Below are 112,590 nucleotides of genomic sequence, written 5' to 3'. Positions count from 1 at the left end.
GCGTTGAGCCGTGACAACGCGGAGCTGCTCGCCGCCCCCATTGCTGACGATCTCCGGCGGATCGTGGGCGAGGAAATCGCTGAGGCCGGGCTGGTCATGCCGGCGGCGCTCTATGACCTGACTGAACTACTACGTCCCGGGCTCCCCATGGTCGAGGCCCTGCTGGATATTTACCGCGGTAGTCTTCGCGGCGGCCCGTTCATTCCCCAGCTACTCACGCTCGGCAGTAACGCCGGCCGATTTCCTGAATCCGCGATCGCTCCTTTGCGCCGCCCTGGTTCGGGACCGCTTTTAGCGATTCCATTCGCGCTCGTTGCACCGGGTGAACAGCTCGACCCATTACGGCAGAAACTCGAGGGTGTATTACTGGAAAAAGGGAGTGCCGGATTGGCGACCGATCGCGCATTGCGCCAGCTGATGGGCGTCGAACCGGTCAATCTCAGTTATGCCACATTCCATGATCTCTCCGCGCTGATGAAAGTCCAGCTGGAGCACGCCGAATTCGGCTCACTCTGGCAATTGATTGAGGCCGCGCTTTATCGGCCCGATAGCGTTGAGGACTGTCGGCTGGACACGGGCAATCGGCTTATTGGCACCGGCGGCGAGGTCTGGACACCATGGTTGAGCTTCGATGCGTGGGCCGCACACCATCAGGCCCCACCCGAACAGGCTGTGGCCGGATACGGCGCCTGGATGCGCAACCAGCGCCAGTATATGGCCGGACTTGAGAGTCATGGCATGAGCGTCCATCCCGTTGCCCCAACGCGCGGCGGCGAGGCCGACGATCCGGAAATCGCTCTCTCGGTGGCGCAGGCCCACGTCATTAGCGCAGAACAGCCCTGGTATCGAGAGATCATCACCGACGATCCGCAAGTCGAGTCGGCGACGATTGTCACCGTTACCGAGCAGTCAGACGCCCAGCTTGGGCCAGTCGCCTACACGGCATTGGTCCAGGCAGCGGACGGCCAGCTGATAACGCTGGTTCATGACTATCCGGTCCGTCCCGAGGGCATACAAGCCATTATAGGACACTGGCAGGCACGTGCGGAGGCGCTCGGGGCCACCTGGCGGATGGAGCGCCCCGGCCAGATCAGCGCCGCAGGCAACCCGGCCTACCTGCAGCCCTGGCTCGACTACGCGGGCAGCGCCTGAGGGGCTGCCCCAAGCGATGGAATCAGGGGTTGAGGAGCAGCCACTCCCAATCGCCGCTGTCGCTGCGGTAGTAACGCTCGCGGTCATGCAGCCGACCATCCCGGCCCTGCCAGAACTCAATCCGGTTCGGCCGGAGCCGATAGCCGGTCCAGTGCGGTGGCCGGCTGATGGGGCCATCGCCGAATCGGGCCTCCACCTCGGCGAGCCGCGCCTCGAATGCCTCGCGATCCGCCAATGGCTTGGACTGATCCGATGCCCACGCGCCAATCTGGCTGAGTCGCGGTCGACTGGCAAAGTAGGCATCCGCCTCGTCGTCGCTCACGGTCTGGACCCCGCCCTCGATCACCACCTGGCGGGCCAGTGGCGCCCAATAGAAATCAAGCGCCGCATAGGGGTTTGCCGCGAGATGCATCCCCTTCTGACTGCGGGTATTGGTATAGAACACGAAACCCGCCTCATCGACCTGCTTGAGCAGCACCGTCCGCACGCCCGGACGACCGCTTGCATCCGCTGTGGCGAGCGCCATGGCCGTCGGGTCAACGATCCCCTCGGTCTCGTGGGCCAGCTCCAACCATTCGCGGAACCGCGCAATGGCGGTTTCATAGTACGTCATCGGGACCCTTCTCCTTTAGTGCTCGTCGGCTCAACGGTCACCGTCAAACCATTAACGGCGGTCACCCGCACAGTATCCCCTGTTTCTACCGGCTGGTCACAGACCGCGCGCCAGCGCTCGCCCTCAACCCGGATCCGCAGCCTCGGATCAGTGGCGATCACCTCGCCGACGGCGCCGTTCATGTGCGCGGTACCGGCGACACCGCGGCGGCGGAAGGCCCGTATTGCCAGCCAGCCTGTGCCGAGGAAAATCAACAGACTGGCAGCAGACACCCCGATCACCAGCAGAATCGAGAGCTCAAACCCCGGCCCCTGCGTATCGAAAAGCAGCACCGAGCCAAGCCCAAACACCAGAACCCCTCCGACGCCCAGGGCACCGAACGACGGCACTAATGCCTCGCCGAGCATGAACAGCACACCGAGTCCAATGAGCGCGAGGCCTGCATAGTTCACCGGGAGCACCTGTATGGCAAACAACGCGAGCAACAGCGACGTACCACCGATCACGCCAGGAACAATGGCGCCGGGATTGGCGAGCTCGAAAATCAGGCCGTAGAGCCCGATCAGCAGCAGGATATAGGTTACGTTGGGATGGGTGATGATGCCCATGAATTCATCCGCCCACCCCGGTGGGCGTTCATCGACGGCGCGACCGGCGGTGTCAACCGGTGCAGCGTCCAGCACGGCGCGAAGATCGGATGACATCTGGTCAATGACATTGTCCTCGAGCGCCGACTCCGCCGACAGGCTGACCGACTCCCGCACGGCGCGTTCCGCCCATTCGGCATTGCGCTCCCGCAGCTCCGCCAACGAACGGATGTAAGCCACCGCATCATTCACCCGCTTGCGTTCCATGGTCGATGGTTCGTCGGCGTCGCCCTCATCCCCGGAACCCGGCATCCCCCCACCGACGCGGACCGGAGTCGCCGCACCCAGATTGGTGCCCGGTGCCATCGCGGCCCAGTGAGTCGCATAGAGGATATAAGTGCCGGCGCTGGCTGCCCTCGCCCCTGACGGCGAGACATAGCCGATCACGGGCACCGGCGAGTCCAGAATGGCCTGAACGATGTCACGCATCGCCGAGTCGAGCCCGCCTGGCGTATCGATGGTCAGCACGACTGCCGGCGCCGACGCTGCGTCAGCCGTTTCCAGCCCATCCACCACGTACTGTGCCGTGGCGGGTCCGATGGAGCCATCGATGGTCAATTGATGGACCGGCCCGGCACTGGCGCTGGCCGTAAAAAGGCCGAGGAGGATTGATAGCAATACGCGCATCATGCGTTCTGGGAACGCATGATGCGCGCACGGGTTCCCGGATCAGGCAGCGAGCGCGTCGATGATCCGCTGGCGTACGGCATTGATGTCGCCCTCACCGTCCACACAGACGTAGCGCGGGGCATCCGCATCACCCGATTGCGCCCGCGACTGATAGTAGTCGACCAGCGGCCGTGTCTGTTCGTGGTAGACCGCCAGGCGCTGGCGAACCGTATGCGGCTGATCATCCTCTCGCTGCACAAGCGGCTCGCCGGTGACGTCATCCTGGCCCGCCGTCGCCGGTGGTGCATTATCGACGTGATAGACCCGGCCTGAGCCGGGATGGCAGCGCCGCCCCACCATTCGTGAAACGATCGCCTCGTCATCGACACGGATCTCGACCACCGCATCAATGGGGATCCCGGCCTCAGTGAGCGCATCGGCCTGAGCGATCGTCCGTGGGAAACCATCAAAGAGGAAGCCATTGGCGCAGTCGGGTTCAGCGATCCGCTCTTTCACCAGACCGATGATAATGTCATCCGAGACCAACTCGCCCGCATCCATCACGGCCTTAGCCGCAACACCGAGCTCGGTTCCGGCCTTGACGGCCGCCCGCAGCATGTCGCCGGTGGAAATCTGGGGGATTGCGTAAGCCTCGCACAAGCCTGCCGCCTGCGTACCCTTGCCGGCGCCCGGGGGACCGAGCAATATCATTCTCATAGCGCTCTCCTCTTAATTATTCGGTTCGATGCTGATCGCCTGGAGGCGTCCACGGCGGTCGAGTATGACGATTTGATCCTCGTCGACGAGCGGCGGCGCGGAAAGCCGGGCATTGCCGATGGCATGGCGTGCCTGCAGTTCGCCGTCACGCCGACCGATCCAGTTGAGATACCCATCCGAACCGGCCACGATCAGACCGTCCCGGTAACGCCGGGGCGCTGTCAGCGATACCCCCTCAAGTGCGTCGAGGCGCCATACCGATGCACCATTACGACGATCGAGCGCCCAGATATAACCCTGCGCATCAGTCGCATAGATATAGTTGTCGTCAACCGCCAGGCCACCAAGGACCGAGACGTCACGCGTCCATGCGATCTGGCCATCCGCCAGCGCGATACCGGCAAGCCGCCCCTGGTAGGCGCCGGCGAAAAGGTCGCCGCCCGCGACCGTCGGATCGGCGTCGATATCAATCATGCGCTCGAGATCACTCCGCCCCTCTGGAACGGCAACGGTCGCCTCCCAGGCCGGGTCACCCGTGTCGAGATCCAGCGCGCTCAGCCGGCCGTTATCGAAACCGGCCACGACGCCGCCATTCACCAGGACTGGCGAGGAATGGCCGCGCAGGCTCAAGGCGGGCACATTACGACGATAGAGCCAGCGCTGCTGGCCCGACTCCGCATCCAGGGCAAAGACACCGCCATCACCGGTGCGCACGACAACACTGCCCTGCCCCACCGCCGGGGGCGCCAGCACCTCGCTACTGACACCACGCCGCCACTGCACCTCGCCGCTGCTGGCATCCATGAGAATGACCTGGGCGTCAGCAGTACCGACCGCCACACCGTCTTCGCCGACACCCACTGCACCGGTAATCGACGCGTCCAGTGACTGGCGCCAGACTCGCTCGCCGGTATCGGCCTCAAAGGCCATCACCCTGCCATCAGCGGCCGCGGCGAACACCCGGTCATCAAAAAGCGCGGGTTCAAGCCGATAACCGGGCGGCGTATCCGCACCCACGCGAGCCTGCCAGTGCTGACTGACCTGCGCGCCAGCCACGGCGTTGTCAAAAGCGGGGGGATCTTCAGCCTTGATCAGTGAGGCGCCACCGCAACCGGTCAGCCAGACCACCAGCCCAATCAGTATGGCCGCTCTCATGCCTGCCGTACTCATGATGCGGGCGCCCCGCCGAGATCGAAGAGCTTGATCTCGACCAGGGAACGGCGCTGACCGGATACGGACTCAAGCGCCTGTTGGTAGGCATCGATGGCTGCATCCGGATTGCCCAACGCGACCTCGAGATCGCCCTGCAGCTCGAGGAACCGTGGCCGCAGGGGCCCCGAGGGAAGTGGCTCGAGCACAGTCAGCGCCGCCTCGTCGTCCCCGGCCGCCTGGAGGGCCTCAGCCTGACGCAGACGCGCGACCACCCGCATCGGGCTATCGGTCTGATGCGTAGTCAGCCATTGCAGCGCGTCGGCAGCCACCTGCGGCTCGCCCTCGCTGGCGGCTGCGGTGGCGACCGCGAGAGTCGCCATTGCGGCATAAGGACTGTCTGCATGGGCCTCGCGCAGCGAGCGCAGTCGATTGCCCGCGGCCTCACGGTCATCATCATTGAGTGACGCCAGGATCGCAGCGTAATCCGCCGACGCGGAAGCCGCCTGACGATCCTGCCAGGCTGTCCATTGTTGCCAGCCGAGCACCACGGCCAGTACCGCAATCGCGGCGATGATGACCATCCGCCCGTACCGATGCCACCAGGCGCGGATTGCCTCGAGTTGTTCTTCGTCGTCGTATGCCACGAGTCAATATTGTCCTGTTCTGTTTGCTTGCAGCGCGGAGAGTATCTTCGGGAGCTCTCCAATGGCCACCGTTTCCTGCTCAAGATCATCACGCAGGTATTTAACGGAGATGGTCTCCGCGGCCGCCTCCTCGGCACCACGGATCAGTGCAACCGCGGCACCACTGCGATTGGCGCGGCGCAACTGGCTTTTCATCGACCCACCGCCGAGGGGCATCTGCAAATGAAGCCATGGCAACTCGTCGCGCAGCCGTTCCGCGAGCGCCAGCGTGTCTGACTGCAGGCTATCATCGCTGATCACCAGTGCCGCATCGGGTGCCGGGGCCGATGGCGCGCTATTGGCGGCCTCCACCAGTGCCACCAGCCGCTCGAGCCCGGCGGCAAAGCCGATCGCGGGTGTTGGACGACCGCCGATCATCTCCACGAGAACGTCATAGCGCCCACCGGCCAGGACGGTTCCCTGCGCCCCAAGATCAGCGCTGATCCATTCGAACACCGTCCCACCATAGTAATCGAGGCCACGGACGAGCCGTGTATTGACACGATAGGACTGGCCAGCGCCATCCAGCATGTCGCACAGGGACTGGAAATGGGTCTGCGATTCCTCATCGAGATAATCGGCGAGATCCGGCGCGGCTTCAATCACGGACGCCATGGCGGGATTCTTGCTATCCAGAACCCGTAGCGGATTGCTGTGAAGCCGCCGCTGCGCATCGTCGTCGAGGGTTGAGGAATGCGCCTGGAAGTGCTCGATCAATGCCTCACGATAACGCTGGCGGGCGGCCTGCGTGCCCAGACTGTTGATCTCGAGACGCAGGTCTCTAACCCCCAGGGCACGAAGGATCCGTCCGGAGAGCAGGATCAACTCCGCATCAATATCGGGACCCGGCACGCCGAATGCCTCGGCGCCCACCTGATGGAACTGGCGATAACGCCCCTTCTGCGGGCGCTCGTGACGGAACATCGGACCGCTGTACCAGAGCCGCGGTTGCGCATTGTGCAGCAGCCCCCGCTGCAGTGCCGCCCGCACACAGCCGGCCGTGCCCTCCGGCCGGAGGGTCAGACTGTCACCGTTGCGGTCGATGAACGTATACATCTCTTTTTCGACGATGTCGGTCACTTCGCCAATCGCCCGGGAGAAGAGCTCTGTTTTCTCAACAATGGGCAGACGGACTTCGGCGTAGCCGTAGCGCTCGAGCTCGCGCCGGAATGTCTGCTCAACGAACGCCCACGCCGGCCCCTCAGACGGCAACACGTCGCCGAAGCCACGGACGTTCTGGATTGGACTACTCACCATTTCCTCCCAATGTGAATCGAGCAACGCTCCCCCGTGCGTACTCCGCCAGATCGACGGGCTCGCCCTCGAATTCAAGCCGGACGTTCTCGGTGTCGCCGACCACAATCTCAAACGGTGGCTCGCCCTCGAGACGCTGCTCGCCGGATTCGGAGATCCCGAACAGAAGACGCTCACCCGTCGCATCGGTCACTTCCATCCAGGACTCACCGCTGAACCGGAACACCACTTGTGGCGCTGTCGTGCCGCGATCGGACTCCGAGGCCGTCTGCATGACTGCATCGGCGATCGCTGCATTGTCGAGCGTCGGCATCTCCGGTGCAGTGGCGGTTTCCGTTCCGCGCTCTGTGGTCGGATCCGGTTCCGGGGCCGGTTCGGTTGCTGGCGCCGGTTCGGATTCGGGCTCAGACTCAAGCGCAGGCTCGGTCTCAGGCTCAGGCTCAGGCTCAGGCTCGGACTCAAGCGCTGGCGCCGGATCCGCGACCGGTTCGGACTGCATGTCGGACTCCAGCTCCGGCGTCGACTCGGCGCTGTCCACCCCCGGTGTGGATTCGCCACCACCAACGATACCGTCGCTCACCGAGCCAAGCAGTGGCAGGCTGATATTCGAGCGCGAGAGCCACCAGCCACCGGCCACCAGCGCGGCAATCAGTACCGCGAGGCTCAGCGCCACGCCCACGAATCCCATGCCCTGCCGGGCGGGGCGCGCAGATCGCCCGGCCCGGCTGCCGGGCGACGTCACACCGGCGCGGGCTTGAAGCGGCTGCCTGCCCGCATCGGCCCCGGCATCACTCAGCCGCCGGATCACCGGCTCCGGATCCATCTCGAGGAACTGGCAGTAAGCGCGGATGTAGCCGCGCACGAATGTCAGAGGCGGAAGATGATCGTAGTCATCAGCCTCCAGCGCCTCGATGGTCCGGCGGTTGAGGTGCAATGCATCGGCGATTTCGGCCGAATCCTTTTCCTGGCGCAGGCGCTCATCGCGAAGCGCCCGGCCCGGTCCCGCATATGCGCGCTCGGCGCTGGTTGTCTCACCCGAATCTTCTCGCTGCGTCATGAAGCGCTTACTCCATCAATCGTGCGGCCTGCTCGGATTCGGGGAATTGCCCCCTGAGCCTCGCAATCAGACGTCCCTGACGCTCCGCGTTATCCCCCGCTCTGGCAATTCTTATCCCCAACCAGAGCGTCGATGCCGTTTCTTCGGTCGCCGCAGTGTATCGCGAATACCACGCGTCTGCGGCGTCCACCCGGTCATTCGCCAGATTCCACTCCGCCATCCCGCCAAGTGCCGGGCGGTAGTCCGGACGAAGCGTCAGTGCCGATCGCCAGTAATGCTCTGCCAACCCATCGGCGGACGGCGGCTTTTGATCGGTGACACACCGGGCCGCGTTGCTCAGCGCCATGGCACGATTGTCATAGAGCGGATTGGACGCCGCCTCATCCCAGTGCTCGAGCGCCGCCGGCAAGCGATCCTGTCGGCACAGGAATGCAGCATAGTTGTTCAATGCTGCCCCGGTGCGTTCGCCAACGGACAGCGCCTGGCGATAATGGCGCTCGGCCCGCTCCGGATCATCGAGCCTTGTCCACAGTTCCGCTGCGACAAGCTGGGCATCGATCGATTGAGGATCCTGCTCCAGCGCCTGACGGATTTTGCCAAGGGCGGGCTCGAGTGCGCCGTTTCGAAGATGGTGGGTGGCGATCTGCGTGTTCGCGCTCGCCGCAAGCGCGGCCTGCTCCGGTGTTGCCGGCCCGCTGGGCTGGGTAGTGCAACCCACGACCGCCAGCGAGAGCAGGGCACAAAGGAGCTGGCGCATCAGGCGTTTGCCGAGGTCGTTCCGCGTTTGCCCTGATTGCGGCGGTTGATCACCTGACCCACTAGCTGGCCGCAGGCACCGTCAATATCCTGACCCCGCGTGCGGCGGATTGTGGTGATGAAACCGGCGTTCTGGAGGATATCCGCAAAGCGGTGGATACGCTCTCTGGGCGAGGCCTCGTAGCGGGTACCCGGAAACGGATTGAATGGTATCAGATTGATTTTCGATGGGATGTGACGAAGCAGCGCTGCAAGCTCCCGCGCCTGGGCATCGCTGTCATTGACGCCATCGAGCATCACATATTCCCAGTAGATGCAGTGATGCGGTGTATTGCCGAGGTAATGCTCGCAGGCCGGCAACAATTCGCGCAGCGGGTATTTGCGATTGATCGGCACAATCTCGTCGCGGAGCGCGTCGTTCGGGGCATGGAGCGAGACCGCGAGGCTGATGTTGCTGACATCCGTCAATCGATAGAGCGCTGGCACGAGCCCGACCGTCGATAGGGTCACCCGGCGGCGTGAGAGCCCCCATGCATACGGATCGACCATCAGATTGGTCGCCGCCACGACGTTGCGGAAATTCGCGAGTGGCTCACCCATCCCCATCATGACGACATTCGTTACCCGACGCTCACGGCCCTCGTCCTCCAGTGCCTGAGTCGCATAGTGGAGCTGCCCGATGATCTCGGCCGCTGACAGGTTACGGTTGAATCCCTGTTTACCCGTGGAGCAGAACCCACAGTCCAGCGCACACCCCACCTGCGAGGAAACACACAGGGTACCGCGCCCACGCTCGGGGATATAGACGGTCTCTACAGCTTGACCGCTCTCGAGTGCCAGCAGCCACTTGCGCGTCCCATCCGCGGATTCACGATCGAAGATCGCCTTCGGGACGCGCAGCTCGGCGAGATCGACGAGCTTGCCGCGGAAACCTTTGGCGAGGTCAGTCATCTCGTCGAAGTCAAACACCCGGCGCTGATGCAGCCACTGCCGCAGCTGCTTGCTGCGGAATGGCTTCTCATCGAGCTCCTGGAGCAGCTCATCGAGCCCGGCCGCATCCAGACCGAGCAGATTGAGCCGGCCCGACTCGGTCCGTGGACGTTGCTCAGTTGCGGCTGTGGAGGTCATCTTCACCAAAGAAAAAAGCGATCTCTTCGCGGGCCGTTTCGGGGGAATCGGATCCGTGGGCCGCGTTCGCATCCACCGTCTCGGCAAGGTCGTGACGGATGGTACCCGCAGCCGCCTCGGCCGGGTTGGTGGCGCCCATCACCTCACGATTCTTGCGAATGGCGTCATCACCCTCGAGCACCTGGACCATTACTGGACCCGAGATCATGAAGTTCACCAGCGCACTGAAAAACGGCCGCTCACGGTGTACCGCGTAGAAGGACTCGGCCTGCGACTGGGTCAGATGCACCATGCGTGCGGCAATGATCCGCAGACCGGCGGTCTCGAAGCGGCGATAGATTTCGCCGATGTTGTTGCCCGCGACGGCATCCGGCTTGACGATGGAAAGGGTGCGTTCAACGGCCATTGAGTCTGCTCCTGTCGGCGATTTAAAGGATAATCCGCCAGTCTACCCAGCAGCTGGGTCAGCGGCAATCACTGCACCGCAAAGCTCTCGCCACAGCCGCATTCCGCAGAGACATTCGGATTACGGAAGCTGAATCGCTCATTGAGCCCCTCGCGCACGAAGTCCACCTCCATTCCATCGAGGAATGGCAGGCTCTTACGATCGATCACCACCGATACGCCGTGCTGCTGGACGACAAGATCGTTGTCGCCCGGCCGATCGGCGTAATCCACCGTGTACATGAATCCAGAGCATCCCGACGTCCGCACACCCAGCCGCAGCCCGATGCCGCTTCCGTGCCGAACCAGGGCATCCCGGATATGATTGGCCGCCCGCTCAGTCAGTTCAATATTCATCGCTTGCTCCATTGATCGCTTCCGGCGATGCGGCCAATGCAGACCGCAGCGCATCTTCAATACTCAGTGCCGCCGTTCGAGCTTCATCAGACAATGCCGCGGACTCGGCCAGCCAGCGTCCAGTCACCGTCTGTGCTGCCGCGAGGCGCCGCCCCGTCAGCCATTCTGCCAGCCACGCCGCGCCCTGCATCGCCTCCGGGCCGCCGAAGACCTCGAAACGCGCCTCCCGGACAGTCCCCCTGTCGATCACCAGCCAGCAGTCCACCCGGCAATCTTCGTCGATTCGACCCGCCGACCCGTGGGACCACCCGGCCCGCTCGACAGGCGCGCCCAACCGCGCTAGTGACCACGATCTCCGATCAGCCACCATTGATTCAAGCCATTTCCAGCGCGGTTGTGACGCCGTAGGCAGAATCCACGGTGTGACGCCCCTCACTCATCTCGCGCCACAGCGGCGAGACGGACCGAAGGGTGGTCACCGCGTCCGTGACCGTTGCCATGGCCGTATCGATATCCGCTTCGGTGGTGAACCGCCCGAGGCTGAACCGCACCGAGGCATAGGCCAGCGCATCGGGTCGCCCCATCGCCCGGAGCACATGGGACGGGCCATCGCGCCGACTGCAAGCGGAGCCGAAGCCCACCGACAAGTCGCTCAATGCCGCCCGTAGTGCCCCGCCATGCACGCCGGGGAAGGATGCATTGAGGATATGGGGCGCGCCATCGTCACGGCCATTGAGCACGACGCCGCCGAGATCGTGCAGCGCCTGTCGCAACCGCCGCTGGAGCGCGCGCTGGCGTTGGCGTTCGGCCACATCATCGAGATGACGCAGCGCCTCGCCCATACCGGCGATCAGTGCGACCGGCAACGTGCCCGAGCGCAGCCCGGCCTGCTGTCCACCGCCGTGCAACAGGGGCGCCAGTCGGACGTCCGGGCGGTAGCAGAGCGCGCCAATACCCTTGGGTCCGCAGCACTTATGCGCCGATAACGAGACCAGATCAGCATCGCCATAGGCACTGGCATCCGGGAGTCGACCGAGTGCCTGCGCAGCATCGAGATGAAGCCGCGCACCCGACTTGCGAATCATCGGCGCCAGCGCCGGGACGTCCTGAATAACGCCGGTTTCGTTATTCACCAACGCCAGCGAGACCAGCGCCACATCGGTATCCAGGGCAGCGGCCAGCGTCTGCGGCGACAGCCGACCATCCGCCGCCACCGGCAGCGTATCCACCTGCATGCCGTACTCCCGCGCCGCGCTCGCAGCCGCCAGCACCGCAGAATGCTCGGTCGCCGCCACCAGCATACGACGCCGGGCGTCGCCGCGCTTCGACAGGGCGCGGGCGAGTCCAAGAATCGCGAGGTTATCCGCCTCGGTGGCGCCGCTGGTCCAGACCGTACGGAACCCCGGATCACCCAGTGTTTCACGCACCTGCGACTCCGCCGCCGCCACCCGTTGCGCGGCCGCCCGGCCGGCAGGATGGTCACTGGAGGGATTGGCAAAGACACCGTCGGGCCCCTCGAGCGTGGCCATCAACGCTGACACCCTGGGATCAACGGGTGTCGTCGCCGCGTAATCGAGATAGGGGCGCGTCATTGCCACTCAACGATCACCGGCGGTTCCGGTGGACTCCGTCTCTGCGTCGTCCTGCAGGCCGCAATCATCGATATCCGGGATTTCACTGTCATTGACCTCGGCACCCAGCGATCGCAGCGCGGCACACATTTCCTGGAGCCGCGCATCGGTCTGATGGACATGATCAAGGATGGCATTGATCGCATTCGCGACCGGATCGGGCATATCCTGGGTCGCACCGTAGGCATCAAAACCGATCCGCCGCGCCGTCTCCGCCCGCCGCTGCTCGGCCTCCGACCGGGGCGGCGCTTCTGCTGAGATGCGCGCGACCCGCGCCGGTATGCCCACCATCGTGGCGTGGGCGGGCACATCCTTGACAACCACCGCATTCGAGCCGATCCGCGCGCCCTCTCCGATGTCGAGCGGGCCCAGTACTTTGGCGCCAGCTCCCACCACCACATCGTTACCCAGCGTCGGGTGGCGCTTGCCGGCCCGCCATGAGGTACCACCGAGCGTTACCCCCTGGTAGAGGGTGCAGTCGTCACCGACCTCCGCGGTCTCACCAATCACCACGCCCAGGCCATGATCAATGAAAAAGCGCCGCCCGATCCGGGCGCCTGGATGGATCTCTATGCCGGTGAGCAGTCGCGCGATCAACGACAGGAACCGCGCGACGAGGCCCAGCCGGTGGTGCCACAGCCAGTGATTCATGCGATGCAGTATCAGGGCATGGACGCCCGGATAACTGATCAGCACTTCGAAGTAATTGCGTGCCGCTGGATCGCGGTCGAAGACGCAACGAACGTCTTCACGAAGCCGTTTAAACATATACTCAGTATACTCGGGTGTGAGTCCTGCCAGCCAGCGACCTGATCAGGGACGCAGTCTTTTGAGTAGACCACGCAGCAGATCCACCTCATCCACAGTCGGCCGCGCCCGGTTGATGAAGTTGCGCAGACGCCGCAGCATGACCTCGCGGGGCCCGCGACAGGTATACCCAGTCGCGTCCGCGAGCTGCTCGAGCCGGGCGTGAAGCCCCGCGAGATGGGCGCCGGTTGCAACCGGTGTCGCCCCCCCATTTCGACCGTTCATGATATCGGCCGCTCCAGCACGTGCCATGAAGACCTCGTAGGCCATGATCTGGACCGCCGATGCCAGGTTGAGGGCAGGATAATCGGGGTTGGCCGGGATGTGCACCAAGCGGTGGCAGCTCGCCAGCTCGGTGTTCGTCAGCCCGGTGCGCTCGCGGCCGAAGAGCACTGCCACCGGCCCGGACTCGGCCGCGATGGTCGCCGCTGCCTGACGGGGGGTCAGTGCCGGCACGCCGTCCCGGCGCGGTCGTGCGGTCAGGCCCAGGCAGAGCTCAGTATCGGCGACTGCATCGGCAAGATCCTCATGGTGACAGGCGTTAGTGAGCACCGTGTCGGCATGGGCCGCCATGGCCATTGCCTGATCGTCCACCTGACACTGCGCCGCCACCAGCACAAGCTGGTCAAGGGCCATGGTGCGCATCGCCCGCGCGGTTGCCCCCAGATTGCCGGAGTGCGATGTGCCCACCAGGACGAAGCGACAGTCAGGGCTTTGTGGGTCGGTCAAAACACGAACTCCCTCGTTTGCTGTTATCATTTCCGGCTTAAGTTCTCAGGATCAAGCCATGCAACCGATGATCAACGTTGCGGTGCGTGCCGCACGCAGCGCCGGCAACATTATTGTCCACCATATCAACCGACTCGACCGGGTGAATGTCGAAGCCAAGGGTGAAAACGACTTCGTCAGCGACGTCGACCGGATGGCCGAGGACGAGATTCGTGCCTCTCTGAAACAGGCCTATCCGGATCATGCCGTGGTCGGCGAGGAGCGCGGCGGCGAGGAAAACGCGGATTACGTCTGGGTGGTCGACCCGCTGGACGGGACACTCAACTACCTGCGCGGCATTCCCCACTTCGCCGTATCAATCGCCCTCAAGTACCGCGGGGCGCTCGAAGCGGGCGTCATCTATGATCCGATCCGGCAGGAGCTCTGGACCGCGAAGCGCGGCGGCGGCTGTACGTTCGAGGGCCGGCGCATGCGCATCCAGTCCCGACCGTCACTCGACAATGCGCTGCTCGGCACCGGTTTCCCCCTCAGGCTGCGCCAGTATCACGACGCCTATCTTGGAATGTTCGGCGACGTCTTCGCGCGCGCTGGGGATATCCGGCGCGCTGGCGCGGCAGCGCTGGATCTTGCCTACCTCGCCTGCGGCCGACTTGACGGGTTCTGGGAGATTGGCCTCAAGCCCTGGGACATGGCCGCCGGCGCACTGATGATCCGCGAGGCGGGCGGCATTGTCGGGGACTTTGGTGGCGGCGATCGTTATCTTGACACCGGCAATATCGTGGCCGGCAGTCCCAAGCTGTTCGCGGACCTGGTCCGCACAATCGCGCCTCACCGGATGGAGGGAATCCGCGCCTGACGCGCGCTCAGGCGACCTGCTCCTCGCCCGCCTTCGACGACGCCGTGGACAGCGTCTCACGGACGTCACTCCAGCGCAGCAGCGACAGGTGGCCGTTGTAGGACTCCACCAACGCGGTGCAGCTCTCGACCCAGTCACCATCATTGCAGTACAGCACGCCACGCTGATCGACGATCTCGGCGTGGTGGATGTGGCCGCAGACCAATCCGTCCACTCCGGCTTCCTGCGCCTCGTGAATGAGTGCCTCCTCGTAATTGGCGATGTAGCGCATCACATTCTTGGTCCGCTGTTTGAGATGGGCGGCCAGCGACCAGTATGGGCGATTGAAGAACTGCCGGACCCGGTTGACCCAGTGGTTGGCACGGATCAACAGCGCGTACATCCGGCTGCCGAGCAAGGCGACAAGACGGCTGTATTGCACGACCGTGTCGAACTCATCACCGTGGAGAACCAACAGGCGGCGTCCATCCGCGCACTCATGGGTCGCGCGGAGCTGGATGCTGACGCCTTCAATGGACATTCCCGCATAGTCGCGCATCATCTCGTCATGATTACCCGGTATGTAGATCACTCGGGTACCGCGACGGGCCCGCTCGAGGATGTTCTGAACCACCGCATTATGGCTGTCGGGCCAGTTGAAGCGGCGTCGGCGCATTTCCCAGATATCGAGGATATCGCCAACCAGATAAAGGGTCTCGCACTCGATGGACTGCAGGAAATCGAGCAGGAATTCCGCCTGCGCGCCACTAAAACCCAGGTGCGTATCGGAGATGAAAACGCTGCGGTAATGAAGCGGTCTGAGCATCTCGACGTCTGTCATGGCCTCGCCCTCATCGATGACTTGGCCGGAATCGTACGTCGGATTTGTGACCGCCTCGTGACGGTCACGGGTCTCAGGGTTGCTCTTCGTCGTCATCCTCGCCTTCCTTCGGCGGCGGAATCAGATCTTCCTTACTGACACCCAGCGCGAGCGCTGCAGCGCTCGCGACGTAGATCGACGAGTACGTTCCCACCAGTACGCCAATGATCAGCGCGACCGCGAACCCACGGATCAGCTCGCCGCCCAGGAATACCAGCGCCAACAGCACCAGCAGGGTCGTGAGGCTTGTCACCAGAGTCCGCGGCAGCATTTGATTGATCGATCGGTTGGTGACCGTCTCCGCGGTCCCCTCACGGATGCGCAGGAAGTTCTCCCGGATCCGATCGAAAACCACGATCGTATCGTTCAGCGAGTAACCAATCACCGCGAGCAGTGCGGCCAGGACCGTCAGATCGAACGTCATACCGATGCCGGCAAAGATCCCCAGCGTCACCACGACGTCGTGGACAACGGCGGCGACAGCACCGATGGCGAAACGGTATTCAAACCGGAAGGCTACGTAGAGGAGGATCCCGCCCAGTGCGTAGATCAGCGCAAGACCGCCCTTCTCGGCAAGCTCCTCGCCGATCTGCGGACCGACGAACTCCACACGACGCAGCTCGGCATCAGGATTATCGGCGCGCAGCGTCTCAAGCACCGCGTTGCTCAGTGAATCCCCCGCGCCTGCATCCGGGCTCAGCCGGATGAGGATGTCCTGCGCTGTACCGAATGTCTGAACCATCGCACTGCTATAACCGCCGTCTGCGAGTGTTTCCCGCACCTCGGTAAGCTCCACGGCCTGCGGGTAACCCACCTCCACCAGTGTCCCGCCTGTGAAATCGAGACCGAGGTTGAGGCCGCGAACCATCAGAAAGGCGATGGCCGCGGCGATCAGCAGCACCGTCAACCCCGCCAGACGACGTCGGTAGGCCATGAAGGCGATATCGGTCTCGCGCTTGAAGAATTCCACAAGCGTCTCCTCAGATGGCCAGACGGGCGCCGCGACGCCCGCCGTAAATCAGATTGACGATGCCCCGGGTACCCAGGATCGCGGTGAACATGGAGCTCACGATGCCGATCGAGAGCGTCACCGCGAATCCCTTCACCGGACCACTGCCAAACGCGAACAGCACGATGGCGGCGATCAGGGTTGTCACGTTGGCATCGGCGATGGTCGAGAAGGCCTTGCCGTAGCCCGCTTCAATGGCCTGCTGGGTGCTACTGCCGCCCCGCAGTTCCTCGCGGATGCGCTCGTAGATCAGCACATTGGCATCAACGGCCATCCCGACCGTCAGCACGATCCCGGCGATCCCGGGCAGGGTCAGCGTCGCCTGTAGCAGGGAGAGGGCCGCTACGATCAGCACCAGGTTCGCGAGCAGGGCCGCATTGGCGATCAGCCCGAAGACCTTGTAGTAGACCGCCATGAACAGCACGACGAGGAGGAAACCCACCACAACGGCCGCCAGTCCCTGGTTGATGTTCTCTTGTCCGAGGCTGGGGCCAATCGTACGTTCCTCGACGATCTGCATGGGCGCGGCCAGGGATCCGGCGCGCAGCAGCAGGGCGAGGTTACGCGCCTCACGTGAGCTATCGAGCCCGGAGATGCGGAAGCGGCTGCCCAACTGCTCCTGAATGCGGGCAATATTGATGACTTCCTCGGTCTGGACCTGCTCGCGTATCACCTCGCCGTCGACGCGGCGTGGCTGGATTTCGGTTTCCTTGAACAGAACCGCCATATGATCGCCAACACGGTCACGGGTCACGCGGTTCATGACGCTGCCGCCACTGCCACTGAGCCGAATATTGACCTGCGGCTGACCGGTCTGGGTGTCGAGTCCCGATGAGGCATCGGTAATCGCCTCGCCGGTAATGATCACGTCCCGCTCCAGCAGCACGAGGCCGGCATCCCGCTCGGAGAACCGCTCGGTGCCCGGTGGCACCGGATCATCCTCATCGCCGCGATAGGGGAAGTTGCTCGAATCAACCATCCGGAACTCGAGGGTGGCGGTCGCACCGATGATCTCTTTGGCGCGCGCCGTGTCCTGCACGCCCGGCAGCTGGACAACGATACGGCTGAGGCCCTGACGCTGGATGACCGGTTCGGCGACGCCCAGCTCGTTGACCCGATTACGCAGCGTGGTCATGTTCTGACCAACCGCGGCATCACGGACCTCACGCTGCTTTTCCTCGCTCAGCGTTGCCACCAGCGTCGGTCGGTCGTCGACCGACTCGGCACTGAACTCAAGGTCGAGATAGTCCGAATTCAGTTCCGATCGCGCCGCATCCCGGGTCTCCGTATCGGCGAAAGCCAGCTCGACTGCACGGCCATCAACACTGGCGTCGCGATAGCGGATGTCCGCCTCCCGCAACTGGCGACGGAATTCATCGCGGTAGCCGGTCATTGTCTGATCGATCACGGCATCGACGTCCACATCCATGAGAAAGTGAACGCCACCGCGCAGATCGAGCCCCAGATACATGGGCTGCGCGCCCAGTCCCCGCAGCCAATCCGGCGTGGCCGGCGCCAGGTTGAGCGCCACCGTATAGTCACTGCCAAGCGCCAGCGCCAGCTCATCGGCAGCACGGACCTGAGCATCGGGACTGCCCAGCCGCAGCAGGAGGTGATCATCCGTCATCTCACTGTCCTGCACCCGGATACCATCAGCCGACAGGCGATCGCGTATCCGCTCCCGAACATCGGCGGCCGGCACACCACCCTCGGCATTGCTGATCTGCAGCGCCGGATCCTGACCGAACAGATTGGGCAGTGCGTAGAGGCAGCCGGCGGCGATGACCGCCACCAGCAGCACATACTTCCAGAGCGGATAGCGATTCATCATGTCTACTTCGACTTGCCGCCCTTATCGGAGTCGTCTTTGAGCGCCGCGTCGGCCTTGTCGAGACCAGCCTTCATGGCGCCCTTGGGCAGGACCTGGGCGACGGCGCTTTTCTGCATGCGCACATCCACGCCCTCGGCAAGGGTGAGGTTGGCGTAGGTGTCACCAACGTCGCTGATACGGCCGACAATGCCGCCGTTGGTGAGCACCTCATCGCCCTTTGACAGGTTCTCGACCAGTTTCTTGTGTTCCTTGGCGCGTTTCTGCTGCGGACGGATCAGCAGGAAATAGAAGATCACGATCAGGGCGATGGGGAAGATCAATCCGGTGAGACCGGCGCCGGGCTGACCGCCCGACTGAGCGAGCGCATCACTGATAAAGAAGTCCATGAGCCTCTCCTTAGGGTTAAAGTCTTGGATTATGTCATATCCGCACGCCGGGCATGGAACGACTGCGCGAATTCATCGAATGCCTGTGTCTCAATCGCGGCTCGGATCCGCGCCATGAGGCGTTGAAAATAACGCAGGTTATGCACCGTATTGAGCCGTGCGCCCAGCATCTCGCGACAGCGATCGAGGTGGCGGAGATAGGCACGGCTGTAATGCTGGCAGGTATAGCAGTCACAGCCCGGCTCGATCGGGCGGGTATCATCGGCGAAGCGCGCATTGCGCAGACGCAGGGTACCGGTATCGGTGTACAGATAACCGTTCCGGGCGTTGCGCGTTGGCAGAACGCAGTCGAACATATCGACGCCGCGTGCCACGCAGTCCACCAGATCCTCCGGCCGCCCGACACCCATTAAGTAATGGGGTTTGTCCGCAGGCAGCTGGGGGGCGAGGGCATCGAGCACGCGCAGCCGCTCCTCCGGCGGCTCGCCCACCGACAGGCCGCCGATGGCCATGCCGTCGAAGCCGATCGCCTCCAGACCCGCCAGCGACTCGGCGCGCAGGTCGTTGTACATGCCACCCTGGACAATCCCGAACAGTGCCGCATCGCTGTCGCCGTGGGCGGCCCGGCTACGCTCGGCCCAGCGCAGTGAACGCTCCATGGAGCGTTTCGCCTCGGACCATGCCGCCGGCCAGGCGGTACACTCGTCGAATATCATGACAATGTCGCTACCGAGTGCCCGCTGGACGGCCATCGAGCGCTCGGCGTCGAGGAACACCCGGGACCCATCCACCGGCGAGCGGAATTCGACACCGGCCTCGGTGAGGCGGCGCCCCTCGGCGAGGCTGAACACCTGAAACCCCCCGGAGTCGGTCAGGATCGGCGCCTGCCAATTCATGAAGTCGTGGAGATCGCCATGGGCTGCGATGATCTCGGTGCCCGGGCGCAGCATGAGGTGGAAGGTATTGCCCAACAGGATCTGCGCCCCCGATCCGGCCACCTCATCGGGCGTCATACCCTTGATGGTGCCGTAGGTACCCACCGGCATGAACGCCGGCGTATCAATGACACCGCGTGGGAAGTGCAGGCGGCCGCGGCGTGCCCAGCCATCGCTCGCGAGGGTCTCGAATTGCATCGTCATGGCCGCTCACCGCCCGCTGCGGACAGGATCAACATCGCATCTCCGTAACTGAAAAACCGGTAGCGTTCACGCACCGCGTGGCCGTAGGCGTTGAGTATCGCGTCGCGACCGGCGAGTGCACTCACCAGCATCACCAGAGTGGAGCCGGGCAGGTGGAAATTGGTGACCAGCCCGTCGATCACCCGGAATTCGAACCCCGGGTAGATGAAGATCTCCGTTTCCCCCTCGAAGGGCTGCAGCGCTCCGGTCTGAGCCGCCGACTCGAGCGCGCGGACAACCGTTGTCCCTACAGCAATCACGCGTCCGCCCCGCGCCCGGGTGCGGGCCACCGCCGCGCAGACCGACGCCGGCACTGAGAGCCATTCGGCATGCATGCGATGATCCTCAAGGGTTTCCGTGCGGATCGGCTGGAAAGTGCCAGCGCCGACATGCAGCGTAAGGGTCGCCGTCTCGACGCCATCATCCCGCAGCGCTGCCAGCAACGACGCGTCGAAATGCAGGCCCGCCGTCGGTGCCGCCACCGCACCGGGTCGGTCGGCGAATACCGTCTGATAGCGCTCGCGATCCGCTGGCGTGTCCTCGCGCTTGATGTAGGGGGGCAGCGGCATATGGCCATGGCGCTCGAGCAGTGTTGGCAGAGGCTCGTCACCGGGGAATCGCAGCCGGAAGAATTCCCCTTCCCGGCCCGTCACCTCGACCACCAGGTTCCCCTCCAGCGTGATTCGGGACGGGATTGGGGGCGTCTTACTGGCGCGGATCTGTGCCAGCGCTTCGTTGCCACCCGTCAGCCGCTCGAGCAGGAGTTCAATGGCGCCGCCGGTGTCTTTCCGGCCGTAGAGCCGGGCCGGCAGCACACGCGTGTCGTTCACAACCAGCAGATCACCCGGGCGAAGATACTCACGTATCGCAGGGAACTGGCGGTCGGTGACACCACCGGTGTCCGGATCGAGGACCAGGAGACGGCTGTCTGTGCGGTTGGGGAGTGGCTCGGAGGCAATCAAGGCCTCCGGCAGCTCATAATTGAAATCGCTGACTTGCATTCAGTGCTGTTATACTCGCGGTCAAAGCCGGGGTGGCGGAACGGGTAGACGCGCCGGATTCAAAATCCGGTTCTCGAAAGAGAGTGCGGGTTCGAGCCCCGCCCCCGGCACCAGTCCCTGTCGAGTTGGTATTACTCGTCGCCGTCGGCGCTGCTCTCGAGCGCTTCCCCTGCCTTTTGGATATCCCTGCCTGCACCTTCAAGCGTGTTGCAGCCGGTGGTCAGGATGATGAGCAACGTAATGCAGAAGAGGCCTGTCAGCCGTTGCAAGGGGGTCTTGAGCATGATGCGCGTCTCCAGTCATGGATCGTGATGGTTGATGATACCAAGCCGGCCCCTTGCTGTGGCATCGCCGGGCAGACAGGTGCTAGAATCTTCTGCGTTGAATGGGGCCGTAGCTCAGCCGGGAGAGCGTCGCGTTCGCAACGCGAAGGTCAGGGGTTCGATCCCCCTCGGCTCCACCATCCTTGCCTTTCTCGTCCAGCCCCTTCGCCCCGATAGCTCAGCTGGATAGAGCGATCGCCTCCTAAGCGATAGGCCGCAGGTTCGAATCCTGCTCGGGGCACCAATTGCCCCATCAGGTCATTTCCCCTTACGCCGCCGCACGATGCGCTCCCGCTTTTTCTGCTGCCGGGGAGTCAGCTGATTGCGCCGCCCGGCAAATGGATTCTCGCCGGTGCGCAACTCGAGGCGGATCGGCGTGCCGTGAAGCTGGAATGCCTTGCGGAACCGATTGATCAGAAAGCGCCGGTAGGCATCCGGCAGGTCCCGAGTCTGGTTGCCATGGATGACGATTGTCGGCGGGTTGCGCCCGCCCTGATGGGCATAGCGCAATTTAATGCGTCGACCACGAACCAGCGGCGGCTGATGGGCGCTGAGTGCTTCCTCGAGCACCCGATTGAGTGCCGGCGTCGGGAGCTCACGCCGCGCCGCCGTATAGACGTGCGCGACCTCCTCGAGCAGGCGACCGACGCCAGTGCCATGCAGCGCCGAGATGAATCGTGGCCGGGTGAAGTCCAGAAACCCGAGCTTGACGTCGAGCTCGCGGCGGATCCGCTCACGGTTCTCCGGCACCAGGCCATCCCACTTGTTGACCGCAAGCACCAGCCCGCGCCCCGAATTGATGGTATGCCCGATCAGATGCGCGTCCTGCTCCGAGATCTCCTGCTGGGCATCGAGCACCATGATGACCACCTGGGCAGCCTCGATGGCCTGCAGGGTCTTGATGACGCTGAACTTCTCGACACCGTCATTGACCCGGCTGCGGCGCCGCACGCCAGCAGTGTCGATGAGCGTGAAATGACGCCCGTCACGCTCGAAGGGTACGCGGATCGAATCCCGCGTCGTGCCGGGCATGTCATAGACGAGCACCCGTTCCTCGCCGATCAGCCGGTTGACCAGCGTGGACTTGCCGACATTGGGACGGCCGATGATGGCGACGTCGATGGGCCGCTCGGGATCATCGTCTTCCCCGGGCGCCTCGGCATCCGCCGGTTCATCCGTATCGATCACCTCCCCCAGCAGGTCCTCAAGCACCGATGTCATCAGCTGCCGCACCCCACGCCCCTGGACGGCAGCAACGGGCCAGGGGCGATCGAGCGCCAGAGCATGGAAATCGGCGCTGGCGACATCCGCATCAACGCCATCGATCTTGTTCATCACCAGCCAGACCCGCTTGCCCCGCTGGCGCAGATCACGGGTAAGGGCCTCATCACCCGGGGTTACCCCGACTCGGGCATCGACCAGGAACAGGATCGCGTCGGCCTCGTCCAGGGCCCGCAGGGCCTGACGCTGCATGTGATGATAGGTCACGTCATCAGGCTCACCGAGACCGCCGGTGTCGACAACGACATACGGCGCGGGGCCGAGCCGGCCGATCCCGTACTGACGATCGCGGGTCAGGCCCGGGAAATCCGCCACCAGCGCGTCCCGCGTCCGTGTCAGTCGATTGAATAGGGTAGATTTGCCCACGTTGGGCCGCCCCACCAGGGCGATAACCGGTTGCTCCATGGCGTGATGATAGCAGTCGGAGACGCCGATCGGGGGCCGATCAACCGGTCTCGAGTGCCGCAGCGAGCAGCCGGCGCGTGTAGGGCGCCTGCGGCTCGGCAAAGATCCGCTCGGCGGGCCCCGACTCAACGACCCGACCGGCCTGCATCACGATCATGCGGTGGCTCATGGCGCGCACGATCTTGAGATCATGACTGATGAAGACATACGCGAGTCCATGGCGCGCCTGCAGCCGCCGCAACAGTTCCACGAGCTGGGTCTGAACACTGCGGTCGAGCGCGGAAGTGGGCTCATCGAGCACGACCAGCCGCGGCTTGAGTACAATCGCACGGGCCACGGCAACGCGTTGGCGCTGGCCACCGGAGAGCTCGTGGGGGAAGCGCTCGGCGAGCCCTGGATCGAGCCCCACTTCCGCCAGCGCCTCGCGCGCCAGCCCGCCCCGCTCGGCCGCATCAGCACCGATCCGATGCACCGCCAGCCCCTCGCCAATGATCTGTTCCACCGAGAGCCGTGGGCTGAGACTGCCATAGGGATCCTGGAACACCACCTGGAGGCGGCGCCGCAACGGCCGCAGTGCGCGCTTACCGAGTCGGCTGATATCCCGATCCTCGAAGCGGATTTCCCCGGTGGCGGCCTGCAGCCGCAGCAACGCCATACCGAGTGTCGTCTTGCCCGAACCGCTCTCGCCGACCACCCCCAGCGTCTCACCGGCACTGACCTGCAGATCGATGCCATCCACCGCCTTGAGATGACCGACCACACGCTTTAGCAAACCACCCCGACGCGGAAACCAGACCCGTAGATCACGGGCCGAGAGGATGATGTCAGGGGCAGACACCGGCTGCGGTCGGCCGCTCGGCTCAGCGGCGAGCAGTGCTCGGGTGTAGCCATGCCGCGGCTGCTCGAAAACCGTTTCCGCATCCCCCTGCTCGACCACCCGGCCATGCTGCATCACGGCCACCCGATCGGCGACCCGGCGGACAACGTTGAGATCGTGACTGATGAGGAGCATCGCCATGTCCAGCCGGCGTTTGAGATCCGCCAGCAGTTCCAGGATTTCCGCCTGGATGGTGACATCCAGTGCGGTTGTCGGCTCGTCGGCAATCAGCAGTCGCGGGCTGTTGGCAATCGCCATCGCGATCATCACGCGCTGACGCTGCCCGCCGGAGAGCTGATGCGGAAACGCCCCGAGCCGCGACGAGGCCTCCGGCAGGCGCACCTGCTCGAGGAGCTCAACGATGCGATCGCGGGCCGCGGCGGCGCTCAGGCCCTGATGGATGCGCAGCGTCTCGCCAATCTGCTTCTCCAGCGTATGCAGGGGGTTGAGAGAGGTCATGGGCTCCTGGAAGACCATTCCCATCACTCCGCCCCGAAAACGGCGCAACGTAGCGGTATCGGCGCCGAGCAGCGCCTCGCCATCGACCTGGATGCGACCGGCGGGATGGCTGGCCAGCGGGTATGGCAACAGCTGCGGGATGGAGAGTGCGGTAATCGACTTGCCCGAGCCGCTCTCGCCCACCAGCGCCAGGGTCTCGCCGACATCGAGCGACAGATTCACGTCACTGACCGCCGTTGTCCGGGCGTTTCCCTGTCCGAACGCGATGGACAGATCCTCGATACGCAGCAGTGGCTCGCTCAAACCCCGTCCCCTCCAAAGGTCTTGCGCGGATCGAAGGCATCGCGTGCAGCCTCGCCGATGAACACCAGCAGCGAGAGCATGATGGCCAGGGTGAAGAACGCGGTAAGACCCAGCCATGGCGCCTGCAGATTGTTCTTGCCCTGCGCGAGCAGCTCGCCCAGCGAGGCGGATCCCGGCGGCAGACCGAAACCGAGGAAATCCAGCGAGGTGAGCGTTGTGATCGACCCAGTGAGGATGAATGGCATGAAGGTCACCGTCGCCACCATGGCGTTGGGGAGAGCGTGGCGCACGATGATTACCCGATCTGCAACGCCGAGCGCACGCGCGGCCTTGACGTAGTCGAAGTTGCGTACCCGCAGGAACTCCGCGCGCACGACGCCTACCAGCTGCGTCCAGCTGAACAGCAGCATAATCCCGAGCAGCCACCAGAAGTTGGGCTGGACGAAGCCGGCCATGATGATGAGTAGATAGAGCACCGGCAGGCCGCCCCAGATCTCGATGAACCGCTGGCCAAGCAGATCGACCCGACCGCCGAAATAGCCCTGGACCGCTCCGACCGCCACACCGATCACCGAGCTCGCGAGGGTCAGGGCGAGGCCGAACAGCACCGAGAGGCGAAAGCCGTAGATGAGCCGGGCCAGCACATCCCGGGCCTGATCGTCGGTTCCGAGCCAGTTGGCCGACGACGGGGGCGCGGGGGCCTCGGACTGACTGGCGTAGTTGATGGTGTCGTAGTGATACGGGATCGGTGGCCAGAGCATCCAGCCGCGGGCATTGATGAGCTCGGCGACATAGGGATCGCGGTAGGCCGTCTCGGTGGGGAAATCCCCCCCGAATGTCGTTTCCGGATAGCTCACCAGCACCGGGAAATACCAGTCACCATCGTAGTGGACCAGCAGTGGTCGGTCGTTGGCGATGAACTCCGCACCCAGCGACAGACCGAACAGCAGCACAAACAGCCAGAGCGACCACCAGCCGCGTCGGTTGGCGCGGAACTGGGCCCAGCGCCGCTGATTGATGGGATTGAGGCGCGGCCGCATCCTCATCCCTCGCGCCGCTCGAAGTCGATGCGCGGGTCGACCATGACATACATCAGGTCGCCGAGCAGATTGAGCACCAGTCCGATCAGGGTGAATATGAAAAGACTGCCAAAGACCACGGGATAGTCGCGATTCACCACCGACTCGAAGCCGAGCAGCCCCAACCCATCGAGCGAGAAGATCACCTCGATCAGCAATGCGCCGGTGAAGAGCACTCCGACAAACGCCGCCGGGAAGCCCGCGATCACGATGAGCATGGCGTTGCGGAACACATGGCCGTAGAGCACCCGTCGCTCGCTCACGCCCTTGGCCCGGGCGGTCATCACGTACTGCTTGTTGATCTCCTCGAGGAAGGAATTCTTGGTGAGCATGGTCAGGCCGGCGAATCCGCCGATCACCATCGCCAGGACGGGCAGCACCAGGTGCCAGAGATAATCAAGAATGCGCGCCGGCCAGGCCAGCTGCTCCCAGTTATCGGAGACCAGCCCGCGCAGCGGGAACCAGTCGAGATAGCCGCCACCGGCAAAGATCACGATCAACAGAATGGCGAACAGGAACCCCGGGATCGCATAGCCGACGATCACCACCGCACTGGTCCAGACGTCAAACGCAGAGCCATCACGCACCGCCTTACGGATCCCCAGCGGGATGGAGATGAGATAGGTCAGCACCAGTGTCCACAGGCCCAGTGACACCGATACCGGCAGCTTGTCGGCGATCAGCGCCAGCACGGTCTGGTCGCGATAAAAACTCTCGCCGAGATCGAAACGGGCGTAATCACCGAGCATTTTCAGGAACCGCTCATGGGCGGGCTGATCGAAGCCGAACTGTGCCTCGAGCTCGGCGATATAGGCCGGGTCGAGCCCTCTCCCGCCGCGACTCTCGCCGGAGACCTCATCCGCGTCCGCGCCGGAGAAACGACTGGTGGACAGATCCGCGGTGCCCTGCACCTGGGCCATCACCTGCTCGATCGGCCCGCCCGGCGCGAACTGCACGATCGCGAAGTTGATCAGCAGCACCCCTACCAGCGTCGGGATCATCAATACCAGCCGACGGGCGATATAGGCGTACACAGTCAGTCGCCCCCTGGCGGACGCTAGCGATTATCGACGCGTGCCGCACGCTCCGGATCGACCCACCAGGTATCCAGAGCAAGCCCATACGGGGGGTTGTCGGCAGGGCGACCGAAGCGATCCCAGTAGGCGATGCGGAAACGATCGATATACCAGTTGGGAATGGCGTAGAACTGCCACTGTAGAACACGATCCAGCGCCCGGGTACGGGTCACCAGCGCATCACGATCGGGGGCATCGATGACCTGCTCGACCAGCGCATCGATCACCGGATCGCAGACACCGGCGATATTGCGGCTGCCATTGATACCGGCGGCTTCGCAGCTCCAGAAATCCCGTTGCTCATTGCCCGGCGACAGCGACTGCGGCGCGACATGGACCGTCATGTCGAAATCGAACGTCTCCAACCGATTCTGATACTGGGTCGGGTCCACGGTACGAACACTCACCTCGGCGCCGAGACGCTCGAGGTTGCGCCGGAACGGCAATACGACGCGCTCGAACGAGGGCGATACCAGTAGGATCTCAAACGCCATGCGCTGTCCTGACTCGGTATGGGTCAGCGTACCGTCCTCGACCCGCCAGCCGGCCTCGCGCAGGAGCGAAAGTGCCTGACGGAGGTTACGGCGAAGGGGGCGATCGCGGGTATCAGGTGGCTGGTAGGCCTCGGTGAAGACCCGCTCGGGAAGCTCATCGCGGTATGGCTCGAGGCGCTCGAGCTCCTGATCAGACGGCAATCCGGTCGCTGCCAGTTCCGAGTTCTGGAAATAGCTACGGGTCCGCTTGTAGGCGCCATAGAACAGATTGTCGTTGGTCCACTCGAAATCGAACGCGTAACTCAGCGCCTCACGCACCTTCGGGTCAGCGAACAGATCGCGGCGGGTGTTAAAGAAAAACCCCTGCATCCCGGCGGGCTGCTCATGGGGGATTTCCACGCGCTTGAGCAGACCCGATTCCACCGCTGGCGTGTCGTAGGCAGTCGCCCAGTTACGGGCGACGTTTTCCCGGCGCAGATGATATTCGCCAGCCTTCAGCGCCTGCAGTGCCACGGTGCCATCGCGATAATAGTCATAGCTGATGCGATCGATGTTATAGCGGCCACGGTTGATGGGCAGATCAGCGGCCCAGTAGTCATCAACGCGCTCGTAGACAACCCGTCGTCCCTGCTCGACCTCGGCCACCCGATACGGGCCGCTGCCAAGCGGCGGCGTGAGGGTCGTGGCGCTGAAGTCCCGATCCGCCCAGTAATGCGCAGGCAGAACCGGCAGCTGACCCAGGATCAATGGCAGTTCCGCATTCGAGGTGTCAGCGAAATGGAACACCACACTGTGCCGATCAATAACCTCGGCGCGGTCGACGTCGCTGTAATACGCACGGTATCGGGGATGGCCGTCCTCGCGCAGCCGCCGGAATGTCCAGGCCACATCCTTTGCGGTGATCGGTTCACCGTCATGGAAACGCGCGGCCTCGCGAAGATTGAAGCGAACGTGGCTGTTGTCATCCGCCACCTCGATGGACTCGGCGATCAGCCCGTACTCGGTGAACGCCTCATCCAGCGTCCGCACGGTCAGGGTGTCATAGATACGCCCAATGCCCTCGGCCGCAGTGCCACGGAGGATGAACGGGTGCAGGCTATCGAAGGTGGACGCGGAGACGTTGGCAAGCTTGAGCGTGCCACCACTGGGTGCCTCGGGGCTGACGTAGTCGAGGTGCTCGAACGCTGGCCCATATTTCGGCTCACCATGCAGGGCGAGGGCATGCCGGGGCTCGGCCGCCATCGATGACGCCATACCGAGCAGTGCTCCCATCATGAGCATCCAGGTTGTCATACGGGTCGCAGGGAGTGGCAGCATTCAGGGCTCCTCCTGGATTAAATCGGTCGGCACGCTTGGCCATGCCAGCGCTTTTGAGTAACGTACCGGGGATTATGACAGGGGCAAAGGGGTTCCCATGGGTTTTCTTTCCAATCGCAAGGCACTGATCGTCGGTGTCGCCAGTAATCGCTCCATCGCCTGGGGAATTGCCGAGGCCATGCATCGCGAGGGCGCCGAGATCGCCCTCACCTATCAAAACGAAAAGCTCAAGCGCAGGGTCGAACAGTGCTCCGAGGCCTGTGGTGGTGGGCCAGTCATGCCACTCGATGTCACTGACGACGACCAGATTGACGCCGTTTTCGAGACGCTCTCGAACACCTGGGGCCATCTCGACATTGTCGTCCACGCCGTGGGGTTTGCGCCGCGCGAGGAGCTCGAGGGCTCGTTCGTCGACAACACCACCCGGGGTGGCTACGGCATGGCCCATGACATCAGCGCCTACAGCTTCATCGCTCTGGCCCGCGGCGCCCGTCCCCTGATGCAGGGGCGTAACGGCAGCCTGCTGACGCTGACGTACCTCGGCGGCGAACGCGCTCTGCCGAACTACAACGTCATGGGTCCGGCCAAGGCAAGCCTCGAGGCTTCGGTGCGTTACATGGCGAGCGATCTGGGCGGCGAAGGGATTCGCGTCAATGCGGTATCGGCAGGGCCCATCCGGACGCTCGCCGCGTCAGGGATCGGTGATTTCCGCAAAATGCTCGACTTCAACGCGGCCGCAGCCCCCATGCAGCGGAACGTCAGCATCGAAGAGGTGGGCAACACGAGTGCGTTCCTGTGCTCCGACCTCGCCTCCGGCATCACCGGCGAGGTCGTGCATGTGGATGGCGGCTTCCATTCCGTCGCCCTCGCCGGGAGCGCAATGGAGGACGGCGACTAGCCGCCCTCAGAGGTTGCGCTCGCGCACCTCAACATCGGTCTGGTCACGGAGTGCGGCGACGACCGCACTCACGCTGGCCTGCCCATCCAGATCGCTCAGTGTCTGCCTGAGCTCGTTGCGGCGCTCGGCATCGACAGCCGACGGATCACCCGACTCCACCGCTTCGACGACGACCGCGGCCCAACCGTCCGGAAGCCGACCAACGCCGGCCGGGTCGCCGCGCTCATCGTCGGCGGAGAGGCGGAAGCCGCGCTCACGCACCCCGGCCGGCAACGAGCGGTCGTTCCGGCCACTCCACTGCGGCGCGTTGTACTCGGCATTGGCGATCCGCTCACTGGCCCGCGCCAGCGACTCGCCAGCATTCACCGCGTCAACGATCCGCTGCGCATCCGCTCGGGCTGCCTCGTTGGCCTGCTCGCGCCGATAGGCCGCACGTGCCTCATCGCGGACGGCATCAAGCGGCTGGACCCGTGCGGCGCGGTAATCCGTTACCCGGATCACCGAATAGCCACCCTCTGAGCGTTCGATCAGATCGCTGTTCTCGCGTGTATCCAGCATCGACTCGCCGAACGCGGCATCAAGCACGGCCGGGTCACTTGCAATACCACGGTCCGTCGTTGACTGCGAGATCCAGTCTGTGGACTCGACCTCCAACCCCGCCGCATCTGCCGCCGGCATCAGTGTCGAGGGGTTCTCGAACGCCAGCGCCTCGAGCTCGTTGGCAAGTTCCGTCACCCGCCGTTCAGCCCGTTCCAGCGCAATATCCTCGCGGACCTGTTCGCGCATTTCCTCGAACGGGGCCATCTCCGCGGCCTGAACATCGGTCACCTCGATCAGGTGCCAGCCGAACGACGTCCTGACCGGCTCGCTGAGCGCGCCCGGCTCCAGTGACCATGCCACGTCGGCGAATGCATCAGCGACATCGCCCTGCTCGATGACACCAAGGGCGCCGCCGCGTGAGGCTGACCCCGAATCGTCGGAGACCGACTCGGCCACCGCGGCAAAGGATTCGCCGGCGCGGATCCGCTCACGCGCATCGGAAATCCTTTCCCGTGCGGATTCAACCGCGGCATCATCGGCATCGTCTGGCACCGCGGCAAGGATATGCCGGACTTCGCGCGCTGCGTCCTCACCGCTGCCCGAGGCGCGCTCGTCATAGCGCGCACGGACGGCCTCTTCGGAGACATCGATCGACGCTGCCATTGTCTGGGGTGAGAGCGTGAGATAGCGCAGTTTCACCTGCTCTGGTTCGCGAAAACGCTCGCGATTATTTTCATACCAGGCCTGGAGATCCTCGTCGGTGGCCTCAATACCATCACCGTACGCGTCGGCCTTCAGCGTCGCCCAGGCGAGTTCACGCTGCTGGGACTGCAGAGCAATCAGGCGATCGATGGTTTCCTGCGCCGTGAAGGTTGTCGATTCCACTGCCCGCTGCAGCAGCGATATGGACAGGTCGCGGCGGATCTGGGCCTCGTAAGCCTGCGCCGTCAGCCCATTGCGCTGGAGGAGATCCTCATAGCGATCGCGGGAGAAGCTGCCGTCCACCTGGAACATCGACTGACTGCGAACTGACTGGGAGACATCCTCGTTGCTCGCCCGAAGCCGTGCGTCCCGGGCGTAGTTGAGCAGCACCTGGCGGTCGATGAGCTGCTGGAGGACCCGACGACGCAGATCATCGGTACTGAAAACGGACGGATCGTACTGATCACCCAACATGCGGCGGAGCTCTGACTGGCGCTGTTGATAGGCCTGGTCAAGCTGGGTCCGGGTGATCTCGGCATCGCCGACGGTTGCGACGACCTGCGGCCCCCCGCCGCCGACATAGTTGTAGAGCCCGAACAGGGCAAAAGGGATCACCAGCAGGCCTACGATCACGTAGGCAATCCAGCCGCTGGTACGATCTCTGATGGCTAGCAGCATGGTTGGATTCCATATATCAAAAAGGCGCCAATGGGCGCCTTCCTGATGGTGGGATTGTATGGCGGAGCGGACGGGATTCGAACCCGCGACCTCCGGCGTGACAGGCCGGCATTCTAACCTGCTGAACTACCGCTCCGTTTTTTACACCTTGGTGGGTGGTGAGGGGTTCGAACCCCCGACATTCGCCTTGTAAGGGCGACGCTCTCCCAACTGAGCTAACCACCCCTAAACAAGAAGGCGTTAGTTTACCGCATCCTTAAGCGCCTTGCCAGCCTTGAATCCCGGCACTTTCGAGGCCGGAATATCAATCGACTCGCCAGTGCGGGGATTACGGCCGGTCCGGGCAGCCCGCTCGCGAACGGTAAACGTGCCGAAGCCAACCAGCGTGACCTGGTCGCCCTGGTTGAGCGCGTCAGTCACTGTGGAAGAGAACGCGTCGACAGCCTTGGTGGCGTCGGCCTTGGAGAGGTCGGCCGATTCGGCGACGGCGTCAATGAGTTCCGACTTGTTCATGAATGATCCCCTTCGAAGTTATTCTATCAATGATCGCCGTTGCGACGAATGCTTCGCATGCTATCGCTTCGATCGCTTTCCGACAATCGCTCAGTACGCTAATGCGACCATTGCTATTTAGCATCGGGGCGCTGTCGACTGTCAAACCGCCGGTGGGCCTCAGTGCGGGCGTACGCCCGTTGTCACCGGATCGGTGTTTGATGCGGCCTCGCCAAGCGTCTCACCAGTATCTTCCAGTGGCACCGGCTGTGACACCAGAGCCGCCGACAGCACCTCATCAATCCAGCGCACCGGGCGGATATCGAGTTTTGACTTGATATCCCGCGGGATGTCGGCGAGGTCCTTGCGGTTGTCCTCGGGGATCAGAACCGTCTGAACACCGCCGCGAAGCGCCGCGAGCAGCTTTTCCTTGAGCCCGCCAATCGGAAGGACTTCACCGCGGAGTGTAATCTCTCCGGTCATGGCCACAGCCGCGGACACCGGGATCCCGGTGGCGGCAGAGACGAGCGCCGTGCACATGCCCGTCCCCGCACTGGGCCCGTCCTTGGGAATCGCTCCCTCAGGCACATGGATGTGGACATCGTGATTCTGATGGAAGTCCGCGGCGATGCCCAAAGCCTGTGAGCGACTACGCATGACGGTCTGGGCCGCATGAATGGACTCTTTCATCACATCGCCGAGCTGGCCGGTATTCTGCAGACGGCCCTTACCCGGGACGACCACGCCCTCGATGGGCAGCAGCTCGCCGCCGACCTCCGTCCAGGCCAGGCCGGTCACCCGCCCAACCTGATCCGTCGACTCAGCAACGCCATAGCGGTGGCGGCGCACACCAAGGTACTTGTCGAGGTTCTGGGTGCTTACCTGAACCGCTCGATCCCGTGGCTTGACCAGCACCTCCTTCACCACGCGGCGTGCGATCTTGGCCACCTCGCGCTCGAAGTTGCGCACACCCGCCTCGCGCGTGTAATAGCGGGCGATGTCGCGCAGCGCGTTGTCACTCACTTCGAGTTCACCGGCCTTGAGCCCGTTCGCCTTGATCTGTTTGGGCAGCAGGTAGTTACGAGCGATGTTGACCTTTTCCTCTTCGGTATACCCGGACAGCCGGATGACCTCCATGCGGTCGAGCAGTGGACCTGGAATGTCCAGCGTGTTCGCTGTACAGACAAACATGACGTCAGAGAGGTCGAAATCGACTTCGAGATAGTGATCGTTGAAGGTCGCATTCTGTTCCGGATCCAGCACTTCCAGCAGAGCCGATGCGGGATCGCCGCGGAAATCCATGGCCATCTTGTCGACTTCGTCGAGCAGAAACAGCGGGTTGCGCTTGCCGACCTTGGTGAGCTTCTGGATGACCTTGCCCGGCAGTGATCCGATATAGGTCCGCCGATGACCACGAATCTCGGCTTCATCGCGGACACCGCCCAGCGACATCCTCACAAACCGGCGGTTGATCGAGCGCGCGATGGACTCGCCCAATGAGGTCTTGCCAACCCCCGGCGGACCAACGAGGCAGAGGATCGGCCCTTTGAGCTTGCGGACCCGCTGCTGGACCGCCAGGTATTCGAGAATCCGCTCCTTGACCTTCTCCAGGCCATAGTGGTCGGCATCGAGGATCGCTTCGGCCCGCGGCAGGTCGTGACGGACACGTGTACGCTTTTTCCAGGGCAGTCCCACCATCCACTCGAGGTAGCTGCGAACGACCGTCGCCTCGGCAGACATGGGCGACATCATCCGAAGCTTGTTGAGCTCCTGATCCGCCTTCTCGCGCGCCTCACTCGACATGCCTGAAGCCTCGATCTTCTGCTCCAGGTCCTCGACCTCGTTGGGCGCGTCTTCCAGCTCGCCAAGCTCCTTTTGAATGGCCTTCATCTGCTCATTCAGATAGTACTCGCGCTGGGATTTCTCCATCTGCTGTTTGACGCGTCCGCGGATGCGTTTCTCAACCTGAAGCACATCCAGCTCACCCTCGATGAGCGCCATGAGATGCTCGAGCCGACGCGCCGGACTCTGCATTTCCAGAATCGTCTGCTTTTCGTCGATCTTCAGGCTCATGTGCGCGGCGACCGTATCGGCCAGCCGACCCGGCTCCTCGATGCCCTGAAGCGAGGACAACACCTCCGGTGGCACCTTCTTATTAAGCTTGACGTACTGCTCAAACAGCGACATGAGCGAGCGGATCATGACATCCACTTCTTCATCGCCGGCCACTGACTCATCCGGCAGTGTCACTGCGTCGGCGGCAAAATAGCCGTCGCTGTCGCCAATGGCGGACACCGCCGCGCGCTCAACCCCCTCCACGAGCACTTTGACCGTGCCATCGGGCAGTTTGAGCATTTGCAGAATATTGGCGATTGTCCCGACGCCGTAGAGATGCCCGGCAGCCGGGTCATCCACTTCGGCACTGTGCTGTGCCACCAGCAGGATCCGCTTATCGTCGGTCATCGACCGCTCTAGCGCCTGGATGGACTTTTCACGGCCAACGAACAGCGGGATGACCATGTGCGGATAGACAACGACGTCGCGCAGCGGCAGCACCGGCATAACGGCGCCGCCCGCTGGCGTCAGTTCCTGACTCATAGGAATCCTCTTGGGGCCGGCAGGCCCGGCCGTGCCTCAGTCCGAGGCTGCGGCCGGCTGCTCCGAGCCATCGTAGATCAGATAGGGGGCCGTCTCGCCGCGAATGACTGCGTCGTCCACCACGACCTTGCTGACATTCTCGAGCGACGGTAGCTCGTACATGGTATCGAGCAGGACATGTTCCACGAGCGTACGCAGCCCACGCGCGCCGGTGTTACGGGCGATGGCCTTGCGCGCCACCTCGTAGAGCGCCTCATCCCGGAACTCAAGCTCAACGCCTTCCATTTCAAACAGCCGGTGGAACTGCTTGACCAGTGCGTTCTTCGGCTCCCGAAGGATCTGGACCAATGCTTCCTCATCGAGCTCGTTGAGGGTGGCGACGACCGGCAGGCGACCAACGAATTCCGGGATCAGCCCGTAGCGCATCAGGTCCTCGGGCTCGACATCACGGAGCGTCTCGCCCACGGCCTTACGCTGCGAGGCGTCCTTGATCTCGGCATAGAAACCGATGCCACCCTTTTCGGAGCGCTGCTGGATCACCTTCTCGAGGCCCGAGAACGCGCCACCGCAGATGAACAGGATGTTGCTGGTATCCACCTGCAGGAACTCCTGCTGCGGGTGCTTACGTCCGCCCTGGGGGGGCACCGACGCGGTGGTACCCTCGATCAGCTTGAGCAGTGCCTGCTGCACGCCCTCGCCCGAGACATCGCGGGTGATCGACGGGTTGTCCGACTTGCGCGAGACCTTGTCGATCTCGTCGATGTAGACGATGCCCCGCTGGGCCTTTTCAACGTCATAATCGCAACGCTGCAGGAGCTTCTGAATGATGTTCTCGACATCCTCGCCCACATAGCCCGCTTCGGTCAGTGTCGTCGCGTCGGCGATGGTGAACGGAACATCGAGCAGCCGCGCCAGGGTCTCGGCAAGCAGCGTCTTGCCGGATCCGGTCGGACCGATCAGAAGGATATTGCTCTTGTTGAGCTCGACGTCATCGCGACCCTGTGTCGCCTGCATCCGCTTGTAATGGTTGTACACCGCCACTGACAGGACCTTCTTCGCGTGGTCCTGACCGATGACGTGACCGTCCAGCTCGGCATCAATCTCGTGGGGCGTTGGCAGATTCGCGCCCTTCTCGGCGCTGGTCTCTTCCATTTCCTCGCGGATGATGTCGTTGCAGAGTTCGACACACTCGTCGCAGACAAACACAGAGGGCCCCGCAATCAGCTTGCGTACCTCGTGCTGGCTCTTGCCACAGAATGAGCAGTGGAGCGGCTTGCCGTTGTCGTCGCCGCGACCGCCATCATTTTTGTCAGTCATGGGCTACCTTTGTGCATGCCAGAAAATCTCGATTTCGACGATGCCCGCTTTTCCGCGGGCACGCAAGCGGCCCGCTACTCGAGCGGCAGCTTGCTGCGGTCCGTCAGGACCTCGTCAATCAGGCCGTAATCACGCGCCGCTTGCGGATCCATGAAGTTATCGCGCTCCGTGTCCTGGGCAATCGTTTCCATGGGCTGGCCCGTGTGATGCGCAAGGATACGGTTCAACCGCTCGCGGGTGTTGAGGATTTCCTTGGCATGGATATCGATATCCGTGGCCTGGCCCTGGAAGCCACCCAGCGGCTGGTGAATCATCACCCGAGCGTTGGGCAGCGCGAAGCGCTTGCCGGCGGCACCTGCCGCAAGCAGCACCGACCCCATGCTGGCCGCCTGGCCGATGCACACGGTGCTGATATCAGGCTTGATGAACTGCATCGTATCGTAGATCGCGAGCCCAGCCGTCACCAGGCCGCCCGGGCTGTTGATGTAGAAATGGATGTCCTTGTCCGGATTCTCCGACTCCAGAAAGAGCAGCTGCGCGATCAAGAGGTTCGCCTGGTGATCCTCGACCGGGCCGACGAGAAAGATCACGCGTTCCTTGAGCAGCCGCGAGTAGATATCGTACGAACGCTCACCGCGTGCGGTCTGCTCGACGACCATCGGCACAAGGCCGGTGCCCATAGGGGCGTTTTCGTAGCGCTCTTCGCTCATCTTTACTATTGCTCCTGGCCGCCGTCGGCCTCGGTATTGCCTTCATCCTCGACGCCACTGGTCAGCGCATCGAGGCTCATCGGTTTATCAGTGACCTGCGCCCGCTCGAGGACCCAGTCGACCACCTGATCCTCCATCACCTGGAGCTGGAGGCTCTGCATGGCCTCCTGGTTCTGCAGGTAATGCTGCATGACCTGCTCCGGCTGCTCGTAACCCGAGGCGATACGCTGAAGCGCCGCCTGCATCCGCTCCGGCTCAATCTCGATATTATTGGCCCGGACGATTTCATTGACCAGCAACCCGAGCTTGACCCGCCGCTGCGCCTCTTCCTCGAAGCGATCCGCCGGCAGATCCGGATCATCACCGGCGGCGCCCGCCTGGCGCATCTGCTCCAGCGTCTGCTCACGGACCTGCTCGATCTCCCGATCCACCAGTGTCCGCGGCAGAGTCACGTCATTACGGTCCACCAGGGTGTTCATCACCTGGTTTTTAATACGACTACGGACGGCCTGGTCGCGTTCCCGCTCAAGGCTGTCGGCAATCCGCTCGCGGAGTGCCTCCACCCCGCCTTCGATACCCAGTGTCTCGGCAAAGCTTTCGTCCGCCTCTGGCAGCTCGGGGGCCTCAACCGTTTTCATGGTCACCAGGAACTCCGCCTCGCGACCGGCAATCCCCGCATCCGGGAAGCCTTCAGGGAAGGTGTAATGGATGGTCTTGCTTTCGCCGGCCTTCATGCCGGTCAACTCTTCTTCAAAAGGACCGGGCATCTGCCCCTCGCCCAGCGATACCTCGACATCCTCGCCGCTGTTGCCATCGAAGTCCTCGCCGTCGACCTTGCCGTCAAAATCGATGGTGACCCGGTCGCCCTGAGCAGCGGGCCGGTCAACTTCAGTGTATTCGGCATGCTGCCGGCGCAGCCGATCGAGGATGCGATCGACATCCGTGGTCTCGATATCCACCGCCGGCCGGTCGAGCTCGATCGACTCGATGTCTCCGACACTCACGTCAGGGACAATCTCGAACCGCGCCTCGTACTCAAGGTCTTTACCCGGCTCGACGGTCAGTGGCTGGATGTCGGGCGTACCCGCCGGCCGCAGCGACTCCTGCTCGAGCGCCTCGGCGTAGGTCGTACGGACGACCTCATCGAGCACTTCACTGCGCACCTGCGGCCCGTATCGCTTCTCCACGACCTTCATCGGCACCTTGCCGGGCCGGAACCCCTGCAGGCGGACCTGGCCACGCATCTCGCGAAGCTTCTGATCGACCTGTTCGTCCACCTGCTCAGAAGGCACCTGGACCTTCAATGTGCGCTCCAGGCCATCGCCCGACTCCACCGATACTTGCATTGCCTACCTCTGGATTGATTGGTGCGAAAGGCGAGACTCGAACTCGCACGGGGGGATGCCCCACTGGGACCTAAACCCAGCGCGTCTACCGGTTCCGCCACTTTCGCGTATTGACATCGAAACGATCAGTATACCGGCATGCCGCATCCGGCAAAAGCTAACCCTGAGGCGCGTCCGCTGAACGGCGCTGCCGGCGGCGCTGCCAGGCTTTGTGACCCTCGACCACCGCCACCACGGGCAGGCTCACGAACACCGCAAGCAGCCAGTCGCGGAGACCCAGCGCGCGAGTGTCGAACAGCAGCTGCATGGGGGGCGCATAGGTGAACAGCAGCTGGGCGAACACGATCACGGCGATAGCCCCCAGCACGTAGCGATTTCCCAGCAGGCCGCCGCGATTGAGCGTGCTGGCATGCAGGCGCCGGGCCGAGAACAGATACCAGACCTCGAAGAGCACCAGGGTATTGATGGTCAGGGTGCGCACCTCGGCCAGGTCGCGCCCCGCGGCCTGCTCACCGAGGAACACCGCCAGCGTTCCGCCCAGCATCACCAGGGCCACCCACCCTACCCGCATCCCCATGCCCGGGGGGATCAGCGCCGCATCGCCGGGGCGTGGCGGTCGCTCCATGACCGCCGCCTCGGCAGGCTCGAAGGCCAGCGCCAGCGCTAGTGTCACCGCGGTGATCATGTTCACCCAGAGGATCTGGACCGGCGTCACCGGCAGGACAAGGCCCGCCATCACGGCCACCACCAGCAGCAGGGCCTGGGCGGCATTGGTGGGCAGGATGAACAGGATCGACTTGACGATATTGTCATAGACCACACGCCCTTCATGGATGGCCGCCTCGATGGTCGCGAAGTTGTCGTCGGCGAGGACGATCTCCGAGGACTCGCGGGCGGCATCGGTACCGCCCCGCCCCATGGACACCCCCACATCCGCCCGCTTGAGCGCCGGCGCATCATTGACGCCATCGCCGGTCATCGCCACCACCTGCCCATCGGCCTGCAGGGCCTCCACCAGACGTAATTTGTGCGCCGGCGACACCCGCGCAAACACCGAGCGCCCGGCGGCGGTGCGCTGGAACTCGTCGTCATCCATGGCTTCAAGGGCTTCGCCGGTCACCCCCCGGGTTTCGTCTCCCAGCCCCAGCTGACGGCCAATCGCCGCGGCGGTCACGGCGTGGTCGCCGGTGATCATCTTGATGCGGATGCCGGCCCGCTGGGACGCCGCCACCGCATCGATCGCCTCGCGCCGGGGCGGGTCAATGATGCCGACCAGACCGATCAGCACGAGCGAGTCGGGACCCGAATCCTGATGCAGATCCAGGGCCGCACCGTCACTGCGCCGCTCCGCCACCGCCAGCAGGCGCAGTCCGCGGCCGGCCAGCTCTTCGGCGCGACGATGCCACGCCGCCTCGTCCAGCGCGGCGGTGCCGGCGTCGGTGAGCACCCCGTCGCAGCGGGGCACGACGGCCTCCGGCGCACCCTTGACCACCAGCCAGCGGGCGTCGCCCTCGTCATGTAGCGTGGCCATATAGCGATGCCCGGCATCAAACGGAATGCTGTCGACCCGCGGGTGTTGCGACCGCCAGGCCTCGACATCGACATCACCGGCAGCCGCCAGATGCAGTAGCGCGACTTCCATGGGATCACCACTGACGCGCGTTTCTCCGGCACTGTCCGAGGCAATGGTCGCATCGCTGCAGAGCGCGACCGCCTCGGCCAGGGCCCGGGCGTTTTCACCCTGCGGCGCGCTATGCTGCGGATCGATGGTCTGCAGCCCGTCGGCCAGCAGCAACGCCTGAACGGTCATTTCGTTGCGCGTGAGCGTGCCGGTCTTATCCGAGCAGATCACCGTGACCGCGCCCAGCGTTTCCACCGCCGGCAGCCGTCGCACAATGGCATTACGCCCCGCCAGCCGGCGCACCCCGAGAGCGAGGGTGATGGTGACGATCGCCGGCAGGCCTTCCGGGATCGCGGCCACGGCAAGGCCGACCGCCGCCATGAACATGGCCACCGGCGAAAACCCGTGCAGGAGCACTCCGGCCACGGCGGTCGCCGCCCCGGCCGCGACGATGATCACCGCCAGCTGGCGTCCCAGCTGATCGAGATGGCGCAGCAGCGGCGTGGTCAGTGTCTCGACCCGCGAGAGCATTTCGGTGACCTGGCCGAGCTCGGTCCGGTCACCGGTCTCCACCACGAGACCATCGCCCTCGCCGGCGGTCACCAGCGTGCCGGCGAACGCCATCGAGCGCCGGTCCCCCAGACTGGCCCCGGCCTCGACCGGCTCGTGGGTCTTGTCGACGGGAACGGACTCACCGGTCAGTGCCGACTCGTCGACGGCGAGGCCGCTTGTGCGGATCAGGCGCACATCGGCGCTGACCTTGGCGCCGGGTTCAAGGATCAGCACATCCCCGGGCACCACCCGGGCCGCGTCCACGGTCTGGCGCCGCCCGTCGCGCCGGACCGTGGCTTCCGGGGCCAGCATCCCGCGGATCGCGGCCATGGCGCTCTCGGCCTTGCCCTCCTGGATGTAGCCGATCAGCGCGTTGATCAGCACCACCGCCGCGATGACCCCGGAATCAATCCAGTGCCCGAGCGCCGCGGTGATGCCCGCGGCCGCCAGCAACAGATAGATCAGGAGATTGCGGAACTGGCTGATCAGGCGCTCGAACGCGCTGCGGTGTGCCGGCGGCCGCTGACGGTTGGCGCCGTAGCGCTCGAGCCGCTGGGCCGCCTGGGTTTCATCGAGCCCATCGCGGTCGGTATCGAGCTGATCGACGGTGGTCTCGACGCTGCGTGCGTGCCAGTCCATCGGCGCTACCAGTGACCCGTGCCGGCCTCGCCCTTCCACGGGCCGACCAGCTCATCGGTCACCCAGCCGCCGTAGTAGCGGCCTGACTGAGCCTTGACCGGCTCGTCGCCGACGTAACAGGTGAGTTGCTCCGGATACAGCGAGTACCAGCCGGCGATGGACTCCGCCCCCGGCAGGGGGGCCGGATAGCGCCAGACGGCCGCCTCGGCCACCGCCGTGGGCGTGACCACGTCGAAGTACTCCGCCTCGCCCTTCCATTCGCAGAAGGTGCGCTGTGACGACGGCCTCAGCCAGCGGGACTCAATCGCCTCGGGCGGCAGGTAGAAGGCCGGCGGACTGCCGGTCTCCTTGACGCGGATGGCGTGATCACTGCGGGCCACCGGGTGACCGTCCAGGCTGACGCTGACCCCACGCGGGTCCGGTTCATAGGCCGGCGGGCGGGGATAGTCCCAGACCGACTCCTGGCCGGCCCCGGGCTCAACCGCGAAATCCGGCCGGTCACCGCCTTTGTAGCGCCAGGCCTCGCGGCGCGCGCTGATGTCCGTGGGATCCGTCATGGCACCCTCCTCGTTGAAATCACGTTTGGTGCATTGCAACACGGGGCAGAAGATTGTGCCAGTCGCCGCGGGCGTGACGCGGGTCCTGAAGGGCTCGATGCAGACAGGGGCTTCGCGTACCGTGGACCATTATTCATTCATTTATCAGGAGACACCCCGATGGTCGACCATCGCATCACCCGCCCCGTGCTGGGCAGTCTGATCCTTGCCGGGGCATGGCTGAGCGCCCCGGCCATGGCGGCGGACTATGTCATTGACACCGAAGGCGCCCATGCCTCCATCAACTTCCGCATCAGCCACCTCGGCTACAGCTGGCTGACGGGACGGTTCAACGACTTCAGTGGCCAGTTCAGCTACGACGCCGACAACCCCGAGGCGGCGAGCATCTCGGTGGATATTGATCCGGCCAGCGTTGATTCCAATCACGCCGAACGCGATGAGCATCTGCGCAGCGATGACTTTCTGGCGGTCGAGTCCCATCCAGAGGCCGGATTCGTCAGCACCGACTACATCTCCCACGGCGACGGCACGGCCACGCTCGAAGGCGAGTTCACGCTGCGCGGTGTGACCCGACCGATCAGTATTGATGTGGAGAAGATCGGCGAAGGCGAGGATCCATGGGGCGGCTATCGCGCGGGCTTCACCGGCGAGACCTCGTTCCAGCTCGCCGACTATGGCATCGACTACAATCTGGGCCCGGCCAGCGAAACCGTCCATCTGCAGCTGGAAGTCGAGGGCATCCGTCAATAGCCCATCATCATTTCCTCGCGCTCGATCCAACCGAGCGCGAGGCCGACAGTATAGAAACTGGTCACCGAGAACTCATGGACCGCCGCATCGGTGTGGGCCACGGTGATCTCACCGCAAAGCTGACGGCAGGCGGCTTTGGTCACCTCCTGGAGCATGGCGAAATCACGAAAGTAGTCCCTGAGCGGCGGCATGCCCTGCGCATGGCGGCGGTTATTCTTGCTCTCGATGGCCTCATCCACCGCGACCTGGAGGGCGCCGACCGCGCCAGGCCTTACCGCCTCGAGCACTGCCTCGAACTGCGAATACCGGAATTCTACGACCACACCACTGCGATCGGCGTCGCGGGCATGATAGGGCGCGATCGCTTCGTCCAGACAGACCAGTCCCCGGAGAACATTCAGGCGTTGCGCGACCCGGGGAGTGATCGCGGAAATACCGCGGGGCTCAAGCGGATCTCCCTGTGTGATCAACAGCGGCGGGCGGCTGATCGAGCGTCCAGCCCAGTGCGTGACGAGCCGATCGGCAATCTTCCCTGCCACTTCTCCGGGGTCGCGGGTATCCCGGCCACCGGCGCCTTCGATCACGACGGGGTGGTACGGGGACAGGCTGTTCAGTGAATCACCAGGCAAGGCATTACTCCGTCGCTGTCACCACAACAGTCAACCAGACAGGAATACGGGCGAGAGGAGATGGTGGGCCGTGAAGGACTCGAACCTTCAACCAACTGATTAAGAGTCAGCTGCTCTACCAATTGAGCTAACGGCCCATCAATAAGGGTGGGGTGAGCGATGGGACTTGAACCCACGACCACCGGAGCCACAATCCGGAGCTCTACCTAACTGAGCTACGCCCACCACCGATTGTTGTCCCTGCGGTGTAGCTGGTCGGGGTGGAGGGATTTGAACCCCCGACATCCTGCTCCCAAAGCAGACGCGCTACCAGGCTGCGCTACACCCCGCTTCGTCCGCAGGTCCCCTGCCGCATGCGCAAGGAATCCAGAAATAATACTGAGCCCCCACCGCCCGGTCAATGTGCGTATACTGCTGCCTATCGCAAGGAGAAACGATTCGATGACATTTGATGATTTCGGTCTTCAGACCGAACTGCTCGACGCCGTCAAGGCCTCGGGCTACAACACCCCCACCTCGATCCAGCAACAGGCCATCCCGGAAATTCTCAACGGCAAGGATCTGCTCGGCGCCGCTCAGACCGGTACCGGCAAGACCGCGGCCTTCACCCTGCCCCTTCTGCAGCGCCTCGCCGCGCGCCGGCCGGAGGCGAAACGCCGCCCGGTCCGATTGCTAGTGATCGCCCCGACGCGGGAACTGGCAGCGCAGATCCACGAAAGTATCAAGAAGTACGGTGCCAACCTGCCACTCCGCTCCGGCGTGGTTTTCGGTGGCGTCGGCATGCAGCCTCAGATAGATCGCCTGCGCAAGGGCGTGGATATCCTGATCGCCACACCCGGACGTCTGCTCGACCACCTGCAGCGTGACAATCTGCGCCTCGACCAGGTTGAGAGCGTGGTCCTGGATGAGGCGGACCGAATGCTCGACATGGGCTTCATCCACGACATCCGCAAGGTGATGAAAAAGGTCCCGGCCAGCCGGCAGACGCTGCTGTTCTCGGCGACCTTTTCGAAAGAGATCCGCCAGTTGGCCTCGGGCATGCAGACCAATCCGGTGGAAATCGATGTCGCCCCGCACAACAGCGCCGCCGACACCGTGGAACAGTCCGTCTATCGGCTCGAGAAAGCCGAAAAGCGCCCGATGCTGAGCCGTCTGATCCGCGAGGGTGGCTGGCAGCAGGTGCTGGTGTTTACGCGCACCAAGCACGGTGCCAACAACCTCAGCAAGCAGCTCGATAAGGATGGACTGAGCACCGCCGCGATTCATGGCAATAAGAGCCAGACGGCGCGCACCAAGGCGCTGGACGGGTTCAAGAAGGGTCACGTGAGGGTTCTGGTGGCCACTGACATTGCCGCTCGCGGGCTCGACATCGACCAGCTGCCCCATGTGGTCAACTTTGACCTGCCGCATGTGGCCGAGGACTACGTCCATCGCATTGGCCGCACTGGTCGTGCCGGCAATTCCGGCGAAGCGATTTCGCTGGTGGCGCCGGACGAGGGCAAACTGCTGAAAGGGATTGAGCGCCTGCTCAAGCGCCCGCTCAAACGCGCTGACACGGCTGCATAGCGTTTAAGGGGAGGACTGGTGCGCCCGGCAGGGCTTGAACCTGCAACCCTCGGCTTAGAAGGCCGATGCTCTATCCGATTGAGCTACGGGCGCATGGGGTGGGATTGTACAACCATTCCCGCCCCAGATCATGTCAATGGCTGGATCCGCCCGGGCTCGGGCGGTAGAGTCCGCGCAGCGATGAATCCACACCGGTGAGGAGCCCGCCCATGCCTGCCCGAATCATCGATGGCAAGGCGATTGCCGCCGACATCCGTGATCAGATCCAGACCGCGGTCAGCGAGCGTCGTGAACACGGTCAGTCCACACCCGGCCTGGCCGTTGTGCTGGTGGGTGACAATGCCGCCTCATCGGTCTATGTGCGCATGAAGCGCCGCGACTGTGAGCAGGTGGGCTTCGTCTCGCAGGATTACGACCTGCCCGCCACCACGACCCAGGCCGAGCTCATGGCGCTGATCGATGAACTCAATGCCAATCCCGCCACCCACGGCATCCTCGTGCAGCTGCCGCTGCCCGAGTCCATTGATGCCCAGGCGGTCATCGAGCGCATCGATCCCGCCAAGGATGTGGATGGCTTTCACCCGCAGAACGTCGGCCGGCTGGTCCTTCGCCTGCCGGGGCTTCGCTCGTGCACACCGCACGGCGTCATGACCCTGCTGCAGCACACCGACGTCGACCCGGTTGGGGCCCACGCGGTGGTGGTCGGACAGTCGAATATCGTCGGGCGGCCCATGGCGCTCGAGCTGCTGAACGCCCGCTGCACCGTCACGGTGTGCCACAGCCGCACGCGGGATCTGCGCGATCAGGTGGCCCAGGCCGACATACTGGTCGCCGCGGTGGGGTGGACGGGCTTTATCCCCGGGGAGTGGATCAAGCCCGGTGCAACGGTGATCGACGTGGGCATCAACCGCCAGCCAGACGGACGCCTGCTGGGGGATGTGGAACCGGCGACGGCCATGGCCCGCGCGGCATGGATGACACCGGTACCGGGCGGCGTGGGACCACTGACCCGTGCAACACTGCTGGAGAATACCCTGGCGGCCACCCGCCAGCTCGACGGCTAATCGGCCTCGCGGATCCAGTCGAGGGCGGCGTCGAGCCGCTCGACGCCGATGACTTCAAGCCCGTCGGGGGCCTCGCCACGCGCCGGCGCGTTCTTGGCCGGCACCAGGGCGCGCCGGAAACCGTGCCGGGCCGCTTCCGCGAGCCGGTCCGGGCCGTTCGGCACCGGCCGGATCTCGCCGGCCAGACCCACCTCGCCAAATATCACCCAGTCCTGGGGGATCGGGCGATCACGCAGGCTTGAGATCACGGCCAGCAGCGCCGGCAGGTCACTGGCCGTTTCGGCGATGCGCACCCCGCCGACGACATTGACGAAGACGTCCTCACCGGCGGTGCTCACCCCGGCATGACGCTGCAGCACGGCCAGCAGCATGCCCATGCGATTGCCGTCCATGCCCACGGCCAGCCGCCGCGGATTGGATAGCGGGCTTTCCGCCACCAGTGCCTGGAGTTCAAGCAACAGGGGCCGGGTGCCCTCCCGGGTGACCAGAATGGCACTGCCGGGCACCGGCTGTTCGTGGCGTGACAGGAAGATCGCTGAGGGGTTTTTCACCTCTTTGAGGCCGGTCTCGAGCATGGCGAATACCCCCAGCTCGTTGGCCGCGCCGAAGCGGTTCTTGACCGCGCGCAGCAGTCGATAGCGACTGCCCGAGTCGCTCTCGAAATACAGTACCGTGTCGACCATATGCTCCAGCACGCGCGGGCCGGCGAGCTGGCCTTCCTTGGTGACATGGCCGACCAGGAACAGCACCGTCCCGGTCTGTTTGGCAAACTGCACCAGCTGAGCGGCCGCCTCACGCACCTGCGCAACGCCCCCCGGAGCGGAGCCCAGGGCATCGCTGTGAATGGTCTGAATGGAATCGACGACGAGCACCTCGGGGCGCTCGCGGGCGGCCAGCTCAATGATGGTCTCGACGCGGGTCTCGGCCAGCAGCTTGAGCCCGGCATCCCCCACGCCCAGCCGCTCGGCACGTAATCCCACCTGCTGGAGCGACTCCTCGCCGGTGACGTACAGCGCGCCGTGCCGGCTGGCCACCCGGGCCACCACCTCGAGCAGCAGGGTCGACTTGCCGATGCCCGGGTCGCCCCCCAGCAGGATGACACCGCCGGCCACCAGGCCGCCGCCCAGCACCCGATCAAACTCCCCGACCCCGGCCGAAAACCGCGTCTCGCGGTCGCGCGGGACTTCGGCCAGCGTGCGGATGCCAGTGTCGCCCGCATACTGCGCCCGCCCCTGGATGGACCCGCGGGTGCCGGCCGCCGGCGTCGGCGTGCGCTGCTCTTCGAGGGTGTTCCACTCGCCGCACTCCGGGCACTGACCCGCCCACTGGGGCGATACCGCCGCGCAGACGGTGCAGACGTAGCGGGTCTTGGTACTACCCTTGGCCATGATCGTCTCCGCGCCGGTACACCCGCTCGACACGCGGCGTCAGCCGGCAGAACAGCTCGTAACTGATGGTCCCGCAGGCCGTCGCCACCGTGGTGGCCAGCGGCGCCTCCCCCCACAGGACCACACGGTCGCCGACCGTCGCCATCGGCGCATTGCGCAGATCCACCGCGATCATGTCCATGGACACCTTACCGATCAGCGGGCAGCGGCGCCCGACCACCTCGACCGGGGTGCCGTCCGGCGCATGCCGCGGATAGCCGTCGCCATAGCCGATGGACACCACCCCCACCGGCATCGACTCGGGGCAGACAAAACGACTCCCGTAGCCCACGCCATGCCCCGCCGGCAGCCACTTGACCGAGATCAGCGCGGCCTCGAGTCGCATGACCGGCTGCAGTGGCGGATGCAGGTCGGCATCGATCAGCGGCGATGCGCCATAGAGCATGATGCCGGGACGGATCCAGTCGGCGAACGGCTCGAGCCCGCGCAGGGTCGCGGCGGAATTGGGCAATGTCACCGGACGGGCATCATGGGCCACCTCGCCGAAACGCTGCATCTGCGTCGCCGTACCCGCATGGTCGGGGGTGTCCGCGTGGGCCAGATGCGTCATCCAGCGCACTGATCCCACGGTGTCCAGTGCCAGGAGCTGCTCGAGCGCCGATGCGGCGTCTTCCGGCAGAAAACCGAGCCGACCCATGCCGGTATCCACCTTGAGCCAGCAGTCAATGGGCGTCGTAATATCCGCCTCGGCCAGTGCCTGGATCTGCCAGGGCTGGTGGATGACGGCATCCAGCCGGCGCGCCGAGAGCACCGGGATCTCGCCGGCATCGAAAAATCCCTCCAGCAGGATGATGCGGTGCATCAGCCCGGCGGTGCGCAGCGGCAGCGCCTCCTCAAGGCAGCTCACGGCATAGCCATCGGTGAGTGCCGCCAGCTCGTGGGCCACCGGCAGCAGACCATGACCATAGGCATCGGCCTTGAGCACCGCCATGACATTGGCGGTGGGCATCTGTGCGCGGGCCACACCCAGATTGTGTCGCAGGGCGTCGAGCCGAATCGTTGCCCGGGCCGTGCGGCTCACTGCCAGCCACCGCCTCCGTAGCCGGCATCGGCGATGAAGTTCTCAAAGCGCGTGTACTGCCCCAGAAACGTCAGCCGGACGTTACCGACCGGCCCATTGCGCTGCTTGCCGATGATGATCTCGGCCGTCCCGGCGTCGGGGCTTTCCTCGTTGTAGACCTCATCGCGGTAGATGAACACGATGACGTCGGCATCCTGCTCGATCGCTCCCGAGTTATGACTGACAATCCCGTCCGCAAGCCAGCACTCAGTTTCCGGAACCGTCAGGTCATAGACCGTCTCTTCGCCCGCATCCTCGATGGATACCACGCGGTCCCAGAAAAGATCATCCGAGGCGAGACACTGAAGTGCATCATCTGCAAGCAGATCGGCATACCCCCTCACAGTCTCTCTTGATGGCGCGAAAGAAAAATGCGCACTGCCTCCATATGCCGTGCCTCGCAGCTTGGCCATATCACGATGACTGATACCGCTCTCGAGCATTCGCTCTCGAATAGTGTCAAACACTTCGCGGGGGAGCGTATCGACGTTCGTATTGATGCGTGCTGCCTCGAGCTTCGCTCGTATCCCGTCGATCTGATTGGCCTGACTTGCAAAGGCTCCAATTCGGTTCAGGAAGGCAAGCTGGTCCCGAGCCCCCGAGACGTCAACAGTAAACCAGCCCTCACTCTGCGGATGCTTGACATGCCGGACGCGGCCGAAGATCTCGAACTTGAGTAGTAGATCCGCAACATCCCTCGCCAGCTGCTGGCTCGCCGTCGCGAAATAAATTCGAACCCGACCGTTACGCGCAACCGTGATACTCCCATCAGTTGCCCAGAGGTGCCGGACAAAGAGCGCCAGCTGATCGACTGAAAGCTGGAATATCTCCTCAGGCAGAGTCTTTTCTCTAGACCGCTGTCCGAAAATACCCAGTTCCTTTAACCACTTACCAACCCCCGCTGGATGCCAACGATTGCCGTTGCCGCTAATAAGTAACTGATGCCAGTTACCTTGCCCGTCACGGCGCTTCACCACCGAACCCATGGACTCTGCAGCCTGGCGGACGGCCGCGCTGTTCTCTTCGCTCGCCGTGGTGTAGCGAAGAGGCTGGTGCTTTACGTAACTCCCATCGCCCACCAAATGGCCAAGTAGGATTAACGCTGGTTCCGACCAGCGCATTGTGGCGGTCGGCTCGGGGAGATGTCGGGTGACTCCCAGGCGATCCCCGAAATGAATGTCCTCCACCCGCCGCCATCCCCACAGGGTTCGGAGCCTGTGTCGGGACGTACACCGTATCGAGCGGCCGCTGGCCAGGTTGATACAGAAAATACGACGCCTTCCAACCTCCCAGACGAGATCGGAGTGAGCCGTCGCGAGCATGCCCTGATGATCGATCGTAAGCACCTCAGGCTGCTGACCGACCAGCGATTCAATGGGCCGACGCGAACCATCGGCCAGCATGACGCGCGTATCGCCGGTCACGCACTCGCGCAGATCCGACATGATCGGGCGCTTGTTGGGGCGCTGCTCGAGGCTGCGGTTGAGCTGCGAGAGCACCATTACCGGAACGCCCAGCTCCTTGGCCATGCCCTTGAGGGCCCGGGAGATCTGGGAGATTTCGGCGGCGCGGTTTTCCTTGAATCCCGGCAGCTGCATGAGCTGCAGATAGTCCACCAGCACCAGGCCCAGGCCGTGTTCGCGCTTCAGGCGCCGACAGCGGGCCCGCATTTCGGTGGGGGTCAGGCCCGGCGTGTCGTCAATGAACAGGTTCGCCTGCGAGAGCAGGTTCATGGTGCTGGTCAGACGCGGCCAGTCATCATCACTGAGCCGTCCGGACCGGATCTTCTGCAGCTCGACCCGCCCCAGGGACGAGAGCATGCGCATGGCCAGCGCGTCGGCGGGCATCTCCATACTGAACACGGCAGTCGGCGGCCCGCTCTGGAGGGCGGCGGCCTCGGCGATGTTCATGGCGAACGTGGTCTTGCCCATCGACGGCCGGCCCGCGACGATCACCAGATCGCCGTCCTGCAGCCCGGAAGTCATGCGATCGAGATCGGTGAACCCAGTCGCCAGCCCCGTCACATCGCTGTCCTGGTGATAGAGCGTGTCGATTCGATCGACGACATCCGGGAGGACGTCGCGCACGCCCACAAACCCACGCCGATTGCGGCCGGACTGCTCGGCGATCTGGAAGATGTGGCGCTCGGCGCTGTCGAGCAGGTCCGCCGAGTTCTGACCCTCGGGATTGAAGCCGCTGTTGGCGACCTCCGTACCCGCCTCGATTAACTGACGGAGCACCGACTGCTCGCGGACGATGTCCGCGTAGGCCCGGATGTTCGCGGCGCTGGGCGTATCCCGGGCCAACAGCCCCAGATAGCCAAGCCCACCGGCATTCTCGAGCGAGTCGTTGGACTTGAGCCACTCCGAGAGGGTGACGGCATCCATGGGCTGCCCGGACTCCGCCAGGGCGTCGAGCGCGCGATAGATCAGGCGATGATCGCGACGGTAGAAATCCGTCTCGCTGACGCGGTCGGCAATCTGGTCCCAGGCATTATTGTCCAGCATCAGTCCGCCGAGGACGGCCTGCTCTGCCTCGATGGAGTGCGGCGGGACCTTGAGGGCCTCCGCCGCCGTGGCACTGCCCGACTCGACCATGCCGGCCGCGATCGCCTCAGGCGCCGCCGGTGACGTCGACGTTCACCGTCGCATTGACGTCGGCGTGGAGATGGACCTCAACGGTGTACTCGCCGACAGCGCGGATCGGACCATCGGGCATCCGCACCTCGTGACGACCCACCTCAACGCCGGCGGCGGTCAGGGCATCGGCGATGTCCTGCGGCCCGATGGAGCCAAACAGTTTGCCTTCCTCGCCCACGTTGGCGGCGATGGATACCGGCTGCGCATTCACCTGCCCGGCACGACGCTGCGCGGCGGCGAGTTCCTCGGCTGCCTTGCGCTCGAGCTCCGCGCGCTGCGCCTCGAAATAGGCCACGTTCTCGGCAGTCGCCGGTCGAGCCTTGCCCTGAGGAATGAGGTAGTTACGGCCATAACCGGCGCGGACACGGACGGTATCGCCCAGGCCACCCAGATTGGCCACTTTTTCCATCAGAATGACTTCCATTATATATCCCCGACTTCACGTCTGTTCGATTGTTATGTCCCGGGCGCCAGGCGCGCCCGGAAGTCCATGAATGTATCGGCCAGCCCCAGCAGGACGACTGGCCGCAGCAAAAGTGGCAGAACCAGATAGAACCCGACCAGCCAGCCCGTATGCCAACCCCGCCGTGCCACTACCGCGTGCGCCACGGCAACGGCCTGCAGGATGAACACCGCGCCGAGCACAACGCCAAGGTCTGCCAGCAGTCCCGGCCCGGTGATCGCCCCGGCAACCACCGCAGCGCCACCGCCCGCCGCGAACCAGATCGCAAACCGCAGACCATGGAATTCGCTGCGGAAACCGCCCGGATTGTACAGCATCGCCTGCCACCAACGGCCGAGCAGCAGGCAGAGCACTGCCACGGCGAGCACATTACTCACCCAGAGCCCGGTCAGGCGCGGCGCAAGCTGCTCCACGGCACGATCCCATTCGGCGCCCGGCGGTCCGGCCAGAAGCCGGTCGGAGAGCACCTCGAGGATCTGGGTCCAGAATAGTGCTGGATCACCGTAAACCCCGTAAAAGGTCGCCACGGCCGCCACCGCGATCAACGCACCGAGCTGCACCGTCACCGCAAGCGATACGGTGGCCCTGAGGATCTGTGCCATCCCCATGACCGGTAGCCAGACCAGTGCCAGGGGCTGCAGCACCGCGAGCGGCGTTCCCAACAGGACCGCATAGATGGGCACCAGCAGCGCAGTGGCACCTGCCAGCACGATGCCACCCGCCGCCAGACCACGGCGCAGCGTGATCAAGGCGAGCAGACCACCGCTCACCCAGAAGAGCAACGGCATCAGTGCGCCCAGCGCCACCATCCCCACCGCCGCAAGGCGGCTTCGCATGGCAAAATCCAGAATGGCACGCATGAGTGATGACGGCTGGACGCCGTGCGATCAGTGGCTGTCGGTGTAGGGCATCAGCGCAAGATAGCGGGCGCGCTTGACGGCCGTCGACAGCTGACGCTGATACTTCGCCCGGGTGCCGGTGATGCGGCTGGGCACGATCTTGCCTGTCTCAGTGACATACTGGCGCAGCGTGTTCAGGTCCTTGTAATCAATCTCCTTCACGCCCTCGGCGGTGAAGCGGCAATATTTGCGGCGGCGAAAGAAACGGGCCATGTCGTTATTCCTCTATTCGGTCGTCTGCAGCCGTTCAAAGCGGCTGACACTGATGATAATCGGGTCGGTTTCGGGGGTTCGCTGGCGCGAGCGACGCATATAGCCACTCACCCGGATGCTAGCGCCAACTGGCAGATCCGTCAGCCGTTCAGCCAGCGGCGTCCCAGCCGCACTCACGCCCACCCGAAAACGGGTCGGCCGCAAGGCGCCTGCCTCGGTCTGTTGCGACTCATGCTCGATCAGCCCCCGGGCGATCGGCACACCGGCCGGCGAGTGCCGCAACTCTGCGGCATCCACGAGCCAACCGGTCAGCTCCACGCGATTGCTCACGTCTCGGTGTCGCTACCCGCCTCTTCGGCGTCATCCGCCTCGGCGTTTACACCCGGCTCCGAGTCGTCCTCGGTGCGCTCACGGCGCGCAGGCCGGTCGCGATCCTCTTCCTGTCCCTTCGCGAGCGGGGACGGATCGGTGACCGCCTCTTTGCGGGCCAGCACCATATTGCGGATGACGGCGTCGTTGAAACGGAACATCGACTCAAGCTCTTCGATATCGCTGGGCTCGCACTCAACGTTCATGAGCACGTAATGCGCCTTGATGAGCTTATTGATGGGATAGGCGAGCTGCCGGCGCCCCCAGTCCTCGAGCCGATGGATGCTCCCACCGTTACCCTCGATCAGGCCGCGATAGCGCTCGATCATGGCTGGTACCTGGTCACTCTGGTCGGGATGGACCAGAAAGACGATTTCATAGTGCCGCATTGTGGCTCCTTTCGGTTGTTCCGGATATTACCGGGATAGCCACCCGCTCTGACGGGCAGCAAGGAGAAACCAGCATCGCTGGTTAATCTGTCAGTATATTCGAGCGAGGGATCAGGTTAAAGCGCTTCGCTGACGCACCGCCTCGAACAGGACAACCCCGGTCGCCACTGAGACATTCAGGCTCTCGACCTGCCCCGCCATCGGTATCGCCAGCAGGGCGTCACAGTGCTCGCGGGTCAGGCGCCGCAGACCGGTGCCCTCGGCCCCCATCACGATGGCAACGGCGCCCCTGAGATCACCGCCGTGGAGGCTCACATCGCCCGCCTCCGCCAGGCCGAACAGCCAGACCCCGCGATCACGCAGATGGCGTAGACAGCGCACAAGATTGGTGACCTGAAACAGCGGAACGGCCTCAGCCGCGCCGGCCGCGACACGATGGACCACCGGTGTCAGGCCGGCGGCGCGGTCCCGGGGCGTGATCACCGCATCGACACCGGCGGCGTCGGCGCTGCGAAGACAGGCTCCGAGGTTGTGCGGATCCTGGACCTGATCGAGCACGAGGATCAGTGGTGGGTGATCAAGCGCGTCCAGGTGATCCGCGAGATCACTGTCACCAAGCGGTGCCCGACCCTGCCAGGCCAGCACGACGCCTTGATGATTGAAGTCGGGGAGCTTTTCGTCCAAGCGCCGGACCGCGCATTCATGCACCGGGCACCCGATCAGCTCCAGCTGTTTGCGCAGCTTCTGGTGCCGAGTGTCCCGCCGTCGCGCATCCACCCAGACCTCGAGAACGCGCGTCGGGTCATACCGCAGCGCGGCCTGCACCGAGTGCAGGCCGCCAATCAGCGTGGTCTGGCTCATCGACGCCGGCGGCGGCTGCGTGACTCGCCGTTCCGACTGCGGGACTGGCCCTTGCGCTTGCCTTTGTCCTTATCGCCGTTACGGCTCGTTGGTCCGCGGCTCTCAGACTGCGGCAGCACCTCGCCATCGGGTCCAAGCGGGTGGGCAATGGGATCGAAGTCGATCTTGCCATCATCAACATTCACCTGCGCGAGGCGTACCCGGATCCGATCGGTGAGACGGTATTCCTTGCCCGTGCGCTCTCCCACCAGTCGATGACCGATCGCATCGAAATGGAAGAAATCCTGCTCCAGATTGGTGATATGAATCAGCCCATCCACGTACAGCCCATCGAGCTCGACGAATAGACCGAACGAGGTCACACCGCTGATCACACCGTTGAACTCCTCACCGAGCCGGTTCGCCATGAAACGGCATTTCAGCGTCATCAAGGCATCGCGCGACGCCTCTTCAGCGCGACGGTCGGTCATCGAGCAGTGCTCACCGACCGTCACCAGCTGGTCCTCGGTGTATTCGAACGCCTCGATCGGCTGCTTGGAAATGACATGCTTGATGGCCCGATGGACAATCAGGTCGGGATAGCGGCGGATCGGCGATGTGAAATGCGCGTAGGCGTCCAGTGCCAGGCCGAAATGTCCGGCATTATCCGGCCGGTATTCCGCCGCCATCATCGAGCGCAGCATGATGGACTCGATGAAGTGCTGGTCGGGGCGCTGCTTGACCGCTTCCATCAACGCGGCGAAATCCTTGGTCGTCGGCTCGTCACCACCGCCCAGGGTCAGACCGGTCTGCGCGAGGAACTCGCGCAGATTCTTCAGACGCTGTTCCGCCGGCGGCTCATGCACGCGGTAGAGCGCCGGAATGCGATGGCGGCGGAGGAACCGAGCCGTCGCCACATTCGCCTTGACCATGCACTCCTCGATCAGGCGATGGGCGTTCGTCCGCTCGGCGGGATGAACATCCGCGACCTGCCCGGCATTATCAAACTCGATCACCGACTCGTTGGTGTTGAAGTCGATGGCACCGCGCTTTTGCCGATCGATGCGCAGGGCATCGAAAACGGCGTAGAGGTCTTCGATATGCTTGAGCAGGTGCTCGTGCTCGCGCAGCAACGAGGGGTCGCGCTCATTGTGGATGGCATCGACATCCTCATAGGTCAGGCGTGCCGCCGATTTCATGAGCCCTTCATAGAACTGCGAGCGCTTGAGCTTGCCTTCCCGGTCGATCTGCATTTCACAGACCATGCACAGCCGATCCACGCCGGGATTCAGCGAGCACAGACCATTGGAGAGGTTCTCCGGCAGCATGGGCACGACATTGCGCGGGAAGTAGCATGAGTTACCGCGCTCGGCGGCCTCATTATCAAGCGCCGATCCGGGCGTGACATAGGCCGCCACGTCGGCGATCGCGACAATCAGCTTCCAGCCGCTCGCGGTGGGTTCGCAGTAAACGGCGTCGTCGAAGTCGCGGGCATCCGCTCCGTCGATCGTGATCAGGGGCGTCTTGCGCAGGTCCTTTCGCCCTTGCTTGACCGACTCTGGTACCTCGTCACCGAAGCGCGCGGCCTCTTCCAGCACCTCTTCCGGCCACTCAACAGGGATTCCGTGGGTACGTGCGGCGACCGCGACCTCATCCCCCGGCGCAATCCGGGTACCGAACACCTCGATGATGCGGCCAATCGGCTGCCGTCGCTGCGAGGGCTGGTTGACCACCTCGGCGGTGACCAGCTCACCGTGTCTGGCGCCGTTGACGTCAGCGGCGGGAATGATCAGATCCTGATGCAGGCGCTTATTATTCGGAATCACAAAGCCGATACCGCTTTCCTCATGATATCGCCCGGCGATTTCCTGATTGGCGTGCTCGATGATCTCGACCAGCTCACCCGTGGGTCGACCATCCTCGTCATCACCGGTAAGGCGCACCACCACTCGGTCGCGGTTGAGCAGCCGGTGCATTTCACGCGGCGCCAGATAGACGTTCGGGCCGGGACGGTCCGGATGCACAACACCCGAGCCATCGGGCGAGGACCGGATGCGTCCGCGCACGAGTTCCTCGTTATCAACAACGACGTAGCCGTTGCGCCGATTGCGCACCAGCTGACCATCGCGCTCCATGGCCTTCAGTCGACGACGGAGGCCCTCAAGCGCGTCCTCATCGCTCAGGCTGAACAGCGCCGCAAGGTCTTTGCGGGACAGCGGGCGGGCCTGAGCCTCGAGCTGTTGGGTGATGTACTCCCGGCTCGGCACCGGGGATTCGTACTTTTCTTTCTCACGCCCCAGGAACGGATCATGGGACGGGTCGGCGGTGTCAGTCTCGTTTTCTGTCATGGCTGACAGGATACGGCATGCGCATTGCGGTGCCTATGCAAACGCCGCATTTCATTGACAGCCAGAGGGGGCAGCGGTATTCTCCGCTGCGTTGTCGGGCACCACCCCAGCAACATAGCCGAGGTGGCGGAATCGGTAGACGCGCTAGCTTCAGGTGCTAGTGGGGGAGACCCCGTGGAGGTTCAAGTCCTCTCCTCGGCACCATCCCGATGATCAATCGAAGGGATGGCGCCTGACCACGGTATCCACACGATCCGCACCGGTTGAGATCACGTCGACTGGCACACCGCAGAGCTCTTCAATCTTCTCCAGATAGGCACGGGCTGCAGCCGGTAGATCCTCGTAACGCTGAATCCCGAGGGTCGATGCCCGCCAACCCGGCATTTCCACGTATTCCGGTTCGCACTCGGCGAGCGCCTCAGCGCCCGCGGGCAGCACATCACTGCGCTGCGAACCACAACGATATCCGGTACAGATCCTGAGGGTGTCCAGCTCGTCCAGGACATCCAGCTTGGTCATGCACAGCCCGGAGATGCTGCTGATCTGCGCCGCCCGCCGCATCGCGACGGCATCGAACCAGCCACAGCGCCGCGGCCGACCGGTGGTCGAGCCGAATTCGTGTCCCCGCTCGGCGAGATGCCTGCCAAGGTCATTCGAAAGCTCAGTCGGAAACGGCCCAGCACCCACTCGCGTGGTGTACGCCTTGGTGATACCGAGCACATAGTCGAGCTCCAACGGGCCGACCCCGGTGCCGGTGGAGGCCGCCCCCGCAGTTGTATTGGACGAAGTCACATACGGGTACGTCCCCTGATCGATATCCAGCAATGTCCCCTGCGCGCCTTCGAAAAGCAGATTGTCGCCCTGGGTGCGATGACGGTGCAGCCGGTGGCTGATATCGGCCACCATTGGCTCGAGGGCCTGCGCCACGGCAAGACAGCGCTCCTGAGTGGCCTGAAAGTCCTGAACCGGCTCGCCGTAGTACTGCTTGAGAATGAAGTTGTGGTAGTCGAGCAATTCACCGAGCTTGGCGGCCAGACACTCCCGCTGGAAAAGATCGCCAATGCGGATGCCGCGACGCGCCACCTTGTCCTCATAGGCCGGTCCGATACCACGCCCAGTGGTGCCGATCGCGGCCTTACCCCGGGCACGCTCCCGGGCCTGATCCAGGGCGATATGCGAGGGCAGGATGACCGGGCAGGCAGGGCTGATCCGCAGCCGCTCCCGCGCCGGCACGCCCGAGGCCTCCAGCGCACTCAGCTCTTCCATCAGCGCCTCTGGCGAGATCACGACGCCGTTGCCGATCAGACATTCCACACCCTCGCGCAGAATGCCGGAGGGGATGAGATGCAGCACCGTTTTCTCGCCGTCGATCACGAGGGTGTGCCCAGCGTTGTGACCGCCCTGGAATCGCGCCACCGCCGAGACTCGATCGGTAAGAAGGTCGACGATTTTACCCTTGCCCTCGTCTCCCCACTGGGAGCCGATCACCACCACGCTTTTTGTCATTGGTTCCCCGTTGTCTCCATTGACTCAATCTGCCAGCCGCCATCGGTATCAGGCACAAGCTGACGGTTGCATTCCACACCGGCGCCCGCACCGTCATGACCGGGTAACATCCAGATGACCGTTTCACCGGCCGCCCGCAGCGCATTGACCCGTGCCCGCAGCGCCGCATCGCTCGACCATGGTGCCCCAATAGCCACCCCATCGGCCGGATCGTCCGTCGCCGGCACCGTCGCCCGCAGCAACGCCTTGAGATCGGCGCTGAAACCGGTCGCAGGCCGGCCTCGGCCAAAGATCGCGCCAATATCATCATAACGGCCCCCGCGGGCCAACTCGCCGGATACCCCGGGTGTATAGGCGGCGAACACGACACCGGTGTGATAGCGATAGCCCCGCAGTTCGCCCAGATCGAAATGCAGGATCAGATCGGGGTGGCTAGCCTGCAGTGCCCGCGCCGTCTGCGCCAGCGCATCCAGCGCTGAACGCACAGCCTCACCGCTGCCCTCGAGGGCCTCACGCGCGATCTCCAGTGTCTCAATACCACCGCTCAGCCCCGCCAGTGCAGCCAGACGCCGACGATGCTCCGGTGCGACATCCAACGCCACCAGCAGCGCCTCGATATCGGCGGTTGCCTTGCGCTGCAGGGCATCCCACAACTGGGCCTCGTCACCACTATCGAGACCCGCGGCACTACACAGGCCACGAAAAATCCCCACATGACCAAGGTCGACATGCAGCGAATCGACGCCTGCCGCCGTCAGCACCTCCGCCATCAGGCTGATGACTTCGACATCGCTCTCGATGCCCGCATGGCCGTAGAGCTCGGCGCCCATCTGCAGGGGGTTGCGGGACCCCTCACCACCTTCCGCCCGGGTCCTCAGGACGGTGCCGCTGTAACACAGCCGCACCGGGCCCTCGCGACGCAGCTGGTGGGCGTCGATACGAGCAGCCTGCGGCGTGATATCCGCCCGCACCCCCATCATCCGGCCACTCAACTGGTCGGTGAGTTTGAAAGTCTGTAGATCAAGGTCGTGGGCCACCCCGGAGAGCAGCGCCTCGAGGTACTCGATCACCGGTGGCATCACCAGCTCATAGCCCCAGCGGGCGCATCGTTCGAGACTCGACTGTCGCAGGCCCTCCAGCGCCGCCGCTGCCGGTGGCAGGAGTTCTTCAACCGCGTCGGGCAGCAGCCAGGGGCTGTGCTGGCCCGGCCGTTTGTCAGTCATGAAATCGTCCTTCAGCGAATCAGATAAAGCAGCAGGGTACCGACCAGCATTGTTGCCATGCCAGTCAGTCGCAGGCTTTTATCATTTTGCTGGACGATAGAGAAGAGCGCCCGGCGAAGATAGCGCGGACTCAGAAACGGCAGGATCCCCTCAATGATCAGAAGCAGCGCGACTGCGGTGAGAAGATCCTGCACGGTCGGATCAGTCGATCAGGGCGTTACGCTGAGCGAATCATGCTCATCGAAATAGCGGAAGAACTCCGAATCCGGCGACAGCACAAGCATATCGCTCTCGTCGCTGAAGGTGTTCTCGTAGGCCCGCAGACTGCGATAGAACCGGTAGAACTCTTCATCCGCCTGATATGCCTCGGCATAGATCGCGGTTGCATCGGCATCCGCTTCACCGCGCATCTCTTCCGCATCGCGCCGGGCCGCCGCGAGGATCTCCTCGCGCCGCCGATCGGCGGCGGACCGGATACGCTCGGCCGCTTCCTGGCCCTCGGCCCGGAACTGCCGGGCGACCTGTTCACGCGCCGCCACCATTCGATTGAACACCGACTCGCTGACGCCCTCAGGCAGGTCGACCCGCTGCAGCCGGACGTCAAGCACGGAGATTCCCAGCGAATTGCCCGCCTCACTCGCCTGCTGGGTCAGCAGATCCATGATTTCGGCCCGGTCACCGGAAATCACTTCCTGGACCGTCCGCTTACCGAACTCGGCCCGCAGTCCATCACGGATGATTTCCGAGAGCCGGAGGTTAGCCTGACGTGGGTTGGCGCGGACCGTGACATAGTACTTTTCGATATCCTCGACCCGCCATTTCACGAAGGTATCGACGATCAGGTTCTTCTGCTCGCTGGTCAGAAACCGCTGCGGGCTCTCATCCAGCGTCTGCACCCGGATGTCGATCTTGCGGACGTTGTTCACGAACGGAATCTGGAAATGCAGTCCCGGTTCGTAGTCGACCCGGACGACCTCACCCAGCCGAAACTTCAGGGCACGCTCGGTTTCCTTGACGGTAAACGTTCCGAACGTAAGCCCCACGATCAGTAGCAGCACTACCGCCGCACCGATTGCAGTCAGGCGATTCATTAGCGTGTCTCCCGCATGCGCAGCGAACCGCTGGATGAGTCGCTACGCTGTGAACTGCTCGAGCTGGTGTTGCTTGAGACAGTGTTGTTCATGGATGCCGAACCACCGCTTGCGCCTGTATTGCCGGCCGACGGCCCATTCGAGCGCATCATCCGGTCCAGCGGCAGATACATGAGCTGCTGGCTCGACTCATTGTCGATCAGCACCTTGCCCGTATTACCGAGCACCCGCTCCATCGTATCGATGTAGAGCCGATCACGGGTCACCCGGGGGGCCTTGGCATACTCGACACGCTGCTGACTGAAGCGGCTCGCGTCACCTTCGGCATTCTGGACGATCCGTGCCATATAGCCCTGCGCTTCCTCGCGGACACGGGCTGCCTGACCCTGGGCGCGCGGGATGACCTCGTTACGATACGCCTCGGCCTGGTTGATCAGCCGCTCCCGATCCTCACGGGCTTTGATGGCGTCCTCGAAGGCACCCTGCACCTGCTCAGGGGGCTGGGCATCCTGAATGACCACCTCAACCACGTTGATCCCGGTCTCGTAGGGGCCAAGCGTCTCGACCACCAGATCGCGCGTCTGCTGGGCCACCTCGGTGCGTCCCTCGGTGATCACAAAGTCCATATTGCGCTTGCCAACGATCTCGCGAAGCGCGCTTTCCGTCACGCTCTTGAGGGTTGCCTCGGGCTCGACAAAGTTGAACAGGAAGTCGGCCGCATCAGAGACCTGATACTGCACCGCGAGCTGTACGTTCACGATGTTCTCATCCTCGGTGAGCATGAGTGCCTCGGAGAGCACCGGCCGCGAGCTCTGCGCCGCCACTGCCTGGTAACCAATGGTAATGCGACGCCGGTTGGAGACATCCACGGTCTGGACTGATTCGACCGGATAGGGGAAATGCCAGTGGGGACCCGGCTGCGCGGTCATCTCGTAAGCACCGAAGCGGGTCACGACGCCGCGCGTGCCCTCATCGACGATATAGATCCCGGACAGGATCCAGACCGTGACCAGAAGCCCGGCAATAATACCGATGCCCTTGCTACCCGGCATTTTCGGACCGCCGCCATCACTGTCGCTGCCACCGGACCCGCGGCCGCCACCGCCCTTGCCGCCGAACAGCCCCTCGAGGCGCTGCTTGGCTTTGCGAATCGCTTCGTCAAGATCGGGCGGCCCCTGATTGTTACCGCGATTGCCCCCGCCACTGCTCCAGGGATCGCGGTTGTTACCGCCGGGTTCGTTCCAGGCCATGAATGTTCTCCAGTAATGATGGGGTCGCGCCAACCGACGCGCAAGCCCTACGATTCTAATGAGCCACTGCGCCCACGGGCAAGTTGGCACCGGTGATTGGGATGAGTTCCGCGGTCAGGCCCTCATGTCGATAGAGTCTTGCCAGTGCCCGCGTCGGGAGACTGACAGTCAGTTGGATCGTGCCCCGGTCAGTGAAGCACTCCTCGGTGACATCGCCCAGTTCGTAGAACCGCGCCCGAAGCCGCCCCTCTGCCGGACTGAGCTCAATGACACCCCGCGACTGCTCGGCGCTGACCCGCTCGGCGATCGCCTGCTGGAACAGGTCCATGCCCGCACCACTGGCTGCCGAAAGCCATACGGCGACGGGATACCCTTCGTCATCGCGATCGATTCGCGGCGACAGCCCACGCGCATCGATCTTGTTATAAACCCGCAGCTGTGGCACCTCGTCGGCGCCCAGGGCGTCAAGGACCGAATCGACCTCGCTGGCATTGTCCTCGCGCCCGGGGTCAGCGGCATCGATCACGTGCACCAGCAATTCCGCCTCGACCACTTCCTCAAGCGTCGACCGGAACGCTGCCACCAGCTGCGGTGGCAGGTCGCGGATAAAACCGACCGTATCCGCGATCACCGCCGCTTCACCGCCGGCCAGCTCAATCCGCCGAAGCGTTGTATCCAGGGTGGCGAAGAGCTGATCCGCGACATACACACCGGACTCGGCGACGCGGTTGAACAGCGTCGACTTACCCGCGTTGGTGTATCCCACCAGCGAAACAGCCGGCAGATCCCGGCGTCGCCTCGCCTTACGACCCTGATCGCGCTGTTGGCGTACCCGCCCCAGCCGTTTTTCCAGCTGCCGGATCCGTGTGCCGAGCATCCGGCGGTCGAGTTCGAGCTGTGTCTCACCCGGACCACGCAGCCCGATGCCGCCCTTCTGGCGCTCAAGGTGCGACCAGCCTCGAACCAGACGACTGGCGAGGTGCCGCAGCTGGGCCAGCTCGACCTGCAGCTTGCCCTCGTGGGAGCGTGCCCGTTGGGCGAAGATATCGAGTATCAGTCCTGTCCTGTCGAGCACACGGCATTGCAGCGCGTGTTCAAGGTTACGTTCCTGCACGGGCGACAGCGCGTGATTGATCAGCACCAGGTCCGCACCATGTGTCTGCATCAGCTCACGCAGCTCATCGACTTTGCCAGCGCCGAGGTAGGTGCGTGGATCGGGCTTGCGACGGCGACCGGTCTGCTGAGCCACGATGCCAGCCCCGGCCGAGCGGGCCAGTGCATCGAATTCCCGCAATGCCTCGTCAGCATCAATGACGCCGTCATCCACCTGCACCAGAACGCCACGCTCACCACCATCGGGGCGGGCGAACAGCTGGGCCGGTGCGGTCTCGAGCGTCGGCGTGGCCTCAGTCCTCGTCGGTTTCGGGATCTCGCTCCTCCTGCAGAAGCTCGCGCACGTTCCGTGACGGGACGATCGTGGAGATGGCGTGCTTGTACACCAGCTGGCTGATCGAGTTGCGGAGCAGGATCACGAACTGGTCGAACGAATCCACCTGACCCTGCAGCTTGATGCCGTTGACCAGATAGATGGACACCGGCACCTTCTCCTTGCGCAAGGCATTGAGGAAGGGTTCCTGCAGTGATTGGCCTTTCGACATGGTGCCGTGACTCCTTGGTCTTTCGCGGCGGTTATTATTATCCCTTGATTCTCTACGCTATCACGCGATTGATGAGATCACTAAGCCGGTCACAAGGCTTTTTCTCCAGGGGATCGAGCCATACCAGATCCGTCTCCCGGCGCAGCCATGTCACCTGGCGGCGGGCGAACTGACGGGTCGCCACCGTCCCCCGGAAGAGCAGGTCTTCGCGCCGCATCCGCCCGGCCAGATAATCCCAGATCTGCCGGTAGCCAACCGCCCGCATGGACGGCAGATCCGGATGGATATCCGCCCGCGCTCTAAGCGCCGCCACCTCATCGATGACGCCGTCGGCCAACATGGCCGAGAAACGCGCCTCGATCCGCTCGTGGAGGATCCGGCGCTCTGCCGGCATCACCCCCACTTTGACTACAGGGCCGGACAGCGGTTCCAGCGAGGTGCTCGCCTGCAGTTGACTGATCGGCTGCCCGGTCAGCACATAGACCTCGAGGGCCCGCTGGATGCGTTGAGCATCGTTGCGATGCAGCCGTGCGGCGGTCTCGGGATCGGCTTGTGACAGCCGCTCATGCAGCGCCGGCCAACCCAGTCGGTCGGCCTCTGCCTCCATCCGTGCCCGGATGCCGGTATCCGCAGCCGGCAGATGCGACAGCCCGTACAGCAACGAGCGAAAGTAGAGCATCGTGCCCCCCACCAACAGCGGGATGCGTCCCGCCTGGCGCGAGGCCTCGATCAGGGGTTTGGCGTCGGCCACGAACTCAGCCGCGGAATACGCCTGCGCGGGATCACGGATATCGATCAGGGCATGCGGCGCCCGTGCCTGCACGGCCGGTGACGGCTTGGCCGTCCCGATATCCATGCCGCGGTATACCATCGCCGAGTCGACGCTGATCAGATCAACGCCACCACGGTCGTAGAGCGACAGTGCCAGTTCGGTCTTGCCCGCAGCGGTGGGCCCCATCAGGCAGACCACCGGGCGCTTCGTGTCTTCCATGGCTGCTAGCGGCCGCGCAGGAACAGTCGATCGAGGTCAGCCATCTGCAGCGACACCCACGTCGGACGGCCATGATTGCACTGATCGATATTCGGGGTCTTCTCCATGTCCCGCAGGAGGTTTTCCTGCTCCGCCGGTGTCAGGCGTCGGTTGGCACGCACTGAGCCATGACAGCCCATGGTGCCAAGCAGATGTTGCTGGCGTTCCTCAATAGCGACGGCACCCCGATTGACGCGCAGATCCGCGAGCACATCGCGCAGCAACGCCTCGCCATCGGCCCGGGCAAGCAGTGCCGGAACACTGCGCAGCCGCAGCTGCTCGGGACCGACGCGATCCACCTCAAGCCCCACCGATTGGAGGAGCGGCTGACTGTCTTCCACCAGATCCGCCTCAGACGGCGTCACCGCCACGGCCACCGGAACCAGCAGCGGCTGCTGCGCGACGCCCTGATCGTTGTACTGGCGCTTGAGACGCTCGTAGACGATCCGCTCATGGGCGGCATGCATATCCACCAGGATCAACCCGGTGGCCGATTCCGCCAGCACATAGACCCCATGGATCTGAGCGACCGCATGCCCCAGCCGAGGCACTCCGTCGGATAACGCACTGGCAGGCTGTTCGGCCGGTGCGGAGGCCTCCGTCGGCAGATCCCCATACACAGCCCGTGCCTCGGCCACCGGCAGCGACAGCGGAGCTGTCTGCGGCACTGCGCCCATTGACGGACCTCCCATGCGAGGGCCGGCATCAGCATCCGAATCGGTGTCGGCACTGGCATCACTGTGGACACCGCCATGGGCCAGCGCCCGCTCGATCTGGCGATGCAGGAAATCGAAGATCAGTCGGCTGTCCCGGAAGCGCACCTCATGTTTGGTGGGGTGGACATTCACATCCACCCGCGCCGGATCCATCTGCAGGTGCAGCAGATAAGCCGGAAACCGGTCTTTGAACAGAACATCGCTATAGGCCCGGCGCAGCGCCTGCATGACCAGCCGATCGCGGATCATTCGGCCATTGAGATAGACATATTGCAGATCCGGCTGGCCGCGCGATGCCGTGGGCAGTCCCAGCCAGCCCTGCAGCCGCAGTCCCGCCGCTTCGGTGTCGATCTGTAACGACGACTCGACAAAGCCCGCCCCCATTAGATCGCTGACCCGGCGGTCCGCGGCCTGCGGGCCCAGCGCCGGGAGATTCAGTAGCTCGCGATTGTTATGGCTGAGGCGGAAGGCCACCTCTGGCCGTCCCAGGGCGATCCGGCGCACTAGATCCTGGATATGACGCAGCTCGGTGCGCTCGGTGCGAAGGAACTTTCGCCGTGCCGGCACGGCGTGGAAAAGATCGCGGACCTCAATGGTGGTGCCGGGCGGGTGCGGAGCCGGCGCAGGGACCATCGACTGACCGGGATTGAGATGATGGCCGTGGTCGTCCTGCGCCAATCGCGAGGTCATCTGCAAATCCGCCACCGAGGCGATGCTCGGCAGTGCCTCGCCCCGGAAACCGAGCGTCGCGATGTGCTCAAGGTCGTCAAGGGCACCGATTTTGCTGGTGGCGTGGGATGTTACCGCGAGCGGCAGGTCGGCAGCGCTCATGCCGCGCCCATCGTCCCGCACCCGGATCAGTCTCAACCCACCCGATTCGATATCGATCCGTATCGACTCCGCACCGGCGTCGAGGGCGTTCTCGACCAGCTCCTTCAACACCGAAGCCGGCCGCTCGATGATCTCACCGGCGGCGATCTGATTGACGAGCTCGGGGGCGAGGCGCTGGATTGGCATGCGGGATCAGGGAATGCGCAGGGTACGGCCGGCGACGATCGTATCACCGCCAAGCTCATTGACCCGTCGCAGCGCTCCGATACTGACCGAATGGCGCTCGGCAATCGCCGAGAGGGTATCGCCGCGCCGCACCCGATACTCTTTGGTGCTGTCCCCGAGCGCCAGCGTCGGCCGCGTGGTGGCCACATAGCTTCGCACACCCTCCGTCAACCCCAGCGCGAGCTGGTGCTGATAACTGGAGGACTTCAGGCGGCGTTCCTCGGCAGGATTAGAGATAAACGCGAGCTCGACGAGGACCGACGGCATATCCAGTGACTTGAGTACCGCAAAGCCAGCCTGCTCCACATTATTGCCATGCACCTCACCGAGACCATCGAGTTCGGTGAGCAGCACATCGGCGACATCCAGGCTTTCCTCCACGGTATGCGCCCGCGACAGATCCACCAGCACCGAGGCCACCTGCTTGTCCTTGTCCGACAGGGATACACCGCCAATGCGATGTGCCTTATTCTCGCGGCGGGCGAGCATCCGCGCCATCTCACTCGAGGCGCCGTTACGGGACAGGACGAAAACCGACGACCCGCGGACGCTGCGATCATGGAAGGCATCAGCATGCAGCGACACGAAAAGGTCGGCACCCGCTTCCCGCGCCTTGCGGGTGCGATCACGCAGACCGACGTAGTAATCACCATCGCGCACCAGCACCGCCTCCAGCCCACTGACGGCGTTCACCCGATCGGCGAGCTTGCGCGCGACCGCCAGCACAATATCCTTCTCATGGGTGCCCGCGGCCCCAATCGCGCCTGGGTCCTTGCCGCCATGGCCGGCATCAATCGCTACGACGAACGGCTCGGTACTCTCCCGCTCTGCGGTTCGTAGCGGCGGTTTCTCACCGGCTTTACCCAGATCAACCACCAGTCGGTGACCCCGGGTTTCGTCGGGTGACATCGTAAACGCCTGCGCCTCGAGGGTCCGCTCGAGATCGAGAACGACCCGGATACCGTCCTCACGACGCCCGGTGCGGACGCGCTGGATCGGACCGGCGTCGCGAATCCCCTCGACCAGCGCCGGATCGATACGACCCGCTCGCAGATCGATGACCGCGCGCGCCGGGTCATCCAGCGTGAACAGCCGATGATCCGGCGACCCGCTCAGATCGAACACCACCCGCGTGTGCGTTGGCCCGTCCCAGGTGCGCACGTCTTCCACCACCGTCGCGGCGGCCACGACGCCGGGCGCGACGACGGCCCATAACAGGAAAGCCGCGAAAGGGATGACTCGTCGGTGGATCATGATGGCCAAGAGTACGCCATAGGCATGGCTCGATTTCAATAAAATCCTGCATACATAGCGGGATAGGGCCGCCTGCTAGCCCATCGCCTCAATGATCCCTGCGGGTGCAGGCCACTGCGGCGTCAGGCGCTCCAGCACCGCCTGACGCCCGGCACCCATCGCCTCCAGCCGTACGCTCAGGTCCGGCGCTGGCAATACGCCCTCGCCCCGCAGCGGCCACTCGACAAGCAGCAGACCGGTGTCGACGAGCTCGCGCAGGCCGATGAACTCGAGCTCTTCCGGATCGGCAAGGCGGTAGAGATCAAGGTGATAAACCCAGCGGCTGCCAAACGCATACGGCTCCACCAATGTATAGGTCGGGCTGCGGACGGCGCCCGGGTGACCCGCTGCACGCAGGAAGCCCCGCATCAGTGTCGTCTTGCCGGCACCGAGGTCACCGATCAGATGCACGCAGCCGCGTTCAGGCCGATACGCCTGGAGTACGGCGCCGAGGGCCTCGGTCGCCGCCTCGTCGGCGAGATTGACCACCGCTCGCGTCATGGGTTGATCACTGCCCTCAGCCGGTCGATGAGATCCACCGCCAGTAGACCCCGCTCGCCCTCGCACGCGCCCCGATCAGCGGACCGGGCATGCGCCTGCACTCCGAGACAGGCGGCGTCGAATGCATCCAGCCCCTGCGCGCGCAGCCCGGCAATCACACCGGTCAGCACGTCCCCCATGCCGCCGCTCGCCATCCCTGGATTGCCCTCAGTGCAGATGACACAGCGCCGGTCGTCGGCGATCAGCGTGCCGGCGCCCTTCAGCACGACGATGCCACCATAGCGCCCGACGATCGCGTGGGCCGCGGCGAAACGATCATCGACAATCGCCTCGGCTGTTGTGTCCAGAAGACGAGCCGCTTCGCCTGGATGCGGTGTCAGGATCCAGTCATCGCGGCGCATCCCGCGACCGGCCAGCCCGTTCAGCGCATCGGCGTCCAGCACCATCGGACCGGTATGCCCGAGCGTGTGTTCGAACAGCGCCGCGCCCCAGACCGACTGCCCAAGCCCCGGACCGACGGCGAGTGTATCCGTGGACGCCAGCGTTGCCCCAAGGCCAGTCGCATCATCGACCCCATCGACCATCAATTCCGGACGCGCCGCCAGCACAGCCGCGACATGAGCCGGGCGTGTGGCAATGCTGACCCGTCCCGCGCCCACACGCGCCGCCGCCTCGCCCGCCATGCGCACGGCACCGCCCATGCCGTGGTCACCGCCAATGACTCGGACATGACCAAAGTCGCCTTTGTGACTGGTGCGGGCACGGGGCCTCAGCCCATCCGCCAGGGCAGACTCCGACAGTCGCATCGACGACGGTTCGATCCCATCATGAACCGACGCCGGCACCTGCAGCGCGTCAAAGGCAAGCTCGCCGACGAAGTCCGCGGCCTCACCCGTGAAGAGGCCCTGTTTAAGACCGATAAAGGTCGGCGTGGTGGCGGCACGGACCGCCGTCCCCATGACGCGGCCAGTCCGCGCATTGAGCCCCGACGGCACATCGATACTCATCACCGGGGCGTGTTGCGCGTTGAGGGCATCAATCACCGCAGCCATCGCCCCCGTCACCGGTCGATCGATCCCGGTTCCCAGCATGGCATCCACCACCGCATCCGCCTCGCCGATCGCCGTCCATGGCGTAGCGATCGGCGGCACCACCGCGAGTGCCGCATCGGCAGCCTCGCGGGCGTGCCCGTCCAGCTGCTGCGGATCAGCCATGGGGCAGAGCTCGACCGTAAGCCCTGCCTCAGCGGCGAGCCGGGCAACAACATAGCCATCGCCACCGTTATTGCCACCGCCGCAGAGCACCAGCAGGCGATGGGCCGCCGGAAACCGCTGACGCAGGTGCTGCCAGGCTGACCGTCCAGCCCGCGCCATCAGCACACCACCGGGAATGCCATGATCTTCAATCGCCCGGCGATCGAGCTCGCGGACCTGCGCGGGGGTGTAGAGGTTGTGGGGGAGCCTGTTCATGCCCGGCATCATAGCGCGCTCACATCAGGGGGTTCGAGGCGTTAGACTGTAACAATGGTGCGAACGCATGACAGCCGCGAGATCCTGCCGGTCATTCGCGAGTGGGCCGGTGAACTCGGTTTTGACGAACTGGGCGTGGCCCGCCCGGCCCTCGCCCGGGACGAGCAGCATCTGCTTCGCTGGTTACAGGACGGCCGCCACGGCACGATGCGCTGGATGGCCCGCCATGGCGTCAAGCGGGCCCGTCCAGAGCGACTGGTTCCTGGGACGATCCGCGTCATCAGCGTGCGCATGGACTATCGCCCGCCGGATCTGGAGGCCGATGACGCGATTCTTGCCGATCGCCGGCGTGCCTTCATCGCCCGCTATGCGCTCGGGCGGGACTATCACAAGCTGATGCGAAAACGGCTTCAGGCGCTCGCGCAACGAATCGAGTCCTCGGTGGGGGCGTTTGGCTACCGCGTATTCGTCGACAGCGCACCCGTACTGGAAAAGGCACTGGGCCGGGATGCGGGACTGGGCTGGATCGGTAAGAACACCCTACTGCTCAACCGCCACGCCGGTTCGTATTTCTTCCTCGGCGAGATATTCACCGATCTGCCGCTGCCGACGAGTGACCCGGTTGCGGACCTGTGTGGCAGCTGTCGGGCCTGCATTGACGTCTGCCCCACCGGCGCCATCACCGGCCCGGGTCAGCTCGATGCGCGGCGTTGCGTTTCGTATCTGACCATCGAACACGAGGGCAGCATCCCGGAAGAACTGCGGCCCGCGATTGGCAACCGGGTATTCGGCTGCGATGACTGTCAGGCCGTGTGTCCCTGGAATCGCTATGCCCAACCCACCGACGAGGCCGATTTCCACCCCCGCCATGGGCTGGAGAGCGCCTCGCTGGTGGAGCTGTTCCGCTGGGACGAGACCACGTTTCTCAAGCGCACCGAGGGCTCGGCGATCCGGCGACTCGGGCATGAGCGCTGGCTGCGCAACCTCGCCGTCGCCCTCGGTAATGGACCCGCCGATCCGGCGGCCATCGAGGCTTTACGCGAGCGCCTCGATCACCCCTCCGCCCTCGTTACTGAGCATGTGCAGTGGGCGCTGACACGACTCGTCAGCCCCGCCAGTGGCGATAGCGTGCAATCAACCCGGCGGTGGAGCCATCCAGCCCCGCCGGCTCAAGACCGCCCGCGATGATCGGCTTCAGGTCCGCAGCCAGCCCCTTGCCCAGCTCGACACCGAACTGATCGAAGGCGTTGATGCCCCACACAGCCGCCTCGACAAAGGCCCGGTGCTCGTAGAGCGCGATCAGCGACCCCAGACGGCGAGCGTCAAGCGCCCTCAGCAGGAGGGTGTTGCTGGGCCGATTGCCCGGGCAGCGCTGCATCGCGGACAGCCCCTCACCCCAACGGCCCTGCATCAGTGCCTGTCCCTGGGCGAACAGGTGCGCCGTCAGCTCCAGCGGGTCACCCTTCTCGCCGGCCACCGGCCGGGCCACTCCGACAAAATCCACCGGAACCACATCGGTGCCCTGATGCAGCGCCTGGAAAAACGCATGCTGGCCCGGCGTGCCGGTCTGCCCCCAGACGGCGGCGGCGGTAGACAGACTGACGGCATCGCCATCGGTATCCACCGACTTGCCATTGCTTTCCATGAGTAACTGCTGGAGATAGGCAGACAAGCGCCCGAGGCGCTCGGTATAGGGCACGACTGCCTGGCTGCGCCGCCCCAGCAGAGTGGCATTGAGAACGGACACCAGCCCCAGCATGACCGGCATGTTGGATTCGAGGGGGGCCTCGGCGAAATGCCGATCCATGACATGGGCGCCGTCGAGCAGCGCCTCGAAGGCGGCCGGTCCAAGGCCGAGCATGATGGAAAACCCCACCGCCGACCAGAGCGAGTAACGACCGCCCACCCAGTCGCGCATGGGCAGCGCAAGATCGGGATCAAGCCCCAGCGCCCGCACCGAGTCGAGGTTCGCGGTCACGGCCAGCACCTGACGGGCGAGCACATCATCCGCCGGCACACACCGGCGCAGCCACGCCATAGCCTCGTGGGCGTTGGCCATGGTCTCGACGGTCCCAAAGCTCTTCGAGACCACCAGCACCAATGTCCGCTCCGGGTCGCAGGCCGCCATCGCCTGCTGCAGCTCGACACCATCGATGTTGGCAACGAAATGCACCCGGGGCCCGTCGCTGAGCGGAGCGAGGGCCTCAAGCACCAGCCGCGGCCCCAGATCCGAGCCGCCGATACCGATGTTGATCACATGCTCGATGGGTTTGCCCGTTGCGCCGGTGCGTTGCCGCTCACGAATCGCAGTGGCCAGCTCGGCCATTCTCGAACGGGTAGCCGTTACATCCCGGGCGATGGTCGCATCGGCCCAGCCAGGCGCTCCGGCGGGGACCCGCAGGGCGGTATGGAGCACGGCACGATCCTCACTGCGATTGATGCGCTGGCCGGTCAGCATGGCATCGCGCTGCGCGGCGACATTCCGTGCCCGGGCCACGGCCAGCAACTGCTCACGAACTGCACGCGAGATCGGCTGTTTGCTGTAATCAAGCAGCAGGCCATCCACAGTGATCGAGAAATCGGTGAACCGATCCGGATCGTCAGCGAACAGTGCAGCGATGGATTGATCCTCGATCGCCGCTCGATCGGAATGCAGTGCCTGCCATTCGGGTGTGGATGTCAGTGGCGTCATGGGGCTCCCTTGAGGCGGTCCGCGGATCGATGCACCCGGACATTATCGATCAATCGCGCGCGCCCCAGATACACCGCGGCGGGGATCACCAGCGCCGTATCATCGATTGCCGCGACACCCAGATCGGCGGCCCGGCGGATCTCGAGATAATCGGGCTCGAGGCCTGCCCGGCGCAGTTCCCCGAGTCCTTCGTCGACCAACGCCCCGAAATCGCTCGCGCCGGCCTCAAGCCGCTTCGCCAGTGCCTGGAGGGTCTGATACAGGACCGGGGCCCGGCGTCGCTCCTCTTCGCTCAGATAGGCATTGCGACTGCTCATGGCGAGCCCATCGGATTCGCGGGCGATCGCCCCGCCGACAATCTCCACGGGCAGGTGGAGATCGCGCACCAGCCGGCGGATCACCAGCAGCTGTTGGTAGTCTTTAAGCCCGAAGACCGCCAGATCGGGCTGGACGAGATTGAGCAGTTTCGTCACCACCGTGGCCACGCCCGTGAAGTGTCCGGGGCGGGATGCCCCACAGAGGATATCGTTGAGCGCCGGCACCGCCACGCAGGTCCGCAGCCCGGCGCCGTCCGGATAGAGGGCATCGACCTCGGGCGCGAACAGGAGATCGGCATCATGGTCACGCAGGGCCTCGCAGTCCGCCGCCCAGGTCCGCGGATAGCCTTGATAATCCTCGCCCGGTCCGAACTGCGTGGGGTTCACGAAAATGCTGACCACCACCCGATCGCTCCGGGATCGGGCCTCATCCACCAGCTTGAGATGGCCGCCATGAAGATTACCCATGGTGGGCACGAAACCGATGTGCTCGCCGCTGCGGCGCCACTTCGCGATCTGCGCACGCAGCGCCGCAATGTCGGTCAGAATCTGCATCGGTTACTCGAATGTATGCTCGCGGCGTGGAAAATCACGCGTGCGCACCGCCTCGACATAGGCCTCGACTGCCGACTGGGCGCTGCCGGTGTCGGCCAGAAAGTCATGACTGAAACGGGGCGGCTGACCGGGGGTTACGCCCAGCATGTCCTGGAGAACCAGAATCTGGCCGTCACAGTCCACGCCGGCGCCGATACCGATCAGCGGCAGTGTGGTCTGCTCACGTACCTGAGCGGCGACCGCCGCCGATAGACACTCCACCAGCAGGATGTCAGCGCCGGCGGCCTCGAGCGCCCGAGCGTCCTCCAGCACCTGGCGGGCGCCGGCCTCATCGCGCCCCTGGACGCGGTAGCCACCCAGCTGCCCGACCCGCTGCGGGCGCAGGCCGAAATGCGCACAGACCGGCACACCCGCGTGTGACAGCGCTTCGACCACGGGCGCCTGAGCGGCATGGGCCTCAATCTTGACCATGTCCGCGCCGCCTTCCTTCATCAGCCGAGCGGCACTCCTGAGTGCCGTATGGTCGTCGGTATCGCTCAGAAAAGGCAGGTCCACCATCAGATAGGCACGCTCCAGCCCGCGAGCCACACAGCGGGTGTGATAGGCCATGTCAGACAGTGTGACCGGCACTGTGCTGCCATGACCCTGCATGACCATACCGAGCGAATCACCGACCAGCACCACATCCACACCCGCGGCGTCCACCAGGCGCGCGAAACTGTAATCGTAGGCAGTGATCGCCACGATGGGAGACTGTTCGGTCTTCATCCGGCGCAATGTTGCGAGCGTCACGGCTGCATTCATGGCTCAGTCCTCCTCGGCCATCAAGCCGCTGTCGTCCACCTTCGCGGCCAGGTCAGCGACGCGCCCGGCACCGGGCACCCACCGGTCTGGCTCGATCTCGGCCAGTGGCACCAGCACGAATGGGCGCACCGTCAGACCGGGATGTGGCACCGTCAGATCCGCGGTGTCGATCCGCGACTCACCGTGGAGCAGCAGATCGAGGTCCAGCGGTCGCGGCCCCCAGCGACGGCCATTGCGTTCACGGCCGGCTTCAGCTTCCAGCGCCTGTAGCGCGGCAAGCAGGTCATGCGGGGGCAGTGTGGTATCAAGCGCTGCTACCGCGTTGACGTAATCAGGCTGATCGGCCGGTCCCATGGGCGGATTGCGGTAGCACCGCGAGGCGGCCACACAGCTCGACCCAGCGATGGCACCCAGTGCCTGGATGGCGCGGTGGACCTGGGCGGCCGGATCATCGAGGTTGCTGCCGATGCCGACAAACGCCCGGGTCATCCGTCCCCCGCATCCGGCGCAGGACCACGACGGCGGCCGCCGCGCCGGCGCCGCCGGGCCGGTGTGGGCGGCGGCGCGTCCTCACTGCTTTCGGTGTAGCGCTGCCAGACGTCGGCCAGCTCAGGATCGACCAGCCCCGCCTCGCGGCGCAATAGCAGGAAGTCATAGGCGGCACGGTAGCGTGGGTGCGAGAACAGCCGCCGGGCCTTTTTCTCGGAGGCGGAATGAAAGCGCGGCTGCAGGGCCCAGATCTCACGCATGGGCATAGCAAAACGCTTGGGGATCGCCACCTGACGGAGCTGACGCTCCAGCGCCTCAGTCACCGACTGCTCAAAGAGTTCCGGATCAATCCCGGGTTTGAGACGCGCACCGGGCAACTGGCTGAGAATCGCGGGCCAGAGCAGCGCCGCGAATAAAAACGCGGGGGTAACCGGTCGATCGTTGTTGACCCGCTGATCGGTGCTCTCGAGAGCCCGCGCGACGAATGTAATGTGCTGGCCGAACTCATCATCATCCAGTGCGGTGTCACTGGCGGGGAAGAGATAGCGGAACAGTCCGTGGCGGCGGAGCGACTCGAAGGTCTCCACCCCCTGCCCGGCCATGAACAGTTTGAGCACCTCATCGAAGAGCCGCGCTGGCGGGATGTCGTCAAGCGAGTCTGCCATTCGGGGGATGGGATCGGCGGTACCGGGATCGATCGTGAAGCCGAGCTTGGCGGCGAAACGCACGGCCCGGAGCATCCGCACCGGATCCTCGCGGTAACGCACGGCGGGATCACCGATCAGCCGCAGGCGGCCGGCGCGGAGGTCGGCCATGCCGTCGGCATAGTCCACCACCGAGAAGTCGGCGATGTTGTAGTACAGCGCATTGATCGTGAAATCGCGGCGCAGGGCGTCTTCCTCGATCGTGCCGTAGACATTGTCGCGCAGCACGAGGCCGTCCTCGACCACATGGTCGGCGGCGGCGTCGGCATCGGGTGTGAGGGCCCGGAAGGTCGCCACCTCGATGATCTCCGGCCCCCAGTGGACATGGGCCAACCGGAATCGTCGACCGATCAGTCGGCAGTTGCGGAACAGCGCCTTGACCTCATCGGGCGTCGCGTCGGTGGCGACGTCGAAATCCTTCGGTTCGCGGCCAAGGGAGAGATCACGCACGCCGCCGCCGACTAGATAAGCGCCGTAACCGGCATTCTTCAGCCGATAGAGCACGCTCAGCGCCTTATCACTGATCTGTGCCCGCGAGATCACGTGCTGATCGCGGGTGATGATGGTCGGGGTAATCCCCTGGGCTTGCGCGACAGTCACGGTGTGAACCCAGCCTCTTGTGCCACAAAAACGAGACCGTATAATAACAGGCTGTGCCGACGGCGTTGATCATGGCGTCACGACACAGCAGAACAGGTCATGCTCCCATCGTCTAGCGGTAAGGACGCCGCCCTCTCAAGGCGGAAACCGGGGTTCAAATCCCCGTGGGAGCACCATTATCCCGGTACCCCTATGCCCCTCCCCGCCGATAACCATCCCAGCCTGCTACGCCGACTCGCCGCTGTGCTTTATGACGGGCTATTGCTGATTGCGCTGTGGATGGGTGCAGGCGCCCTTTGGATCGCGTTTCAGGGGGGCGAAGCCGCACCCGCCGGCGACGGGCTGTTCCGCGTGTATCTGCTGGCGGTGGCGTACGCGTTTTTCATCGGCTTCTGGGTCTGGGGCGGCAACACCCTGGGGATGAAAGCCTGGCGCCTGCGACTGGTGGATGCCGACGGCGCGAGGGTGACGACCCGCGCCGCCACGCACCGATTCTTCACGGCAATACTCTCGTGGCTGCCGGCCGGGCTCGGTTTTTTGTGGGCACTGATCGATCGGCAGGGCCTGACCTGGCATGACCGCCTGTCAAAGACGTACCTCTACCTCGAACCGAAGCGGCGCTGATCAGCGGATTCGTCGCAGAGCGACAAGCGCGAGCAGCAGGAATCCAACGGTCGGGGCGAGGGCACTGAACGCCGGCGGCAGGCCATAGACCAGCCCGGCGTTCCCAAGAAAGCGGTTGAGCAGGAAGAACGCCAGCCCGATCAGCACACCCAGAAAAATCTGTTGGCCGACACCGGTACTGCGCTGCGAACCGAACACCAGCGGAACCGACAACAGGAGCATCACCACCGTCGCCAGCGGCGTTGCGATCTTCACCCACAGCGCGAGGCGGTAGCGATCACTCTGCAGATCATTGGCCTCCAGATAGTCGATATAGCGGAGCAGCTCACGGCCCGGCAGGGTCTGCGCCTCCTGTACCACCACTTCGAGGGTCGCTGGCTGCAGTTGGCCACCCATCACCAGCCGATCGCGGGACTCGACCTCGACGGGGAAATCCGCGAGCGCCGTGACAGTCACATCGCTCAGCCGCCATTGCGAGTCCACAAAGCGCGCCCGGGGCGCGGTGAGTATCCGAATGAGGCGGTCATCGCGGACCTCATAGGCCCTGACCCCCGCGAGCAGATCGGACCGGACCACCCGATCGATCCGCAGGCGGTAATCGCCATCCCGTGCCCATAGCCCACCTGCCGCGGTTCCGATGCGACCGCCGGCGGCCTCCGCACGCACGGCCTGTGCCAGCTGATTGGCCGGCGGTGCGACAAACTCGCCGAGCAGGCCCGCCAGAATGCCGAGGCCGATGCCGGCGATCACCACGGCCCGTGCGATCTGCCCGACCGAGCGGCCCACCGCCCGCATGACCACCAGTTCACTCCGCGCCGCCAGTGCGCCCAGACTCACCAGCGCACCGATCAGCGTGGCCATGGGGAAGGCCTCGTAGGCGCGCTGCACCATCGATAACGCGACCACCAGCATCGCCGAGGCGAAGTCATAATCACCCCGGCCGATATCATCGGCCTCATCGATGAACTCAAACACAAAACTCAGGCTGACGATGACCACCAGCCCCATGAGGGCCCCGCCCAGCACCGTTATCGCGATATAACGATCCAGCCGCTTCATCATGACCGAACCGCCCGCCAGCGCATGCCCAGTTGCCGGCGCATCGCCACAAGGACAATCAACACCGCCACACCATGCACCCAGCCAAGCCCAACCCACTGCGGAAGCGCCCCTGTCACCATCCAGTCACTGGCGGTAAAAAGGAGGTTGAAATAGATCATGAACAACAGAACCGCGGTTACCACCCGTCCGTAACGGCCACTGCGCGGATCGGTACGGGCGAGCGGCAGGCTGCCCAACGCCAGCACGAAGACCATCACGGGAAATGACAGCCGGCGTTGCAGCTCGGCGAGCGCCCGCACATCATCGGCGGCCAGTAGCGCCGCCACCGGTTGTGCATCCCGGCCGACGCCGGGATCGATGGGATCGGGTTCGGCGATCCGCACACCGTGCTCGGCATAGTCCATCACTCGCCAGGCGGCACTTCCGGCGCGGCCCTCGTAGCGCCAGCCCTCCTCCAGGACCAGGAACTCACCCGGCGCGACCGCATCGATCTCACGCCGGGCGCGCGGCGCGACCCATACCTGATGGACCCCGTCGACGCGACGCTCGGCAAACACCCCCCGCAGCGTCCCATCGCTATCCACGCTCTCTACATAGACAGTGGCATCATCCCCGAGCGCGAGAAAGCGCCCGGGCTGCACACCGCCGAACCGGGCCTGCTGCTCTGCATTGGCGAGGATGCGATCGGCCTCGCGTTCGGCGCCCGGCCCGAGACTGAGTGAGAGCAGAGCCACCAACGCCGCCAGCGGCACTGCGACTGCGAAAATACCCGCGTAGATTCGGCCTGGACCGATACCACAGCCCGCCATAGCGGTTATCTCCGAATCGCGGTAAAGGCGGCCAAGCGCCATGACGACGCCCAGAAAGAAACTGCCCGGCAGGACCACGCCCAGATTGGCGGCGGCCTTCAGCCCCAGTAGCGTGAGAATGATGTTCGCCGGGATATCGCCGCTCGCGGCATCCGCCATGAACTGGATCAGACGGTTGGTGAGCAGGACGATGACCAGCACGACGGTGACACCCAGCCACGCGAACAGCACCTCGCGGAGCACATAACGTGTCAGCCGGTTCATCCCCACGACAGTGCCCCTGTGCCTGCGGTAATCTGTAGCGGTTTATGCAATGTGATTGTATCCATGCCAGATCGCCGTGACCGGATCATGGTACAGCGCCGGAGCGGATGATGCCGCGCGTCGATTTCTACATCCTCAACGAGGCGCTACCCGCGCAGCGGACCCACTTCTGCTGTCGACTGGCGGCGCGCGCCTGGCGCGAGGGCCTGAGCGTCTGGATCCGCACCGACGATGAGCGCACCAGCGAGCAACTCGACGAGGCGCTGTGGACGTTCGACGAGGCGAGCTTCATCCCCCACGGGACGACGTCCCTCGATGGTGACAATCCGATCGTGATCAGTCAGGCGCCCAGCCCGGGCACTCTGCTGATCAATCTGGCCAACTCGCTGCCCGAAGACTGGGGCCAGCGCGAGCGCATTGCCGAGATCATCACCGCTGATGACGCCACCCGCCAGGCCGGGCGGGGACGCTATCGCGATTACCAGCAGGCCGGTGCCATGCCACAGACCCACCGCATCGAACACTAGGAGCACTCCCCGCCCATGGACAAGACCTATACCCCCGCCAGCATCGAATCCTACTGGTACCAGCAATGGGAACAGGCGGGCTATTTCCGGCCCAGCGGTTCCGGTGACCCCTACTGCATCATGATCCCGCCACCGAACGTCACCGGCACCCTGCACATGGGCCATGCCTTTCAGGACACACTCATGGACGTGCTGGTGCGCTACCACCGGATGGCAGGCGACAACACGCTCTGGCAGCCCGGGACCGATCACGCGGGTATCGCGACGCAGATGGTGGTGGAGCGTCAACTCAATGCCGAGGGCGGTGACCGCCACGCATTGGGCCGGTCGGCATTCGTTGAGCGGATCTGGGCGTGGAAGGCGCAATCCGGTGGCACGATCCAGAATCAGATGCGTCGCCTCGGGACCTCTGTGGACTGGTCGCGTGAGCGCTTCACCATGGACGACGGGCTATCGGCGGCGGTCCAGGCGGTGTTCATCCGGCTCTACGATGAGGGGTTGATCTATCGCGGTGAGCGGTTGGTGAACTGGGACCCGGTCCTGCAGACGGCCGTGTCCGACCTTGAGGTCGAATCGGCGGAGGAGCAGAGCTCGATCTGGCGGCTGCGCTATCCGATTGCCGGCAGCGATGACTGGCTGGTTGTGGCGACCACCCGGCCCGAGACCATGCTGGGCGACACGGCGGTGGCGGTGAATCCGGATGATGAGCGTTACCAGTCGCTGATCGGGAGGACGGTGCGTCTGCCACTCGTGGATCGGGAAATCCCCATTGTGGCCGACGAGTACGTCGATCCGGCCTTTGGCACGGGCTGCCTCAAGATCACCCCTGCCCACGACTTCAATGACTATGAAGTCGGACTCCGCCACGGCTGTGCCCCGATCAACATCCTCACCGAGGACGCCCGGATCAATGCCAATGCGCCGGCGGCCTATCAGGGACTGGACCGCTATGAGGCACGCGATCGCATCGTCGCCGATTTCGAGGCGGCCGGGTTGCTCGATGGTGTCGACCCCCACCGATTGATGGTTCCGCGCTGTGATCGTACCGGCGTTGTCGTTGAGCCGTACCTGACCCGTCAGTGGTTCGTGGACCTCACCCGCGACACCCAGGCGGACGGCCGTCCCGGTGGCGCGCGCGAGATCACCCAGCCCGCCATCGACGCGGTCCGCAATGGCGATATTCGATTCGTGCCGGAGAACTGGACCAAGACCTATTTCAACTGGCTCGAGGATATCCAGGACTGGTGCATCAGCCGCCAGCTGTGGTGGGGGCATCGCATTCCGGCCTGGTATGACGGTGAGGGCAACATCTATGTCGGCAGCGACGAGGCGGATGTCCGCGCTCGATACGAGCTCTCAGCCGGGGTGACGCTCCAACAGGACGAGGATGTCCTCGACACCTGGTTCTCCTCAGCCCTGTGGCCCTTCTCCACGCTGGGGTGGCCCGAAGAGACCGCCGAGCTCAACACCTTCTACCCCACCAGCGTGCTGGTCACCGGCTTCGATATCATCTTCTTCTGGGTGGCCCGCATGATCATGATGGGGCTGAAGTTCCGCGGCGACGTCCCGTTCCGCGAGATCTACATCCACGGCCTGGTACGCGACAGTCACGGCGCCAAGATGTCGAAATCCAAGGGCAATGTGCTCGATCCGATCGACATCATCGATGGCATCGACCTCGAGCGCCTGATCGCCAAGCGCACCAGCGGTCTGATGCAGCCCCAGCTCGCGCCAACCATCGAGAAACAGACCCGCGAGGCCTTTCCCGACGGGATCGCCGAGCATGGCACCGACGCGCTGCGCTTCACCTTCGCAAGCCTCGCCACGACCGGGCGCGACGTGGTGTTCGACATGGGCCGTGTCGATGGTTATCGCAACTTCTGCAACAAGCTCTGGAACGCGGCGCGCTATGTGCTGATGAATGCCGAGGGCAAACTCGACGCTATCGATGAGGGATCGATGGCGTATGGAACGGCCGACCGGTGGATCGTGACCCGGCTGCAGCGCACCGCACAAACAGTCAACGAGGCGATCCAGAGCTATCGTATGGATCTCGCCGCGCAGGCCATCTACGAGTTCACCTGGGACGAGTACTGCGACTGGTACCTGGAGCTGAGCAAACCTGCCCTGCAGGGCGATGCCGATACCCCGCACGCCCGCGGCACACGCTATACGCTGGTCCGGGTGCTGGAGACGCTGCTGCGGCTGGTCCACCCCATGATGCCCTTCATCACCGAGTCGATCTGGCAGCGGGTGGCGCCGGTGGCCGGCATCAAGGGCGAGACGATCATGACCCAGGCTTTCCCCGCCGCCGACCCGGATCGCATCGACGCCGACGCCGAGGCCGAGATTGATTGGCTGCAGCGATTCATCCTGGGTATCCGCCGGATTCGGGGCGAGATGGACATCGCGCCCGGCAGGCGCCTCCCGGTGATGCTGGGCAACGCCAGTGCGCTGGATCAGCGCCGGGTCGAACGTCACCGCGCCGAGCTCGACTTCCTTGCCCGTCTGGAGTCGATCCGGATCCTCGACGCCGATGAGCAAGCCCCGGAGTCGGCGCTGGCACTGGTCGACGAGCTCGAGATCCGTGTTCCCATGGCGGGGCTCATCGACCGCGACGCTGAGCTCGCGCGACTGGAAAAGGCGCGCGGTCGCCTCGCCGATGATCTGACAAGAATCCGGGGCAAGCTCGACAACGCCTCATTCGTCGAGCGCGCACCCGCAGACGTGGTTCAACGCGAGCGGGATAAGCTCGCCGAGACGCAATCCGCGCTCACACGCATTGATGAGCAGATCACCCGCGTCGAGCAGCTATGATCGGACCAGCGGCGGTGGCTGGAGCACCTAGCTGCCGCCGCTCCACCAGGGCTGCTCACCGTGAATGCGCAGCGCGCCCTCGTCCACGGACATTTCCATCCGCCAGTGGGTAGCGGTGCGACGCAGGATGCCAAAGGCCTTGGCCTGTTCCGCCCACATACGCGCCTCGCCGGGCAGCGCATCGATCAGAACCGCATCAACCGCAAACGCTGCGTCGAGACGCAGGGCCTGCCAGAGCCCCATGCCATCCGCGCCATTCACAAGCCGCTCGGCCATCGCCGGACGGATCAACAGCTCGGCCTGCCCCTCAAGACCGTCGCGATCGGCCGTTTCCATGCGCAGATTCGAGAGCTCAAGCCGGGGACCCTCAGCCGCAAGCACGGCCAGCGGTCGCCGCCACTCGGATTCGGCCATCGGCTGCGAAGGGTCGGTGGCGGTCTGCCGCGACAGCGTCAACAATGCCGCCGGATCCAGGCGTTGGAAGTCGAGCGCCATCGTCCCCTGCATCTCGGGTGAGCGCGGCATGACCAGACCCTGCCAGTCAAACCGGATACCGCCCGCCATCAGATCATCAGCGGCCAGCTGGCTGGACGTCTCCAGATCCACGCGGGCAACGGTCATCGCCGGCTGGGCCATCGGCCTCAGTGCCATATCCTCGAGATGCAATGCCGTATCGCCCACCCAAATCCCGCGTGAGGGCTGCCCGGCGACGAGCCGCAGGTCGGCCTCGAAACGCAGACCGCCCAACCGCAGCATCGCATCGCTCGCCGCCTGCGCCAGAGTGAAGCCGGACCACTCGAGTGATCCCTCCCACTGCCCCCGGGTCAGGTCGTAATGGCTGTCGAGCGCGAGAGGCGCCAGCGTGAGCCGCAGATTGCCCTGCCGATCCAGGGGGCCGGATAGTGCCTCGGAGCGGAACTCAAGCGATTGATCGCTGAGCCCCAGTCGCCCATTCACCTGCAGGCTGCCATCGTCGCCACCGAGTCGCTCAAAGGGACGGGCCAGGGCGCCGACCGGTCGCACGTGCCCCTCGAACGCGACGCCGCGCCAACCATGCTGCACAGTGTGCTCGAGCACGAGCTCAATCGGGCCGCCAGCGGTTACGCCCAGGGCACCGCGCAGGGCCGGCGGGAGTGCCGCGGCCGGTAGCGCCAACCGCGACTGCACCGACGAGCGATAGAGCCCGCGCTGATAATCGGTGACCTGCATCCGGGCCTGTCCATCGGCGTGTACGGCGGCCTGGCGGCTGAGCCGATCAACGCCCTGCTCCCAGGTCCTCTGGGCCTGCCAGCCATTGATGACCGGCAACGCAGCCACCACCACACCGGTCAACGCGACCAGCACCACCCCCATCCATCGCCATCGTCCGCCCTCGAATAATCCTTGTACAAAGTGTCAGCCTGCCCCATCGCGCGGAGATAGCCCAGCGATGCGCTTCGCATCTCCTGATTGCAGCTACGGACCACCGCGGGCATACTCCTGTCGAAACAATCTGAACTGACGTCGCCAGGGGAGTCTTCGGACTGAGAGTGCGCAGCGAGCGCTGACCCTGGAACCTGAACCGGATGATACCGGCGGAGGAAGCGCGACATGCCAAGCCTGACCCTTGCGGCGATCATTGCCGCACTCATCGTGTTTGTCCTGCTCGGGCTGAGTGCCCGTCACGCCGGGGGACTCGACGACTACGTCACCGCGCGACGCACGCAGTCCGGGACGACACTCGGGCTGTCCTTCCTCGCCTCCGGCATGGGGGCGTGGATCCTGTTCGCGCCACCGGAAATCGGCGCATTCGTCGGCCCGGTCGCCATCGCGGGATATGCCATCGGCTCCGCGCTTCCGTTCATCATTCTCGGTCTGGTTGGCCCGGCGATACGCCGGCGGCTGCCGACCGGACGCAGTCTGACGGAGTTTACCGCCAGCCGCTTCGGCGCCGGTTTCCGTGCCTGGGTAGCGGTCCTATCGGTCCTCTACATGCTCTGCTTCCTCGCTGCTGAGCTCACTGCGGTGGGTGCCATCACGGAGCTGCTGTCCGATGTGGATGGGCGCTATGCGATCATTGCCGTCGCGGTGACGACGCTCGTCTACACGGCCGCCGGCGGGCTGCGGGCAAGCCTCATCACCGATCGCTGGCAGGCAGCTCTGCTGATTGCCCTGATCGCTACCGTGGGCATGGCCGCCCTCGTTTTCGCGCCAACGCCAGCCGTCGGCCGCGACAGCAATCTGCCCGCCACGCCTCTCGGCAGCGCCCTCAGTGTGGCGCTGACGCTGATCATTGCGGTCACCGCCGCCAACCTATTCCATCAGGGCTACTGGCAGCGCGTATGGGCCGCCAGTGACGATCGAGCGCTGCACCGTGGTGCGCTGGTCGGCGGCCTGAGCACGGTTGTTGTGGTCGCCATCCTCGGCACCGCAGGCGTCCTCGCCGCGGCGCGTGGACTACCGCTGGGTACGCCTCCGATCCCGTTCTTCGCCCTGATCGGTGACGCGCCCGGCTGGCTGACGCTGCCCGCACTGATCCTCGGGATCACCCTTGTAGCCTCGTCTGTGGACACCCTGCAGAACGCCCTGGTGTCGCTCGGCGTCACCGAGAGCGGGCAGATCGGACTGCGGGGTGCGCGTTGGCTGTCGGCCCTGTTGATGGTGCCGGTTGTGATCGTCGCGCTGCAGCAGGTCTCGGTGCTCCGGCTTTTCCTGATCGCGGACCTACTCTGCGCCACTGCCGTTATTCCACTGCTGAGCGGTCTGTCCGACCGTGTGCCGCCCCGTGCCGCAATTACAGGGGCGCTTGCCGGGCTGATCGGCGCGGTCCTGCCCGACACGCTGGCGGGTGGCAGCCTGGGCGCTGGCCTGTTGGCGGCGAGCTTTCCCGCGGGGGCGCCCACTCTTGGCCCATTTCTGGGCGCACTCAGCGCCTCGGCGGTCGTCACCGCCGTTGTAGCCCGCTACAGCCCGACGGTCAGCCGGCCTGGCTCAGTACCAGATTGACGATCACCACCAGGACGATCACGAACAGCACCGTAAAGAGTATGCCAGCGATGATGAAGCTGCCCGCATTACCGTTGGCAAAGTCCCGCTGGCGGACATCTTCGGACTGGACACCAAAAGCCGCGGCGGCGGTGCTCTTGACGGCCTGCCAGAGTGTGACACGGGATTTCTGGTTCTCGGATGGTTGCGGGTCCGTCATTTCGGGTCATCCTCCTCGGAATCGATACGCATGAGCAAGAGTGCGCCGGCCAGGAACAGCGCAATGAGTGCGAGCATCGAATAGCGCACATCTCCCAACCAGACACCCAGGGCACCAAACAACGGTGGACCGATCAGGGCAGCCGATTTACCAAGCACATTATAGAAGCCGAAGAACTCAGCCGCACGACTGGCGGGAATCAATCCGGCATAGAACGACCGGCTCAGGGCCTGAACACCGCCCTGCGCCACACCAACCAGCCCGGCAATGACATAGAACTCCCAGGGCGAGTGGATGAAAGCGCCCCAGGCGGCAATCAGAATGTACAGCGACAGGCCCATCAGGATGCCACGGCGGGCACCGATGCGCTGACCAATGGTCCCCATGAAGAGCGCCGCCGGAAATCCAACGAATTGCGTGATCAGCAGCGCGAGCATCAGATCGTTCTGCTCAAAGCCCAGCGATCGGCCATAGGCCACCGCCATGCGGATGGTCGTCCCCACGCCGTCGATATAGAGGAAGTAGGCGAGCAGGAACAGCCACACCGGGCGGTAGGCACGGAGATGGATCAGCGTCGAGCGCAGCTGGCGCAGCCCACCGGAGACGGCCGCCGAGCGGGGCGACTGAACAGGCGGCTCGGGCACATTGTATGCCAGCGGCAGCGCGAACAGGGCCCACCACACCCCGGTGACGACGAATGCCGCGAGGGCTGCATCAACGCCCGACGCCAGGCCAAACCAGTGCGGCTGCATCACTGCGACGATACAACCGAGATAAAGCAATCCGCCGCCAAGATACCCGAGCCCGAACCCGAAACCGGATACCGCATGCCAGCGCTCGGGCGGAGCAATACCCACCAGCAGCGCATCATAGAAGAGATTGGCAGCCATAAAGCCGATGGTCGCGAGCCCGAACAGCAACGCCGCCAGCCAACCCATTTGCGCGGGGACAAGGGCCAGCAAGGCGGTGATTGTCGCCGCCGGGAAGGCAAACCCGAGCAGCGCCGCCTTGCGCCGGCCGGCACGGTCGGCAATGGCGCCGGCGAGCGGTGCAATGAGCACGATGACCAGACTCGCGAGGCCGTTCGCCCAGCCCAGCCGCAGATTAGCGACCGCCGGCGTCGCCGAGGCATTCCAGTAGTCCTGGAACAGGATCGGGAACAATCCCGCCATCACAACCGTGGCAAACGCCGAGTTCGCCCAGTCATAGAGCGCCCAGGACCCGATCACCCGGCGCTGCCCGGCCGCGTCGCTCATCGCCGTCCGACCGGTGCGACCTCCCGAAGGTCGTAACGCATGACCAGCGCGTCCTCACGGCCCGTCGCGGTCTGGTAATAACCCGGCCGACGGCCGACACGGCGAAAGCCAAAGCCTGAGTAGAGATGCACCGCCGGTGCATTACTGGGCCGCACTTCCAGGAACACCGACTCAGCCCCCAGTTCCTCGGCACGGCTCAGGGCCTGTTCGAGAAGGGCTCGACCGAACCCACGGTCATGCCAGTCAGGATGCACCGCGAGGTTGAGCACGTGTGCCTCTCCGGGCCCCATGGCAAGGACGACGTGGCCAACCACCCGATCGGTGGCCAGCTGCACCCAGCACTCGTACCCCATGCGCAGGCAATCGCGGAAGATGTTCGACGCCCAGGGATAGTCGTAGGCATTCGACTCTACGCCGTACACCGCGGTGACATCCCGCGGCCGCATGGGCCGGATGACCGGAAGGCAGTCCATGGGCGCAGCGCTCATGCCGCGGCTCGCAGATAGCGCTTGAGCGTCACAAGATCCTCCCAGGCCTGTGCCTTGGCCGGCGGACGCCGCAGCAGGTAAGCGGGATGATAGGTTGCGCGCAGCGGGATGCCGGTCTCGCCAATGGCGTGCCACTGATTACGCAGTTTGCCAATCGTACGGCTGCTACCGGTGAGCGACTGCGCGGAGACGCGCCCCACCGCCAGGATGACCGCCGGCCGGATAAGCGCGAGCTGCGCATCCAGCCACGGTCGGCAGGCCTCAATCTCAGCGGCATGCGGATCGCGGTTTTCCGGTGGACGCGATTTGACGACGTTGGTGATGAAAACGTCGTTGTGCCGGTCGAGACCGATCGCCGCGAGCATTGCATCGAGCAGCTGACCCGCGCGGCCGACGAACGGCTCACCCCGGCGATCCTCCTCAGCGCCAGGGGCCTCACCGATGATCATCAGTCGGGCCGTCCGGTCACCGACCCCCGGTACCGCGCGCTGACGGGTGGCGTGGAGCGGGCAGCGCTGACAGCCCTCGATACCCGCGAGCAGAGATGACCAGTCGGACGCCGGGTCAGGCTCCCGCGGTTCGCCGGCGTCCTGGGTGGTCATTGCCCGTCGGCGCCAGACCGTGAGCCCCATCTCGTCCAACATCCGTCGACGTCGCTGATCGATCATGCCGACACCGCCGTTCCGCCCGTTCAGACGCCGTCGGTCTGGGGGTGCGTACGCCCACCGGTCGTGCGAAGCCGGTTGAGGGCATTGAGATAGGCATTCGCTGAGGCGATGACGATATCGGTATCCGAGCCCTGCCCGTTGACGACGCGGCCGCCGCGCTCCAGGCGGACAGTCACCTCACCCTGCGCGTCGGTCCCGGTGGTGATGTTGTTCACCGAATAGAGCAGCAGTTCCGCCTGCACATTGAGCAGACCATCAATCGCCTTGAACGCTGCATCCACTGGTCCATCACCAGCGGCACTGTTGTGGCGCTCCTCGCCATCGATCTGCAGGGTCAGCTCGGCCACCGGGGTTTCACCCGTCTCGGAGCAGCAGCGGAACGCCACCAGCGTCACGCTCTGGTCCTCCTCCATGGCGGCGACCGCCTCGGTGGCAACGGCCTGGAGGTCTTCATCGAAGATCTCGTGTTTCTTGTCGGCCAGTTCCTTGAAGCGCTGGAAGGCCTCGTTGAGCTGCGCCGCCGTCTCAAAGCGGATCCCCAGCTCGTCGCAACGGCTGCGAAAGGCATTCCGGCCCGAGTGTTTGCCAAGCACCATCCGGTTGGTGCCCCAGCCGACATCCTCGGCGCGCATGATCTCGTAGGTTTCGCGGTGTTTGAGCACGCCATCCTGATGGATGCCCGATTCATGGGCGAAGGCGTTGATGCCCACGATCGCCTTGTTGGGCTGGACCTGGAAACCCGTGATGTTCGCCACCAGTTTGGAGGTGGGCACGATCTCCCGGGTCTCGATCCGCGTATCACAGGGCAGGTCGTCCTGTCGGGTGCGCACCGCCATGACGATCTCTTCAAGTGCGGCGTTGCCGGCCCGCTCGCCGAGGCCGTTGATGGTGCACTCGATCTGCCGGGCGCCCTCGCGGACCGCCGCCAGCGAATTGGCCACCGCCAGCCCCAGATCATTGTGACAATGGACCGACCATACCGCCCGATCGGCATTGGGGATACGCTCACGAAGGCTGCGGATCAGCCCCGCAAACTGCGCCGGCAGGTTATAGCCAACGGTATCCGGGATATTGATGGTTGTCGCGCCCGCATCGATCGCCGACTCAATGATCCGGCAGAGGAAATCCGGATCAGACCGACCGGCGTCTTCGGGCGAGAACTCGATATCGTCGCAGAGGTGACGGGCCCGACCGACTGCCGCCACTGCCCGCTCGATGACCTCCTCGGGACGGAGCTGGAGTTTTTTCTCCATATGCACCGGCGAGGTGGCGATGAAGGTATGGATACGTCCCGCCGGGGCCGGCGCGATGGCCGCGCCGGCACGATCGATGTCCTGCTCATTGGCGCGGGCAAGGCCACACACCCGGGCATCCGTGATGGTCTCGGCCACCGCCTGGACCGACTCGAAGTCGCCCTGGCTGGCGGCCGGGAACCCAGCCTCGATCACATCCACCCGCAGTCGCTGGAGGGCGCGGGCAATGCGCACCTTCTCTTCACGGGTCATGGAAGCGCCAGGCGACTGCTCGCCATCACGCAGTGTTGTATCAAAGATGGTCAGCCGATCGGCTTCACTCATCATCCTGCCCCTCACATGTGATCGTCATTCCAGTCTAACCCGCATGGCGGCGTTTGCGACGCCGTCGACGGCGCAACACCGTCAGAATCGGTCCCGAGCTCAGGTACGTCAACGCAATGCCGAACAGCACCAGCGGCGGGTGGACCGACATGAGCGCCACCCCCATCACACCGAGGACGATGGCGACAAACGGCACCCGGTAGCGGAAGTCGATTTCCTTGAAGCTGTCGTAGCGGACATTACTGACCATCAGAACACCGGCGGCGATCGTGAGCGCCAGCGCCGGAATCCCCGCCGGCCAGCCCCCAAACTCGAGCCGGTCGCCTGACCAGACCATGCCAGCCAGCACCGCTGCGGCGGCCGGACTCGGCAGTCCCTGGAAGTAGCGTTTGTCGGCGACACCAACCTGGGTGTTGAAGCGTGCCAGCCGCAGCCCGGCACAGGCGGTGTAAATGAATGCCCCGACCCATCCGAGCTTATCCCACACGGTGCCCAGTTCGCCGAGATCATCCAGCGCCCACAGGAACACGACCAGCGCCGGCGCCATGCCGAAGGAGATCATGTCGGCGATGCTGTCGTACTGGACCCCGAAATCCGTCTGGGTATTGGTCAGGCGGGCAACACGCCCATCCAGCCCGTCCATCACCATCGCCACGAAGATGGCGACGGCGGCCGTCTCATAGGCACCGGACTGGGCCGCCACCACCGCGTAGAACCCGAAGAAAAGGGCCAGCGTGGTGATCAGATTGGGCAATAGATAGATGCCGCGCCCGGAGCGGCGCGACATCGGTCGATGGTCGGTCATGGCGACCTCTGCGTCGCGGTGACCCGCCGCTAGTTACGGTCGCGGTCGACCAGCTGGTTAGCCTTGATCCAGGGCATCATCCCGCGGAGCTTGTCGCCCACCTCCTCGATGGGATGCTCGGCGGCCCGCCGCCGCATGGCCTTGAGACGCGGCTCACCGGCCTTGCTTTCGAGCACGAACTCCTTCGCGAACTGGCCGTTCTGGATCTCCTCGAGCAGCTCGCGCATGGCCTGACGGGACTGCTCGTTGATCACCCGCGGCCCGCGGGTGAAATCGCCATATTCGGCCGTGTTGGAGATCGAATAGCGCATATTCGCGATACCGCCCTGATAGAGCAGATCGACGATCAGCTTGGTCTCATGCAACACCTCGAAGTAGGCCATCTCCGGTGCATAGCCAGCCTCGGTCAGGGTCTCGAAGCCTGCCTCGATCAGCGAGGTAATGCCGCCGCAGAGGACGGCCTGCTCACCGAAGAGATCCGTTTCGGTTTCCTCGCGGAAGCTGGTCTCGATCACGCCCGACCGACCACCGCCGTTCGCCGAGGCATACGCCAGGGCAATCTCGCGGGCTCGACCGCTGGCATCCTGATGGACTGCTATCAGACTGGGGACGCCGTTGCCCTCCACATAGGTCGAGCGAACCAGATGACCCGGGCCCTTGGGCGCGATCATGACCACATCCATGTCGGCACGCGGCTCGATCTGCTGATAGTGGATGTTGAAGCCATGCGCGAAGGCAATGGCACCGCCGGTCTTCAGATGAGGGGCGACCACCGCCTCGTAGACGGCTGGCTGGTGCTCATCAGGCAGCGTCATCATGACCAGGTCAGCGGCGGCGACGGCGTCCGCCATTTCGGCGACTTCAAGCCCGGCCGCCTCCGCCTTCGCGGCGCTGGAAGAGCCGGCCCGCAGACCGACCACCACCGATACGCCGGATTCCTTGAGGTTGTTGGCATGGGCATGCCCCTGGGACCCGTAGCCAAGAATGGCCACTTTCATGCCCTGGATGATGGAAAGATCGGCGTCCTTATCGTAATAGACCTTCATGACTCCCCCGATGGATGTTGTCAGACACGCATTTGTTTGTCGCCGCGCGCGATGCCAATGACTCCCGAGCGCACCACCTCCATCGGTGTCTGGTCCTTGAGCAGCTCCAGGAAGGCATCCAGTTTGCTGCCCCGACCGATGACCTCGATGGTGTAGGTCTTGTCGGTAACATCGACGACGCAGGCGTCGAAGATATCCGCCAGTCGCTTGAACTCTTCGCGCGATTCACTGGAGGTCGCCTGAACCTTGACCAGCATCAGCTCACGCTCGATGTGGAGGGCTTCGGTGATATCCGAGACCTTGACCACGTCGAGGAGCTTGTTGAGCTGTTTACGAATCTGCTCAACGGTCTGTTCATCGCCCTGGGTAACCAGCGTCATGCGCGAGAGCGTCGAATCATCGGTGGGCGCCACCGTCAACGAGTCGATGTTATAGCCGCGGGCTGTGAACAGCCCGGCGATGCGTCCAAGCGCACCGAACTCGTTTTCAACCAGAATGGAGATTATGTGTCGCATAGCTTGTCGACTGGCGCCGCTTGATCCGCAATTGATCTGATGTAAGCCGTGCAAGTTACGGCGCCCGCATGGGAGCGTCAAGGACGGGGGTGGGCGACCCGGCGACGGTCGGCTAACCTGTCGGCTTTCCATTGATGACAGGACAGGCCGCCATGCGCACCAGCCGCTTTCCCCTTTTCACCAGCAAGGAGACACCGGCAGACGCTGAGATCATCAGCCATCAGCTGATGCTCCGCGCGGGTCTCATCAAGAAACTCGGCGCCGGACTGTATACCTGGCAGCCACTCGGTCTGCGGGTGATGCGTCGGGTTGAGCGGATTGTGCGCGAGGAGATGAACCGCATTAACGGCCTCGAGGTGCTGATGCCCGCCGTTCAGCCAGCAGAGCTGTGGGAGGAGTCCGGACGCTGGTCGCTGTATGGCCCCGAGCTGCTGCGCCTTAAGGATCGGCACAAACGCTCGTTCTGCATTGGGCCGACCCATGAAGAGGTCATCACCGACTATCTCCGCCAGGAACTGCGCAGCTATCGCCAGCTACCCGTGACCTATTATCAGATCCAGACCAAGTTCCGGGATGAGATCCGGCCGCGGTTCGGCGTCATGCGGGCCCGCGAGTTCGTGATGAAGGATGCCTATTCATTCCATATCGATCAGGCCTCACTTGAAGCGACCTATCAGGACATGCACAGCGCCTACAGCCGGGCATTCTCGCGGCTCGGCCTGCGCTTCCGCTCGGTAGGCGCCGACAGCGGGGCCATCGGCGGTAGCGTATCGGAGGAGTTCATGGTGCTGGCCGACTCCGGTGAGGACGAGATCGCGAGCTGTGACCGCTGTGCGTACGCCGCCAACACCGAGCTCGCCGCGAGCCGCCCGTCGGCCCTGCCGATCAACGCGCCAGCGCCTGCCGAGGAGCGATCGACCCCGGGCGTCCACAGCGTCGCCGAACAGTGCGAAGCGCTTGGCCTGCACCCCTCGCAGGTCCTCAAGAGCGTCGTCGTGATGGCGGATGAAGCCCCGGCCGTGCTGTTCGTCGCCGGTGACGACGAGCTCAACGAGGTCAAGGCCGCCCATGCATTGGGCGCCGAGACGGTACGCCTGGCCGAACCCGAGGAAGCACTGGCGGCTACAGGTGTCCCCCGCGGATTCATCGGACCGCGGGATCTGCCCGCAGACCTGACGCAGCGCGTCGATCACCGCGCCGCTGGCCTGACGAATTTCTCCAGTGGCGCTGGCCGCGCCGACTGGCACTGGATCAACCTGAACTGGGATCGGGATATGCCCCTGCCGACCTGCGCCGATCTGCGCACCGCCGTCGCGGGAGAGGGCTGCCCGCGCTGCGGCGAGGGCACACTGGAAATCCACCGCGGTATCGAGGTCGGGCACATCTTCCAGCTGGGGACGAAGTACAGTGAGGCCATGGATGCCCGTGTGCTCGACGAGGACGGCCATCCCCAGCCCCTGATCATGGGCTGCTATGGTATCGGTATATCCCGGGTCGTGGCCGCCGCCATCGAGCAGAACCACGACGCCAGCGGCATTGCCTGGCCGGCACCGCTGGCGCCCTTCGATGTCGCGCTTGTCAGCATCGGTGCTGACCGCGCACCAGCGGTGGCCGAGGCAACCGAAAAACTGTACGACGCGCTCCGCGATGCTGGCCTGGATCCGCTCTGGGACGATCGTGATGCCCGTCCGGGGGTGAAGTTCGCCGACATGGAGCTGATTGGCATACCGCACCGGATCGTCATCGGCGAGCGCGGCCTCAAGGCCGGCTCGCTCGAATACCGCGCCCGGGACGCCGCCGAGAGCGAGGCGATCCCGATCGACGATGTCGTCGAGGTGCTGCAGGAAAGAGTCGGCGAACGGGGGTAACCGATGATGACCGCACGGCAGCGGACACCGCAACGCATTCTGATCGTCGGCTGCGGTCGAATCGGGACACGACTGGGTCTGCAGCTCGCGGCGGCGGGTCACACGGTTTTCGGACTACGCCGGCAGCCCTACAGCCTTCCCCAGGCAATCATTCCCTGCGCCGCTGATCTGGATAATGACACCGATCTGGGCGAACGGCTGCCAGCAGCACTGGATCAGGTCTACGTCATCCTGACGCCGTCGCAGTATGATGACGATGGCTATCGGCGGCGCTACGTCGATGGACTGGCGAATCTTCGCGGTGCCCTGGAATCATCGGGGAACGCGGGCGTCCGGCTGATCTTCGTCTCCAGCACCGGGGTGTACGGGGAAAACGCCGGGGCATGGGTCGATGAAGACACGCCGCCACAGCCGACCCGGTTTTCTGGCAAGCGACTGCTGGAGGCCGAGGCGATCGCTGCCCGGCACCCCGGGGAGCATGTGATCATTCGCTTCGCAGGCATCTATGGACCGGGCCGGGAATCCCTGCTGCGACGGATCGAGGCAGGGTCGACCTGTCAGGCTGATCCACCCCGCTACACCAACCGCATTCACGAAGACGACTGCGTCGGCGTGTTGGCGCACCTCGGTGGAATGGATCGACCATCAACGCTCTATCTTGGCGTTGATGACCGGCCCTGCAGCCAGTGCGAAATCATGGACTGGCTGGCCGCGGCCATCGGCGCGGAACCACCCGAACGAACCGCCGGCGATGCGGGTGGTCGACGCTGCAGCAACCAACGCCTGCGCGAATCAGGCTACGCGCTTGTATACCCGGATTACCGGCGCGGCTACCCGTCGCTGTTCGCGGAGCGCCGCTGAAGCGTTTGAACGGCACTGGACTGCGCCGCGAAATAGGCGGCCAGATCGCGCATGTCCTCCTCGCTCAGTGCCGCCACCTGACCGTTCATGATCGCGTTCTGCCGATCGCCGCTCTTGTACGCCTTCAGCGCATGCAACAGATAATCCGCATGCTGGCCGGCCAACATGGGAAACCCACTGTTATCGGACGCCCCCTTAGCACCATGGCAGGCCGCACAGCTCTGTGATTTTGCCTTTCCGGCCTCTACATCCCCGATCGACTGGGCCGGCACCCCACTGGTGGTGAGCAGAAGGCCGACCGCCAGAAATCCCGTCAAACGATTCATCACTGCCCCTCCGGCCCACGTGACGCGAAATAGGCCGCAATGTCCTGAATATCCTGATCGCTCAGCGTCGACGCCAGTGCCTGCATGGTCGTGTGCTGACGGTCGCCGTTCTGATAGGCCTTGAGCGCCGATACGATGTACTCAGGATGCTGGCCACCGAGCTTCGGCACCCGGTAGGAGGGATACGCGTTCCGGTAACCGTCGACGGCATGACAGCCCAGGCACGTGTAAGCCTTGGCCCGGCCCGCTTCGATGTCGCCCTGGGCGCTGGCTGCCCCGGTGAAAAGGAGCAGTCCCAGAAACACTCCCCCGATCAATCGCCCGCAGATCATTGTTTCTCTTCTCGCCATTGATGACTGCGCAAAGTATCGCGGGAAAGTTGATAGCGGTCAATTTCCAAGGCCACCTCAGACAATGCTGAAATCACTGTTGCCGGGGTCCGCGACGGGCTCGGCCTCCACCGAGTCCACCCGGGCGGCTTCCGGTCCCATCCAGAGCCACTCGCTCAACACCTCGAGGGTCTGCTCGGATCCACAGGCCACCACCGAGACGCTGCCGTCGGCGCGGTTTTCCACCCAACCCCGAAGGCCGAGTGCGCTCGCACGCTCCTCAGTGCTTGCCCGAAACAGAACACCCTGCACCTGACCGCGGACCCGGAACTGATAACAGGCTTCCGCTACTTCACCCATCGCTGCCTCTTTCCTGCTTGCACCCCAACAATCTAACACCCAAGATTGCCCCATGAGCTGCGAAATCCTGATTCTCTACTACAGCCGTCATGGCGCCACCCAGACCATGGCCCGGCAGATCGCCCACGGCGTTGAGACCGTGACCGGCGTTGAAGCCAGGCTGCGGACCGTACCAGCCGTCTCCGAGGTCTCGGAGGCAACCGCGCCCGCCGTTCCGGATGCGGGACCGCCCTACGCGGCACTCGACGATCTAGCGTCCTGCAGCGGTCTGGTCCTTGGCAGCCCCACGCGTTTCGGCAATATGGCAGCGCCGGTCAAGCACTTCCTCGACCAGACCACCAGTCTGTGGCTGAGTGGCGCGCTGAATGGCAAACCCGCTGCCGTATTCACCTCCACCGGGAGCCTGCATGGCGGCCAGGAAACCACCCTGCTGTCGATGATGCTGCCGCTGATGCATCACGGCATGTATCTGGTGGGGCTGCCGTATACCGAGGCTGGACTGACGGCCACGCAGACCGGCGGCACGCCCTATGGCCCCAGTCATCTCGCCGGCGCGGATGCCGACCGACCGGTGGACGATACCGAGGCAGGTCTGTGTCGCGCCCTTGGCGCGCGGGTGGCCGCCGCCGCGGTGCGCCTCGACGACACGGCGGATCAGCGACTGGCGTGAAAGTCCTGCGTGGCAAAATCCCGGCTGCTGGGCAGGAGACGCCCAGCCGGGTGGCGGCCACCCCTCTCTACTGGGTGGCCACCAGCTGCTATGTGGCGCTGACCGCCCTGCTTTTCGCCTGGCTGGTCTGGCTTGATCCACCGCCCGCATCGTTGCGCAGTCCACTGCTGCTCGTGCTTCTACTGCCGCTGCTGCTCGGACTGCGGGGGATTCTTCACCGCCGCCGCTACACGCTGCAGTGGACCGGCATGCTGATCCTGCTCTATTTCATGCACGGTCTGCTGGCGACGACGGGCGCGGCACCCCAGCGCTGGCTGGGGGTGGCGGAGATACTGCTCACGCTGGGATATTTCGTGGCAGGGACGGTGATCCTGCGCCGCGGCAAGCAACGCCATAAGGCGGATCAGTCCAAGGCCTGATCCGCCAGAACCGACTTGATGAACGGCACGGTCAGGCGCCGACCAGCCTGCAGGGATGCCCAGTCAAGCCGATCCACCACCGCCAGCAAATGATCCATGTCACGCGCCTCATGCCGTAGCAGGTAATCGACACTCGATGCCGGCATCCGCAGCCCGCGTCGGGCCAGGGCGACAGCCAGAATCTGGCGGCGCCGTTCATCATCGGGCACGCTGAGCCGCAGACGAAGCAGGGATTCAAAGCGCGAGACGAGATCGGGGAGCCCGAGCGACAGGGCCGCCGGCGCGCCTGCTCCAGCCACCACCAAAAGCCCACCGGTATCCCGCAGCCTGTTGAACAGGTGGAAAAACGCCTCCTGCCAAGCCTCGTGGCCGGCAAGCTCATCGACATCATCAACGGTCACCAGCGACAGGGCCTCCAGGCCATCCAGCTGCGCCGTCGGCCCGTGAATATGGTCGGCAAGCGGGATATACACCGCTGTGCCGCCGGCTGCGCTCATGCGCCCACAGGCTGCCTGCAGAAGATGACTGCGTCCGCTCCCCGGCGGCCCTGACAGGTAGAGCGACTGGGCGAACCAACCGGTCAGCGCCTCCACCGCGGCAACCGCCTGCTCGTTGCCAGAGGACACGAAAGCCCCCAGGTCCGCCGCATCGTTCCAACGGAAATCCAGCGCCAACTGCGGTCCGTTCTCGTGACTCATGGGCGCCAACGGTATCCATCGCCATCGGATCGCAGTCGCTGATCGGTGTCGAGGGCCCGCATCACCCGCTCCGCTTCGACGTTGATCGCGAGCCGCCAGCGGACGCGGTCATCGATAATCTCCACCGGAATGACACGGGTGACACCCACCTGTTGACCGAGGCGTTCAGCCACTGCCTGGTGGGCCGCCAGCGACTCCACACCCCTGACCGCGACCGTCAACCGACGCCGGGAGTCGGGATCAGGGACGTAGGCAAAGGGCGCACGCAGGCGTTGCGCCATCTCGCGGACACCCGACGCCAGGACCGACCGCGCGCCATCACCGCTCGAGACCCAGCGCTCGGCCGTCCCCTCATCCCCTGCCAGCAGCGTCCAGCGGACGCGGGTCGTCCCGGTCTCTCCGCCCTGCAGACGCCCCACGACAACCGCCTCTGCTCCGTAGCGCGCCGAGGCTTCGCGGACCGGATCGACGAACCCACCCGCGATGTCGGCGTAACCGAGATTACGGCGATCCTCGAGGTCCATGAGCGGGGTGATCAGCGTGATACCCAATGGTGCCGCCGCCGTCCGCATCCGCTCCAGTAGTGGCCGCCCCTGATCGCTGCCGGCGATGAAGCGCTCACCATCGCGCTCGGCACCCAGCCAGACAAGCACTGTCGGCGGCGACGGCGGCCAGAGCGCAATCTCTGCCCGGGCCAGCGCATTACGCAGCGCCGGCCGCGAGAACCGCGCCAGCAGGCGGGTCTCGCGCCCCGCTCCATCGCCATCCGCCGCGGTCACCGTACGGTAGGAGAAGCCATTCAGGTATTCCCCGACGCGGCTGCGCAGGCGCGTCGCGAGCTCAGTCTCGGTAACGGCCGGATCCCCGGTGAGCCGGACGAGCATTGCGTCCATGGCCCGCACCAGCGCCTCGGATCGCGCCGATTCGCTATCGCTGGCCACCGGGACCTGCACCGACGCGGGACCACTCTCGGCCACCGCTGTGTGGGACACAATGCCGCCGACGACCACGGCAAACTGGAAAAAAAGACGCAGGACGACCGACATCACGCTGGATTGCGAGCCCGTGACCAAAACAGGTTTTAAGGTACCATGACGGCGTCCACCGGCACGACCAACCCGAACCAGGGAGTAGACACTTGGATTCCGCCGATTCCCGAACCGGACTGACCTACCGCGACGCCGGCGTTGATATCGACGCCGGTGCCGATCTCGTCGAGCGTATCAAGGGCGATGTCGCCGCCACTCAGCGACCCGGTATGGTCGGCAGCCTGGGCGGATTTGGTGGCCTCTTCGAGCTACCGGTGGATCGTTACCGCCAGCCACTGCTGGTCGCCGGCACCGATGGTGTCGGCACCAAACTGCGGCTGGCACTGGAAACCGGTCGCCATGATGGGATCGGGATCGATCTGGTGGCCATGTGCGTCAACGACGTCATCGTCGCCGGCGCCGAACCGCTGTTCTTCCTCGATTACTACGCCACCGGGCGCCTCGACCCGGAGATCGCCGCGCGGGTCATCCGCGGTATCGCCGCCGGCTGCAGAGAGGCCGGTGCCGGATTGATCGGCGGCGAGACCGCGGAGATGCCTGGCATGTACAGCGACGGCGACTATGACCTGGCGGGATTCTGCGTCGGTATTGTCGAGCGCGATCGAATGATTGACGGGGCGGACATCCGCCCGGGCGATGCCCTGATTGCGCTCGGCAGCAGTGGTGTTCATGCCAATGGCTATTCGCTGGTCCGTCGTATACTCGAACGCGAGCCAGAGGCACTCACGCAGTCCCTGGACGACCGCCGGATCGAGGAGTGGCTGCTCACACCCACCCGCATCTATGCCCAGGTCGTCCAGCGCCTTCAGAATGAGGTGACGATCAATGGCATCAGCCATATCACCGGCGGCGGACTGACCGAGAATCTGCCGCGGATCATGCCCCAGGGGCTCACGGCCCGCATCGATACCAGGAGCTGGCAGTGGCCGGCGCTGTTCGCTTGGTTGCAGCGTGCCGGCAATGTCGAGACTGAGGAAATGCGCCGGACGTTCAACTGCGGTGTTGGAATGGTCCTGGCAGTGCCCGGGGACGAGGCCACCCATGCGCTGGATATCCTCCGCGCGGCCGACGAATCCGCATGGATCCTCGGTGAAGTGACGCGCTCCGGCCGCAATGCCGATGGCATCACCTACCAGGAGGGCGTGTGAGCGATCCGGAGGGCTTCCGCATCGCCGTCCTCATCTCGGGCGGCGGAACCAACCTGCAGGCGATCATCGACGCGGTCCGCGACGGCTCGATCCCCGGCACAATCACCCGGGTGATCAGCAACCGACCGGGTGCCGGCGGCCTGGAGCGAGCGGCCCGGGCCGGTATTGCCACCGAAGTGATCGACCACCGGATATTCTCCAGCCGTCCGGATTATGATCGGGCACTCGCCGAGCGACTCGATACCGCGCAGCCCGACCTCATCGTTCTCGCCGGGTTCATGCGCATCCTTGGCGATGCTTTCGTCGGCCGCTTTCTGGGTCGACTGATCAATATCCATCCATCGTTACTCCCAGCCTACCGCGGGCTGCATACCCACGAGCGCGCCCTGGAGGCAGGCGAGCGCCACCATGGCTGCAGCGTGCACTACGTCATCCCCGAACTCGACGCGGGGCCGGTCATCGCCCAGGCGGCCGTTGCCATACAGTCCGGCGAAACGGCTGACACCCTCGCCCGGCGCGTCCAGGCGATGGAGCACCGACTCTATCCCGAAGTGGTCCGCTGGATCGCCGAGGGCCGCGTCGCCCTCGATGGCGATCGGGTACGACAGGACGGTCAGTATCCCCCCGTACCGCCCTGTCTCACCGAGGCCACCGCGGACGCGTCATGATGCCGGGTCGGCGAGTGATCACCGCGGGCCTGGCGATGCTGCTGACCGTGGTGGGCGTCGGCCCGAGTGGGAGCGCCGCAGCGGGTGCCGAGTCGGCGTTCGAACCCCCACCCGCGTTCAGCGCCCGATATGATGTTCGCAAGGCCGGGCTCACCCTGGGGCATGCCAGGCTGCGATTCCGCCGGCCCGCCGAGTCCCGCTATCTCTACCGGCTGTCCATCCGGCCCAGTCGCATCGCCGGGCTTTTCTACTCGAGCACGGTGCGGGAGATGAGTATCGGGCGGATTCAGGCGGATGGGTTTCGACCGGATGTGTACCGCTACAATCGCTCCGGCGGCGATGACCAGCGAAAGGCGGAACTGCGGTTCGACTGGGACACCCTGCGCGTGGTCAATGATATCGATGACCGGCCCTGGCGCATGGACATCACCCGGGACACGATTGATCGGGTGATCAGCCCATTACAGCTTATGCATGACCTGACCGAGCGGGACGGCGATGACGAGTTGGTCTACCGCATCGCCGATGGCGGAACACTCAAGACCTACGTCCTTCGCATCGGTGAGAGGACGACCGTCGATACACCGGCAGGCCGTTTCGAGGCGCTGACGATTCGCCGTTCAGACACCGACAGCGATCGCGAGACAACCCTCTGGGTGGCGCCCGCGCTGGGGTATCTCGCCGTTCAGGTGGAGCAGCGCGAGGATGGCGATCGCAATTTCCGCATGGTGCTGAACACGGTCGACGGGTTGCCTGCCGACACCCCCTAGGGCCGCGGCAGCGTCACGCCCCGCTGCCCCATATACTTGCCGGCCCGATCCTTGTAAGACGCCTCACAGACCTCGTCGGATTCCAGGAAGAGCATCTGCGCGACCCCTTCATTGGCGTAGATTCTGGCAGGTAGCGTCGTCGTATTGGAGAACTCAAGCGTCACATGCCCCTCCCACTCGGGCTCGAGGGGCGTGACATTGACGATGATCCCGCAGCGCGCGTAGGTCGACTTGCCGAGACAGATCGTGAGGATGTTTCGCGGTATACGGAAATACTCCACCGTACTGGCCAGCGCAAAGCTGTTCGGCGGAATGATACAAACGTCTGACTGCAGATCCACGAAACTCGATTCATCAAAATGCTTGGGATCCACGACGGCCGAGCTGATATTGGTGAATATCTTGAAACGATCCGCGCAGCGGACATCGTAGCCATAGCTCGAGGTCCCGTAGGAAATCATCCGCCCACCCTCGGCATCGCCGCGGACCTGGCCGGCTTCGAATGGCTCGATCATGCCCTTGCCGGCCATGTCGCGGATCCATCGATCGGATTTGATGCTCACTGTCTGTCGCCCCTGCCCTAGTCGTCGTCGACGACGATGTTCGGGAACCGGCTCGCGCCCGCCGGATCCTGTCGTGAAAGGAGTGCCGCTGTGCGCCGGGCGGCCTCGCGGAAGCGCTCCGCTGCCTGCGATTCCGGTTCTGAGATCACTGTCGGCGCGCCATTGTCGGCATGCTCACGAATGCCCAGCTCCAACGGCAATGCGCCGAGCATGGCAACGCCCTCCTCGTCGGCCAGCCGCTGACCACCACCGGTGCCAAACAGCGCTTCTTCGTGGCCGCAGTGAGAGCAGATGTGCAGGCTCATGTTCTCGAGGATACCCAGCACCGGCACTTTGACCTTCTCGAACATCCGCACACCCTTACGGGCATCCAGCGTGGCGATATCCTGCGGCGTTGTCACCACCACTGCACCCGCCACTGGCACCTTCTGCGAGAGTGTCAACTGGATGTCACCCGTGCCGGGCGGCAGATCGATGATGAGGTAATCCAATTCCTCCCAGCGGGTGTCGTTGAGCAGCTGGGTCAACGCCTGGGTGACCATTGGGCCCCGCCAGACCATCGGGGAATCCTCTTCGATGAGGAATCCGATGGACATGATCTGCACCCCGTGGTTTTCGAGCGGATGCATCGTCTTGCCTTCCGGGCTGTCGGGCTTGCGGCCCGCAACACCCATCATCCGCGGCTGGCTGGGTCCATAGATGTCGGCGTCAAGGATGCCCACACGGGCCCCCTCATCCGCCAGGGCGAGCGCCAGGTTGGCGGCACAGGTCGACTTGCCGACGCCGCCCTTCGCCGACGCCACCGCAATGATATTGCGCACGTTATCCATCGGCTTCAGGGTCGCCTGTACCTGCCGGGCAGCGACTGACCATTCCACCGAGACCGTGACCGAGCGGGCACCGGTCGCCTCGCGTACCCGGGTCTCAAGGATCTCCTTCAGCGCCTGCTGATAGCGCCGGGTTGGAAAGCCGAGCGACAGCTCAATCGTCACCGTATCGCCAGTCACCTGAATATCGCTCACGGCTTCAGCGCTGATCAGATCACAGCCGAGCGCCGGCTCCGTCCAGCCGGCCAGCACCTGCTCGACGGCCGCGCGGTTGAGTTCACTCATGCATTTCCCCCGTTGTTCCGCCGTATTGACGATTGTGGGAGTTTAATCAGCCTGTGCCCGCCATTAAACACGCGTGAGGTGGGGTTGGCGCCCGTCGGCTTGTCGGACCGGCGGCATTCCGGCAGATTCGGGGCATGACAGCGGCGCGTCACAACCTCGTGCTTATCGGCATGCCGGGGGCCGGTAAGAGCACCCTCGGTCGCCATCTCGCGGAGCGGCTGGGATTCGGTTTCACCGATACCGATTCGGTGATCGAGTCGGCCGCAGGGACCACACTTCAGGCCATCGTGGATGCGCGCGGTCACCGGGCGCTGCGCCAACTCGAGGCCGAGCAGCTCATCCACCTCCAGCGTCGCGATCATGTCATTGCCACCGGGGGCAGCGCGGTCTACAGCGCCGACGCCATGGCGGCGCTGCGGGTCGATGGGATCATCATTCATCTGCATGCCGATCTCAGCGTCATTCAAGCGCGGGTGACCGACGTGGATACCCGTGGTCTGGCCCGGGCTGCCGGCCAGACGCTGGAGGATCTCTACGCCGAACGCGAGGCACTCTATCGCCACTACGCCGAGCTCAGCGTCGACGTCGGCCCGCTCAGCACGACCGCCGGCGCGCGGGCAGTGATCGCTGCTCTCTGCGAGCCGCGGGCTCCGCGACTGGCTTCCCCTCTGGCATAATGATGTCTTTCTGATTGTGAATGCGGAGTGTGCATGGCGCGCAAGATCCTGGTCACCAGCGCCCTACCCTATGCCAACGGGCCGATCCACCTGGGCCATCTCGTTGAATACGTCCAGACCGACATCTGGGTGCGTTTCCAAAAGCTACAGGGCAACCAGTGCTGGTATGTATGCGCGGATGATGCCCATGGCACCCCCATCATGCTCAAGGCCCGGGAGCGTGGCATCACCCCCGAGGCGCTGATCGAGCAGGTGGGCATGGAGCATCGCCGGGACTTCGCGGGCTTCAACATCGGGTTTGACAACTACTACACCACCCACTCCGACGAGAACCGCCATTACTCCGAACTGATCTATACGCGGCTGCGGGACGGTGGCTGGATCGATCGTCAGACCATCACTCAGGCCTATGATGAGCAAGAGGGGATGTTCCTGCCCGATCGCTATATCAAGGGCACCTGCCCGCGCTGCGCCGCCGATGACCAGTACGGCGACAACTGCGAGGCCTGCGGAGCAAGCTACTCCCCCGATGAGCTGCGCGATCCAGTCTCCGTCATCTCCGGCCAGCCACCCGTCCAGCGCGAGTCAGAGCATTACTTCTTCCGACTCCAGGACTTCGAGCACATGCTCCGTACCTGGGCGTCCAGCGAGGGCCTGCAGGACGAGGTCTCGAATAAGCTCCAGGAGTGGTTCGATGCCGGGCTCCGCGCCTGGGACATCTCCCGTGACGCACCCTACTTCGGGTTCCGCATCCCAGACACCGACAACAAGTATTTCTACGTCTGGCTGGACGCGCCGATCGGCTACATGGCGAGTTTCCAGGACCTTTGCAATCGCGAGGGGCTGGATTTCGATGAATGGTGGAATGCCGATTCAGACGCCGAGCTCTATCACTTCATCGGTAAGGACATCGTCTATTTCCATGCGCTTTTCTGGCCGGCGATGCTGAGCGGAGCCGGCTTTCGCACACCGACCCGGGTCTGCGCCCACGGCTTTCTGACCGTCGACGGACAGAAGATGTCGAAGTCGCGCGGGACCTTTATCATGGCCGACACCTATCTGCGCCACCTCGATGCCGAGTACCTCCGCTACTACTTTGCCGCCAAGCTGGGGGCGGGCGTTCATGACATCGATCTGAGCCTGGACGACTTCACACAGCGGGTGAACGCGGATCTGGTCGGTAAACTCGTCAACATCGCGAGCCGATGCGCAGGATTCATCAACAAGCGATCCGCGGGCCGGCTGGGGCCACGGCTCGACGCGCCGGAGCTGTTCCGCCGCATGAGCGCCCGCGCTGAGGTGATCGGCGGCTACTACGAGAATCGGGCCTACGCCCGGGTGGTCCGCGAGGTGATGTCGCTGGCCGATGAGGCCAACCAATATATCGACGAGAAAAAGCCCTGGGTACTTGCGAAGGATCCGGATCAGGCTGAGGCGGTTCAGGCCATCAACACCACCGGAATCAATCTGTTCCGGGTGCTGATGCTCTACCTCAAGCCGGTCCTCCCGGAAACGGCGGCGGCCGCCGAGCGTTTCCTGCAGATCCCTGCCATGCAGTGGTCCGACGCCGGACAGCCGCTGCTCGACCATGAGATCGCGGCGTTCAAGCCTCTGATGACGCGGGTCGATCCGGCCGCCATCGAGGCCATGATCGCGGACTCGCGGGAGAGCCTGAAGCCGGCATGATCCACGATCCTTCTACGGTCGAGCGGATCGACGCGCTGCTCCCGCAGACCCAGTGCGAGCAGTGCGGCTATCCAGGCTGCCGCCCCTACGCGGAGGCGATCGCCGCCGGCGAAGCGGACATCAATCAATGCCCGCCCGGCGGCCAGGCGACCATCGATGCGCTGGTCGGGCTGCTCGATCGGGCCAGTCGCACGCTCGACCCGGCGCATGGCGATTACCGCCCACCCCGGGTTGCCTGGATCGATGAGTCGGTGTGCATCGGCTGTACCAAATGCATTCAGGCCTGCCCGGTCGATGCGATCGTCGGCGCCCGTCAGCGCATGCATACCGTGATCGCCGAGGAATGTACCGGCTGCGATCTATGTCTTGCGCCCTGCCCGGTGGACTGCATCCACATGCTGCCCACCGATCGCGAGCAGGAGCCCGCAGACCATCAGCAGGCGCGTCGGGATCGGGCCCGGGAGCGGTTCCGGAATCGCACTCAACGTCTCGCCCGGCGCCGCGACGAGCGCGAACACAAGCGGGCACGGCGCCGGCAGCCGAATGAGGGTAAGGCTGACGGGCACCCGACAGAGACTGCCTCCGCCCTCCCTGACCGTGCGACCCGCCGTGAGACCGCGCAGGCGGCGCTCGCCCGGGTCCGCGCCCGGCGGCGTCAGCGTCACACCGGTGACGACGCATGAACCGTGACAAGCGCCGAGCGATCTTTGAGCGCCTCCGTGAGGCTAACCCCCAACCCACTACCGAACTCGAGTACCGGACGCCGTTCGAGCTGTTGGTGGCGGTGATTCTGTCGGCTCAGGCCACGGACCGCAGCGTGAACAAGGCCACGAGCCCCCTATTCGAGGTCGCCGACACGCCAGATGCCATCCTTGAGCTGGGTGAAGACGGTCTGCGTGCCCACATCCGGAAGATTGGGCTTTTCAACAGCAAGGCGAAGAATATCATCGCCACCTGCGAGGCGTTGGTTACCAAGCACGGGGGTAGGGTCCCACATGATCGAAAAGCGCTGGAGGCGCTTCCGGGCGTCGGTCGAAAGACCGCCAACGTCGTGCTCAACACGGCTTTCGGCGAACCCACCATGGCGGTGGACACCCATATCTACCGTGTCGCCAACCGAACGGGCCTGGCGCCCGGCAGGACCGTCCGTGCAGTCGAGGATCGGCTCATGCGCTGGACGCCCAGGGCATTCCTTGGCGATGCCCACCACTGGCTGATCCTGCACGGCCGCTATACCTGCCTGGCACGTAAGCCCCGCTGCGGCGCCTGTCCCATCTACGACCTCTGTGAGTTCCGCGAGCGGCACCACTACGCCGAGGTCGAGGCGGACTGAACGCGGGCGCCGGGCTGTGACCGGCGCCGATCCCGCCACTGGCGCCAACCGTAAGCAAGCATCAAAAAGGGGCCATTGGCGAGTGCCATCGACCCGCCAATCGATACATCCAGCCAGATCGCCAGCGCGTAACCCAGCGGAGCGCTCGTCGCCGCAATGAGCATCGCAAGGACAATCAGCGTAACCAGTCGCTGTGACAGCAGGTAGGCGGTGGCCGGTGGCACCACCACAAAGGTGATGAAAAGCACCACGCCGACGGCATCGAATGCCGCCACCGCACTGCCACTGAGCAAGGCCAGATGGGCGTAGAAGATGACCCCCGGGGCAAGCCCCAGCGCACGGGCGAGGTCCGGATCAAAGGTCGCGAGCTTGAGGGCCTTGTAGAAAGCCAGTACGAAGATCGCATCCACCACCAGCATGACGCCGGTGGCGAGCATCGCCCGCGGCAGCTCGACTCCCAGCAGGATCACGGTATCGAGCCAGACGAACCCGACCTCGCCCAACAGGACCGTATGCTCGTCGAGATGGACATCCCTGGCGGTGATATTGATCAGCACCACGCCAGCACTGAACAGGGCCGGGAAGACCAGTCCTGTCGCGGCATCATCGCGCAACCGCCGGGTGCGGGTCAGTGTTTCGATCAGGAACACCGCCAGCACGCCGCTCAATGCCGCTCCAGCGATCTGGATCGGGCCACTGGTCTCGCCGGTGAGCATCCACGCCACGGCGATACCGAAGAGAATGGAGTGGCTGATCGCATCCGCGAGCATACTGTTGCCGCGCAGCACCAGAAAACTGCCAAGCAACGCCGCGCTGATGCCCACCAGCATGCCGGTGACGAGGATTGCGATCGTCGGCTCGGCAAGCATCGTCACGACCGCCGCGTTGTCGTGGCGCGCTGACGCTCTTGGCGGGCGGCAGCGTGGGCAACACCCGCGTCGGTAAGCTGCCAGTGCTGGCCCTCATCCGGCATGTGCTGGGCCGGGACGACCAGCCCGCGATCGGCCAGCGTCATGAGCTGCGGCTCGGTGACCATGCCGTAATAGGCGTCTACAGCGCCCTGCTCGACGCGGTATCGCCAGTCATCATGCTCGCGCGCCAGTTCGTAGAGCGTCTGGAGAATCCGGTCGGTTGAGGTATGACTGCGGCGATGGCGCCGCCGCCACCATTGTGGGATGAGCCCGCGGTGTGGCGCTATCATCAGTGAGACCAACGCGATCAGAGTGGCGGTGAGCACGATCACCGGACCCGTGGACAGCCCCGGCGCCAGGGCACTGATCAGCCCACCCACGACACCCGCGAGGGCGCCCAGCACGGCGGAGAGCAGCACCATCCCCAGCAGACTCCCACACCATTGCCGGGCCGCGGCGCCCGGGGCGATCACCATCGCAGTCATCAGGACAACGCCTACCATCTGCAACCCGGTGACCACTGCCAGCGCGATCATCGCGGTCAGCAGGAGCTCCAGCCGATGCACCGGCAGCCCGGCCACCGCCGCGAAGCCGGGATCGAATGTCATTAACTTGAGCGGTTTCCAGAGCAGCACCACACCGGCGAGACTGAGGCCCACCAGCGCCATCATCGGATAGAGATCGGCCCGCGTCGTGGCGGCCGCCTGACCGAAAAGGAAACTGTCGAGTCCCGCCTGGGCGGCCCCGCCGCGGGACTGAATCCAGGTCAGCAGCACCACACCCAGCGCGAAACCGAGACTGAGTGTGGAGGCCAGTGCAGCGTCCATCTTCAGGCGCGTATTCCGGGTCAGTGCCACCGTCAGCAGCGCCGCCGCCACCGCGGTCACCAGCGCCCCCCCCATAATGCTCCCGATCTCGCGGGCGCCGGCCACCATGAACCCCAGACAGACCCCCGGCAGTGCCGCATGCGAGAGGGTGTCGCCCAGCAGGCTCTGGCGTCGCAGCACCGCAAACGACCCCAGTACGCCGCTGATGATGCCGATCAGCGCGGCGCCGACCACCACGTTCTGCAGGGTGTAGTCAGTCAGTAACGTCGTGATCATCCGGCGCTCCCGTCGGTCGGCCACCTTCGTCCAGCAGCGCGACCTGTCCGCCGTAGGCGCGGCGCAGGTTGCGGGCGGTATAGACCGAGTCGATTGGTCCGGCGTCGATGACCCGCACATTGAGAAAGACCAGCCAGTCGAAGTAGCGCTGCACGGTCTGCAGGTCATGGTGGACGAGGATGATGGTGCGGCCCTGGTCGCGCAGCCGGCCAAGGATCTCGATGATGCTGCGCTCGGTGGTCGCATCAACCCCGGCCATCGGCTCATCGAGCAGCAGCATGTCCGGCTGCTGGACGAGCGCCCTTGCGATGAACACGCGCTGCTGCTGCCCGCCGGAGAGCTCACTGATCTGGCGGTCCGCAAGCGGATCCATCCCCACTTCCTCAAGCGCTCGCAGTGCCTGATCACGCTCCCGCCGACCCGGCCAGCGCAGCCACCCGAGTCGGCCGTAGAGACCCATGGTGACAACATCCACCGCGGTGGTGGGGAAATCCCAGTCCACTGAGGACCGCTGCGGCACATAACCGATCCGCTGGCGCTGCTGCCGGTAGGTCCGGCCGAACAGCCGGACATGGCCGGCCGACAGCGGAACCAGACCGAGCACCGCCTTCAGTAACGTACTCTTGCCGGCGCCATTGGGACCAATGACACCGGCCAGCACCCCCGCCGGGATGTTCAGGTCAATATCCCAGAGCGCCGGGCGATCACCGTAGCTGACGGTCAGATCCTCGGTATGCAGCGCCCAGTCGGCGTCACGCGACTCCCGGTCACCTGTTCGCGGCGCAGTCACCGATCCGCCTCGAGCATCATGTCCAACTCCGCCTGCCACTGTGTGAGAGACGCTGGCAGTGGTTTGACCGAACCACCCAGCGCCCGGGTGATCTCGGCCGTATTGTGAATCAGCATGCCGACATGACGGTCACCGAGCGCCCCGGACTCACCCAGTGCGTCGCCGTAGATAGAACCGCCGATGGATACATCGGCACCGCGTTCACGAGCGGCCGCAACCACCGCATCAACGGGCCGCGGATTGATCGTCGTCTCAACGAAAAGCGCCGGGATATCGCGCTCGGCGATCAGCCCGGCAATGGACTGGATGTCCGCGACGCTGGCCTCGGAGCTCGTGCTGATCCCCTGGATTCCGCGCACCTCGATGCCGTACGCCCGGCCGAAATAGCGAAACGCATCGTGGGCGGTCAGCAGGATCCGCTGGCTCGATGGAATACTATTGATGCGTGCCATGATCCAGTCATCCAGCGCGTGAAGCTGCTCGCGGAGGGTCGATGCACGCTCGCGCATACCCGATGCGCATTTCGGTGCGACCGCGGCCAGCGCCTCCGTTGTTGGGGCGATGCCCTGGGCCCACAGGCGTGCATCCATCCAGATGTGCGGATCAACGGCATCGCTACCCGCGCTCCGGATGACCCCCCGGGGACCCTCACGCCTGGCCGCCTCGGCAACGGCCAGGGTCGGTCGGCGTTCACCGAATCGGGTCAGGACGCTGTCGAGCTGACCTTCCAGGCCAAACCCGTTGTAAGTCACCAGCGCCGCCTCCTGGAACGCTCGCACGTCCGAGGCCGCGGCGCGGTAGAGGTGGGGATCAATACCCGGTCCCATGAGCACCCGGGTGTTCACGCACGACCCGCCGATAGTGTCCACCATGTCGCCGATCATGCCCGTCGTCGCCAGAACGCTGGGAGTGGCCAGCGCGGTGGGGGCGAGGCCGATGCACAGCCCGGCCATCGCAACCCGCACGGCTTGCCAGCCACGTTTCAAAGGCATGCAACCTTCTCCCCGATCAACGAATATTGGAATAATTCCAATCTACTCCGCCCCCGGGAACAGGTCAACGAACCCGCCCGGGACCGGGCTGCGACGCCTGAAGCGAGCCTATTCGCCCCGCCGCGCAGCCACGCGGAGGCGCAGTGCATTGAGCTTGATGAAGCCCTCGGCATCCTTCTGGTCATAGGCCCCCGCATCGTCCTCAAAGGTTGCGATGCTGTCGTCGAACAGGCTGTCGGACGCCGACCGCCGCCCCACGACGATGACATTGCCTTTATAGAGCTTGAGGCGAACCACGCCATTGACGCGCGCCTGGGTCCGGTCGATCAACGCCTGCAGCGCATCACGCTCAGGACTCCACCAGTAGCCGTTATAGATCAGTTCGGCGTAACGGGGCATCACCTCGTCTTTGAGATGGGCCGACTCGCGATCCAGCGTGATCGACTCGATCGCACGATGGGCGCGCAAGAGGATGGTGCCACCGGGGGTCTCGTAGCAGCCGCGGGATTTCATGCCGACGTAGCGGTTCTCAACGATGTCGATCCGACCGATTCCGTTGTCGTTACCGAGCCGATTAAGCCGCGAGAGCATCTCGTGGGGCAGCAGCGCCTCGCCATCGATCGCGACCGGATCACCGCCACGGAATTCGATATCGATCTCGGTAGGGGTATCGGGTGCGGCCTCCGGCGCGACGCTCCAGCGCCACATCGATTCCTCCGCCGCGGTCCAGGTATCTTCCAGGACGCCGCCTTCGTAGGAAATATGCAGCAGATTGGCGTCCATCGAGTAAGGCGATCCGCCGCCCTCCTTCTTACCCTCGATCGGGATGCCGCGATCCTCGGCGTAGGCCAGCAGTCGCTCACGGGAGTTGAGGTCCCACTCCCGCCATGGGGCAATCACGTGGATGCCCGGTTCGAGCCCGTAATAGCCGAGCTCGAAGCGCACCTGATCGTTACCTTTACCGGTCGCGCCATGACAGACGGCATCGGCCCCGGTCTCGCGGGCGATTTCGATCTGGCGCTTAGCGATCAGCGGCCGTGCGATCGAAGTCCCGAGGAGGTATTCCCCTTCATAGACGGCATTGGCGCGGAACATCGGAAAGACGAAGTCGCGGACAAATTCCTCGCGCAGGTCATCGATGTAGATCTCCCCGACGCCCAGATCCTTTGCCTTGGCGCGGGCCGGCTCGAGCTCCTCGCCCTGGCCCAGATCGGCGGTAAAGGTCACCACTTCGCACTGGTAGTGGTCGCGCAGCCACTGGAGGATGACGGAGGTGTCGAGACCACCGGAGTAGGCCAGGACCACCTTTTTGATTTCGCTCATGGATTGCTCTCTCGAATGTCGGGATGTGGGGCGGAAACCTGACGCAATGATCGGCGCGCCGACGCGCAGAATCAAGGCGCCGCCCGGCGGCCCTGATACACTGGGGGAATGGATACATTGACGATCACACGACCGGACGACTGGCACCTGCATCTGCGCGACGGTGCAGCACTCGCCGATGTCGTCCACTGGAGTGCGGCGCGCTTCGGGCGGGCAATCATCATGCCCAATCTCACGCCCCCGCTGACCACCACGGCGGCGGTCGAGGCGTATTACCAGCGCATCCTCGCGGCACGGCCGGCCGGCAGCCGATTCGAACCGCTGATGACCCTGTATCTCACCGATAACACCCCAGCCGCTGAGATCGAGCGGGCTGCGGCGAGCGGCCTGATCCATGCCGTCAAGCTGTATCCCGCGGGTGCCACCACCAATAGTGACTCGGGAGTCACTGATATCCGTCGCTGTGATGACGCGTTGGCCGCCATTGCCGAGCACGATCTCACGCTCTGCATTCATGGTGAGGTTACCCACCCGGACACGGACATCTTCGATCGGGAAGCCGTCTTTCTCGAGGAGCGGCTGGCCCCGCTGCTCGAGCGCCATGGTCAGCTACGCGTTGTCCTCGAGCACCTCACCACCGCCAATGCCGTTGAATTCGTCCGCTCGGGGCCGACGCGCCTGGGCGCAACGATCACCCCGCAGCATTTGCTGATGAACCGCAACGATCTATTGGTGGGCGGTATCCGGCCCCATCATTACTGCCTGCCGATCCTCAAGCGCGAGCGCGACCGCGAAGCGCTGATCGATGCCGCCACGTCCGGTCATCCGCGGTTTTTCCTGGGGACGGACAGTGCACCGCACCCACGCCATGCCAAGGAGAACGCCTGCGGTTGTGCGGGCATCTTCACCGCGCCGCTCGCCATCGAGCTTTATGCCGAAGCGTTTGAGAGAGCGGGCGCGCTGGATCGACTGACCGGATTCGCGAGCCATTACGGGGCCGACTTCTACGGCCTGCCTCGTAACACCGACACCCTGACGCTGGCGCGCCGACCACGGGCCATGCCGGCCAGCCTGCCCTATGGCGATACCCGTATCGTGCCTCTACGCGCTGGCGATGAAATCCCCTGGTCGCTGACAGCTGACACCCAACCGGAGACCGCATGAACGCCCGACCCATCAATCAGCGATTCCGCGGCTTTCTGCCCGTGGTGGTCGACATCGAAACCGGCGGCGTCAATGCCGCCACCGACGCCATGCTGCAGATCGCTGCAGTGATCGTGGAAATGGACGATGATGGCCGTCTCCATAATGGCCCGACATTCACGACCCACGTCGAGCCGTTCGAGGGTGCCAATCTCGATCCGAAGTCGCTGGAGTTCAATGGCATCGATCCGGATCACCCGCTCCGCATGGCGGTGCCCGAGGATGAGGCACTCAAGTACATCTTCCAGCCGATCCGCGAGGCCATCCGCACCACCGATTGCAGCCGCGCCGTACTCGTCGGTCACAACGCATGGTTTGATCTGGGGTTTCTCAATGCAGCGGTGAGTCGCTCGGGCATCAAGCGCAATCCATTCCACCCGTTTTCATGCTTCGATACGGCTACGCTGTCGGGGCTGGCCTATGGGCAGACGGTACTGGCACGGGGAATCGCTGCCGCCGGCATTCACTGGGATGCGCGCGAGGCCCACTCCGCGATCTACGATGCGGAAAAGACGGCGGAGCTGTTCTGCACGATCGTCAATCGCTGGGACGCCCTGAACGGGCACCCCAACGACGCGCGGCCGGACTAGGCGTCGGGGTCGGCCGTCTTGACCGCTTCCTGAAGCTCACCCGACTCATACATCTCCATGATGATGTCGCAGCCACCGAGCAACTCACCGCTGACATAGAGCTGCGGAATGGTCGGCCAGTTGCCGTATTCCTTGATCCCCTGACGGATCTGTTCGTCCTCGAGCACGTTGACGTAGGAGAACTCGACCCCACAGCCCGCCAGCGCCTGGGCGGCACGCATCGAGAAGCCGCACTGCGGGAACTGCGGCGAGCCTTTCATGTAGAGAATGACCGGGTTGCCCTCGACCTGCTCACGGATGCTTTCCTGTACGTCGCTCATTTCCACTCCTTTATGAATTCGTACCTACAGTGTACGGATTGCGCATGCAATCGACGAGGGGCATAAAAGCGATCAATACGGTATCCTCCGCAGCCATGGAACAAAATCATCTCTCTGACACGACTTTCGAGTCCCTTGGACTCCACGAATCCCTGCTCACGGGCCTGAAAGAGGCCGGCTTCGAGTACTGCATGCCGATCCAGGCGGCCGCCCTGCCGATCGCGCTGCAGGGTCGCGATGTCGCCGGTCAGGCCCAGACGGGCACCGGCAAATCGGCAGCATTCCTGCTGGCCACCATGAACTGGTTGATGTCGCATCCGGTCGCCGCCGACAGGATCGGTCCCTGGGCGATCATCATCGCCCCGACCCGCGAACTGGCGCTGCAGATCCACAAGGATGCGGAAAAGCTCGGCTGGTTCACTGGCATG

Annotated in this window: 110 protein-coding genes, 12 tRNA genes, 2 pseudogenes and 1 riboswitch (2 of these 125 running past the window's edge); of the genes and pseudogenes, 30 read left to right on the top strand and 94 right to left on the bottom strand. The window is 64.4% G+C overall.

Going from position 1 to position 112,590, the window contains the following annotated elements; translation table 11 throughout:
- Positions 1–1,152, top strand: the 3' portion of a protein-coding gene (locus SPICUR_RS03115) for a hypothetical protein (RefSeq protein ID WP_023365953.1). It extends 84 nt beyond the left edge of the window; only the last 1,152 of its 1,236 coding nucleotides appear in the window; its start codon lies off the left edge, out of view; the stop codon is at positions 1,150–1,152.
- A 22-nt stretch (positions 1,153–1,174) separates the two neighbouring features.
- Here SPICUR_RS03115 and pdxH read toward each other — a convergent pair whose 3' ends face one another.
- From pdxH to SPICUR_RS03040, 15 genes are all read right to left on the bottom strand, one after another.
- Complete coding sequence (gene pdxH, locus SPICUR_RS03110) at positions 1,175–1,765, bottom strand: pyridoxamine 5'-phosphate oxidase (RefSeq protein ID WP_023365951.1); 591 nt, start codon at positions 1,763–1,765, stop codon at positions 1,175–1,177.
- The gene (locus SPICUR_RS03105) at positions 1,762–3,042 is read right to left on the bottom strand and encodes an NfeD family protein (RefSeq protein WP_023365949.1); all 1,281 of its coding nucleotides are present in this window, start codon (positions 3,040–3,042) and stop codon (positions 1,762–1,764) included. Before SPICUR_RS03105 ends, pdxH begins: the two co-directional genes overlap by 4 nt.
- A 39-nt stretch (positions 3,043–3,081) precedes the next feature.
- Positions 3,082–3,738 (bottom strand): adenylate kinase, encoded by a 657-nt coding sequence (gene adk / locus SPICUR_RS03100; protein WP_041381626.1) that lies wholly within the window; start codon positions 3,736–3,738, stop codon positions 3,082–3,084.
- Between the two features lie 12 nt (positions 3,739–3,750).
- The gene (bamB, locus tag SPICUR_RS03095) at positions 3,751–4,893 is read right to left on the bottom strand and encodes an outer membrane protein assembly factor BamB (RefSeq protein WP_023365945.1); all 1,143 of its coding nucleotides are present in this window, start codon (positions 4,891–4,893) and stop codon (positions 3,751–3,753) included.
- Positions 4,894–4,904: 11 nt separating this feature from the next.
- A complete protein-coding gene (locus SPICUR_RS03090) occupies positions 4,905–5,534 on the bottom strand; it encodes a YfgM family protein (RefSeq protein WP_076742132.1) in 630 nt (209 codons plus the stop codon).
- A 3-nt stretch (positions 5,535–5,537) separates the two neighbouring features.
- A complete protein-coding gene (gene hisS, locus SPICUR_RS03085) occupies positions 5,538–6,827 on the bottom strand; it encodes a histidine--tRNA ligase (RefSeq protein ID WP_041382109.1) in 1,290 nt (429 codons plus the stop codon).
- Positions 6,820–7,884 carry a RodZ domain-containing protein gene (locus SPICUR_RS03080; protein WP_023365939.1) on the bottom strand — a complete coding sequence of 355 codons (1,065 nt, stop codon included), beginning with the start codon at positions 7,882–7,884 and terminating at the stop codon, positions 6,820–6,822. Before SPICUR_RS03080 ends, hisS begins: the two co-directional genes overlap by 8 nt.
- A gap of 7 nt (positions 7,885–7,891) precedes the next feature.
- Complete coding sequence (gene pilW / locus SPICUR_RS09515) at positions 7,892–8,641, bottom strand: type IV pilus biogenesis/stability protein PilW (protein ID WP_023365937.1); 750 nt, start codon at positions 8,639–8,641, stop codon at positions 7,892–7,894.
- Positions 8,641–9,768: a dual-specificity RNA methyltransferase RlmN gene (gene rlmN, locus SPICUR_RS03070; protein ID WP_023365935.1), complete on the bottom strand. Its 1,128-nt coding sequence runs from the start codon at positions 9,766–9,768 to the stop codon at positions 8,641–8,643. Before rlmN ends, pilW begins: the two co-directional genes overlap by 1 nt.
- Positions 9,746–10,174 carry a nucleoside-diphosphate kinase gene (gene ndk / locus SPICUR_RS03065; protein ID WP_023365933.1) on the bottom strand — a complete coding sequence of 143 codons (429 nt, stop codon included), beginning with the start codon at positions 10,172–10,174 and terminating at the stop codon, positions 9,746–9,748. The genes rlmN and ndk overlap by 23 nt, the downstream gene beginning before the upstream one ends.
- A 68-nt stretch (positions 10,175–10,242) precedes the next feature.
- Positions 10,243–10,569: a HesB/IscA family protein gene (locus SPICUR_RS03060; protein WP_023365931.1), complete on the bottom strand. Its 327-nt coding sequence runs from the start codon at positions 10,567–10,569 to the stop codon at positions 10,243–10,245.
- Complete coding sequence (locus tag SPICUR_RS03055) at positions 10,559–10,819, bottom strand: iron-sulfur cluster assembly scaffold protein (protein ID WP_237220348.1); 261 nt, start codon at positions 10,817–10,819, stop codon at positions 10,559–10,561. Before SPICUR_RS03055 ends, SPICUR_RS03060 begins: the two co-directional genes overlap by 11 nt.
- 124 nt (positions 10,820–10,943) lie before the next feature.
- Entirely contained in the window at positions 10,944–12,161 is a 1,218-nt protein-coding gene (locus SPICUR_RS03050; protein ID WP_023365927.1) for a cysteine desulfurase family protein, read from the bottom strand.
- A gap of 6 nt (positions 12,162–12,167) precedes the next feature.
- Positions 12,168–12,968, bottom strand: coding sequence for a serine O-acetyltransferase (gene cysE / locus SPICUR_RS03045; protein ID WP_023365925.1), 801 nt, complete (start codon positions 12,966–12,968; stop codon positions 12,168–12,170).
- A 45-nt stretch (positions 12,969–13,013) separates the two neighbouring features.
- Entirely contained in the window at positions 13,014–13,736 is a 723-nt protein-coding gene (locus tag SPICUR_RS03040) for an RNA methyltransferase (protein ID WP_023365923.1), read from the bottom strand.
- Positions 13,737–13,794: 58 nt separating this feature from the next.
- Between SPICUR_RS03040 and SPICUR_RS03035 the strand changes: the two genes are divergently transcribed.
- Entirely contained in the window at positions 13,795–14,592 is a 798-nt protein-coding gene (locus SPICUR_RS03035) for an inositol monophosphatase family protein (protein ID WP_023365921.1), read from the top strand.
- A 7-nt stretch (positions 14,593–14,599) separates the two neighbouring features.
- Here the strand turns inward: SPICUR_RS03035 and SPICUR_RS03030 are convergent, their stop codons facing one another.
- Genes SPICUR_RS03030 through queA form a run of 6 tightly spaced genes read right to left on the bottom strand, consistent with a single transcriptional unit; the run spans position 14,600 to position 20,856 of the window.
- Positions 14,600–15,508, bottom strand: a complete 909-nt coding sequence (locus tag SPICUR_RS03030) for a UDP-2,3-diacylglucosamine diphosphatase (protein ID WP_023365919.1) — start codon at positions 15,506–15,508, stop codon at positions 14,600–14,602.
- The gene (secF, locus tag SPICUR_RS03025; RefSeq protein WP_023365917.1) at positions 15,486–16,421 is read right to left on the bottom strand and encodes a protein translocase subunit SecF; all 936 of its coding nucleotides are present in this window, start codon (positions 16,419–16,421) and stop codon (positions 15,486–15,488) included. The genes SPICUR_RS03030 and secF overlap by 23 nt, the downstream gene beginning before the upstream one ends.
- A gap of 10 nt (positions 16,422–16,431) precedes the next feature.
- Positions 16,432–18,291 (bottom strand): protein translocase subunit SecD, encoded by a 1,860-nt coding sequence (secD, locus tag SPICUR_RS03020; protein ID WP_023365915.1) that lies wholly within the window; start codon positions 18,289–18,291, stop codon positions 16,432–16,434.
- Positions 18,292–18,293: 2 nt separating this feature from the next.
- Positions 18,294–18,677 (bottom strand): preprotein translocase subunit YajC, encoded by a 384-nt coding sequence (yajC, locus tag SPICUR_RS03015; protein ID WP_023365913.1) that lies wholly within the window; start codon positions 18,675–18,677, stop codon positions 18,294–18,296.
- Between the two features lie 29 nt (positions 18,678–18,706).
- Positions 18,707–19,810, bottom strand: coding sequence for a tRNA guanosine(34) transglycosylase Tgt (gene tgt / locus SPICUR_RS03010; protein WP_041381622.1), 1,104 nt, complete (start codon positions 19,808–19,810; stop codon positions 18,707–18,709).
- 2 nt (positions 19,811–19,812) lie between these two features.
- On the bottom strand, positions 19,813–20,856 hold the full coding sequence (queA, locus tag SPICUR_RS03005) for a tRNA preQ1(34) S-adenosylmethionine ribosyltransferase-isomerase QueA (protein WP_023365909.1): 1,044 nt from the start codon (positions 20,854–20,856) through the stop codon (positions 19,813–19,815).
- Positions 20,857–20,882: 26 nt separating this feature from the next.
- Between queA and SPICUR_RS03000 the strand changes: the two genes are divergently transcribed.
- Positions 20,883–20,969: transfer RNA gene (locus SPICUR_RS03000), tRNA-Leu, on the top strand.
- Between the two features lie 18 nt (positions 20,970–20,987).
- Here the strand turns inward: SPICUR_RS03000 and SPICUR_RS09700 are convergent.
- Positions 20,988–21,140 (bottom strand): entericidin A/B family lipoprotein, encoded by a 153-nt coding sequence (locus SPICUR_RS09700; protein WP_023365907.1) that lies wholly within the window; start codon positions 21,138–21,140, stop codon positions 20,988–20,990.
- Positions 21,141–21,243: 103 nt separating this feature from the next.
- On the opposite strand from SPICUR_RS09700, the gene SPICUR_RS02995 reads away from it, so the two are divergent.
- Together SPICUR_RS02995 and SPICUR_RS02990 are read left to right on the top strand one after the other, a co-directional pair.
- Positions 21,244–21,319, top strand: a tRNA-Ala gene (locus tag SPICUR_RS02995).
- Between the two features lie 27 nt (positions 21,320–21,346).
- Positions 21,347–21,423 (top strand) — tRNA-Arg (locus SPICUR_RS02990).
- Positions 21,424–21,437: 14 nt separating this feature from the next.
- Here the strand turns inward: SPICUR_RS02990 and der are convergent.
- The 5 genes from der to SPICUR_RS02965 are packed head-to-tail and all read right to left on the bottom strand — an operon-like array spanning position 21,438 to position 28,470.
- A complete protein-coding gene (gene der, locus SPICUR_RS02985; RefSeq protein ID WP_023365905.1) occupies positions 21,438–22,865 on the bottom strand; it encodes a ribosome biogenesis GTPase Der in 1,428 nt (475 codons plus the stop codon).
- A 40-nt stretch (positions 22,866–22,905) separates the two neighbouring features.
- Complete coding sequence (locus SPICUR_RS02980; RefSeq protein WP_023365903.1) at positions 22,906–24,504, bottom strand: ABC transporter ATP-binding protein; 1,599 nt, start codon at positions 24,502–24,504, stop codon at positions 22,906–22,908.
- A complete protein-coding gene (locus SPICUR_RS02975; protein WP_051373229.1) occupies positions 24,501–25,550 on the bottom strand; it encodes an ABC transporter permease in 1,050 nt (349 codons plus the stop codon). The genes SPICUR_RS02980 and SPICUR_RS02975 overlap by 4 nt, the downstream gene beginning before the upstream one ends.
- The gene (locus SPICUR_RS02970; protein WP_023365899.1) at positions 25,547–26,617 is read right to left on the bottom strand and encodes a microcin C ABC transporter permease YejB; all 1,071 of its coding nucleotides are present in this window, start codon (positions 26,615–26,617) and stop codon (positions 25,547–25,549) included. The genes SPICUR_RS02975 and SPICUR_RS02970 overlap by 4 nt, the downstream gene beginning before the upstream one ends.
- Before the next feature lie 23 nt (positions 26,618–26,640).
- A complete protein-coding gene (locus SPICUR_RS02965; protein WP_202951830.1) occupies positions 26,641–28,470 on the bottom strand; it encodes an extracellular solute-binding protein in 1,830 nt (609 codons plus the stop codon).
- A gap of 97 nt (positions 28,471–28,567) precedes the next feature.
- Here SPICUR_RS02965 and SPICUR_RS02960 point away from each other — a divergent pair, with 97 nt between their 5' ends.
- Positions 28,568–29,368 (top strand): enoyl-ACP reductase FabI, encoded by an 801-nt coding sequence (locus SPICUR_RS02960; RefSeq protein ID WP_023365895.1) that lies wholly within the window; start codon positions 28,568–28,570, stop codon positions 29,366–29,368.
- A 6-nt stretch (positions 29,369–29,374) separates the two neighbouring features.
- Here the strand turns inward: SPICUR_RS02960 and SPICUR_RS02955 are convergent, their stop codons facing one another.
- The 11 genes from SPICUR_RS02955 to SPICUR_RS02905 form a co-directional block, all read right to left on the bottom strand.
- Complete coding sequence (locus SPICUR_RS02955) at positions 29,375–31,288, bottom strand: SurA N-terminal domain-containing protein (protein ID WP_023365893.1); 1,914 nt, start codon at positions 31,286–31,288, stop codon at positions 29,375–29,377.
- A 59-nt stretch (positions 31,289–31,347) separates the two neighbouring features.
- Positions 31,348–31,424 (bottom strand) — tRNA-Asp (locus tag SPICUR_RS02950).
- A 13-nt stretch (positions 31,425–31,437) separates the two neighbouring features.
- A tRNA-Val gene (locus SPICUR_RS02945) sits at positions 31,438–31,513 on the bottom strand.
- Positions 31,514–31,528: 15 nt separating this feature from the next.
- The gene (locus SPICUR_RS02940; protein ID WP_023365891.1) at positions 31,529–31,801 is read right to left on the bottom strand and encodes an HU family DNA-binding protein; all 273 of its coding nucleotides are present in this window, start codon (positions 31,799–31,801) and stop codon (positions 31,529–31,531) included.
- Between the two features lie 159 nt (positions 31,802–31,960).
- Positions 31,961–34,378 carry an endopeptidase La gene (gene lon / locus SPICUR_RS02935; protein ID WP_051373228.1) on the bottom strand — a complete coding sequence of 806 codons (2,418 nt, stop codon included), beginning with the start codon at positions 34,376–34,378 and terminating at the stop codon, positions 31,961–31,963.
- Between the two features lie 36 nt (positions 34,379–34,414).
- On the bottom strand, positions 34,415–35,695 hold the full coding sequence (clpX, locus tag SPICUR_RS02930; protein ID WP_023365887.1) for an ATP-dependent Clp protease ATP-binding subunit ClpX: 1,281 nt from the start codon (positions 35,693–35,695) through the stop codon (positions 34,415–34,417).
- Positions 35,696–35,769: 74 nt separating this feature from the next.
- Complete coding sequence (gene clpP / locus SPICUR_RS02925) at positions 35,770–36,405, bottom strand: ATP-dependent Clp endopeptidase proteolytic subunit ClpP (protein WP_041381615.1); 636 nt, start codon at positions 36,403–36,405, stop codon at positions 35,770–35,772.
- A gap of 5 nt (positions 36,406–36,410) precedes the next feature.
- Complete coding sequence (tig, locus tag SPICUR_RS02920) at positions 36,411–37,751, bottom strand: trigger factor (RefSeq protein ID WP_023365882.1); 1,341 nt, start codon at positions 37,749–37,751, stop codon at positions 36,411–36,413.
- A gap of 19 nt (positions 37,752–37,770) precedes the next feature.
- Positions 37,771–37,858, bottom strand: a tRNA-Leu gene (locus SPICUR_RS02915).
- Between the two features lie 50 nt (positions 37,859–37,908).
- The gene (locus tag SPICUR_RS02910) at positions 37,909–40,563 is read right to left on the bottom strand and encodes a cation-translocating P-type ATPase (protein ID WP_023365880.1); all 2,655 of its coding nucleotides are present in this window, start codon (positions 40,561–40,563) and stop codon (positions 37,909–37,911) included.
- A gap of 5 nt (positions 40,564–40,568) precedes the next feature.
- Entirely contained in the window at positions 40,569–41,120 is a 552-nt protein-coding gene (locus SPICUR_RS02905; RefSeq protein WP_023365878.1) for a DUF427 domain-containing protein, read from the bottom strand.
- 159 nt (positions 41,121–41,279) lie between these two features.
- Here SPICUR_RS02905 and SPICUR_RS02900 point away from each other — a divergent pair, with 159 nt between their 5' ends.
- The gene (locus SPICUR_RS02900; RefSeq protein WP_023365876.1) at positions 41,280–41,870 is read left to right on the top strand and encodes a YceI family protein; all 591 of its coding nucleotides are present in this window, start codon (positions 41,280–41,282) and stop codon (positions 41,868–41,870) included.
- Here the strand turns inward: SPICUR_RS02900 and SPICUR_RS02895 are convergent.
- From SPICUR_RS02895 to SPICUR_RS02880, 4 genes are all read right to left on the bottom strand, one after another.
- Complete coding sequence (locus SPICUR_RS02895; RefSeq protein WP_041381613.1) at positions 41,864–42,499, bottom strand: hypothetical protein; 636 nt, start codon at positions 42,497–42,499, stop codon at positions 41,864–41,866. The two genes, SPICUR_RS02900 and SPICUR_RS02895, sit on opposite strands and share 7 nt — an antisense overlap.
- Before the next feature lie 61 nt (positions 42,500–42,560).
- Positions 42,561–42,636 (bottom strand) — tRNA-Lys (locus SPICUR_RS02890).
- Between the two features lie 11 nt (positions 42,637–42,647).
- Positions 42,648–42,724 (bottom strand) — tRNA-His (locus SPICUR_RS02885).
- A 27-nt stretch (positions 42,725–42,751) separates the two neighbouring features.
- Positions 42,752–42,828: transfer RNA gene (locus SPICUR_RS02880), tRNA-Pro, on the bottom strand.
- Between the two features lie 112 nt (positions 42,829–42,940).
- On the opposite strand from SPICUR_RS02880, the gene SPICUR_RS02875 reads away from it, so the two are divergent.
- A complete protein-coding gene (locus SPICUR_RS02875) occupies positions 42,941–44,065 on the top strand; it encodes a DEAD/DEAH box helicase (protein ID WP_023365872.1) in 1,125 nt (374 codons plus the stop codon).
- Between the two features lie 16 nt (positions 44,066–44,081).
- On the opposite strand, the gene SPICUR_RS02870 is transcribed toward SPICUR_RS02875, so the two are convergent.
- Positions 44,082–44,158 (bottom strand) — tRNA-Arg (locus tag SPICUR_RS02870).
- 116 nt (positions 44,159–44,274) lie between these two features.
- Between SPICUR_RS02870 and folD the strand changes: the two genes are divergently transcribed.
- Complete coding sequence (gene folD / locus SPICUR_RS02865; protein ID WP_023365870.1) at positions 44,275–45,129, top strand: bifunctional methylenetetrahydrofolate dehydrogenase/methenyltetrahydrofolate cyclohydrolase FolD; 855 nt, start codon at positions 44,275–44,277, stop codon at positions 45,127–45,129.
- On the opposite strand, the gene radA is transcribed toward folD, so the two are convergent.
- The 10 genes from radA to rnr all read right to left on the bottom strand — a co-directional run bounded on the left by radA (position 45,126) and on the right by rnr (position 55,797).
- The gene (gene radA, locus SPICUR_RS02860; RefSeq protein WP_041382090.1) at positions 45,126–46,517 is read right to left on the bottom strand and encodes a DNA repair protein RadA; all 1,392 of its coding nucleotides are present in this window, start codon (positions 46,515–46,517) and stop codon (positions 45,126–45,128) included. The two genes, folD and radA, sit on opposite strands and share 4 nt — an antisense overlap.
- Positions 46,504–47,598, bottom strand: coding sequence for an alanine racemase (gene alr / locus SPICUR_RS02855; protein WP_023365866.1), 1,095 nt, complete (start codon positions 47,596–47,598; stop codon positions 46,504–46,506). Before alr ends, radA begins: the two co-directional genes overlap by 14 nt.
- A complete protein-coding gene (locus SPICUR_RS02850) occupies positions 47,595–50,234 on the bottom strand; it encodes a replicative DNA helicase (protein WP_023365864.1) in 2,640 nt (879 codons plus the stop codon). The genes alr and SPICUR_RS02850 overlap by 4 nt, the downstream gene beginning before the upstream one ends.
- A gap of 16 nt (positions 50,235–50,250) precedes the next feature.
- The gene (gene rplI / locus SPICUR_RS02845; protein ID WP_023365862.1) at positions 50,251–50,700 is read right to left on the bottom strand and encodes a 50S ribosomal protein L9; all 450 of its coding nucleotides are present in this window, start codon (positions 50,698–50,700) and stop codon (positions 50,251–50,253) included.
- Positions 50,701–50,732: 32 nt separating this feature from the next.
- The gene (locus tag SPICUR_RS09510) at positions 50,733–51,575 is read right to left on the bottom strand and encodes a hypothetical protein (RefSeq protein ID WP_148291307.1); all 843 of its coding nucleotides are present in this window, start codon (positions 51,573–51,575) and stop codon (positions 50,733–50,735) included.
- A 51-nt stretch (positions 51,576–51,626) separates the two neighbouring features.
- Positions 51,627–51,851 (bottom strand): 30S ribosomal protein S18, encoded by a 225-nt coding sequence (gene rpsR, locus SPICUR_RS02835; protein ID WP_023365858.1) that lies wholly within the window; start codon positions 51,849–51,851, stop codon positions 51,627–51,629.
- A gap of 12 nt (positions 51,852–51,863) precedes the next feature.
- A complete protein-coding gene (gene priB / locus SPICUR_RS02830; RefSeq protein ID WP_023365856.1) occupies positions 51,864–52,181 on the bottom strand; it encodes a primosomal replication protein N in 318 nt (105 codons plus the stop codon).
- The gene (gene rpsF, locus SPICUR_RS02825) at positions 52,178–52,609 is read right to left on the bottom strand and encodes a 30S ribosomal protein S6 (protein ID WP_023365854.1); all 432 of its coding nucleotides are present in this window, start codon (positions 52,607–52,609) and stop codon (positions 52,178–52,180) included. Before rpsF ends, priB begins: the two co-directional genes overlap by 4 nt.
- A 111-nt stretch (positions 52,610–52,720) precedes the next feature.
- A complete protein-coding gene (gene rlmB, locus SPICUR_RS02820; protein WP_023365851.1) occupies positions 52,721–53,470 on the bottom strand; it encodes a 23S rRNA (guanosine(2251)-2'-O)-methyltransferase RlmB in 750 nt (249 codons plus the stop codon).
- Complete coding sequence (gene rnr, locus SPICUR_RS02815; protein WP_023365849.1) at positions 53,467–55,797, bottom strand: ribonuclease R; 2,331 nt, start codon at positions 55,795–55,797, stop codon at positions 53,467–53,469. The genes rlmB and rnr overlap by 4 nt, the downstream gene beginning before the upstream one ends.
- A gap of 117 nt (positions 55,798–55,914) precedes the next feature.
- Between rnr and SPICUR_RS02810 the strand changes: the two genes are divergently transcribed.
- Positions 55,915–56,001 (top strand) — tRNA-Leu (locus SPICUR_RS02810).
- Between the two features lie 9 nt (positions 56,002–56,010).
- On the opposite strand, the gene SPICUR_RS02805 is transcribed toward SPICUR_RS02810, so the two are convergent.
- The 12 genes from SPICUR_RS02805 to SPICUR_RS02750 form a co-directional block, all read right to left on the bottom strand.
- Positions 56,011–57,303, bottom strand: a complete 1,293-nt coding sequence (locus SPICUR_RS02805; protein WP_023365848.1) for an adenylosuccinate synthase — start codon at positions 57,301–57,303, stop codon at positions 56,011–56,013.
- Complete coding sequence (locus tag SPICUR_RS02800; protein ID WP_023365845.1) at positions 57,300–58,526, bottom strand: ATP phosphoribosyltransferase regulatory subunit; 1,227 nt, start codon at positions 58,524–58,526, stop codon at positions 57,300–57,302. Before SPICUR_RS02800 ends, SPICUR_RS02805 begins: the two co-directional genes overlap by 4 nt.
- A gap of 11 nt (positions 58,527–58,537) precedes the next feature.
- Positions 58,538–58,720, bottom strand: coding sequence for a DUF2065 domain-containing protein (locus SPICUR_RS02795; RefSeq protein ID WP_023365844.1), 183 nt, complete (start codon positions 58,718–58,720; stop codon positions 58,538–58,540).
- A 15-nt stretch (positions 58,721–58,735) separates the two neighbouring features.
- Positions 58,736–59,617 carry a protease modulator HflC gene (gene hflC / locus SPICUR_RS02790; protein ID WP_023365842.1) on the bottom strand — a complete coding sequence of 294 codons (882 nt, stop codon included), beginning with the start codon at positions 59,615–59,617 and terminating at the stop codon, positions 58,736–58,738.
- Complete coding sequence (gene hflK, locus SPICUR_RS02785) at positions 59,617–60,867, bottom strand: FtsH protease activity modulator HflK (protein WP_023365840.1); 1,251 nt, start codon at positions 60,865–60,867, stop codon at positions 59,617–59,619. The genes hflC and hflK overlap by 1 nt, the downstream gene beginning before the upstream one ends.
- A 55-nt stretch (positions 60,868–60,922) precedes the next feature.
- Positions 60,923–62,239, bottom strand: a complete 1,317-nt coding sequence (hflX, locus tag SPICUR_RS02780) for a ribosome rescue GTPase HflX (RefSeq protein WP_041381611.1) — start codon at positions 62,237–62,239, stop codon at positions 60,923–60,925.
- A gap of 34 nt (positions 62,240–62,273) precedes the next feature.
- The gene (hfq, locus tag SPICUR_RS02775) at positions 62,274–62,525 is read right to left on the bottom strand and encodes an RNA chaperone Hfq (RefSeq protein WP_041381609.1); all 252 of its coding nucleotides are present in this window, start codon (positions 62,523–62,525) and stop codon (positions 62,274–62,276) included.
- 52 nt (positions 62,526–62,577) lie between these two features.
- Positions 62,578–63,516: a tRNA (adenosine(37)-N6)-dimethylallyltransferase MiaA gene (miaA, locus tag SPICUR_RS02770; protein ID WP_023365834.1), complete on the bottom strand. Its 939-nt coding sequence runs from the start codon at positions 63,514–63,516 to the stop codon at positions 62,578–62,580.
- A gap of 5 nt (positions 63,517–63,521) precedes the next feature.
- Complete coding sequence (gene mutL, locus SPICUR_RS02765; RefSeq protein ID WP_023365832.1) at positions 63,522–65,288, bottom strand: DNA mismatch repair endonuclease MutL; 1,767 nt, start codon at positions 65,286–65,288, stop codon at positions 63,522–63,524.
- 6 nt (positions 65,289–65,294) lie between these two features.
- Positions 65,295–66,581, bottom strand: a complete 1,287-nt coding sequence (locus SPICUR_RS02760; protein ID WP_041382087.1) for an N-acetylmuramoyl-L-alanine amidase — start codon at positions 66,579–66,581, stop codon at positions 65,295–65,297.
- A 75-nt stretch (positions 66,582–66,656) separates the two neighbouring features.
- On the bottom strand, positions 66,657–67,121 hold the full coding sequence (tsaE, locus tag SPICUR_RS02755; protein WP_023365828.1) for a tRNA (adenosine(37)-N6)-threonylcarbamoyltransferase complex ATPase subunit type 1 TsaE: 465 nt from the start codon (positions 67,119–67,121) through the stop codon (positions 66,657–66,659).
- Positions 67,118–68,590 (bottom strand): bifunctional ADP-dependent NAD(P)H-hydrate dehydratase/NAD(P)H-hydrate epimerase, encoded by a 1,473-nt coding sequence (locus SPICUR_RS02750; RefSeq protein WP_023365826.1) that lies wholly within the window; start codon positions 68,588–68,590, stop codon positions 67,118–67,120. The genes tsaE and SPICUR_RS02750 overlap by 4 nt, the downstream gene beginning before the upstream one ends.
- 54 nt (positions 68,591–68,644) lie before the next feature.
- Between SPICUR_RS02750 and queG the strand changes: the two genes are divergently transcribed.
- Positions 68,645–69,778 carry a tRNA epoxyqueuosine(34) reductase QueG gene (gene queG / locus SPICUR_RS02745; protein ID WP_023365824.1) on the top strand — a complete coding sequence of 378 codons (1,134 nt, stop codon included), beginning with the start codon at positions 68,645–68,647 and terminating at the stop codon, positions 69,776–69,778.
- On the opposite strand, the gene pgi is transcribed toward queG, so the two are convergent.
- Genes pgi through pcnB form a run of 5 tightly spaced genes read right to left on the bottom strand, consistent with a single transcriptional unit; the run spans position 69,696 to position 74,751 of the window.
- A complete protein-coding gene (gene pgi / locus SPICUR_RS02740; RefSeq protein ID WP_023365822.1) occupies positions 69,696–71,282 on the bottom strand; it encodes a glucose-6-phosphate isomerase in 1,587 nt (528 codons plus the stop codon). The genes queG and pgi overlap by 83 nt on opposite strands.
- Positions 71,279–72,154: a pantoate--beta-alanine ligase gene (panC, locus tag SPICUR_RS02735; RefSeq protein ID WP_023365820.1), complete on the bottom strand. Its 876-nt coding sequence runs from the start codon at positions 72,152–72,154 to the stop codon at positions 71,279–71,281. The genes pgi and panC overlap by 4 nt, the downstream gene beginning before the upstream one ends.
- Before the next feature lie 3 nt (positions 72,155–72,157).
- Entirely contained in the window at positions 72,158–72,958 is an 801-nt protein-coding gene (gene panB / locus SPICUR_RS02730) for a 3-methyl-2-oxobutanoate hydroxymethyltransferase (RefSeq protein WP_023365818.1), read from the bottom strand.
- A 3-nt stretch (positions 72,959–72,961) separates the two neighbouring features.
- Positions 72,962–73,447: a 2-amino-4-hydroxy-6-hydroxymethyldihydropteridine diphosphokinase gene (gene folK, locus SPICUR_RS02725; RefSeq protein ID WP_023365816.1), complete on the bottom strand. Its 486-nt coding sequence runs from the start codon at positions 73,445–73,447 to the stop codon at positions 72,962–72,964.
- Positions 73,444–74,751, bottom strand: a complete 1,308-nt coding sequence (pcnB, locus tag SPICUR_RS02720) for a polynucleotide adenylyltransferase PcnB (protein WP_023365814.1) — start codon at positions 74,749–74,751, stop codon at positions 73,444–73,446. Before pcnB ends, folK begins: the two co-directional genes overlap by 4 nt.
- Positions 74,752–74,852: 101 nt before the next feature.
- Between pcnB and SPICUR_RS02715 the strand changes: the two genes are divergently transcribed.
- Both SPICUR_RS02715 and SPICUR_RS02710 read left to right on the top strand, forming a co-directional pair.
- A tRNA-Glu gene (locus SPICUR_RS02715) sits at positions 74,853–74,927 on the top strand.
- A gap of 16 nt (positions 74,928–74,943) precedes the next feature.
- The gene (locus tag SPICUR_RS02710) at positions 74,944–75,375 is read left to right on the top strand and encodes an RDD family protein (RefSeq protein ID WP_023365812.1); all 432 of its coding nucleotides are present in this window, start codon (positions 74,944–74,946) and stop codon (positions 75,373–75,375) included.
- Here SPICUR_RS02710 and lptG read toward each other — a convergent pair whose 3' ends face one another.
- Together lptG and lptF are read right to left on the bottom strand one after the other, a co-directional pair.
- The gene (lptG, locus tag SPICUR_RS02705) at positions 75,376–76,437 is read right to left on the bottom strand and encodes an LPS export ABC transporter permease LptG (RefSeq protein ID WP_023365810.1); all 1,062 of its coding nucleotides are present in this window, start codon (positions 76,435–76,437) and stop codon (positions 75,376–75,378) included. It lies immediately after the preceding gene.
- The gene (lptF, locus tag SPICUR_RS02700; RefSeq protein ID WP_023365808.1) at positions 76,434–77,510 is read right to left on the bottom strand and encodes an LPS export ABC transporter permease LptF; all 1,077 of its coding nucleotides are present in this window, start codon (positions 77,508–77,510) and stop codon (positions 76,434–76,436) included. Before lptF ends, lptG begins: the two co-directional genes overlap by 4 nt.
- Positions 77,511–77,617: 107 nt before the next feature.
- On the opposite strand from lptF, the gene SPICUR_RS02695 reads away from it, so the two are divergent.
- Both SPICUR_RS02695 and SPICUR_RS02690 read left to right on the top strand, forming a co-directional pair.
- Positions 77,618–78,037, top strand: coding sequence for a DNA polymerase III subunit chi (locus SPICUR_RS02695; protein WP_023365806.1), 420 nt, complete (start codon positions 77,618–77,620; stop codon positions 78,035–78,037).
- 15 nt (positions 78,038–78,052) lie between these two features.
- Positions 78,053–80,854: a valine--tRNA ligase gene (locus tag SPICUR_RS02690; protein WP_023365804.1), complete on the top strand. Its 2,802-nt coding sequence runs from the start codon at positions 78,053–78,055 to the stop codon at positions 80,852–80,854.
- A 27-nt stretch (positions 80,855–80,881) separates the two neighbouring features.
- On the opposite strand, the gene SPICUR_RS02685 is transcribed toward SPICUR_RS02690, so the two are convergent.
- Positions 80,882–82,198: a DUF945 family protein gene (locus SPICUR_RS02685; RefSeq protein WP_237220347.1), complete on the bottom strand. Its 1,317-nt coding sequence runs from the start codon at positions 82,196–82,198 to the stop codon at positions 80,882–80,884.
- A gap of 154 nt (positions 82,199–82,352) precedes the next feature.
- Positions 82,353–82,455: riboswitch (TPP riboswitch) on the top strand.
- On the opposite strand from SPICUR_RS02685, the gene SPICUR_RS02680 reads away from it, so the two are divergent.
- Positions 82,445–83,839 carry a sodium:solute symporter family transporter gene (locus tag SPICUR_RS02680; RefSeq protein WP_023365800.1) on the top strand — a complete coding sequence of 465 codons (1,395 nt, stop codon included), beginning with the start codon at positions 82,445–82,447 and terminating at the stop codon, positions 83,837–83,839. It overlaps the preceding riboswitch by 11 nt.
- Here the strand turns inward: SPICUR_RS02680 and SPICUR_RS02675 are convergent.
- From SPICUR_RS02675 to ilvN, 8 genes are read right to left on the bottom strand one after another with little or no spacing between them, the layout of a single operon-like run.
- Positions 83,811–84,038 (bottom strand): DUF2970 domain-containing protein, encoded by a 228-nt coding sequence (locus SPICUR_RS02675; RefSeq protein WP_023365798.1) that lies wholly within the window; start codon positions 84,036–84,038, stop codon positions 83,811–83,813. The genes SPICUR_RS02680 and SPICUR_RS02675 overlap by 29 nt on opposite strands.
- Complete coding sequence (locus SPICUR_RS02670; protein WP_023365796.1) at positions 84,035–85,294, bottom strand: MFS transporter; 1,260 nt, start codon at positions 85,292–85,294, stop codon at positions 84,035–84,037. The genes SPICUR_RS02675 and SPICUR_RS02670 overlap by 4 nt, the downstream gene beginning before the upstream one ends.
- Positions 85,291–85,782, bottom strand: coding sequence for a ribosomal protein S18-alanine N-acetyltransferase (gene rimI, locus SPICUR_RS02665; RefSeq protein WP_076742130.1), 492 nt, complete (start codon positions 85,780–85,782; stop codon positions 85,291–85,293). The genes SPICUR_RS02670 and rimI overlap by 4 nt, the downstream gene beginning before the upstream one ends.
- Complete coding sequence (locus tag SPICUR_RS02660) at positions 85,779–86,450, bottom strand: uracil-DNA glycosylase (protein ID WP_173391214.1); 672 nt, start codon at positions 86,448–86,450, stop codon at positions 85,779–85,781. The genes rimI and SPICUR_RS02660 overlap by 4 nt, the downstream gene beginning before the upstream one ends.
- 23 nt (positions 86,451–86,473) lie before the next feature.
- Positions 86,474–88,027, bottom strand: coding sequence for a 2-isopropylmalate synthase (locus SPICUR_RS02655; RefSeq protein ID WP_041382080.1), 1,554 nt, complete (start codon positions 88,025–88,027; stop codon positions 86,474–86,476).
- Positions 88,028–88,061: 34 nt separating this feature from the next.
- Positions 88,062–88,832: a CDP-diacylglycerol--serine O-phosphatidyltransferase gene (gene pssA / locus SPICUR_RS02650; RefSeq protein ID WP_041381607.1), complete on the bottom strand. Its 771-nt coding sequence runs from the start codon at positions 88,830–88,832 to the stop codon at positions 88,062–88,064.
- 29 nt (positions 88,833–88,861) lie between these two features.
- A complete protein-coding gene (ilvC, locus tag SPICUR_RS02645; RefSeq protein ID WP_023365786.1) occupies positions 88,862–89,878 on the bottom strand; it encodes a ketol-acid reductoisomerase in 1,017 nt (338 codons plus the stop codon).
- Between the two features lie 20 nt (positions 89,879–89,898).
- Positions 89,899–90,393, bottom strand: a complete 495-nt coding sequence (gene ilvN, locus SPICUR_RS02640) for an acetolactate synthase small subunit (protein WP_023365784.1) — start codon at positions 90,391–90,393, stop codon at positions 89,899–89,901.
- A gap of 152 nt (positions 90,394–90,545) precedes the next feature.
- Between ilvN and SPICUR_RS02635 the strand changes: the two genes are divergently transcribed.
- Entirely contained in the window at positions 90,546–92,261 is a 1,716-nt protein-coding gene (locus SPICUR_RS02635; protein ID WP_023365782.1) for a proline--tRNA ligase, read from the top strand.
- Between the two features lie 3 nt (positions 92,262–92,264).
- Positions 92,265–93,122 (top strand): SDR family oxidoreductase, encoded by an 858-nt coding sequence (locus SPICUR_RS02630; RefSeq protein WP_023365780.1) that lies wholly within the window; start codon positions 92,265–92,267, stop codon positions 93,120–93,122.
- Here SPICUR_RS02630 and SPICUR_RS02625 read toward each other — a convergent pair.
- Genes SPICUR_RS02625 through SPICUR_RS02615 form a run of 3 tightly spaced genes read right to left on the bottom strand, consistent with a single transcriptional unit; the run spans position 93,092 to position 94,137 of the window.
- Positions 93,092–93,448 carry a c-type cytochrome gene (locus SPICUR_RS02625; protein ID WP_023365778.1) on the bottom strand — a complete coding sequence of 119 codons (357 nt, stop codon included), beginning with the start codon at positions 93,446–93,448 and terminating at the stop codon, positions 93,092–93,094. The two genes, SPICUR_RS02630 and SPICUR_RS02625, sit on opposite strands and share 31 nt — an antisense overlap.
- The gene (locus tag SPICUR_RS02620) at positions 93,448–93,798 is read right to left on the bottom strand and encodes a c-type cytochrome (protein ID WP_041381604.1); all 351 of its coding nucleotides are present in this window, start codon (positions 93,796–93,798) and stop codon (positions 93,448–93,450) included. Before SPICUR_RS02620 ends, SPICUR_RS02625 begins: the two co-directional genes overlap by 1 nt.
- A 57-nt stretch (positions 93,799–93,855) precedes the next feature.
- Positions 93,856–94,137, bottom strand: a complete 282-nt coding sequence (locus tag SPICUR_RS02615; protein WP_023365774.1) for an acylphosphatase — start codon at positions 94,135–94,137, stop codon at positions 93,856–93,858.
- A 52-nt stretch (positions 94,138–94,189) separates the two neighbouring features.
- Here SPICUR_RS02615 and wrbA point away from each other — a divergent pair, with 52 nt between their 5' ends.
- On the top strand, positions 94,190–94,807 hold the full coding sequence (wrbA, locus tag SPICUR_RS02610) for an NAD(P)H:quinone oxidoreductase (protein WP_023365772.1): 618 nt from the start codon (positions 94,190–94,192) through the stop codon (positions 94,805–94,807).
- Complete coding sequence (locus tag SPICUR_RS02605) at positions 94,804–95,226, top strand: DUF2069 domain-containing protein (protein ID WP_023365770.1); 423 nt, start codon at positions 94,804–94,806, stop codon at positions 95,224–95,226. Before wrbA ends, SPICUR_RS02605 begins: the two co-directional genes overlap by 4 nt.
- On the opposite strand, the gene hda is transcribed toward SPICUR_RS02605, so the two are convergent.
- Both hda and SPICUR_RS02595 read right to left on the bottom strand, forming a co-directional pair.
- Positions 95,211–95,924 (bottom strand): DnaA regulatory inactivator Hda, encoded by a 714-nt coding sequence (gene hda / locus SPICUR_RS02600; protein WP_023365768.1) that lies wholly within the window; start codon positions 95,922–95,924, stop codon positions 95,211–95,213. The genes SPICUR_RS02605 and hda overlap by 16 nt on opposite strands.
- Positions 95,921–96,970, bottom strand: coding sequence for a DUF2066 domain-containing protein (locus SPICUR_RS02595; protein ID WP_023365766.1), 1,050 nt, complete (start codon positions 96,968–96,970; stop codon positions 95,921–95,923). Before SPICUR_RS02595 ends, hda begins: the two co-directional genes overlap by 4 nt.
- 92 nt (positions 96,971–97,062) lie before the next feature.
- Here SPICUR_RS02595 and purM point away from each other — a divergent pair, with 92 nt between their 5' ends.
- The 3 genes from purM to SPICUR_RS02580 are packed head-to-tail and all read left to right on the top strand — an operon-like array spanning position 97,063 to position 99,559.
- A complete protein-coding gene (gene purM / locus SPICUR_RS02590) occupies positions 97,063–98,121 on the top strand; it encodes a phosphoribosylformylglycinamidine cyclo-ligase (protein ID WP_023365764.1) in 1,059 nt (352 codons plus the stop codon).
- Positions 98,118–98,789, top strand: coding sequence for a phosphoribosylglycinamide formyltransferase (gene purN, locus SPICUR_RS02585; protein ID WP_023365761.1), 672 nt, complete (start codon positions 98,118–98,120; stop codon positions 98,787–98,789). The genes purM and purN overlap by 4 nt, the downstream gene beginning before the upstream one ends.
- The gene (locus SPICUR_RS02580) at positions 98,786–99,559 is read left to right on the top strand and encodes a DUF3108 domain-containing protein (protein ID WP_023365760.1); all 774 of its coding nucleotides are present in this window, start codon (positions 98,786–98,788) and stop codon (positions 99,557–99,559) included. The genes purN and SPICUR_RS02580 overlap by 4 nt, the downstream gene beginning before the upstream one ends.
- Here SPICUR_RS02580 and dcd read toward each other — a convergent pair.
- On the bottom strand, positions 99,556–100,122 hold the full coding sequence (gene dcd, locus SPICUR_RS02575; RefSeq protein ID WP_023365758.1) for a dCTP deaminase: 567 nt from the start codon (positions 100,120–100,122) through the stop codon (positions 99,556–99,558). The two genes, SPICUR_RS02580 and dcd, sit on opposite strands and share 4 nt — an antisense overlap.
- A 17-nt stretch (positions 100,123–100,139) precedes the next feature.
- Complete coding sequence (gene apbC / locus SPICUR_RS02570; RefSeq protein WP_023365756.1) at positions 100,140–101,234, bottom strand: iron-sulfur cluster carrier protein ApbC; 1,095 nt, start codon at positions 101,232–101,234, stop codon at positions 100,140–100,142.
- Between the two features lie 134 nt (positions 101,235–101,368).
- Here apbC and SPICUR_RS02565 point away from each other — a divergent pair, with 134 nt between their 5' ends.
- From SPICUR_RS02565 to nth, 4 genes and pseudogenes are all read left to right on the top strand, one after another.
- Positions 101,369–101,911: a shikimate kinase gene (locus SPICUR_RS02565; RefSeq protein WP_023365754.1), complete on the top strand. Its 543-nt coding sequence runs from the start codon at positions 101,369–101,371 to the stop codon at positions 101,909–101,911.
- 33 nt (positions 101,912–101,944) lie between these two features.
- Positions 101,945–103,585 (top strand): annotated as a pseudogene (gene metG / locus SPICUR_RS02560) (methionine--tRNA ligase); the annotation flags it as partial.
- A gap of 17 nt (positions 103,586–103,602) precedes the next feature.
- Positions 103,603–104,280 (top strand): annotated as a pseudogene (gene rsxB / locus SPICUR_RS10170) (electron transport complex subunit RsxB); the annotation flags it as partial.
- A complete protein-coding gene (nth, locus tag SPICUR_RS02550) occupies positions 104,277–104,930 on the top strand; it encodes an endonuclease III (RefSeq protein WP_023365748.1) in 654 nt (217 codons plus the stop codon). The pseudogene rsxB and the gene nth, both read left to right, overlap by 4 nt.
- On the opposite strand, the gene SPICUR_RS02545 is transcribed toward nth, so the two are convergent.
- From SPICUR_RS02545 to SPICUR_RS02525, 5 genes are all read right to left on the bottom strand, one after another.
- Positions 104,906–105,799 (bottom strand): metal ABC transporter permease, encoded by an 894-nt coding sequence (locus SPICUR_RS02545; protein ID WP_023365746.1) that lies wholly within the window; start codon positions 105,797–105,799, stop codon positions 104,906–104,908. The genes nth and SPICUR_RS02545 overlap by 25 nt on opposite strands.
- A gap of 2 nt (positions 105,800–105,801) precedes the next feature.
- On the bottom strand, positions 105,802–106,944 hold the full coding sequence (locus SPICUR_RS02540; RefSeq protein ID WP_023365744.1) for a metal ABC transporter permease: 1,143 nt from the start codon (positions 106,942–106,944) through the stop codon (positions 105,802–105,804).
- Positions 106,922–107,734: a metal ABC transporter ATP-binding protein gene (locus SPICUR_RS02535; protein WP_023365742.1), complete on the bottom strand. Its 813-nt coding sequence runs from the start codon at positions 107,732–107,734 to the stop codon at positions 106,922–106,924. The genes SPICUR_RS02540 and SPICUR_RS02535 overlap by 23 nt, the downstream gene beginning before the upstream one ends.
- Entirely contained in the window at positions 107,731–108,726 is a 996-nt protein-coding gene (locus SPICUR_RS02530) for a metal ABC transporter solute-binding protein, Zn/Mn family (protein ID WP_076742129.1), read from the bottom strand. The genes SPICUR_RS02535 and SPICUR_RS02530 overlap by 4 nt, the downstream gene beginning before the upstream one ends.
- Before the next feature lie 108 nt (positions 108,727–108,834).
- Positions 108,835–110,049, bottom strand: a complete 1,215-nt coding sequence (locus SPICUR_RS02525) for an argininosuccinate synthase (RefSeq protein ID WP_023365738.1) — start codon at positions 110,047–110,049, stop codon at positions 108,835–108,837.
- Between the two features lie 108 nt (positions 110,050–110,157).
- On the opposite strand from SPICUR_RS02525, the gene pyrC reads away from it, so the two are divergent.
- Both pyrC and rnt read left to right on the top strand, forming a co-directional pair.
- Positions 110,158–111,213: a dihydroorotase gene (gene pyrC / locus SPICUR_RS02520; protein WP_023365735.1), complete on the top strand. Its 1,056-nt coding sequence runs from the start codon at positions 110,158–110,160 to the stop codon at positions 111,211–111,213.
- Positions 111,210–111,842, top strand: coding sequence for a ribonuclease T (gene rnt, locus SPICUR_RS02515; protein WP_023365733.1), 633 nt, complete (start codon positions 111,210–111,212; stop codon positions 111,840–111,842). The genes pyrC and rnt overlap by 4 nt, the downstream gene beginning before the upstream one ends.
- Here rnt and grxD read toward each other — a convergent pair.
- The gene (gene grxD / locus SPICUR_RS02510; RefSeq protein WP_023365731.1) at positions 111,839–112,162 is read right to left on the bottom strand and encodes a Grx4 family monothiol glutaredoxin; all 324 of its coding nucleotides are present in this window, start codon (positions 112,160–112,162) and stop codon (positions 111,839–111,841) included. The two genes, rnt and grxD, sit on opposite strands and share 4 nt — an antisense overlap.
- A 95-nt stretch (positions 112,163–112,257) precedes the next feature.
- Here grxD and SPICUR_RS02505 point away from each other — a divergent pair, with 95 nt between their 5' ends.
- Positions 112,258–112,590, top strand: the start of a protein-coding gene (locus tag SPICUR_RS02505) for a DEAD/DEAH box helicase (protein ID WP_023365729.1). 978 nt of this gene lie beyond the right edge of the window; only the first 333 of its 1,311 coding nucleotides appear in the window; its start codon is at positions 112,258–112,260; its stop codon lies beyond the right edge, outside the window.

The organism is Spiribacter curvatus (genome assembly GCF_000485905.1).
Taxonomy (GTDB): domain Bacteria; phylum Pseudomonadota; class Gammaproteobacteria; order Nitrococcales; family Nitrococcaceae; genus Spiribacter; species Spiribacter curvatus.
The sequence above is the reverse complement of the archived record's forward strand: the minus strand, read 5'-3'. Positions and strand labels throughout refer to the sequence as shown.

Coding starts and splice junctions, on each gene's coding strand:
- queG (WP_023365824.1), top strand. CDS start 68,645: ATGGTGCGAACGCATGACAGCCGCGAGATCCTGCCGGTCATTCGCGAG.
- panC (WP_023365820.1), bottom strand. CDS start 72,154: ATGCAGATTCTGACCGACATTGCGGCGCTGCGTGCGCAGATCGCGAAG.
- grxD (WP_023365731.1), bottom strand. CDS start 112,162: ATGAGCGACGTACAGGAAAGCATCCGTGAGCAGGTCGAGGGCAACCCG.
- pilW (WP_023365937.1), bottom strand. CDS start 8,641: ATGCGCCAGCTCCTTTGTGCCCTGCTCTCGCTGGCGGTCGTGGGTTGC.
- queA (WP_023365909.1), bottom strand. CDS start 20,856: ATGCAAGTCAGCGATTTCAATTATGAGCTGCCGGAGGCCTTGATTGCC.
- SPICUR_RS03080 (WP_023365939.1), bottom strand. CDS start 7,884: ATGACGCAGCGAGAAGATTCGGGTGAGACAACCAGCGCCGAGCGCGCA.
- rlmN (WP_023365935.1), bottom strand. CDS start 9,768: ATGACCTCCACAGCCGCAACTGAGCAACGTCCACGGACCGAGTCGGGC.
- SPICUR_RS03050 (WP_023365927.1), bottom strand. CDS start 12,161: ATGACGCGCCCCTATCTCGATTACGCGGCGACGACACCCGTTGATCCC.
- pdxH (WP_023365951.1), bottom strand. CDS start 1,765: ATGACGTACTATGAAACCGCCATTGCGCGGTTCCGCGAATGGTTGGAG.
- SPICUR_RS02805 (WP_023365848.1), bottom strand. CDS start 57,303: ATGACAAAAAGCGTGGTGGTGATCGGCTCCCAGTGGGGAGACGAGGGC.
- SPICUR_RS02690 (WP_023365804.1), top strand. CDS start 78,053: ATGGACAAGACCTATACCCCCGCCAGCATCGAATCCTACTGGTACCAG.
- SPICUR_RS02635 (WP_023365782.1), top strand. CDS start 90,546: ATGCGCACCAGCCGCTTTCCCCTTTTCACCAGCAAGGAGACACCGGCA.
- SPICUR_RS02800 (WP_023365845.1), bottom strand. CDS start 58,526: ATGACTGACAAACGGCCGGGCCAGCACAGCCCCTGGCTGCTGCCCGAC.
- SPICUR_RS02660 (WP_173391214.1), bottom strand. CDS start 86,450: ATGATCGATCAGCGACGTCGACGGATGTTGGACGAGATGGGGCTCACG.
- lon (WP_051373228.1), bottom strand. CDS start 34,378: ATGAGTCAGGAACTGACGCCAGCGGGCGGCGCCGTTATGCCGGTGCTG.
- rpsF (WP_023365854.1), bottom strand. CDS start 52,609: ATGCGGCACTATGAAATCGTCTTTCTGGTCCATCCCGACCAGAGTGAC.
- clpX (WP_023365887.1), bottom strand. CDS start 35,695: ATGACTGACAAAAATGATGGCGGTCGCGGCGACGACAACGGCAAGCCG.
- SPICUR_RS02540 (WP_023365744.1), bottom strand. CDS start 106,944: ATGATCACGACGTTACTGACTGACTACACCCTGCAGAACGTGGTGGTC.
- SPICUR_RS03035 (WP_023365921.1), top strand. CDS start 13,795: ATGCAACCGATGATCAACGTTGCGGTGCGTGCCGCACGCAGCGCCGGC.
- SPICUR_RS02750 (WP_023365826.1), bottom strand. CDS start 68,590: ATGAACAGGCTCCCCCACAACCTCTACACCCCCGCGCAGGTCCGCGAG.
- SPICUR_RS02525 (WP_023365738.1), bottom strand. CDS start 110,049: ATGAGCGAAATCAAAAAGGTGGTCCTGGCCTACTCCGGTGGTCTCGAC.
- SPICUR_RS02900 (WP_023365876.1), top strand. CDS start 41,280: ATGGTCGACCATCGCATCACCCGCCCCGTGCTGGGCAGTCTGATCCTT.
- der (WP_023365905.1), bottom strand. CDS start 22,865: ATGGAGCAACCGGTTATCGCCCTGGTGGGGCGGCCCAACGTGGGCAAA.
- ilvN (WP_023365784.1), bottom strand. CDS start 90,393: ATGCGACACATAATCTCCATTCTGGTTGAAAACGAGTTCGGTGCGCTT.
- miaA (WP_023365834.1), bottom strand. CDS start 63,516: ATGGAAGACACGAAGCGCCCGGTGGTCTGCCTGATGGGGCCCACCGCT.
- SPICUR_RS02875 (WP_023365872.1), top strand. CDS start 42,941: ATGACATTTGATGATTTCGGTCTTCAGACCGAACTGCTCGACGCCGTC.
- hflC (WP_023365842.1), bottom strand. CDS start 59,617: ATGAATCGCCTGACTGCAATCGGTGCGGCGGTAGTGCTGCTACTGATC.
- SPICUR_RS02545 (WP_023365746.1), bottom strand. CDS start 105,799: ATGCTTGCCGAGCCGACGATCGCAATCCTCGTCACCGGCATGCTGGTG.
- adk (WP_041381626.1), bottom strand. CDS start 3,738: ATGAGAATGATATTGCTCGGTCCCCCGGGCGCCGGCAAGGGTACGCAG.
- SPICUR_RS02595 (WP_023365766.1), bottom strand. CDS start 96,970: ATGTCGGTCGTCCTGCGTCTTTTTTTCCAGTTTGCCGTGGTCGTCGGC.
- cysE (WP_023365925.1), bottom strand. CDS start 12,968: ATGTTTAAACGGCTTCGTGAAGACGTTCGTTGCGTCTTCGACCGCGAT.
- secD (WP_023365915.1), bottom strand. CDS start 18,291: ATGATGAATCGCTATCCGCTCTGGAAGTATGTGCTGCTGGTGGCGGTC.
- SPICUR_RS02850 (WP_023365864.1), bottom strand. CDS start 50,234: ATGGTCGAGTCGGGCAGTGCCACGGCGGCGGAGGCCCTCAAGGTCCCG.
- rlmB (WP_023365851.1), bottom strand. CDS start 53,470: ATGAGCCAGACCACGCTGATTGGCGGCCTGCACTCGGTGCAGGCCGCG.
- tgt (WP_041381622.1), bottom strand. CDS start 19,810: ATGCAATTCGAGACCCTCGCGAGCGATGGCTGGGCACGCCGCGGCCGC.
- SPICUR_RS02675 (WP_023365798.1), bottom strand. CDS start 84,038: ATGACGGACCCGCAACCATCCGAGAACCAGAAATCCCGTGTCACACTC.
- SPICUR_RS02695 (WP_023365806.1), top strand. CDS start 77,618: ATGATGCCGCGCGTCGATTTCTACATCCTCAACGAGGCGCTACCCGCG.
- SPICUR_RS02910 (WP_023365880.1), bottom strand. CDS start 40,563: ATGGACTGGCACGCACGCAGCGTCGAGACCACCGTCGATCAGCTCGAT.
- clpP (WP_041381615.1), bottom strand. CDS start 36,405: ATGAGCGAAGAGCGCTACGAAAACGCCCCTATGGGCACCGGCCTTGTG.
- SPICUR_RS02680 (WP_023365800.1), top strand. CDS start 82,445: ATGCCAAGCCTGACCCTTGCGGCGATCATTGCCGCACTCATCGTGTTT.
- nth (WP_023365748.1), top strand. CDS start 104,277: ATGAACCGTGACAAGCGCCGAGCGATCTTTGAGCGCCTCCGTGAGGCT.
- mutL (WP_023365832.1), bottom strand. CDS start 65,288: ATGCCAATCCAGCGCCTCGCCCCCGAGCTCGTCAATCAGATCGCCGCC.
- lptF (WP_023365808.1), bottom strand. CDS start 77,510: ATGAACCGGCTGACACGTTATGTGCTCCGCGAGGTGCTGTTCGCGTGG.
- SPICUR_RS09700 (WP_023365907.1), bottom strand. CDS start 21,140: ATGCTCAAGACCCCCTTGCAACGGCTGACAGGCCTCTTCTGCATTACG.
- SPICUR_RS02670 (WP_023365796.1), bottom strand. CDS start 85,294: ATGAGCGACGCGGCCGGGCAGCGCCGGGTGATCGGGTCCTGGGCGCTC.
- SPICUR_RS02965 (WP_202951830.1), bottom strand. CDS start 28,470: ATGCTGCCACTCCCTGCGACCCGTATGACAACCTGGATGCTCATGATG.
- folD (WP_023365870.1), top strand. CDS start 44,275: ATGCCTGCCCGAATCATCGATGGCAAGGCGATTGCCGCCGACATCCGT.
- pssA (WP_041381607.1), bottom strand. CDS start 88,832: ATGACCGACCATCGACCGATGTCGCGCCGCTCCGGGCGCGGCATCTAT.
- hfq (WP_041381609.1), bottom strand. CDS start 62,525: ATGTCGAAAGGCCAATCACTGCAGGAACCCTTCCTCAATGCCTTGCGC.
- SPICUR_RS02905 (WP_023365878.1), bottom strand. CDS start 41,120: ATGACGGATCCCACGGACATCAGCGCGCGCCGCGAGGCCTGGCGCTAC.
- SPICUR_RS02655 (WP_041382080.1), bottom strand. CDS start 88,027: ATGAGTGAAGCCGATCGGCTGACCATCTTTGATACAACACTGCGTGAT.
- tig (WP_023365882.1), bottom strand. CDS start 37,751: ATGCAAGTATCGGTGGAGTCGGGCGATGGCCTGGAGCGCACATTGAAG.
- SPICUR_RS02630 (WP_023365780.1), top strand. CDS start 92,265: ATGATGACCGCACGGCAGCGGACACCGCAACGCATTCTGATCGTCGGC.
- hda (WP_023365768.1), bottom strand. CDS start 95,924: ATGAGTCACGAGAACGGACCGCAGTTGGCGCTGGATTTCCGTTGGAAC.
- hflK (WP_023365840.1), bottom strand. CDS start 60,867: ATGGCCTGGAACGAACCCGGCGGTAACAACCGCGATCCCTGGAGCAGT.
- SPICUR_RS02580 (WP_023365760.1), top strand. CDS start 98,786: ATGATGCCGGGTCGGCGAGTGATCACCGCGGGCCTGGCGATGCTGCTG.
- SPICUR_RS02960 (WP_023365895.1), top strand. CDS start 28,568: ATGGGTTTTCTTTCCAATCGCAAGGCACTGATCGTCGGTGTCGCCAGT.
- SPICUR_RS03105 (WP_023365949.1), bottom strand. CDS start 3,042: ATGATGCGCGTATTGCTATCAATCCTCCTCGGCCTTTTTACGGCCAGC.
- panB (WP_023365818.1), bottom strand. CDS start 72,958: ATGAATGCAGCCGTGACGCTCGCAACATTGCGCCGGATGAAGACCGAA.
- SPICUR_RS02615 (WP_023365774.1), bottom strand. CDS start 94,137: ATGGGTGAAGTAGCGGAAGCCTGTTATCAGTTCCGGGTCCGCGGTCAG.
- rplI (WP_023365862.1), bottom strand. CDS start 50,700: ATGGAAGTCATTCTGATGGAAAAAGTGGCCAATCTGGGTGGCCTGGGC.
- SPICUR_RS03030 (WP_023365919.1), bottom strand. CDS start 15,508: ATGACGACGAAGAGCAACCCTGAGACCCGTGACCGTCACGAGGCGGTC.
- SPICUR_RS02955 (WP_023365893.1), bottom strand. CDS start 31,288: ATGCTGCTAGCCATCAGAGATCGTACCAGCGGCTGGATTGCCTACGTG.
- ndk (WP_023365933.1), bottom strand. CDS start 10,174: ATGGCCGTTGAACGCACCCTTTCCATCGTCAAGCCGGATGCCGTCGCG.
- folK (WP_023365816.1), bottom strand. CDS start 73,447: ATGACCCGGGCGTTTGTCGGCATCGGCAGCAACCTCGATGATCCGGCC.
- radA (WP_041382090.1), bottom strand. CDS start 46,517: ATGGCCAAGGGTAGTACCAAGACCCGCTACGTCTGCACCGTCTGCGCG.
- SPICUR_RS02760 (WP_041382087.1), bottom strand. CDS start 66,581: ATGATCCACCGACGAGTCATCCCTTTCGCGGCTTTCCTGTTATGGGCC.
- rpsR (WP_023365858.1), bottom strand. CDS start 51,851: ATGGCCCGTTTCTTTCGCCGCCGCAAATATTGCCGCTTCACCGCCGAG.
- pyrC (WP_023365735.1), top strand. CDS start 110,158: ATGGATACATTGACGATCACACGACCGGACGACTGGCACCTGCATCTG.
- rnt (WP_023365733.1), top strand. CDS start 111,210: ATGAACGCCCGACCCATCAATCAGCGATTCCGCGGCTTTCTGCCCGTG.
- SPICUR_RS02940 (WP_023365891.1), bottom strand. CDS start 31,801: ATGAACAAGTCGGAACTCATTGACGCCGTCGCCGAATCGGCCGACCTC.
- SPICUR_RS09510 (WP_148291307.1), bottom strand. CDS start 51,575: ATGCGAAGCCGCCTTGCGGCGGTGGGGATGGTGGCGCTGGGCGCACTG.
- pgi (WP_023365822.1), bottom strand. CDS start 71,282: ATGACGCCACTGACATCCACACCCGAATGGCAGGCACTGCATTCCGAT.
- rimI (WP_076742130.1), bottom strand. CDS start 85,782: ATGAGCGCTGCGCCCATGGACTGCCTTCCGGTCATCCGGCCCATGCGG.
- apbC (WP_023365756.1), bottom strand. CDS start 101,234: ATGAGTGAACTCAACCGCGCGGCCGTCGAGCAGGTGCTGGCCGGCTGG.
- rnr (WP_023365849.1), bottom strand. CDS start 55,797: ATGACAGAAAACGAGACTGACACCGCCGACCCGTCCCATGATCCGTTC.
- lptG (WP_023365810.1), bottom strand. CDS start 76,437: ATGATGAAGCGGCTGGATCGTTATATCGCGATAACGGTGCTGGGCGGG.
- SPICUR_RS02565 (WP_023365754.1), top strand. CDS start 101,369: ATGACAGCGGCGCGTCACAACCTCGTGCTTATCGGCATGCCGGGGGCC.
- bamB (WP_023365945.1), bottom strand. CDS start 4,893: ATGAGAGCGGCCATACTGATTGGGCTGGTGGTCTGGCTGACCGGTTGC.
- SPICUR_RS02710 (WP_023365812.1), top strand. CDS start 74,944: ATGCCCCTCCCCGCCGATAACCATCCCAGCCTGCTACGCCGACTCGCC.
- SPICUR_RS02530 (WP_076742129.1), bottom strand. CDS start 108,726: ATGCCTTTGAAACGTGGCTGGCAAGCCGTGCGGGTTGCGATGGCCGGG.
- tsaE (WP_023365828.1), bottom strand. CDS start 67,121: ATGACGCGAGCGGTGGTCAATCTCGCCGACGAGGCGGCGACCGAGGCC.
- SPICUR_RS02625 (WP_023365778.1), bottom strand. CDS start 93,448: ATGAATCGTTTGACGGGATTTCTGGCGGTCGGCCTTCTGCTCACCACC.
- yajC (WP_023365913.1), bottom strand. CDS start 18,677: ATGGACTTCTTTATCAGTGATGCGCTCGCTCAGTCGGGCGGTCAGCCC.
- SPICUR_RS02975 (WP_051373229.1), bottom strand. CDS start 25,550: ATGAGGATGCGGCCGCGCCTCAATCCCATCAATCAGCGGCGCTGGGCC.
- SPICUR_RS02620 (WP_041381604.1), bottom strand. CDS start 93,798: ATGGCGAGAAGAGAAACAATGATCTGCGGGCGATTGATCGGGGGAGTG.
- ilvC (WP_023365786.1), bottom strand. CDS start 89,878: ATGAAGGTCTATTACGATAAGGACGCCGATCTTTCCATCATCCAGGGC.
- wrbA (WP_023365772.1), top strand. CDS start 94,190: ATGAGCTGCGAAATCCTGATTCTCTACTACAGCCGTCATGGCGCCACC.
- SPICUR_RS03060 (WP_023365931.1), bottom strand. CDS start 10,569: ATGAATATTGAACTGACTGAGCGGGCGGCCAATCATATCCGGGATGCC.